108 protein-coding genes, 2 tRNA genes and 1 riboswitch (2 of these 111 only partly in view) are annotated in these 111,186 nt (G+C 69.2%); of the genes, 64 read left to right on the top strand and 46 right to left on the bottom strand.

Annotation, left to right across the window (positions count from 1 at the left end; translation table 11 throughout):
• Positions 1–1,149 carry the 3' portion of a patatin-like phospholipase family protein gene (locus QTI17_RS18560; protein ID WP_286534871.1) on the top strand. The gene continues 228 nt to the left of window position 1, outside the view, so 1,149 of the gene's 1,377 nt are visible here — the last part of the coding sequence; its start codon lies off the left edge, out of view; it ends in the stop codon at positions 1,147–1,149.
• Between the two features lie 3 nt (positions 1,150–1,152).
• On the opposite strand, the gene QTI17_RS18555 is transcribed toward QTI17_RS18560, so the two are convergent.
• Both QTI17_RS18555 and QTI17_RS18550 read right to left on the bottom strand, forming a co-directional pair.
• Complete coding sequence (locus tag QTI17_RS18555) at positions 1,153–1,356, bottom strand: hypothetical protein (RefSeq protein WP_286534870.1); 204 nt, start codon at positions 1,354–1,356, stop codon at positions 1,153–1,155.
• A gap of 74 nt (positions 1,357–1,430) precedes the next feature.
• A complete protein-coding gene (locus tag QTI17_RS18550) occupies positions 1,431–2,483 on the bottom strand; it encodes an AraC family transcriptional regulator (protein WP_286534869.1) in 1,053 nt (350 codons plus the stop codon).
• A 130-nt stretch (positions 2,484–2,613) separates the two neighbouring features.
• Between QTI17_RS18550 and QTI17_RS18545 the strand changes: the two genes are divergently transcribed.
• The 14 genes from QTI17_RS18545 (at position 2,614) to QTI17_RS18480 (ending at position 16,751) form a co-directional block, all read left to right on the top strand.
• A complete protein-coding gene (locus tag QTI17_RS18545; RefSeq protein ID WP_286370134.1) occupies positions 2,614–3,786 on the top strand; it encodes an isovaleryl-CoA dehydrogenase in 1,173 nt (390 codons plus the stop codon).
• 10 nt (positions 3,787–3,796) lie between these two features.
• Complete coding sequence (locus QTI17_RS18540) at positions 3,797–5,500, top strand: AMP-binding protein (protein ID WP_286534868.1); 1,704 nt, start codon at positions 3,797–3,799, stop codon at positions 5,498–5,500.
• Entirely contained in the window at positions 5,497–7,107 is a 1,611-nt protein-coding gene (locus QTI17_RS18535) for a carboxyl transferase domain-containing protein (RefSeq protein WP_286534867.1), read from the top strand. The genes QTI17_RS18540 and QTI17_RS18535 overlap by 4 nt, the downstream gene beginning before the upstream one ends.
• A 5-nt stretch (positions 7,108–7,112) precedes the next feature.
• Complete coding sequence (locus tag QTI17_RS18530) at positions 7,113–7,625, top strand: DinB family protein (protein WP_286534866.1); 513 nt, start codon at positions 7,113–7,115, stop codon at positions 7,623–7,625.
• Positions 7,622–8,416 carry an enoyl-CoA hydratase/isomerase family protein gene (locus QTI17_RS18525; RefSeq protein ID WP_286529540.1) on the top strand — a complete coding sequence of 265 codons (795 nt, stop codon included), beginning with the start codon at positions 7,622–7,624 and terminating at the stop codon, positions 8,414–8,416. Before QTI17_RS18530 ends, QTI17_RS18525 begins: the two co-directional genes overlap by 4 nt.
• Positions 8,413–9,084: a DUF4126 domain-containing protein gene (locus QTI17_RS18520; RefSeq protein WP_286534865.1), complete on the top strand. Its 672-nt coding sequence runs from the start codon at positions 8,413–8,415 to the stop codon at positions 9,082–9,084. Before QTI17_RS18525 ends, QTI17_RS18520 begins: the two co-directional genes overlap by 4 nt.
• Positions 9,077–11,158: an acetyl/propionyl/methylcrotonyl-CoA carboxylase subunit alpha gene (locus QTI17_RS18515; protein ID WP_286534864.1), complete on the top strand. Its 2,082-nt coding sequence runs from the start codon at positions 9,077–9,079 to the stop codon at positions 11,156–11,158. Before QTI17_RS18520 ends, QTI17_RS18515 begins: the two co-directional genes overlap by 8 nt.
• A 24-nt stretch (positions 11,159–11,182) precedes the next feature.
• A complete protein-coding gene (locus tag QTI17_RS18510) occupies positions 11,183–12,112 on the top strand; it encodes a 2-hydroxyacid dehydrogenase (RefSeq protein ID WP_286534923.1) in 930 nt (309 codons plus the stop codon).
• Positions 12,113–12,248: 136 nt separating this feature from the next.
• Complete coding sequence (locus QTI17_RS18505; RefSeq protein WP_286534863.1) at positions 12,249–13,169, top strand: hydroxymethylglutaryl-CoA lyase; 921 nt, start codon at positions 12,249–12,251, stop codon at positions 13,167–13,169.
• A gap of 89 nt (positions 13,170–13,258) precedes the next feature.
• Positions 13,259–13,747: a YbaK/EbsC family protein gene (locus QTI17_RS18500; RefSeq protein ID WP_286529544.1), complete on the top strand. Its 489-nt coding sequence runs from the start codon at positions 13,259–13,261 to the stop codon at positions 13,745–13,747.
• A complete protein-coding gene (locus QTI17_RS18495; protein WP_503011073.1) occupies positions 13,744–13,998 on the top strand; it encodes a DUF1289 domain-containing protein in 255 nt (84 codons plus the stop codon). Before QTI17_RS18500 ends, QTI17_RS18495 begins: the two co-directional genes overlap by 4 nt.
• Positions 13,995–14,639 (top strand): 2-hydroxychromene-2-carboxylate isomerase, encoded by a 645-nt coding sequence (locus QTI17_RS18490; RefSeq protein WP_286534862.1) that lies wholly within the window; start codon positions 13,995–13,997, stop codon positions 14,637–14,639. Before QTI17_RS18495 ends, QTI17_RS18490 begins: the two co-directional genes overlap by 4 nt.
• A 144-nt stretch (positions 14,640–14,783) precedes the next feature.
• Positions 14,784–16,475, top strand: coding sequence for an MFS transporter (locus QTI17_RS18485; protein WP_286529546.1), 1,692 nt, complete (start codon positions 14,784–14,786; stop codon positions 16,473–16,475).
• Positions 16,476–16,598: 123 nt separating this feature from the next.
• Positions 16,599–16,751, top strand: a complete 153-nt coding sequence (locus QTI17_RS18480; RefSeq protein WP_286534861.1) for a hypothetical protein — start codon at positions 16,599–16,601, stop codon at positions 16,749–16,751.
• A gap of 3 nt (positions 16,752–16,754) precedes the next feature.
• Here the strand turns inward: QTI17_RS18480 and QTI17_RS18475 are convergent, their stop codons facing one another.
• From QTI17_RS18475 to QTI17_RS18430, 10 genes are all read right to left on the bottom strand, one after another.
• Entirely contained in the window at positions 16,755–17,657 is a 903-nt protein-coding gene (locus tag QTI17_RS18475; protein WP_286534860.1) for an acyltransferase domain-containing protein, read from the bottom strand.
• The gene (gene mdcB, locus QTI17_RS18470; RefSeq protein ID WP_286534859.1) at positions 17,654–18,529 is read right to left on the bottom strand and encodes a triphosphoribosyl-dephospho-CoA synthase MdcB; all 876 of its coding nucleotides are present in this window, start codon (positions 18,527–18,529) and stop codon (positions 17,654–17,656) included. The genes QTI17_RS18475 and mdcB overlap by 4 nt, the downstream gene beginning before the upstream one ends.
• Before the next feature lie 61 nt (positions 18,530–18,590).
• Positions 18,591–19,277, bottom strand: a complete 687-nt coding sequence (gene mdcG, locus QTI17_RS18465) for a malonate decarboxylase holo-[acyl-carrier-protein] synthase (protein ID WP_286534858.1) — start codon at positions 19,275–19,277, stop codon at positions 18,591–18,593.
• 9 nt (positions 19,278–19,286) lie between these two features.
• Positions 19,287–19,988: a biotin-independent malonate decarboxylase subunit gamma gene (locus QTI17_RS18460; RefSeq protein WP_286534857.1), complete on the bottom strand. Its 702-nt coding sequence runs from the start codon at positions 19,986–19,988 to the stop codon at positions 19,287–19,289.
• 11 nt (positions 19,989–19,999) lie between these two features.
• The gene (locus QTI17_RS18455; protein WP_286534856.1) at positions 20,000–20,875 is read right to left on the bottom strand and encodes a biotin-independent malonate decarboxylase subunit beta; all 876 of its coding nucleotides are present in this window, start codon (positions 20,873–20,875) and stop codon (positions 20,000–20,002) included.
• Positions 20,872–21,213 carry a malonate decarboxylase acyl carrier protein gene (gene mdcC / locus QTI17_RS18450; RefSeq protein ID WP_286534855.1) on the bottom strand — a complete coding sequence of 114 codons (342 nt, stop codon included), beginning with the start codon at positions 21,211–21,213 and terminating at the stop codon, positions 20,872–20,874. The genes QTI17_RS18455 and mdcC overlap by 4 nt, the downstream gene beginning before the upstream one ends.
• Before the next feature lie 14 nt (positions 21,214–21,227).
• Positions 21,228–22,910 (bottom strand): malonate decarboxylase subunit alpha, encoded by a 1,683-nt coding sequence (gene mdcA / locus QTI17_RS18445; protein ID WP_286534854.1) that lies wholly within the window; start codon positions 22,908–22,910, stop codon positions 21,228–21,230.
• A 9-nt stretch (positions 22,911–22,919) separates the two neighbouring features.
• A complete protein-coding gene (gene madM / locus QTI17_RS18440; RefSeq protein ID WP_286529555.1) occupies positions 22,920–23,684 on the bottom strand; it encodes a malonate transporter subunit MadM in 765 nt (254 codons plus the stop codon).
• Between the two features lie 4 nt (positions 23,685–23,688).
• Positions 23,689–24,105, bottom strand: coding sequence for a malonate transporter subunit MadL (madL, locus tag QTI17_RS18435; protein ID WP_286529556.1), 417 nt, complete (start codon positions 24,103–24,105; stop codon positions 23,689–23,691).
• A gap of 144 nt (positions 24,106–24,249) precedes the next feature.
• Positions 24,250–25,164 carry a LysR family transcriptional regulator gene (locus QTI17_RS18430; protein ID WP_286529557.1) on the bottom strand — a complete coding sequence of 305 codons (915 nt, stop codon included), beginning with the start codon at positions 25,162–25,164 and terminating at the stop codon, positions 24,250–24,252.
• 130 nt (positions 25,165–25,294) lie between these two features.
• Here QTI17_RS18430 and uvrA point away from each other — a divergent pair, with 130 nt between their 5' ends.
• The 3 genes from uvrA to QTI17_RS18415 all read left to right on the top strand — a co-directional run bounded on the left by uvrA (position 25,295) and on the right by QTI17_RS18415 (position 33,717).
• Positions 25,295–31,099 (top strand): excinuclease ABC subunit UvrA, encoded by a 5,805-nt coding sequence (uvrA, locus tag QTI17_RS18425; RefSeq protein ID WP_286534853.1) that lies wholly within the window; start codon positions 25,295–25,297, stop codon positions 31,097–31,099.
• 520 nt (positions 31,100–31,619) lie between these two features.
• Complete coding sequence (locus QTI17_RS18420) at positions 31,620–32,666, top strand: histone deacetylase family protein (protein ID WP_286534852.1); 1,047 nt, start codon at positions 31,620–31,622, stop codon at positions 32,664–32,666.
• A 94-nt stretch (positions 32,667–32,760) separates the two neighbouring features.
• Complete coding sequence (locus QTI17_RS18415) at positions 32,761–33,717, top strand: Bug family tripartite tricarboxylate transporter substrate binding protein (protein WP_286534851.1); 957 nt, start codon at positions 32,761–32,763, stop codon at positions 33,715–33,717.
• Positions 33,718–33,723: 6 nt separating this feature from the next.
• On the opposite strand, the gene QTI17_RS18410 is transcribed toward QTI17_RS18415, so the two are convergent.
• Entirely contained in the window at positions 33,724–34,566 is an 843-nt protein-coding gene (locus tag QTI17_RS18410; RefSeq protein ID WP_286534850.1) for a GNAT family N-acetyltransferase, read from the bottom strand.
• A 48-nt stretch (positions 34,567–34,614) separates the two neighbouring features.
• Between QTI17_RS18410 and QTI17_RS18405 the strand changes: the two genes are divergently transcribed.
• Together QTI17_RS18405 and QTI17_RS18400 are read left to right on the top strand one after the other, a co-directional pair.
• On the top strand, positions 34,615–34,833 hold the full coding sequence (locus QTI17_RS18405) for a SlyX family protein (protein WP_286525555.1): 219 nt from the start codon (positions 34,615–34,617) through the stop codon (positions 34,831–34,833).
• Positions 34,834–34,920: 87 nt separating this feature from the next.
• Positions 34,921–35,778 (top strand): DUF4399 domain-containing protein, encoded by an 858-nt coding sequence (locus QTI17_RS18400; RefSeq protein ID WP_286534849.1) that lies wholly within the window; start codon positions 34,921–34,923, stop codon positions 35,776–35,778.
• Here QTI17_RS18400 and QTI17_RS18395 read toward each other — a convergent pair.
• The 3 genes from QTI17_RS18395 to QTI17_RS18385 all read right to left on the bottom strand — a co-directional run bounded on the left by QTI17_RS18395 (position 35,765) and on the right by QTI17_RS18385 (position 38,888).
• Positions 35,765–36,553, bottom strand: a complete 789-nt coding sequence (locus tag QTI17_RS18395; RefSeq protein ID WP_286534848.1) for an HAD-IIB family hydrolase — start codon at positions 36,551–36,553, stop codon at positions 35,765–35,767. The two genes, QTI17_RS18400 and QTI17_RS18395, sit on opposite strands and share 14 nt — an antisense overlap.
• The gene (locus QTI17_RS18390) at positions 36,553–38,181 is read right to left on the bottom strand and encodes a peptide chain release factor 3 (RefSeq protein WP_286534847.1); all 1,629 of its coding nucleotides are present in this window, start codon (positions 38,179–38,181) and stop codon (positions 36,553–36,555) included. Before QTI17_RS18390 ends, QTI17_RS18395 begins: the two co-directional genes overlap by 1 nt.
• 62 nt (positions 38,182–38,243) lie before the next feature.
• On the bottom strand, positions 38,244–38,888 hold the full coding sequence (locus QTI17_RS18385; RefSeq protein ID WP_286534846.1) for a hypothetical protein: 645 nt from the start codon (positions 38,886–38,888) through the stop codon (positions 38,244–38,246).
• Positions 38,889–38,983: 95 nt separating this feature from the next.
• Positions 38,984–39,053, top strand: a riboswitch (S-adenosyl-L-homocysteine riboswitch).
• A gap of 64 nt (positions 39,054–39,117) precedes the next feature.
• Between QTI17_RS18385 and ahcY the strand changes: the two genes are divergently transcribed.
• The 4 genes from ahcY to QTI17_RS18365 are packed head-to-tail and all read left to right on the top strand — an operon-like array spanning position 39,118 to position 42,868.
• Positions 39,118–40,557, top strand: coding sequence for an adenosylhomocysteinase (gene ahcY, locus QTI17_RS18380; RefSeq protein ID WP_286534845.1), 1,440 nt, complete (start codon positions 39,118–39,120; stop codon positions 40,555–40,557).
• A 10-nt stretch (positions 40,558–40,567) separates the two neighbouring features.
• The gene (locus tag QTI17_RS18375) at positions 40,568–41,389 is read left to right on the top strand and encodes a TlyA family RNA methyltransferase (protein ID WP_286534844.1); all 822 of its coding nucleotides are present in this window, start codon (positions 40,568–40,570) and stop codon (positions 41,387–41,389) included.
• The gene (metF, locus tag QTI17_RS18370) at positions 41,367–42,200 is read left to right on the top strand and encodes a methylenetetrahydrofolate reductase [NAD(P)H] (protein ID WP_286534921.1); all 834 of its coding nucleotides are present in this window, start codon (positions 41,367–41,369) and stop codon (positions 42,198–42,200) included. The genes QTI17_RS18375 and metF overlap by 23 nt, the downstream gene beginning before the upstream one ends.
• A complete protein-coding gene (locus QTI17_RS18365) occupies positions 42,197–42,868 on the top strand; it encodes a septal ring lytic transglycosylase RlpA family protein (RefSeq protein ID WP_286534843.1) in 672 nt (223 codons plus the stop codon). The genes metF and QTI17_RS18365 overlap by 4 nt, the downstream gene beginning before the upstream one ends.
• A gap of 12 nt (positions 42,869–42,880) precedes the next feature.
• Here the strand turns inward: QTI17_RS18365 and QTI17_RS18360 are convergent, their stop codons facing one another.
• On the bottom strand, positions 42,881–43,807 hold the full coding sequence (locus QTI17_RS18360) for a 23S rRNA (adenine(2030)-N(6))-methyltransferase RlmJ (protein ID WP_286534842.1): 927 nt from the start codon (positions 43,805–43,807) through the stop codon (positions 42,881–42,883).
• Between the two features lie 135 nt (positions 43,808–43,942).
• On the opposite strand from QTI17_RS18360, the gene QTI17_RS18355 reads away from it, so the two are divergent.
• From QTI17_RS18355 to mdtD, 6 genes are all read left to right on the top strand, one after another.
• On the top strand, positions 43,943–44,566 hold the full coding sequence (locus QTI17_RS18355; protein WP_286534841.1) for a hypothetical protein: 624 nt from the start codon (positions 43,943–43,945) through the stop codon (positions 44,564–44,566).
• Between the two features lie 8 nt (positions 44,567–44,574).
• A complete protein-coding gene (locus QTI17_RS18350; RefSeq protein WP_286534840.1) occupies positions 44,575–45,822 on the top strand; it encodes a S1 family peptidase in 1,248 nt (415 codons plus the stop codon).
• Positions 45,823–46,003: 181 nt separating this feature from the next.
• Positions 46,004–46,435: a 50S ribosomal protein L13 gene (gene rplM, locus QTI17_RS18345; RefSeq protein ID WP_286370103.1), complete on the top strand. Its 432-nt coding sequence runs from the start codon at positions 46,004–46,006 to the stop codon at positions 46,433–46,435.
• Between the two features lie 12 nt (positions 46,436–46,447).
• Positions 46,448–46,840, top strand: coding sequence for a 30S ribosomal protein S9 (rpsI, locus tag QTI17_RS18340; protein WP_183027376.1), 393 nt, complete (start codon positions 46,448–46,450; stop codon positions 46,838–46,840).
• Positions 46,841–46,956: 116 nt separating this feature from the next.
• Positions 46,957–47,328: an iron-sulfur cluster insertion protein ErpA gene (erpA, locus tag QTI17_RS18335; protein ID WP_286370102.1), complete on the top strand. Its 372-nt coding sequence runs from the start codon at positions 46,957–46,959 to the stop codon at positions 47,326–47,328.
• 74 nt (positions 47,329–47,402) lie between these two features.
• Positions 47,403–48,821, top strand: a complete 1,419-nt coding sequence (gene mdtD / locus QTI17_RS18330) for a multidrug transporter subunit MdtD (protein ID WP_286534839.1) — start codon at positions 47,403–47,405, stop codon at positions 48,819–48,821.
• Here mdtD and QTI17_RS18325 read toward each other — a convergent pair whose 3' ends face one another.
• Both QTI17_RS18325 and QTI17_RS18320 read right to left on the bottom strand, forming a co-directional pair.
• Positions 48,822–49,931 (bottom strand): anhydro-N-acetylmuramic acid kinase, encoded by a 1,110-nt coding sequence (locus QTI17_RS18325; RefSeq protein WP_286534838.1) that lies wholly within the window; start codon positions 49,929–49,931, stop codon positions 48,822–48,824.
• Between the two features lie 39 nt (positions 49,932–49,970).
• The gene (locus QTI17_RS18320) at positions 49,971–51,323 is read right to left on the bottom strand and encodes a M23 family metallopeptidase (protein ID WP_286534837.1); all 1,353 of its coding nucleotides are present in this window, start codon (positions 51,321–51,323) and stop codon (positions 49,971–49,973) included.
• Positions 51,324–51,480: 157 nt separating this feature from the next.
• On the opposite strand from QTI17_RS18320, the gene tyrS reads away from it, so the two are divergent.
• Positions 51,481–52,713 (top strand): tyrosine--tRNA ligase, encoded by a 1,233-nt coding sequence (tyrS, locus tag QTI17_RS18315; RefSeq protein ID WP_286534836.1) that lies wholly within the window; start codon positions 51,481–51,483, stop codon positions 52,711–52,713.
• A 20-nt stretch (positions 52,714–52,733) separates the two neighbouring features.
• On the opposite strand, the gene QTI17_RS18310 is transcribed toward tyrS, so the two are convergent.
• Together QTI17_RS18310 and QTI17_RS18305 are read right to left on the bottom strand one after the other, a co-directional pair.
• Positions 52,734–53,345: an OmpA family protein gene (locus QTI17_RS18310; protein ID WP_286534835.1), complete on the bottom strand. Its 612-nt coding sequence runs from the start codon at positions 53,343–53,345 to the stop codon at positions 52,734–52,736.
• Positions 53,342–53,848, bottom strand: coding sequence for a FecR family protein (locus tag QTI17_RS18305; RefSeq protein WP_286534834.1), 507 nt, complete (start codon positions 53,846–53,848; stop codon positions 53,342–53,344). The genes QTI17_RS18310 and QTI17_RS18305 overlap by 4 nt, the downstream gene beginning before the upstream one ends.
• Before the next feature lie 135 nt (positions 53,849–53,983).
• Here QTI17_RS18305 and QTI17_RS18300 point away from each other — a divergent pair, with 135 nt between their 5' ends.
• Together QTI17_RS18300 and dtd are read left to right on the top strand one after the other, a co-directional pair.
• Positions 53,984–54,904 (top strand): cation diffusion facilitator family transporter, encoded by a 921-nt coding sequence (locus tag QTI17_RS18300; protein ID WP_286534833.1) that lies wholly within the window; start codon positions 53,984–53,986, stop codon positions 54,902–54,904.
• On the top strand, positions 54,901–55,344 hold the full coding sequence (gene dtd, locus QTI17_RS18295) for a D-aminoacyl-tRNA deacylase (RefSeq protein WP_286534832.1): 444 nt from the start codon (positions 54,901–54,903) through the stop codon (positions 55,342–55,344). Before QTI17_RS18300 ends, dtd begins: the two co-directional genes overlap by 4 nt.
• A gap of 77 nt (positions 55,345–55,421) precedes the next feature.
• Here dtd and ybeY read toward each other — a convergent pair whose 3' ends face one another.
• Together ybeY and QTI17_RS18285 are read right to left on the bottom strand one after the other, a co-directional pair.
• Positions 55,422–55,874, bottom strand: coding sequence for an rRNA maturation RNase YbeY (gene ybeY, locus QTI17_RS18290; protein WP_286534831.1), 453 nt, complete (start codon positions 55,872–55,874; stop codon positions 55,422–55,424).
• Position 55,875: 1 nt separating this feature from the next.
• On the bottom strand, positions 55,876–56,817 hold the full coding sequence (locus tag QTI17_RS18285; RefSeq protein ID WP_286534830.1) for a PhoH family protein: 942 nt from the start codon (positions 56,815–56,817) through the stop codon (positions 55,876–55,878).
• A gap of 33 nt (positions 56,818–56,850) precedes the next feature.
• Here QTI17_RS18285 and ruvA point away from each other — a divergent pair, with 33 nt between their 5' ends.
• Complete coding sequence (gene ruvA / locus QTI17_RS18280) at positions 56,851–57,423, top strand: Holliday junction branch migration protein RuvA (RefSeq protein WP_286525520.1); 573 nt, start codon at positions 56,851–56,853, stop codon at positions 57,421–57,423.
• A gap of 9 nt (positions 57,424–57,432) precedes the next feature.
• On the opposite strand, the gene QTI17_RS18275 is transcribed toward ruvA, so the two are convergent.
• Positions 57,433–57,867, bottom strand: coding sequence for a hypothetical protein (locus tag QTI17_RS18275; RefSeq protein ID WP_286534829.1), 435 nt, complete (start codon positions 57,865–57,867; stop codon positions 57,433–57,435).
• An 87-nt stretch (positions 57,868–57,954) separates the two neighbouring features.
• Between QTI17_RS18275 and ruvB the strand changes: the two genes are divergently transcribed.
• Positions 57,955–59,010 (top strand): Holliday junction branch migration DNA helicase RuvB, encoded by a 1,056-nt coding sequence (ruvB, locus tag QTI17_RS18270; protein ID WP_286525515.1) that lies wholly within the window; start codon positions 57,955–57,957, stop codon positions 59,008–59,010.
• A gap of 12 nt (positions 59,011–59,022) precedes the next feature.
• On the opposite strand, the gene QTI17_RS18265 is transcribed toward ruvB, so the two are convergent.
• Positions 59,023–60,744 carry a lysoplasmalogenase family protein gene (locus tag QTI17_RS18265; RefSeq protein WP_286534828.1) on the bottom strand — a complete coding sequence of 574 codons (1,722 nt, stop codon included), beginning with the start codon at positions 60,742–60,744 and terminating at the stop codon, positions 59,023–59,025.
• A 112-nt stretch (positions 60,745–60,856) separates the two neighbouring features.
• On the opposite strand from QTI17_RS18265, the gene QTI17_RS18260 reads away from it, so the two are divergent.
• Positions 60,857–61,741: a UDP-2,3-diacylglucosamine diphosphatase gene (locus QTI17_RS18260; RefSeq protein WP_286534827.1), complete on the top strand. Its 885-nt coding sequence runs from the start codon at positions 60,857–60,859 to the stop codon at positions 61,739–61,741.
• 5 nt (positions 61,742–61,746) lie between these two features.
• Positions 61,747–62,910 (top strand): glycosyltransferase, encoded by a 1,164-nt coding sequence (locus QTI17_RS18255; protein ID WP_286534826.1) that lies wholly within the window; start codon positions 61,747–61,749, stop codon positions 62,908–62,910.
• 38 nt (positions 62,911–62,948) lie between these two features.
• On the opposite strand, the gene QTI17_RS18250 is transcribed toward QTI17_RS18255, so the two are convergent.
• The 3 genes from QTI17_RS18250 to QTI17_RS18240 form a co-directional block, all read right to left on the bottom strand.
• Positions 62,949–63,233: an addiction module antidote protein gene (locus QTI17_RS18250; protein WP_286534825.1), complete on the bottom strand. Its 285-nt coding sequence runs from the start codon at positions 63,231–63,233 to the stop codon at positions 62,949–62,951.
• Positions 63,234–63,236: 3 nt separating this feature from the next.
• Positions 63,237–63,428 (bottom strand): type II toxin-antitoxin system RelE/ParE family toxin, encoded by a 192-nt coding sequence (locus QTI17_RS18245; RefSeq protein ID WP_353506717.1) that lies wholly within the window; start codon positions 63,426–63,428, stop codon positions 63,237–63,239.
• A 99-nt stretch (positions 63,429–63,527) separates the two neighbouring features.
• Positions 63,528–63,604, bottom strand: a tRNA-Met gene (locus QTI17_RS18240).
• Between the two features lie 107 nt (positions 63,605–63,711).
• Between QTI17_RS18240 and QTI17_RS18235 the strand changes: the two genes are divergently transcribed.
• Together QTI17_RS18235 and QTI17_RS18230 are read left to right on the top strand one after the other, a co-directional pair.
• Positions 63,712–64,386 carry an RNA polymerase sigma factor gene (locus tag QTI17_RS18235; RefSeq protein WP_286534824.1) on the top strand — a complete coding sequence of 225 codons (675 nt, stop codon included), beginning with the start codon at positions 63,712–63,714 and terminating at the stop codon, positions 64,384–64,386.
• A complete protein-coding gene (locus tag QTI17_RS18230) occupies positions 64,383–65,423 on the top strand; it encodes a hypothetical protein (protein WP_286534823.1) in 1,041 nt (346 codons plus the stop codon). The genes QTI17_RS18235 and QTI17_RS18230 overlap by 4 nt, the downstream gene beginning before the upstream one ends.
• A gap of 3 nt (positions 65,424–65,426) precedes the next feature.
• On the opposite strand, the gene QTI17_RS18225 is transcribed toward QTI17_RS18230, so the two are convergent.
• The 4 genes from QTI17_RS18225 to QTI17_RS18210 form a co-directional block, all read right to left on the bottom strand.
• Complete coding sequence (locus QTI17_RS18225) at positions 65,427–66,206, bottom strand: enoyl-CoA hydratase (RefSeq protein WP_286534822.1); 780 nt, start codon at positions 66,204–66,206, stop codon at positions 65,427–65,429.
• Between the two features lie 39 nt (positions 66,207–66,245).
• Positions 66,246–68,039, bottom strand: a complete 1,794-nt coding sequence (locus tag QTI17_RS18220) for a M61 family metallopeptidase (RefSeq protein ID WP_286534821.1) — start codon at positions 68,037–68,039, stop codon at positions 66,246–66,248.
• Entirely contained in the window at positions 68,039–68,716 is a 678-nt protein-coding gene (locus tag QTI17_RS18215) for a DsbC family protein (protein WP_286534920.1), read from the bottom strand. The genes QTI17_RS18220 and QTI17_RS18215 overlap by 1 nt, the downstream gene beginning before the upstream one ends.
• Before the next feature lie 61 nt (positions 68,717–68,777).
• Positions 68,778–69,893, bottom strand: a complete 1,116-nt coding sequence (locus QTI17_RS18210; RefSeq protein ID WP_286534820.1) for an FAD-dependent monooxygenase — start codon at positions 69,891–69,893, stop codon at positions 68,778–68,780.
• 142 nt (positions 69,894–70,035) lie between these two features.
• Between QTI17_RS18210 and QTI17_RS18205 the strand changes: the two genes are divergently transcribed.
• The 3 genes from QTI17_RS18205 to QTI17_RS18195 all read left to right on the top strand — a co-directional run bounded on the left by QTI17_RS18205 (position 70,036) and on the right by QTI17_RS18195 (position 72,773).
• Positions 70,036–70,917 (top strand): MOSC domain-containing protein, encoded by an 882-nt coding sequence (locus QTI17_RS18205; protein WP_286534819.1) that lies wholly within the window; start codon positions 70,036–70,038, stop codon positions 70,915–70,917.
• A gap of 81 nt (positions 70,918–70,998) precedes the next feature.
• Positions 70,999–72,090 (top strand): redox-regulated ATPase YchF, encoded by a 1,092-nt coding sequence (gene ychF, locus QTI17_RS18200; RefSeq protein ID WP_286534818.1) that lies wholly within the window; start codon positions 70,999–71,001, stop codon positions 72,088–72,090.
• A gap of 8 nt (positions 72,091–72,098) precedes the next feature.
• Entirely contained in the window at positions 72,099–72,773 is a 675-nt protein-coding gene (locus QTI17_RS18195) for a glutathione S-transferase (protein WP_286534817.1), read from the top strand.
• Between the two features lie 7 nt (positions 72,774–72,780).
• Here the strand turns inward: QTI17_RS18195 and QTI17_RS18190 are convergent, their stop codons facing one another.
• Positions 72,781–73,254 (bottom strand): YqaA family protein, encoded by a 474-nt coding sequence (locus QTI17_RS18190; protein ID WP_286534816.1) that lies wholly within the window; start codon positions 73,252–73,254, stop codon positions 72,781–72,783.
• Positions 73,255–73,425: 171 nt separating this feature from the next.
• Here QTI17_RS18190 and dusB point away from each other — a divergent pair, with 171 nt between their 5' ends.
• Genes dusB through purH form a run of 3 tightly spaced genes read left to right on the top strand, consistent with a single transcriptional unit; the run spans position 73,426 to position 76,333 of the window.
• Positions 73,426–74,484 (top strand): tRNA dihydrouridine synthase DusB, encoded by a 1,059-nt coding sequence (gene dusB / locus QTI17_RS18185; protein WP_286534815.1) that lies wholly within the window; start codon positions 73,426–73,428, stop codon positions 74,482–74,484.
• A 34-nt stretch (positions 74,485–74,518) separates the two neighbouring features.
• Complete coding sequence (locus QTI17_RS18180; protein ID WP_028249493.1) at positions 74,519–74,755, top strand: Fis family transcriptional regulator; 237 nt, start codon at positions 74,519–74,521, stop codon at positions 74,753–74,755.
• 6 nt (positions 74,756–74,761) lie between these two features.
• Positions 74,762–76,333, top strand: a complete 1,572-nt coding sequence (purH, locus tag QTI17_RS18175; RefSeq protein WP_286534814.1) for a bifunctional phosphoribosylaminoimidazolecarboxamide formyltransferase/IMP cyclohydrolase — start codon at positions 74,762–74,764, stop codon at positions 76,331–76,333.
• On the opposite strand, the gene QTI17_RS18170 is transcribed toward purH, so the two are convergent.
• From QTI17_RS18170 to thiD, 3 genes are all read right to left on the bottom strand, one after another.
• A complete protein-coding gene (locus QTI17_RS18170; RefSeq protein WP_286525493.1) occupies positions 76,330–76,803 on the bottom strand; it encodes a hypothetical protein in 474 nt (157 codons plus the stop codon). The genes purH and QTI17_RS18170 overlap by 4 nt on opposite strands.
• A gap of 5 nt (positions 76,804–76,808) precedes the next feature.
• A complete protein-coding gene (gene hemL / locus QTI17_RS18165; RefSeq protein WP_286534813.1) occupies positions 76,809–78,095 on the bottom strand; it encodes a glutamate-1-semialdehyde 2,1-aminomutase in 1,287 nt (428 codons plus the stop codon).
• A gap of 148 nt (positions 78,096–78,243) precedes the next feature.
• Entirely contained in the window at positions 78,244–79,203 is a 960-nt protein-coding gene (gene thiD / locus QTI17_RS18160; RefSeq protein WP_286534812.1) for a bifunctional hydroxymethylpyrimidine kinase/phosphomethylpyrimidine kinase, read from the bottom strand.
• Between the two features lie 111 nt (positions 79,204–79,314).
• Here thiD and QTI17_RS18155 point away from each other — a divergent pair, with 111 nt between their 5' ends.
• The 6 genes from QTI17_RS18155 (at position 79,315) to QTI17_RS18130 (ending at position 89,365) form a co-directional block, all read left to right on the top strand.
• Entirely contained in the window at positions 79,315–79,485 is a 171-nt protein-coding gene (locus QTI17_RS18155; protein WP_007838397.1) for a rubredoxin, read from the top strand.
• 80 nt (positions 79,486–79,565) lie between these two features.
• Entirely contained in the window at positions 79,566–79,961 is a 396-nt protein-coding gene (locus QTI17_RS18150; protein ID WP_286534811.1) for a response regulator, read from the top strand.
• Positions 79,961–80,326, top strand: a complete 366-nt coding sequence (locus QTI17_RS18145; protein WP_286525490.1) for a response regulator — start codon at positions 79,961–79,963, stop codon at positions 80,324–80,326. The genes QTI17_RS18150 and QTI17_RS18145 overlap by 1 nt, the downstream gene beginning before the upstream one ends.
• 32 nt (positions 80,327–80,358) lie before the next feature.
• Entirely contained in the window at positions 80,359–80,892 is a 534-nt protein-coding gene (locus tag QTI17_RS18140) for a chemotaxis protein CheW (RefSeq protein ID WP_286534810.1), read from the top strand.
• A gap of 210 nt (positions 80,893–81,102) precedes the next feature.
• The gene (locus QTI17_RS18135) at positions 81,103–83,244 is read left to right on the top strand and encodes a methyl-accepting chemotaxis protein (RefSeq protein ID WP_478140400.1); all 2,142 of its coding nucleotides are present in this window, start codon (positions 81,103–81,105) and stop codon (positions 83,242–83,244) included.
• Between the two features lie 16 nt (positions 83,245–83,260).
• Entirely contained in the window at positions 83,261–89,365 is a 6,105-nt protein-coding gene (locus tag QTI17_RS18130; protein WP_286534808.1) for a hybrid sensor histidine kinase/response regulator, read from the top strand.
• A gap of 21 nt (positions 89,366–89,386) precedes the next feature.
• On the opposite strand, the gene QTI17_RS18125 is transcribed toward QTI17_RS18130, so the two are convergent.
• Positions 89,387–90,892 carry a cryptochrome/photolyase family protein gene (locus QTI17_RS18125; protein ID WP_286534807.1) on the bottom strand — a complete coding sequence of 502 codons (1,506 nt, stop codon included), beginning with the start codon at positions 90,890–90,892 and terminating at the stop codon, positions 89,387–89,389.
• On the opposite strand from QTI17_RS18125, the gene QTI17_RS18120 reads away from it, so the two are divergent.
• The 6 genes from QTI17_RS18120 to QTI17_RS18095 are packed head-to-tail and all read left to right on the top strand — an operon-like array spanning position 90,891 to position 95,394.
• A complete protein-coding gene (locus QTI17_RS18120; protein ID WP_286525485.1) occupies positions 90,891–91,490 on the top strand; it encodes a YqgE/AlgH family protein in 600 nt (199 codons plus the stop codon). The genes QTI17_RS18125 and QTI17_RS18120 overlap by 2 nt on opposite strands.
• Complete coding sequence (gene ruvX, locus QTI17_RS18115; protein ID WP_286534806.1) at positions 91,487–91,924, top strand: Holliday junction resolvase RuvX; 438 nt, start codon at positions 91,487–91,489, stop codon at positions 91,922–91,924. Before QTI17_RS18120 ends, ruvX begins: the two co-directional genes overlap by 4 nt.
• Entirely contained in the window at positions 91,921–92,418 is a 498-nt protein-coding gene (gene pyrR, locus QTI17_RS18110) for a bifunctional pyr operon transcriptional regulator/uracil phosphoribosyltransferase PyrR (protein WP_286534805.1), read from the top strand. The genes ruvX and pyrR overlap by 4 nt, the downstream gene beginning before the upstream one ends.
• A complete protein-coding gene (locus QTI17_RS18105; protein WP_286370034.1) occupies positions 92,418–93,380 on the top strand; it encodes an aspartate carbamoyltransferase catalytic subunit in 963 nt (320 codons plus the stop codon). The genes pyrR and QTI17_RS18105 overlap by 1 nt, the downstream gene beginning before the upstream one ends.
• The gene (locus QTI17_RS18100) at positions 93,377–94,651 is read left to right on the top strand and encodes a dihydroorotase (RefSeq protein ID WP_286534804.1); all 1,275 of its coding nucleotides are present in this window, start codon (positions 93,377–93,379) and stop codon (positions 94,649–94,651) included. Before QTI17_RS18105 ends, QTI17_RS18100 begins: the two co-directional genes overlap by 4 nt.
• On the top strand, positions 94,648–95,394 hold the full coding sequence (locus tag QTI17_RS18095; RefSeq protein ID WP_286534919.1) for a lysophospholipid acyltransferase family protein: 747 nt from the start codon (positions 94,648–94,650) through the stop codon (positions 95,392–95,394). Before QTI17_RS18100 ends, QTI17_RS18095 begins: the two co-directional genes overlap by 4 nt.
• Positions 95,395–95,650: 256 nt before the next feature.
• Here QTI17_RS18095 and QTI17_RS18090 read toward each other — a convergent pair whose 3' ends face one another.
• The 8 genes from QTI17_RS18090 to QTI17_RS18055 all read right to left on the bottom strand — a co-directional run bounded on the left by QTI17_RS18090 (position 95,651) and on the right by QTI17_RS18055 (position 105,944).
• Positions 95,651–96,721, bottom strand: a complete 1,071-nt coding sequence (locus QTI17_RS18090; protein WP_286534803.1) for an NUDIX domain-containing protein — start codon at positions 96,719–96,721, stop codon at positions 95,651–95,653.
• Positions 96,722–96,907: 186 nt separating this feature from the next.
• A tRNA-Arg gene (locus QTI17_RS18085) sits at positions 96,908–96,982 on the bottom strand.
• A 27-nt stretch (positions 96,983–97,009) separates the two neighbouring features.
• Positions 97,010–101,080 (bottom strand): translocation/assembly module TamB domain-containing protein, encoded by a 4,071-nt coding sequence (locus tag QTI17_RS18080; RefSeq protein WP_286534802.1) that lies wholly within the window; start codon positions 101,078–101,080, stop codon positions 97,010–97,012.
• Entirely contained in the window at positions 101,081–102,967 is a 1,887-nt protein-coding gene (locus QTI17_RS18075; protein WP_286534801.1) for an autotransporter assembly complex protein TamA, read from the bottom strand.
• Positions 102,968–103,027: 60 nt separating this feature from the next.
• Positions 103,028–104,215 (bottom strand): vWA domain-containing protein, encoded by a 1,188-nt coding sequence (locus tag QTI17_RS18070; RefSeq protein ID WP_286534800.1) that lies wholly within the window; start codon positions 104,213–104,215, stop codon positions 103,028–103,030.
• A 6-nt stretch (positions 104,216–104,221) separates the two neighbouring features.
• A complete protein-coding gene (locus tag QTI17_RS18065) occupies positions 104,222–104,842 on the bottom strand; it encodes a GNAT family N-acetyltransferase (RefSeq protein ID WP_286534799.1) in 621 nt (206 codons plus the stop codon).
• A 2-nt stretch (positions 104,843–104,844) separates the two neighbouring features.
• Entirely contained in the window at positions 104,845–105,105 is a 261-nt protein-coding gene (locus QTI17_RS18060; RefSeq protein WP_286534798.1) for a hypothetical protein, read from the bottom strand.
• Entirely contained in the window at positions 105,102–105,944 is an 843-nt protein-coding gene (locus QTI17_RS18055; RefSeq protein WP_286534797.1) for an AAA family ATPase, read from the bottom strand. The genes QTI17_RS18060 and QTI17_RS18055 overlap by 4 nt, the downstream gene beginning before the upstream one ends.
• A gap of 130 nt (positions 105,945–106,074) precedes the next feature.
• Here QTI17_RS18055 and QTI17_RS18050 point away from each other — a divergent pair, with 130 nt between their 5' ends.
• Positions 106,075–106,752, top strand: a complete 678-nt coding sequence (locus QTI17_RS18050) for a c-type cytochrome (protein ID WP_286534796.1) — start codon at positions 106,075–106,077, stop codon at positions 106,750–106,752.
• Between the two features lie 147 nt (positions 106,753–106,899).
• On the opposite strand, the gene QTI17_RS18045 is transcribed toward QTI17_RS18050, so the two are convergent.
• Entirely contained in the window at positions 106,900–107,334 is a 435-nt protein-coding gene (locus QTI17_RS18045; RefSeq protein ID WP_286534795.1) for a DUF1841 family protein, read from the bottom strand.
• Between the two features lie 57 nt (positions 107,335–107,391).
• Between QTI17_RS18045 and QTI17_RS18040 the strand changes: the two genes are divergently transcribed.
• From QTI17_RS18040 to QTI17_RS18015, 6 genes are all read left to right on the top strand, one after another.
• Positions 107,392–108,342, top strand: coding sequence for a LysR family transcriptional regulator (locus tag QTI17_RS18040; RefSeq protein ID WP_286534794.1), 951 nt, complete (start codon positions 107,392–107,394; stop codon positions 108,340–108,342).
• Positions 108,343–108,354: 12 nt separating this feature from the next.
• Positions 108,355–108,726: a hypothetical protein gene (locus QTI17_RS18035; RefSeq protein ID WP_286534793.1), complete on the top strand. Its 372-nt coding sequence runs from the start codon at positions 108,355–108,357 to the stop codon at positions 108,724–108,726.
• 156 nt (positions 108,727–108,882) lie between these two features.
• The gene (locus tag QTI17_RS18030) at positions 108,883–109,392 is read left to right on the top strand and encodes a cupin domain-containing protein (protein WP_286534792.1); all 510 of its coding nucleotides are present in this window, start codon (positions 108,883–108,885) and stop codon (positions 109,390–109,392) included.
• 18 nt (positions 109,393–109,410) lie between these two features.
• Positions 109,411–110,418, top strand: a complete 1,008-nt coding sequence (locus QTI17_RS18025; RefSeq protein WP_286534791.1) for a hydroxyquinol 1,2-dioxygenase — start codon at positions 109,411–109,413, stop codon at positions 110,416–110,418.
• Between the two features lie 120 nt (positions 110,419–110,538).
• Positions 110,539–111,000 (top strand): nuclear transport factor 2 family protein, encoded by a 462-nt coding sequence (locus tag QTI17_RS18020; protein ID WP_286534790.1) that lies wholly within the window; start codon positions 110,539–110,541, stop codon positions 110,998–111,000.
• 53 nt (positions 111,001–111,053) lie between these two features.
• On the top strand, positions 111,054–111,186 hold the 5' portion of the coding sequence (locus QTI17_RS18015) for an aldehyde dehydrogenase family protein (RefSeq protein WP_286534917.1). Its footprint extends 1,331 nt past the window's final position; the window shows 133 of its 1,464 coding nt (coding positions 1–133); its start codon is at positions 111,054–111,056; its stop codon lies beyond the right edge, outside the window.

Here is a 111,186-nt window from a genome sequence, read left to right as displayed (position 1 = left end):
CGCACCAGGTTCGACCTGAACGGCCGCCACTCCGACCTGCTCGACGCCACCGACGTGATCAGCGGGGTCTCGGGCGGCAGCATCCTCGCGGCCTACTACGCGGCTTTCGGTGCCGACAGGCTGCCCGACTTCGAGCGCGACTTCCTGCGCCAGAACTTCCAGAACAGCCTGATCCTGCAGGCACTGCGGCCGGGCAGCCTGCATGACCTCACATCGCCCTGGTATGGCCGCAGCCACCTGCTGGCGCGCCGGCTCGACGAGATCTACGAGGGCAAGACCTACGCCGACATCGAGCGCAACCCGCGCCATCCGCAGCTGGTGATCGCGGCCACCGACATGTCGCTCGGCACGCCCTTCGAATTCACGGCCGACCAGTTCGAGCTGATCTGCTCGGACCTGCAGAGCGTGCCGCTGTCGTTCGCGGTCGCGGCCTCGTCGGCGGTGCCGATCCTGCTGAGCCCGCTGACGCTCAAGAACTATTCGCAGGAGTGCCGCGATCGTGGCATCGTGCCGCGGCTCGCCGTGCGCGGCGGCGGCAACTACCGGGCCCGCATGTTCCGCATGCAGGCCAACAGCTACCTCGATGCGCAGAGCCGCCCCTTCATCCACCTGGTCGACGGCGGCGTGGCCGACAACCTGGCGGTGCGCCGGCTGCTCGACCGCGCCCTGGTCGGCGGCGGCCTGCGCGAGAGCTTCGAGGAGGTCGGCATCCCGCGCGGCAGCGTTCGCAAGCTGATCGTGATCAGCGTCAACTCGGCCCGTGATCCGGCCAACAACATCGACCAGAGCGACCGGGTGCCGGGTGTCCGCGCGGTGGCCGACACGCTGCTGTTCGGTGCCGGCGCGCGCGCCACTCTCGAGACCCAGGAGTTCCTGCTCGACACCGCGCGCCAATGGCGGGATGACCTCAAGTCGCGCAGCGCCGACGGCTCGGATGCGTTCGCGCCCGACGCCGAGATCCATGTGGTGCAGGTCAACCTGCGCGATGCCGCCGACGGCGAGCTGCGGCAGCGGCTGATGCAGGTGCCGACCGCGTTCTCGATCAGCGATGAAGAGGTGACGCGGCTGATCGCGGCGGGGCGCAGCGTATTGCAGCGTTCGCCCGACTTCCAGGCCTTGAAGCGGTCGCTGGGCGCGGCGCCCGATTGAGACTCAGGCGTTGCCGCGCGGCAGCGTGGCCGTGGCCATCGTGGTGAGCGACGCCACCATCGCCCGGGCCCGGTCCGCCCACATGTGCGACACCAGCTGCTCGGCGTTCTCGGTCACGAAACCGGCGTTGCGGGTGCGGCCCGAGGTCGCGATGAAGTCCATCAGGTCGGCGAAGGCCGAGCTGTCGGTGTCAGGAGTCTGCTGCATGCGGCGATCGTAGGGCGAGGCCAGTGCCCGTTGCGTCGGACAGGCACTGATTGGGTGCCCGGCAGCGCACTATTTCACGGATTCGCCGTGCCGCTGGCCGGCGGCAGGCCGTTGCGCCTCACTTCGCCCGGCGTGGCGCCTGACCAGGCCCTGAATGCGCGCGAGAAACTTTTCTCATTGCGGAATCCCACCGCCAGCGCGATCTGCTTGATCGGCCGGTCGGTCCGGCGCAGCTGGTCGGCCGCCGTTCGATGGCGGATCTCGTCCTTGAGGGCCTGCAGCGACACGCCTTCTTCCATCAGCTGGCGGTGCAGGGTGCGGGTCGACAGGTTCAACAGGGCCGCCAAGGCCTCGGCGGTCGTGGCCTCCGCGGCGCGGGTGCGCAGCAGCTCGCGCACCCGCTGGCCCAGCAGGCGGTCGCGCCGGTACTGCAGCACCGTGAGCGGCAGGGCGCGGCGCAGCATGGTGCGCAGCGCCGCCTCGTCGCGCCGCAGCGGCAGCGCGAGGTAGCGCGGGTCGAAGCTGTAGCTGGCGCGTTCGGCGCCGAAGCGCAGGCTGCCGCCGAACATCAGCGGATAGGCCTCCCGGTGGGGCGGTGCCTCGAACGGAAAGGCGGTGGCGCTGAGGGACACCCGCGAATCGATCGCCCAGCAGGCATAGCCGTGGAGGAATCGCAGGTTCGACACCAGGCAGAACTCGCGGACATCGCCCAGTGGCCGGTGTTCGGTGATCGACACGGTCGCCAGGCCGTCGGCCTGCGACAGCTCGAGCGTGATGTCGTTGGTCAGGAGGCGCAGGTGCCGGCACCAGCGCTTGATCGCCACCCCCAGGTCGGGCGCGCCCAGGGAGGCCCGGCACAGCATGCCGTAGCTGCCCCAGGGCAGCTTGCGCCGGAACCAGCCCAGCGCCTCGTCATCGAGCTCCTGCATCGCGAAGCCCGACAGGACCTCGAATTGCGCCGCGGTCACGCGGGCCTGGGGATCGGCCAGTTCGCGCGGCGTGATCTGTGCCTGTGCCAGGGCCTCCGAAGGGTCGACGCCATAGCGTTCGTAGCCGCGAACGATCGCTCGCACGAAGGCCATCGGCGTGGCTGCGCGGCGGGTGCTCTGGAGCGGGGATGAAGACATGTCGCCGTGAGGTTCAGCTGGCGTGATTTGCAACCATTGTGGCGCCAAATGCGCCGACACACGGCGTAAGCTGCGAACTTCCGCCTCGGAAAGTTCCGGCGCGGGCCTGACCGACCAAGGAGACAAACCCATGCACGATCCCGGCCTGAACTTCGACCTGGGCGACACCATCGATTCGCTGCGCGACGCGATCCAGGACTTCGCCGCCCACGAGATCACGCCGCGCGCCGCCGACATCGACCGCGAGAACCTGTTCCCGGCCGACCTCTGGAAGAAGCTTGGCGACCTCGGCCTGCACGGCATGACCGTGAAGGAGGAATACGGCGGCACCGAGCTCGGCTACCTGGCGCACATCGTGGCGATGGAAGAAGTCTCGCGGGCCTCGGCCTCGGTCGGGCTCTCGTACGGCGCGCATTCCAACCTGTGCGTCAACCAGATCCACCGCAACGGCAGCGAGGCGCAGAAGAAGAAGTACCTGCCCAAGCTGGTGAGCGGCGAGCATGTCGGCGCGCTGGCGATGAGCGAGCCCAATGCCGGCTCCGACGTCGTCAGCATGAAGCTGCGGGCCGAGAAGAAGGGCGACCGCTACGTGCTCAACGGCGGCAAGATGTGGATCACCAACGGCGGCGACGCCGACACGCTGGTGATCTACGCCAAGACCGAGCCCGAGATGGGCGCCCGCGGCATGACCGCCTTCATCGTCGAGAAGGGTTTCAAGGGCTTCTCGGCCGGCACCAAGCTCGACAAGCTCGGCATGCGCGGCTCCAACACCTTCCCGCTCTACTTCGACAACTGCGAGGTGCCTGAAGAAAACGTGCTGGGCGGCGAGGGCATGGGCGCCAAGGTGCTGATGAGCGGCCTCGATTTCGAGCGCGCGGTGCTCTCCGGCGGCCCGCTGGGCATCATGGCGGCCTGCATGGACGCGGTACTGCCCTTCGTGCACGAGCGCCAGCAGTTCGGCCAGAGCATCGGCGAGTTCCAGCTCATGCAGGGCAAGCTGGCCGACATGTACTCGACCTGGCAGGCCACGCGCGCCTACGTGTACGCGGTCGGCAAGGCCTGCGACCGCAGCGACCACGCGCGCACCTTCCGCAAGGACGCGGCCGGCGCCATCCTGTACTCGGCCGAGAAGGCGACCTGGATGGCCGGCGAGGCGATCCAGGCGCTGGGCGGCGTGGGCTACACCAAGGACTTCCCGGTCGAGCGGCTCTGGCGCGACGCCAAGCTCTACGAGATCGGCGCCGGCACCAGCGAGATCCGGCGCATGCTGATCGGCCGCGAGCTGTTCGCCGAGACCGCCTGACGGAGGCGCGATGAACCCGACGCTGAGCATGGCGCAGGGCGCCACCGATGTACCGCTGATCGAGCAGACGATCGGCGACTTCTTCGACGACATGGCGGCCCGGCAGGGCGACCACGAAGCGCTGGTCAGCGTGCACGAGGGCAAGCGCTACAGCTACCGCGAACTCCAGCGCGAAGTCGACCGTCTCGCCAGCGCCCTGCTGGGCCTGGGGCTGGCGCCGGGCGACCGGGTCGGCATCTGGTCGCACAACAACGCGCCCTGGGTGCTGATGCAGCTGGCCACGGCCAAGGTCGGCATCGTGCTGGTCAACATCAACCCGGCCTACCGCACCTCGGAGCTCGAGTACGCGCTCAACAAGGTGGCGTGCAAGGCGCTGGTCACGATGAAGCGCTTCAAGACCAGCGACTACGTCGGCATGCTGCGCGAGCTGGCGCCCGAGCTGGCTGGCGCGGCACCCGGTGCCTTGAAGTCTGCCCGCCTGCCGAACCTGCGCACCGTGGCCTGGATCGATGCCGCGGGCGACGAGGGCGAACTGCCGGGGCTGCTGCGCTTCTCGGCGCTGCACGAAAGCGGGCGAGCCGATGACCCGCAGGTCGCCGCGATCGCCAGGACGCTCAAGGCCGGCGATCCGATCAACATCCAGTTCACCAGCGGCACCACCGGCTTCCCCAAGGGCGCCACGCTGACCCACCGCAACATCCTCAACAACGGCTTCTTCATCGGCGAATGCATGAAGCTGACGCCGGTCGACCGGCTGTGCATCCCGGTGCCGCTCTACCATTGCTTCGGCATGGTGCTGGGCAACCTGGCCTGCCTGACGCACGGCGCGACCATCGTCTATCCGAACGACGGCTTCGATCCGCTCACCGTGATGCAGACGGTGCAGGACGAGAAGTGCACCGGGCTGCACGGCGTGCCGACCATGTTCATCGCCGAACTCGACCATCCGCGCTTCAAGGACTTCGACTTCAGCAGCCTGCGCACCGGCATCATGGCCGGCTCGCCATGCCCGACCGAGGTCATGAAGCGCGTGGTCGAGCAGATGAACCTGCGCGAGATCACGATCGCCTACGGCATGACCGAGACCAGCCCGGTGAGCTGCCAGAGCTCGACCGACACGCCGCTCGAGAAGCGGGTGTCGACCGTCGGCACGGTGCAGCCGCACCTCGAGATCAAGATCGTCGATCCGGTCGACGGCGCCATCGTGCCGCGCGGCAGCTCGGGCGAGTTCTGCACCCGCGGCTACTCGGTCATGCACGGCTACTGGGAAGACCCCGAGAAGACCCGCGAGGCGATCGACGCCGAGGGCTGGATGCACACCGGCGACCTCGCCACCATGGACGCCGAGGGCTACGTCAACATCGTCGGCCGCATCAAGGACCTGGTGATCCGCGGCGGCGAGAACATCTACCCTCGCGAGATCGAGGAGTTCCTGTATCGCCATCCGAAGGTGCAGGACGTGCAGGTGGTCGGACTGCCCGACAAGAAGTACGGTGAAGAGCTCTGCGCCTGGATCATCGCCAAGCCGGGCCAGAGCGTGACGGCCGACGAGGTGCGCGAGTTCTGCAAGGGGCAGATCGCGCACTACAAGGTGCCGCGCTACATCGAGTTCGTGACCGAGTTTCCGATGACGGTCACGGGCAAGATCCAGAAGTTCAAGATTCGCGAAGCAATGAAGCACCAGCTTGGGCTGGACGAGGACAAGACTGCATGAAGCTCGAGACCCAACTCAATGCCCGCTCGGCGGAATTCCAGGCCAACGCGACCGCGATGCGCGCATTGGTCGACGACCTGCACGTGCAGTTCGCCAAGGTCGAGGCCGGCGGCGGCGAGGCCGCGCGCAGCAAGCACACGGCGCGCGGCAAGCTGCTGCCGCGCGACCGCGTGGCCCAGCTGCTGGACCCGGGCACGCCCTTTCTCGAAGTGGCGCCGCTCGCCGCGCATGCGATGTACCACGGCGCAGCGCCCGGCGCGGGCCTGATCGCCGGCATCGGCCGGGTCAGCGGCGTCGACTGCATGATCGTCTGCAACGACGCCACCGTGAAGGGCGGCACCTACTACCCGGTCACGGTCAAGAAGCACCTGCGGGCGCAGGAGATCGCCGAGCAGAACCGGCTGCCCTGCATCTACCTGGTCGACTCCGGCGGCGCCAACCTGCCGAACCAGGACGAGGTCTTTCCCGACCGCGACCACTTCGGCCGCATCTTCTACAACCAGGCGCAGATGAGCGCGCAGGGCATCGCGCAGATCGCGGTCGTGATGGGCTCCTGCACCGCCGGCGGCGCCTACGTGCCGGCGATGAGCGACGAGAGCATCATCGTCAAGAACCAGGGCACCATCTTCCTGGGCGGCCCGCCGCTCGTGAAGGCGGCCACCGGTGAAGTCGTCACCGCAGAAGACCTGGGCGGCGGCGACGTCCACACGCGGCTGTCGGGCGTGGCCGACCATCTGGCGCAGAACGACCTGCATGCGCTGGCGCTGGCGCGCTCTGCAGTGGCCAACCTGAACGCTCGCAAGGCGGCTGCCGAGGCGGCCCCGGCGGCTGCGATCCGCGCACCGGCCTTCCCGGTCGAAGAGCTCTACGGCGTCATCCCCACCGACACCCGCAAGCCCTTCGACGTGCGCGAGATCATCGCCCGCATCGTCGACGGCAGCGAGTTCCACGAATTCAAGTCGCGCTTCGGCAGCACGCTGGTCTGCGGCTTCGCCGAGATCGAGGGCATGCCGGTGGGCATCGTCGCCAACAACGGCATTCTCTTCAGCGAGTCGGCGCAGAAGGGCGCCCACTTCATCGAGCTGTGCTGCCAGCGCAAGACGCCGCTGGTGTTCCTGCAGAACATCACGGGCTTCATGGTCGGGCGCAAGTACGAGAACGAGGGCATCGCGCGCCACGGCGCCAAGATGGTGACCGCGGTGGCCACCGCCAACGTGCCCAAGTTCACGATCATCATCGGCGGCAGCTTCGGCGCCGGCAACTACGGCATGTGCGGGCGCGCCTATTCGCCGCGCTTCCTCTGGATGTGGCCCAACGCGCGCATCAGCGTGATGGGCGGCGAGCAGGCCGCGAGCGTGCTGGCCACGGTCAAGCGCGACGGCATCGAGGCCAAGGGCGGGCAGTGGAGCGCCGAGGAGGAAGAAGCCTTCAAGTCGCCGATCCGCCAGCAGTACGAGGTGCAGGGCCATCCCTACTACGCGACCGCGCGGCTGTGGGACGACGGCATCATCGATCCGGCCGACACGCGGCGCGTGCTGGCGCTGGGCCTGGCGGCGTCGCGCAATGCGCCGATCCCCGAGCCGAAGTTCGGCATCTTCCGCATGTGAACGCCATGACGCTCGCGAACTACTTCGCCAGCCTCGCGCGCTACCACGTGTGGGCGACCGAGCGGCTGATCGGGTCGAACCTGGCGGGCCTGTCCGAGGCGGACTGGCATCGCGAATGCGGCCTCTACTTTCGCTCGGTGCACCGCACGGTCAACCATCTTCTGGTGACCGACGACATCTGGTTCGCTCGTTTCGCCGAAGGCCGGTCGCTGCGCCTGCCGCTGGACACCGAGCTGCATGCGGACCGCGGCGAGGCCTGCCAGGCGCTGGGTCAGGCCGTGCAGCGATGGAGCCCCTGGCTGGCGGAGCAGGCGCCCGAGCGCTTCGACGGCGATCTCGCCTACACCCGCAACAACGGCGACGCGGTGCGCATTCCATTCGCACCGGCGCTCGGCCATGTCTTCAACCACGCAACCCACCATCGCGGCCAGCTCAGCGCCGCGCTGACCGCCATGGCCCGGCCCGGGCCCGAACTCGACTGGGTCTATCTGCTGCAACAGGAAGCGAAATCCTCATGAGCACGTCCTTCACCAAGCTGAAGCTGTCGATCGACGGCGCGGTCGCGCGCATCTGGCTCGACCAGCCCGAGGCGCGCAATGCCTTCGACGACATCGTGATCGCCGAGCTGACGCAGGCCTTCACCGAGGCCGGCGCCGCGCCGCAGGTCAGGGCCATCGTGCTCGGCGCCAACGGCCCGGCCTTCTGCGCCGGCGCCAACCTCAACTGGATGCGGCGCATGGCCGACTACACGCGCGACGAGAACATCGCCGACGCCGGCAAGCTGGCCGAGATGCTGCGAACCATCGCCGACTGTCCCAAGCCCACCATCGCGCGCGTGCAGGGCGACGTCTATGCCGGCGGCATGGGCCTGGTCGCCGCCTGCGACATCGCGGTCAGCGTCGACAGCGCCTGGTACTGCCTGAGCGAGGTCAAGATCGGCCTGGTGCCGGCGACCATCAGCCCCTACGTGCTGCGCGCAATGGGCACGCGGGCGGCGCAGCGCTGGTTCCTCACGGCCGAGCGTTTCGCGGCGGCCGAGGCGCATCGCATCGGCCTGGTGCACGAGGTGGTGGCGGCCGACGCGCTCGATGCCAAGGTGGCCGAGCTAGTGAAGGCGCTGACCGGTGCCAGCCCGGCCGCGGTGCGGGCCTGCAAGACGCTGATCGCCGATGTCGCCGGCCGGGAGATCGACGATGCGCTGATCGCGAAGACGGTCGAAGGCATCGCCGACATCCGCGCCAGCGACGAGGGGCGCGAGGGCGTGCAGTCGTTCCTGCAGAAGCGCAAGCCTTCCTGGTTGAATCCATGAACTCGCTCGACATGCCGCAACTGCTCGCGCTGGCCGCCGCGCTGGGGTGGGCCAGCGGCGTGCGCCTGTACCTGGTGGTGCTGCTGACCGGGCTCGCCGGCTATCTGGGCTGGATTCCCCTGCCGAGCGGCCTGCAGCTGCTGGCGCATCCGGTGGTGCTGGCGGCCAGCGGCTTCATGGTGTTCGTCGAGTTCTTCGCCGACAAGATCCCGGGCCTCGATTCGATCTGGGACATGGTCCATACGGCGATCCGAATCCCGGCCGGGGCTGCGCTGGCGGCCGGCGTGTTCGGTGCCGACCATGCCGCGATGGCGCTGGTGGCGGCCCTGCTCGGCGGCGGCTTCGCGGCCACCGCGCATGCGGCCAAGGCCACCACGCGGGCCGCGATCAACACCTCGCCCGAGCCTTTCACGAATGTGGGCGCCTCGCTGGTCGAGGACACCGCGGTGCCGGTCGGCCTGTGGCTGGCGGTGGCGCATCCGCTGGTGTTCGGGCTGCTGTTCATCGCCGTGCTGGTGCTCAGCGTCTGGCTGATCCGCAAGAGCTGGCGCTTCCTCAAATCCTTGTTCGGCCGTGTGGCGCGGATCTTCAGCGGCCGGTCCGATCCGGGCGTGGTGCCCGCCTTCCAGCTCAAGAAAAATCCTCCTGGAGACTCATCGAATGTTTAAGAAGATCCTGATCGCCAACCGTGGCGAGATCGCCTGCCGAGTGGCTTCGACGGCGCGCCGCATGGCCATCCGGACGGTGGCGGTGTACTCCGACGCCGACGCCCACGCCAACCACGTGCGGGCCTGCGACGAGTCGGTGTACCTGGGCGGCAGCGCGCCCAAGGACAGCTACCTGCGCTGGGAGAAGATCCTCGAGGCCGCCAAGGCCACGGGTGCCGAGGCGGTGCACCCGGGCTACGGCTTCCTGAGCGAGAACGAGGAATTCGCGCAGGCCTGCGCCGATGCCGGCCTGGTCTTCATCGGCCCGCCGCCGTCGGCGATCAAGGCCATGGGCCTCAAGGCGGAGTCGAAGCAGCTGATGGAGAAGGCCCGTGTGCCGCTGGTGCCGGGCTACCACGGGAGGGACCAGGACCCGGCGCTGCTGCAGCGCGAGGCCGACCGCATCGGCTACCCGGTGCTGATCAAGGCCAGCGCGGGCGGCGGCGGCAAGGGCATGCGGGTGGTCGAGAAGGCCGGCGACTTTGCTGGCGCTCTGGCCTCGTGCCAACGCGAGGCGATCAACAGCTTCGGCGACGACGCGGTGCTGATCGAGAAGTACGTGCAGCGGCCGCGCCACATCGAGATCCAGGTCTTCGGCGACACCCAGGGCAACTACGTCTACCTGTTCGAGCGCGACTGTTCGGTGCAGCGCCGCCACCAGAAGGTGCTCGAGGAAGCGCCCGCGCCCGGCATGACCGAGGCGATGCGCAGGCAGATGGGCGAGGCGGCGGTGGCGGCGGCGCGGGCCGTGAACTACGTTGGCGCCGGCACGGTGGAGTTCATCGTCGAGCAGCGCGGCGATGCGGGGACGAGCGCCGCGCCGGGCCGCCCCAAGCAAGCGAGCGCCCCCTCGGGGGGCAGCGAGGACACGCCAGTGCCGAGCGTGGGGGCCAACATGTCTTTCTTCTTCATGGAGATGAATACGCGGCTGCAGGTGGAGCATCCGGTGACCGAGGCGATCACCGGGCTCGATCTGGTCGAATGGCAGTTGCGCGTGGCCTCGGGCGAGGCCTTGCCGTTGAAGCAGGAGCAGCTGCAGATCCACGGCCACGCGATCGAGGCGCGCATCTGCGCCGAGAACCCCGACAACAACTTCCTGCCCGCCACCGGCACCTTGCGGGTGTACCGCAAGCCACAGGCGACCGCCTTCCAGCGCAGCCGCGTGCGCATCGACGACGGCGTGCGCGAAGGCGGCGTGATCTCGCCTTTCTACGATTCGATGATCGCCAAGCTGATCGTGCATGGTGCGACCCGCGAAGAGGCGCTGGCGCGGCTGGACCTCGCGCTGGCGCAGACGCACATCGTCGGCGTGTCGACCAACGTGCAGTTCCTGCGCGGCATCCTGCGCACCGATTCGTTCGCCAATGCCAAGCTCGATACCGCGCTGATCGAGCGCGAGCGCGCGGTGCTGTTCGACCAGGAGCCGCTGGGCCTGCCGCTGGCGGCCGCGGCATCGATCGCGCGCACGCTGCTGGCCGAAGCGGCGAGCGCCAATGGCGATCCGTTCAGCCGGCGCGATGGCTGGCAGTCGCATGGCGTGGCGACGCGGCCCTTCGAATTCGAGTTCCGCGGCGCGCCGCAGAGCGCCACGCTGCGCTACCTGCACGATGGTGCGCTGTGGCTGCAGGTCGGCGACGTGGCCGGCCCGCTGGTGATCGGCAGCTTTCCCTCGGGCGAGCTCGAGCTGCAGTTCGGCGGCCAGCGCCATACGCTCAACGTCTACCAGGACGAGGACACGGCCTATGTCTTCGGCGCCGAGGGCGCGACCCGGATCCTCGCGATCGACCGCCTCGCGCACGCGGGCGAGACCCATGCCGAAGGCGGCCGGCTGACGGCGCCGATGCCCGGCAAGGTCGTTTCCTTCGCGGTCAAGGCCGGTGACAAGGTCAGCCGCGGCCAGCCGCTGGCCGTGATGGAGGCGATGAAGATGGAGCACACGATCGCGGCGCCGGCGGATGGCACTGTCGAGGAGCTGCTGTACGTGCCCGGGGACCAGGTCGCCGAGGGGGCCGAGTTGCTGCGCATCGCGGTTTAAGCTCCGGGGATGACTTCCTCCCCGATCCGAATCACCGTCTGCCTGACGGACAACCGTCCCGATCCCTGGATCGAGGGCCTGCGCGCCGCCCTGCCCGAAGCCGTGGTGGAGAACTGGACCCCCGGCGCCGCACCCGCCGACCATGCCGTGGTCTGGGCGCCGCCGCAGCGATTCCTCGACGAGCAACCGGGCTTGCGCGGGCTGTTCAACATCGGCGCCGGTGTCGATGCGCTGCTCAAGCTCAAGGTCGCGCCGCAGACCCAGGTCGTTCGGCTCGACGATGCCGGCATGTCGGTGCAGATGGCCGAGTATGTCTGCCATGCGCTGATCCGGCATTTCCGCGAGTTCGATGCCTACGAGGCCGAAGCGCGAGCCCGCCGCTGGAGCTATCGCAAGCCACGCGAGCGCCAGGATTTCGCGGTCGGCGTGATGGGTCTCGGCGTGCTCGGCGAGCGCGTGGCCAAGGCCGTGGCGCAGTTCGAGTTTCCGGTCAATGGCTGGAGCCGGTCGCCGAAGCAGATCCATGGGGTCGGCTGCTTCGCCGGCGAATCCCAGTTCGACGACTTCCTCGGCGCCAGCCGCGTGCTCGTGAACCTGCTGCCGCTGACCCGCGAGACGCGCGGCATCCTGAACCGCGACACGCTGTCGAAGTTGAACGGCGGCCGCCCCGGCGGCTACCTGATCAACGTCGCGCGGGGCGCCCATCTGGTCGACGACGACCTGATCCCGCTGCTCGACAGCGGCCAGCTCGCGGGCGCCATGCTCGACGTCTTCAACGTCGAGCCGCTGCCGGCCAGGCATCCGTTCTGGTCGCACCCCAAGATCACGGTGACGCCGCACGGCTCGGCGCGGACCGAGCGCGACATCTCGATCAGGCAGATCGCGGGGAAGATCCGGGCGATGGAGCGAGGGGAGGCGGTGGCGGGGGTGGTGGATGCGGGGCGGGGGTATTGAACATCGCTCGGCCAGCAGATGATCCACGCCTGTCCACGGAGAAGGCCATAGCCTGCCCAAACCCCACTGAGCGCCATGCCGATCCGGATGCGGAGAAAATGGCTGCTGCACCTTCCTCACCGACCATGAGCGCCCCATGAACCTCCCTCCCAAAGTCAAGATCGTCGACGTCGGCCCGCGCGACGGCCTCCAGAACGAGAAGCAGCCGGTGTCGGCCGAGATCAAGATCGGCCTGGTGCACCGCCTGCAGGACGCCGGCCTCAAGGAGATCGAGGTCACCAGCTTCGTCTCGCCCAAATGGGTGCCGCAAATGGCCGACAACGCCGAGGTGATGCACGGCATCCGTCGCAAACCGGGCGTGCGCTATTCGGTGCTGACGCCGAACATGAAGGGCTTCGAGGCCGCGATCGCCGCGCCGCGCGAAGAATGGCCCGACGAGATCGTGGTCTTCGGCGCCGCCAGCGAGGCCTTCAGCCAGCGCAACATCAACTGCTCGATCGCCGAGAGCATCGAGCGCTTCCGGCCGGTGGTGGCGGCGGCGCGCGAGCACGGCATCTACGTGCGCGGCGCGATGTCCTGCACCGTGGGCTGTCCCTACGAGGGCGAGATCGCGCCCTCGCGCGTCGACATGCTGGCCGGCCTCATGAAGGAGATCGGCGTGCAGCACGTGGGCGTGGCCGACACCATCGGCGTCGGCACGCCGCTGAAGGTGCAGCGCGCCATCGAGGCCACGCGGAAGCACTACGGCGTCGACGACATCTCGGGCCACTACCACGACACCTACGGCCAGGCCCTGGGCAACACGCTGGCCAGCCTCGAGATGGGCGTCTGGCAGTACGACACCTCGTCCGCCGGGCTCGGCGGCTGCCCCTATGCCAAGGGCGCGACCGGCAACGTCGCGACCGAGGACGTGGTCTACATGCTGCACGGCATGGGCATCGAGACCGGCATCGACCTCGACCGCCTGATCGACGCCGGCGTCTACATCAGCGACGCACTCGGGCGCGAGCCGAATTCGCGGGCCTCGAAGGCGATCCGCAACAAGCGGGCCAACTGACATGAAATGCCCCCACGCTCATCGCTTCGCGTATCGCTGCCCCCCGACGGGGCGCTCAGTGCCCTTCGGGCGGCCGGGCGGGCACTGACATGTGCGGTGCCGAGCTCACTTCATTGCCGGAGGGCGTGCAGCGCGTCGCCCGTCTCCTTCAGGACAAGGGCCATGCCCACGCGCCGCAGATGCTCGACGACGCTGCGCGCACCGCGCAGCAGGCGGCCGATGCCCTGGGCATCGAGGTGGCGCAGATCGCCAAGAGCATCGTCTTTCGCCGCAAGTCGGACGACGCCGCGGTGCTGGTCGTGACCTCGGGCGACAAGCGGGTCGACGAGAAGAAGGTCGAGGCGCTGGTCGGCAAGCTGGGCCGCGCCGATGCCGAGTTCGTCAAGTCGAAGACCGGTTTCTCGATCGGCGGTGTCTCGCCGTTCGCGCATGCCGTGGCGCCGGTGATGCTGATCGACCGCGAGCTGTTCCGCTTCGAGGAGATCTGGGCCGCGGCCGGCCATCCGCATGCGGTGGTTCGGCTGCATCCGCGCGAACTCGAAGGCCTGACCGGCGCACCGGTCGCGGACGTGGTGTGAGCGTCGCGTCGTTGTCGACCCTGCCGGCGCGCGCCGCGGCCGCGCGCGCCATGGCCAGCGACCTGCCGTCGCCCTGCATCTCGATCTGCCGGATGGTGCCGGCCACGGGCTTCTGCGAGGGCTGCCTGCGCACCATCGCCGAGATCGCGGCCTGGAGCCGGATGGACGACGCCGGCAAGCGCGGCGTCTGGCGCGCGATCGAGCTGCGTGCCGAAGCCGGCTTCGGCGTCGCCGCCGGAGACACGCCATGAAGCACCTCACCTGCCACCTCGATTTCATCTCGCCCTATGCCTACCTGGCCTTCGAGCACCTGCCGCAGGCGCTCGAAGGCCTGAGCTACAGCGTGGCGTATCGGCCGGTGCTGCTCGGGGCACTGCTCAAGCACCACGGCCAGCTCGGCCCGGCCGAGATCCCGGCCAAGCGCAGCTGGACCTACCGCCATGTGCTGTGGCTCGGCCATGCCCACGGCATCCCGATCCGGATGCCCGCCACCCACCCCTACAACCCCTTGCCGCACCTGCGGCTGGCGCTGGCGACCAGCGCCGACGGTGAGATCAGCCGCTACGTGGCCGAGACCCTGTTCCGCGAAGTCTGGCGCAGCGGCGGCGAGCCCGGCGACCCGGCGCGCCTGGCGGCGCTGGCGGCCACGCTGCGGCCGCAGCGCGACGCCGGCGGCGAAGCGGTCAAGGCGCAGCTCAAGGCCAATACCGACGCTGCGATCGCACGCGGCGTCTTCGGGGTGCCGGCCTTCGAGGTCGACGACCGGCTGTTCTGGGGCTTCGACGGCCTGGCGATGCTGCGTGCCTACCTGCACGGCGAGCCATGGTTCGACGGCCCCGATTGGGACGCCGCCGACCAGCGTCCTTCCCTGCTGCTGCGCAGCAAACCGTAGTTTTTCCATGATCTGAAACGGCTGGCGCGGGTTGCACCTTAAACCGTCAGCCGACGTTCAGTTTCGCGACAGCCTCGGGTCAGTCGCCCCTTCAAGAATGCGATACGTCCCACGCCGTGGGCGGAAATTTCTACAGGAGACGACATGTCAGCCACACTAGATTCACGAGGAGCGTCGCACGCGCCCCGGCCCATGACCCAGGAGGAGAAGAAGGTCATCTTCGCCTCGTCGCTGGGGACCGTGTTCGAGTGGTACGACTTCTACCTCTACGGGTCGCTCGCGCCCGTGATCGCGCGCCAGTTCTTCAGCGGCCTCGATGCCGGCGCCGCCTTCATCTTCGCGCTGCTGGCCTTTGCGGCCGGTTTCCTGGTGCGCCCGTTCGGCGCCATCGTGTTCGGCCGCCTCGGCGACATGATCGGCCGCAAGTACACCTTCCTGGTCACGATCCTGATCATGGGCCTGTCGACCTTCATCGTCGGCCTGCTGCCCAGCTACGCGACCATCGGCGTCGCGGCGCCGGTGATCCTGATCGCGCTGCGGATGCTGCAGGGCCTGGCGCTCGGCGGCGAGTACGGCGGTGCAGCCACCTACGTGGCCGAGCATTCACCGCACGGCAAGCGCGGCGCCTACACCTCGTGGATCCAGACCACCGCCACGCTCGGCCTGTTCCTGAGCCTGCTGGTGATCCTGGGCGTGCGTGAAGGCGTGGGCGAGGCCGCCTTCGCCGAATGGGCCTGGCGCGTTCCCTTCCTGGTCTCGATCCTGCTGCTCGGCATCTCGGTGTGGATCCGGCTGTCGCTGTCGGAGTCGCCCGCCTTCCAGAAGATGAAGGCCGAGGGCAAGACCTCGAAGGCGCCGCTGTCCGAGTCCTTCGGCGAGTGGAAGAACCTGAAGATCGTGATCCTGGCGCTGATCGGCCTGACCGCCGGCCAGGCCGTGGTCTGGTATTCGGGCCAGTTCTACGCGCTCTTCTTCCTGACGCAGCAGCTCAAGGTCGATGCCACGACGGCCAACCTGATGATCGCCGCCGCCCTCCTGATCGGCACGCCCTTCTTCGTCGTCTTCGGCACCCTGTCCGACAAGATCGGCCGCAAGCCGATCATCATGGCCGGCTGCCTGTTGGCCGTGGTGACCTACTTCCCGGTCTTCAAGATGCTGACCGAGAACGCCAACCCGGCGCTGGCCCGCGCCCAGGCGACGGCCGGCGTGGTCGTGACGGCCGATCCCCGCTCCTGCTCGTTCCAGGGCAATCCGGTGGCGCGCGAGATCGACTTCAGCAGCTCCTGCGACATCGCCAAGCGCTACCTGGTGCAGAACTCGGTGAGCTACGAGCGCGCCGACGGCCCGGCCGGTTCGCCGGCGGTGGTCAAGATCGGCGAGGTGGCGATCACGGCGCCGGTGGGTAACGTGGTCAACCACAAGTTCGACGAGGCCTCGGCCAAGGAGATCGCGGCCTTCAAGAAGGCGGTCGCCGAGCAGCTCAAGACGGCGGGCTATCCGACCAAGGCCGACCCGGCGCAGATCAACAAGGTCATGACCGTGGCGTTGCTGTTCTGGCTGGTGCTGCTGGTGACGATGGTCTACGGCCCGATCGCCGCCATGCTGGTCGAGATGTTCCCGACCCGCATCCGCTACACCTCGATGAGCCTGCCCTATCACATCGGCAACGGCTGGTTCGGCGGCCTGCTGCCGACCACTGCCTTCGCGATCGTGGCGAGCACCGGCAACATGTACAACGGTCTCTGGTATCCGATCGTGATCGCCGCGGTGACGCTGGTGGTCGGCACGATCTTCATCCGCGAGACCAAGGACGTCGACATCTACGCCAACGACTGAGCGTCCCGACCGCACGAGGGCCGCGGCCCTCGGTTCGACAAAAAGGCTTCGCGCCGGCTCGGCGCGAGGCCTTTTTCTTGGCTTGATCAGTTGAGACAGAGCAAGGTTTCAGGAGATTCAATCATGTGGAAGATCATCGTCGGCTTCGCCGTCTTCGCGGCCATCGTGCTGTACGTGCTCACCAAGGCGGGCGGCAGTGTCGACATGTCGGGCGAGAAGCACGGCGGCGACGCGACCCATGCGCCGGCGCCGGCCGCGGCCGGCGAATCGAAGTAGCGATCAGTCGGCGTGGCGCCCGATCCAGTCGACGATGCCGCCGGCGCTGCGGAACTCGTCCGCGGAGCGCGCCGGGATGCCCGGGTGGCGCTGGTTCCACATCCGCGCCAGGGCCTGGCCCGGGCCGATCTCGAGCACGCAGCGCACCCGCCGCGCCGCGATGGCCTCCATGCACTCGTCCCAACGCACCGTGTGGTCGAGCTGGCGGGCCAGGGCGGACCGGGCCTGGGCAGCGTCGCGCACGCGGCCCGCGACATTGCTGAGCAGCGGGATTCGCGGCGATGCGAAGGGCTGCGTCGCCAGCCGCGCTTCGAAGGCCCGCGCGGCTTCGGCCATCCACCGTGTGTGCGAAGCGACGCCGACCGGGAGCGCCGTGGCGTGGCCGCCCTGGCGCAATGCCGCATCGGCGGCCGGCGCGAGCGATGACCTGGGGCCGCCGAGCACCACGCTGACAGGGTCGTTTCGAATGGCGATCAGCAGCCCGAAGTCGTTGCAGAGCCGGGCCATCGCCTCGTCCGCGAGGCCGCTGACCGCGAGCAGCCCGGCGGGGCATCGCTCGGCATCACGGTCCATCAGCGCGGCACGAAGCTGCACCAGTTCGATCGCATCGCCCGGCGCGAAGACGCCGGCCGCCGCGAAGGCCGCGACTTCGCCGACGCTGTAGCCGGCGACGACCGCGGGTTCCGGCAGCCGGGGCGCGAGCTGTGTCCACGCGGCCAGCCCGAGTCCGGTCAGGAGCAGCTGCGCATGCGCGTTACGGCTGGCCCAATCGCGGTCCTGCAGGTGCTGGCGCCAGTCCGCGCCCAGCACCCGCGCCACGCCCGACAGCAGTTCGTCGTCGGCCAGCCAGGAAAGCATCGCGGGATGCTGCATGCCCTGGCCCGAAAAGATCAGCGCGAAGCTCATGGCGCGGGCGGTCGGATGTCTTCGCAGACGCGCCGCATCCAGCAGGCGGCGGCCAGCGTGTCGGCCGCGCCGCCGGGCGACAGGCGGCGGGCGACGAAGTCGCGGTGCAGGGCCCGGGCGGCGGCGAAGCCGTGGTCGCTGGCTGCGCCGCCTTGCGCGAGATAGCCGCGCGCCGCCTGCTGCGCGTGGCGCAGTCCGGTCATGCCACCGCGGTGCGCGAGGTTGCTGTCGTCGAGCGTGGCCATGGTGGCGAACAGGGCGTCGATGCGGGCCCGCTGGGGGCCCAGGCCGCGCCGCAGCGCGGAGGCGAGGGCAGGCACGGCCGTTTCGAACAGCACCGGGAAGGCCAGTGCCGCTTCTTCGGATGCGCTGCGCAGGCCATGCCGGCGCGCGGCCATGCCGCCGGGCAAGGCGGAGACGCGCCGGGTGCGGGCGGCCAGCGCATCGCCCCAATGGCGGCGCAATGCGTGGCGAAGCGCCTGCGGGTCGAGCGGCGCGCCGTCGCGGAGCAGGGCGCCCGCCGCGGCGCACAGCAGGCCGAGCGTGAAGATGGCGCCGCGGTGCGTGTTGATGCCGCCGGTGGCCGCCAGCATCCGCGCTTCGGCGGCGATGCCGCAACGCTCCAGCGCTTCGAACGGCGCCTGGGCCTCGCCGAGGGCGCAGATCTGCACGAAGTAGTGGCGCAATGCGAACAGGCTGCGCATGAAGGTGTGGGCATCCATGTCCGAGTGGCTGCCGCTGTCGACGAAGGACACCAGGCCCGGCTTGGGCGCCAGCGCGAGCTCGTCGTGCAGCGCCAGCGTGGCGGCGCGTCCGATGTCGGCCGCGCTCAGGCGCACCGCGCGTCGAGCCGGCAGACGGGCGGCGTTCATCGGGAAACCTCCGTGCTTCGCACTGCGGTGCGAGCCCCCTTCGGAGCGGCCGGGCGGGGGCTCATGCCTCCATCTCCAGCACCGGCGCATGGCGGCGCAGGAACGATGCATCCGCCATCGCCGCGCCCTCCAGCCGCTTCACGAGCAGGCGACGGGCCCGGCCTGCGCGCCAGGCGCTCCACTCGCGCCAGGCCACGGCCGTGCCGTCCTCGAACACCAGCTCGCCATCCAGCCGCGGCTGGCGGGGCGCGAAGCCTTCGAGATGGCGAACGACCGCGTCCGCATGCTCGGCATCGTCGACGGCGATCCACAGGTCGATGTCGGAGCTCTCGCGCAGGTAGGCGAGGCCGGTCAGCAGCTGCCAGCCGTAGCCGCCGTAGACGCGCGCCGGCGCGCGGCAGGCTGCGAGCGACTGGCCGAGCGCGCGCATCGCGGCGCGGGGCCCGCGCGGCAGCAGGCCCAGCACATCGGCGGCGCGCGGAAACTCGTCGAACCAGGCGAGCGCGCTGCGCGGCGCCTGGATGGCCAGGCGCCGCCGGTCCCATTGCAGCGGCGCCGGGAGGCCCAGCGCGATCGGGGCCTGCGCCGGGTCGGCGTGCGGCGGCTGCCGGGTCACGACCAGCGGCAGCCGGTGCGCGGCCCAGTGGTCGATGCAAGCCTGCGCCTGGGTGTCCCAGGCCTGCGCGCGGACGACGGCCCAGCCCGCGTCCGTCAGGCAAGCCAGCCGATGGCGTCGCAGCGGCATCATGGCGCGTCCTCAGGCCGCATCCAGCACGCGCTGCGCGACCGCCGCGGCGAGCTTGCGGCCGCCGCGCTCGGCGCCGTCGATCGCGCGCAGGTCGTCGCGGGGCGAATGCGCCAGCGCCTCGCGCAGGGCCGCCGCGAGATCGCCCCGCCACAGCGAGCGCACGCCGCCCATCGCGACGTAGTTCGATACCCCGGGCGCGAACACCGGGTTCGATTGCGACAGCGCGGTCAGCATGTCCTCGGGCAGCTTGGTCACGCGCGCCATCGCGGGGATGCGCATGACGCGGATCTCGGCCTCGGGCAGCGCATGGCAGGCATCCGCGATCAGGCCCGAGGTGATGAAGCCGCCCGACAGCGCCTGGTCGTACACCAGGCCGATCACGCGATGGCCGCGTCGCCGGGCGAGATCGATGCTGGCGCCGAGGTGGGCCATCGCGCGGTTGATGCCGAGCAGTTCGTCGCGCCGCCGCAGCTGCTGGCCCTGGGTGTCGACCAGCAGCAGGATCGGCCGCTCCGGGTGCTGCGCGAGGGTGTCGAGCACCACCCGCGCCTGGGCCAGGGCCAGCCTGACGCCGATCGGCGCGTGGTTCGTGGTGCCGATCACCGTGATCGGCTGGCCGTCGAAGTGCGCCGTGCCTTGCAGGAAGTCGCCGTCGGCGACGATGCCATGTCCGGCGCCGAAGAGCCCGGTGGCGAGAAGGTTCCAGTCCATCGATTCGCTCCTCATGCAGGCCGCAGTGCGCGCACCGCGGCCACGTCCAGATCGGGCACGCGGTCGGCACCTGCAATGCCCAGGTGGGTCCACAGCGCAATGGCGTCGTCGCCGCCGTCCTCCGCCAGCGGGTCGCGCAGGCGTGCGGAGAGCAGGGCGTGCTCGGCTTCGAGCGTGGCGAGCGACACCGGCTTCGAGGCGCCGATCGCATCGATGGCCGCGTCGCGGAAGGCGGCCACGTCGTCTTCCACGAGCGCGTCGCAATCGCCGGTCAGCCAGCGGTGCTTGCCGCCCGTGGTGCGCCACACCAGGGCGCGGTCGCGCGAGTCGAATTCCTCCACCCCGTGCGAGGCCTCGATGACTTCCGGCCCGGACATGGCGAGCCGCCCGACATCGCTCATCACGATGTGGTCCGCGCAGCGCGCGACGATGCCCATGCCGCCGAAGCAGCCGTTCGCGCCGCCGATCAGCACCACCACCGGCACGCCGGCCGCGCGGACGTCGAGCACGGCGCGCATGACCTCCGACACCGCGATCAGGCCGGCATTGGCCTCGTGCAGCCGCACGCCGCCGGACTCCGCCAGCAGCAGCACCGCCGCCGGGCGGTCGCGCAGCGCGCGGCGCAGCAGGCCGACCAGCTTGGCGCCGTGCACCTCGCCGACGCCGCCGCCCATGAAGGCGCCTTCCTGGGCGGCGACGAAGACCTCCAGCCCGCCCAGCGTCGCCCGGCCGATCGCGACGCCGTCGTCGAAGGACGACGGCACGCCCAGCTGCGCCAGATGCGGGCTGGTCAGGCGCTCGGCCGGCGGCAGCCATTCGTGGAAGCTGCCCGTGTCCAGCAGTTGCGCGATCCGTTCGCGCGCCGAGCATTCGGCGTAGCTGATCATGGCCGTGCTCCTTGCGCCGCCGCCGGCAGTTCGGCCACGGCCTGGTCCAGCCGCAGGCTGACGACCGCGGGTGTCGCGCCCATGTCGTTGATGGCGATGCGCACGCCGGCCAGTGGATGCCGATCGTGGAAGTCGCCGAGCACGGCTTCCCAGATCGGGCCGAAGCCGCGTGCCGAGGTCTCGATGCGGACGGTGCAGACGTCGCCGCCGGCCGCTTCGAGCAGCACCTCCAGGTTGCCGGAGCCGACGACGCCGACGAGCACCGGCGCGAAGGCGCCGGCGGGTCGGGTGCCGGTGAAGGAGAAATCGAGGGCTTCGAGCCCCGCGGGAATGGTCATGGTCGTTCTCCTGGTCACCAGTTTCTGAATCGCTTGGGCGGCTGGTAGAGGCCGCCCGAGGCCCGCACCAGGTCGCGCATGCTGCGTGCGGCCAGCAGGTTGCGGGTGGCCTGCCGCGGATCGATGCCGAGGTCTTCCGGCCGGCGGATGACGCCGCGGTCGCGCAGGTTCTCGACCGCGCGCCGGTCGCGCGCGAGGCCGACCGCCGTGTAGCCGGCCACGCCGCGAATCGCCTGCTCGCGCTCCGCGTCGGTGCGGCACAGCAGCAGGTTGGCGATGCCTTCCTCGGTCAGGATGTGCGTGACGTCGTCGCCGTAGATCATGATCGGCGGCAGGTCCATGCCGGCCTGCTCCTGCAAGGTCCAGGCATCGAGCCGGTCGACGAAGGCCGGCTGCATGTGCTCGCGGAAAGTCTCGACCATCTGCACCACCAGCTTCTGCCCGCGCGGTGTCCCGGCGGCGCCGCTGCGTCCGGCGCGCGCTTCGCGCCCGGCCTTGAGCCACGCCGGGCTCGCGTGACGCCGGCCGCGCGCGTCGGCGCCCATGTTGGGCGCGCCGCCGAAGCCCGCGATGCGGCCCAGCGTGGCGGTCGAGCTGTTGCCGTCGAGGTCGATCTGCAGGGTCGAGCCGATGAACAGGTCGCAGGCATAGTGGCCCGCGGCCTGGCACAGGGCGCGGTTGCTGCGCAGGCTGCCGTCGGGCCCGGTAAAGAACACATCGGAGCGGGCGCGGATGTAGTCCTCCATGCCCAGCTCCGAGCCGAAGGAGTGCACCGATTGCACCCAGCCGGCTTCGATCGCGGGAATCAGCGCCGGATGCGGGTTCAATGCCCAGTGCCTGCCGATCTTGCCCTTGAGCCCCAGCGATTCGCCGTAGGTCGGCAGCAGCAGCTCGATCGCCGCGGTGTCGAAGCCGATGCCGTGGTTGAGGCGCTGCACGCCGTACTCGGCGTAGATGCCCTTGATCGCCATCATCGCCATCAGCACCTGGATCTCGCTGATCTGCGCCGGATCGCGCGTGAACAGCGGCTCGATGAAGTTCGGCCGCGGCGCCTTGACGACGAAGTTCACCCAGCCTGCGGGTATGTCGACGCGCGGCAGCGTGGTGGTCTTGCCGTCCACCAGTTCGTTCACCTGCGCGATCACGATGCCGCCCGAGAACGCCGTGGCCTCGACGATCACCGGCGTGTCCTCGGTGTTGGGACCGGTGTAGAGGTTGCCCTCGGCATCGGCCGCGTGCGCCGCGACCAGCGCCACCTGGGGCGTGAGGTCGACGAAGTAGCGCGCGAAGAGTTCGAGGTAGGTGTGGATGGCGCCGATCTCGATGCGCCCCGCCGACACCAGCTTGGCCAGCCGAGCGCCCTGCGGTCCCGAGAAGCTGAAGTCCAGCCGCGCCGCGACGCCGTTCTCGAACACGTCGAGATGTTCCGGCAGCGCCAGCACCGACTGCACCATGTGCAGGCCGTGCACCCGCGCCGGATCGACCTGCACCAGCGCCTTGGCCAGGAAGTCGGCCTGCTTCTGGTTGTTGCCTTCGAGGCAGACCCGGTCGCCCGGCTCCAGCACGGCTTCGAGCAGCCTGCCGATCGCTTCGGTGGCGACCCGTTTGCCGCTGAGTTGCGTGCCCAGTGCGCCGGCCGCCCGCGCGAGGCGCGCGGCGCGGTTGTCGGCCTTGGTGTTCCAGTTCGTGCGTTCCATGGTGTGCCCTCAACCCACCAGTGCCTTGGTGGCGAAAAACAGCAGCGACGGGCCGAGCAGGCAGCCGAGGCCGGTGTGGAAAGTGGCGACCAGCGCGCCGTACGGCACCAGCTTGCGGTCGGTGGCGGCCAGTCCCGCCGACACGCCGCTCACCGTGCCGGCCAGGCCGCCGAACACCATCGCCGAGCGCGGCGTCTTCAGGCCCAGGAAGCGCGCCGCGATCGGCGTGCCCACCATCACGAGGATGGCCTTGACCAGCCCGGTGGCGATGCTCAGCGCCATCACGTCCGGGCTGGCGCCGATGGCCGCACCCGTCACGGGGCCGACGATGTAGGTCACGGCGCCGGCGCCGATGGTGGTCATGCTCACCGCGTCCGAGTAGCCGAAGCTCCAGGCGATGGCGGCGCCGACGATGAAGGGCAGCACCGTGCCGAGCAGCAGCGACACCACGCCGATCAGCCCGGCCTTGCGCGCCTCGGTGGCCTGCACCTCGAACGCGGTCGCGACGATGGCGAAATCGCGCAGCATCGCGCCGCCCATCAGTCCGATGCCGCCGAACAGCGTCATGTCGGCCAGCCCCTTGTGGCCGCCGGTCTGGGTGCCGCCCCAGTAGGCCAGCGCCAGCCCGATCACGATCGCGATGGCCGAGCCGTGCACGCGGCCGAAGGTCAGCCGGCGCGAGATCTGGCCCGACAGCAGGATGATCAGGCCGACCACCGCGAAGGCGGTCACGAGGCCGTTCTGGATCGCGGCTTTTTCGAGGATTTCGATCATGGTGTCACTCCGCTTCGGTCAGGAGGGGGTTGTCGTGCAGGATCGGTGCGCCGTCGGTCTGCGCCTGCGGCCGCTCGGTCCGATTGATCACGGCGATCACGCAGGCACAGACCGCCACCGCGGCGATGGCCGACAGCAGCGCGACCGGGCCGCCGCGCAGCGCAGAAACCATGTCCTGCTGCGCCGCCATGGCGACGACGACCGGGATATAGAGCGCGCCCCAGTACTCGACGCCGAGTTCCGTCAGCTTCGGCAGCATGTTGCGCCGCTGCATGTAGATGCGGGCGAAGATCAGCAGCAGCATGGCGATGCCGACGCCTCCGACATTGGTCTTGACGCCGAGCGCCTGGCCCAGCAGGTCCCCGAGAAAGATGCCCAGCAGGTGGCACACGGCCAGCAGGGCGGTACCGAAAATGATCATCCGCTTGTCTCCTTGGATTCGCCGTCCGGAATCGCGGCGCTGTGGAGACGAACGGTACCGGCGGCCCCCGTCCCGATCAATTAACGGGGGACGGCGACGCTTACGCCGCGTGAAACGGTCGCGGGTAAACCCGGGGCGGCAGCGTCAGGAGAGATCGGCCTTCGAGCTGCGGCACAGCGCCAGCAGGGCCAGCAGATTGGGGTCGCGTTCGCGCGTGCGCAGGAAGTTCACCGCGATGGTCTGGCGCACCAGGTACTTCGCCTGCAGCGGAACCAGCCGGACGTTGTGCGGCAGCGCGCCGCGCACCCGTCCGGGCAGCAAGGTATAGCCCACGCCGCCGCTCACCAGGTTCATCAGCGAGAAGATGTCGCCCGTCTGCATCACCACGCGGGGTGCGAACTCGGCGATGCGGAACGATTCCATGAAGCCGCTGTAGGTCACGAAGCCTTCGGACAGGCTGACGAAGTGTTCGTCGGCGCAGGCGCCGAGGTCGACCTCCTTCATGCCGGCGTAGCGGGAGTCGACCGGCGCGGCGAAGAAGATGTCGTCCTCGAACAGCGGCTCCGATTCGACGTCGGGCGCCTCGCCGGGGATCGCCATCAGCACCGCGTCGACGCCGCCGTCGCGCAGCTTCTGCAGCAGATCGGCGTTCGAGCCGAGCACCAGCTCGGTGTGGAGTTCGGGCAGGCGCTGCTTCATCCCCATGATGACCTTGGGCACGGTCCGGCTGGTCAGGGAATAGAGCGACCCGATGCGGATCCGGTCGGCCGAATAGCCCGCCACCTCGCGCGTCGCCCGGATGCCTTCCGACAGCGTGCGCACCACGTCCCGGGCGACGTCGGCCAGCGTCTTGGCGGCGTCCGTGGGCAGCAGGTTGCGGCCCTCGAGCCGGAACAGCGCGCAGCGGGTGCCGGTTTCCAGCGAATGCAGGGCCCGGTGCACGCTGACCGTGCTGATGTCGAGCCGCTCGGCGGTGCGCGCGAGGTTCCCGGTTTCCATGAAGGCAAGCAGGATCTCGAGCTTGCGGAAGGTGATTTCTTCGTCGACGAGGAAGGTCATATGTGTCCGTGTGTAATTATTTCGTGCACGGTCCGGCGGGGAAGCCCCCGCATAGCGCGCAACCATACGCCCACGCCGGCGCGGGCCGCGGCAGCTTCCTAGAATGTCTGCCCCACCCCGCAAGGCATTCATGACACAGGGCTCCATCCGGATTCGCGGTGCACGTCAGCACAACCTCCAGAACCTCGACCTCGACATCCGCACCGGCGAGATGACGGTGGTCACCGGGCCGAGCGGCTCGGGCAAGTCGAGCCTGGTGTTCGACACCCTCTATGCCGAAGGCCAGCGGCGCTATGTCGAGACCTTCTCGGCCTACGCGCGCCAGTTCCTCGACCGGATGGACAAGCCGGCGGTCGACAAGGTGGAGGGCGTGCCGCCCGCGATCGCGATCGACCAGACCAATCCGGTGCGCTCCTCGCGCTCGACCGTCGGCACCATGACCGAGCTCAACGACCATCTGAAACTGCTGTTCGCGCGCGCGGCCCAGTTGTTCGACCGCGAGACCGCCCTGCCGGTGCGGCACGACTCGCCCGATTCGATCTACGCCGAACTGCAGTCTCGTGCCGCCGCGGCGGGCGATCCGCGGGTGGTCCTGACCTTCCCGGTCGAGCTGCCGGCCAGCACCTCGGCCGACGAGGTGACGCAATGGCTGTCGGCCAGCGGCTTCACGCGGGTGCAGGCCGAGCGCGAGGTCGCGACCCCGACCGGCCCGCGCAAGGTGCTCGACGTCGTGGCCGACCGCTTCCGCATGGCCAACGCCGAGCGGGCGCGCGTGGTCGAGGCGATCGAGGTGGCGCTGAAGCGCGGCAGCGGGCGCCTGACCGTGTATGCGGTGGCGGCCGAGGAGGGCGTCGAGCCCGATATCTGGAAGTTCTCCACCGGGCTGCACTGCCCGGAGAGCGACATCCGCTACACCGATCCGATCCCCTCGATGTTCTCGTTCAACTCGGCGGTCGGCGCCTGCGAGACCTGCCGCGGCTTCGGCCGCGTGATCGGCGTCGACCTCGGGCTGGTGATTCCGAACGACAAGCTCACCTTGCGCGCCGGCGCCATCAAGACCATCCAGACGCCGGCCTGGAAGGAGGCGCAGGACGACCTCATGCGCCACGCCGAAGACGCCGGCATTCCGCGCGACACGCCCTGGAACAAGCTCACGGCCGAGCAGCGCCACTGGGTGATCGAGGGCTCGCCGAACTGGAAGGGCAAGTGGAACCAGCAGTGGTATGGCGTGCGCCGCTTCTTCGCCTACCTCGAGAGCAAGGCCTACAAGATGCACATCCGCGTGCTCTTGTCGAAGTACCGCAGCTACACGCCGTGCCCCACCTGCGCCGGCGCGCGGCTCGAACTCGAGAGCCTGCTGTGGCGCATCGGCAGCAAGGAAGACGCCGACGCCGTGCTGGCGCCGTCCAAGCGTTTCATGCCGGTCGGCGCGAAATGGTCGCGCGAGCAGCTCGAGGCCCTGCCGGGCCTGTGCCTGCACGACCTGATGCTGCTGCCGATCGAGCGCCTGCGCCGTTTGTTCGACCGCATCGAAAGCCACGGCAACAGCAGCACCGCGAGCGAGGGCGACATCCAGGCGCTCAAGCTGCTGTTCGAGGAGATCACGACCCGCCTGCGCTACCTGCACGACGTCGGCATCGGCTACCTGACGCTCGATCGCCAGAGCCGCACGCTGTCGGGCGGCGAGGTGCAGCGCATCAACCTCACGACCGCGCTCGGCACCTCGCTGGTCAACACGCTGTTCGTGCTCGACGAGCCCAGCATCGGCCTGCATCCGCGCGACATGAACCGCATCACCGAGGCCATGCTGCGGCTGCGCGACGCCGGCAACACGCTGGTGGTGGTCGAGCACGACCCGGCCGTGATGCTGGCGGCCGACCGGGTGATCGACATGGGGCCGGGCCCGGGCATCCGGGGCGGCCAGATCGTCTTCGACGGCAGCACCGATGCGCTGCGCGATGCCGAGACGCTGACCGGCCAGTACCTGGGCGGGCGCAAGCAGATCGGCATGGGCTTCCGCCGCATGGTCAGCGACAACACGCCGCGCCTCATCCTCGAAGGCGTGCGCGAGCACAACCTGCAGGACATCACGGTCGAGCTGCCGCTGTCGCGGTTGGTCTGCATCACCGGCGTCAGCGGCTCGGGCAAGTCGACCTTGGTGCAGGACGTGCTGGCGCCGGCCCTGATGCGGCACTTCGGCAAGGCGACCGAAAGCCCGGGCGCGCACGACCGCATGCTGGGCGCCGATCACCTGAGCGACGTGGTCTTCGTCGACCAGTCGCCGATCGGCAAGACGGCGCGCTCCAATCCGGCGAGCTATGTCGGGGCCTGGGACGCGATCCGCGAGATCTTCGCCACCGCGGCGCTGTCGCGCCAGCGCGGCTACACGGCCTCGAAGTTCAGCTTCAACAGCGGCGACGGCCGCTGCCCGACCTGCGGCGGCTCGGGCTTCGAGCATGTCGAGATGCAGTTCCTGTCGGACGTCTACCTGCGCTGCCCGGACTGCGACGGCAAGCGCTACCGGCCCGAGATCCTCGAGGTGACGATCGAGCGGGCCGGCCGCAACCTCAACGTCGCCGACGTGCTCGACCTCACGGTGGCCGAGGCCGCTGCGGCCTTTGCTTCCGACCGCGAGGTGCTGCGCGTGCTGCAGCCGATCGTCGACGTCGGCCTCGACTACGTGAAGCTGGGCCAGCCGGTGCCGACGCTCTCTGGCGGCGAGGCGCAGCGCCTCAAGCTCGCGGGCTTCCTGGCCGAGGCGGCCAAGAGCGCCAGCGCCAGCAAGCAGCCGCTGGCGCGCAAGGGCACCTTGTTCCTGTTCGACGAGCCGACCACCGGACTGCACTTCGACGACATCGCGCGCCTGATGCGCGCGTTGCGCAAGCTGCTCGACGCCGGCCATTCGCTGGTCGTGATCGAGCACAACCTCGACGTCATCCGCGCCAGCGACTGGATCATCGACCTCGGGCCCGAAGGCGGCGAGGGCGGTGGCCAGGTGGTGGCGGTCGGCACGCCCGAGCAAGTGCGCGAGAACCCGGTCTCGCTGACCGGCGCGGCGCTGGCCGACTACGAACTCGCGGTCGGGCCGGGCGCCTACAAGGTGGCCGAGCGCGCGGCGCGAAGCTATGCGGCGCGGGTGCAGCCGGTGCAGGGGCGCGACGCGATCCAGATCGTCAATGCGCGCGAGCACAACCTCAAGAACCTGTCGGTCGACATCCCGCGCGGCAAGTTCAGCGTGGTCACGGGCGTCAGCGGATCGGGCAAGTCGACGCTGGCCTTCGACATCCTGTTCAACGAAGGGCAGCGGCGCTACCTCGAATCGCTCAATGCCTATGCGCGCAGCATCGTGCAGCCGGCGGGGCGGCCCGAGGTCGACGCCGTGTACGGCATCCCGCCCACCGTGGCGATCGAGCAGCGGCTGTCGCGCGGCGGCCGCAAGAGCACGGTCGGCACCACCACCGAGGTCTGGCATTTCCTGCGCCTGCTGTACGTCAAGCTCGGCATCCAGCACTGCATCCACGACGGTGCCGCGGTGCAGCCGCAGACGCCCGACAGCATCGCGGCGCAGCTCCTGAAGAACTTCAAGGGCCAGCACATCGGCCTGCTGGCGCCGCTGGTGAGCAACCGCAAGGGCGTCTACACCGAGCTGGCCGACTGGGCCCGGCCGCGCGGCTTCACGCACCTGCGGGTCGACGGCGAGTTCCTGCCGACCACGGGCTTCCCGCGCATCGACCGTTTCAAGGAGCACAGCATCGAGCTGCCGGTGGCCAGCCTCGACGTGCTGCCCGCGCAGGAGACCGAGCTGCGCCAGGCGCTGACCAAGGCGCTCGAGCACGGCAAGGGCGTGGTCCACGTGCTGAGCAACCTCACGGGCCTGCGCGCCGCGATGATGGCCGGCGCACCAACGCTCGGCATCGGCCACGCCCATGTGTTCTCGACCTTGCGCGCCTGCCCGGTGTGCAGCACCAGCTATGCGGAGCTCGATCCGCGGCTGTTCTCCTACAACAGCAAGCACGGCTGGTGCCCCGACTGCGTCGGCACCGGCGTCAAGCTCACGAAGGAGCAGCGCAAGGTTTATGACGACTCGGTGATGGCCGACGACCAGAAGGGCCGCGAGCAGACATTCGCCGAGCCCGAGGCGGAGGACGTGGGCGACGTGGCCTGCCCGACCTGCGAAGGCACGCGGCTCAATGCGACCGCGCGCGCCGTGCTGTTCGGCGAGGGCGGCGGCATCGGGATCACCGAGCTCGCCCGCATGAGCGTGACCGACATCCGCGTCTGGTTCGAGAACGTGGTGCTGAGCGGCCGCCAGGCCGAGATCGCGCGCGACCTGGTGCCGGAGATCAAGAGCCGGCTCGAGTTCCTCGAGGAGGTCGGGCTGGGCTATCTCACGCTCGACCGCGGCGCGCCGACCCTGAGCGGCGGCGAGGCGCAGCGGATCCGGCTCGCGGCGCAGCTCGGCAGCAACCTGCAGGGCGTCTGCTACGTGCTCGACGAGCCGACCATCGGCCTGCATGCGCGCGACAACCAGATCCTGCTCGACGCGCTGCACAAGCTCGGCGACAAGGGCAACACGCTGGTGGTGGTCGAGCACGACGAGGACACGATCCGCCGCGCCGACCACATCATCGACATCGGCCCGAGCGCGGGCAAGCGCGGCGGCCGGCTGGTGGCCGAAGGCAGCGTGGCGGACATCGAGGGCGCCGGCGATTCGCAGACCGGCCGCTACCTGCGCGACGCGATCAGGCATCCGCTGCAGCCCCGGCGCGGCGTGCCTTCGCCCGAGCCGGGTGCCCCGGGCTGGCTCAGCGTGAGCGGTGCCGACTTGCACAACCTGAAGGATGTCGCGGTCTCGCTGCCGCTGCACCGCCTGGTGGCCGTCACCGGCGTCAGCGGCTCGGGCAAGTCGACCCTGGCGCGCGACGTCCTGCTGGCCAACGTGTACGCGGTGGTGGTGCAGCGCATGACCAAGGCCGGCCGCGATGCCGATGCCGCGGGCAAGCATCCGAAGTGGGTGGGCTGCAGCGCGGTCGAGGGCTACGAGACCATCGACCGCGTGCTCGAGGTCGACCAGACGCCGATCGGCAAGACGCCGCGCAGCTGCCCGGCGACCTACATCGGTTTCTGGGACACGATCCGCAAGCTCTTCGCCGACACGCTGGAAGCCAAGGCGCGCGGCTACGGCCCGGCACGCTTCAGCTTCAACACCGGCGAAGGCCGCTGCCCGGGCTGCGACGGCGCCGGCGTGCGGACCATCGAGATGAGCTTCCTGCCCGACGTCAAGGTGGCCTGCGAGGTCTGCCACGGCGCGCGCTTCAACCCCGAGACGCTGGCGGTCAGCTGGCGCGGCAAGAGCATCGGCGACGTGCTGCAGATGGAGGTCGACGAGGCGGTCGAGTTCTTCGCCTCGATGCCCAACATCAGCCATCCGCTGCAGCTGCTGAAGGACGTCGGACTCGGCTACCTGACGCTGGGCCAGCCGTCGCCGACGCTGTCCGGCGGCGAGGCGCAGCGCATCAAGCTGGTGACCGAGCTCAGCAAGGTGCGCGACGACGTCACGCGGCGCGGCAACAAGGCGCCGCACACGCTCTACGTGCTCGACGAGCCGACGGTGGGCCTGCACATGGCCGACGTCGAGAAGCTGATCCACGTGCTGCATCGGCTGGTCAACGGCGGCCACAGCGTGGTGGTGATCGAGCATGACCTCGATGTCATCGCCGAGGCCGACTGGCTGATCGACCTCGGGCCGGAAGGCGGCAACGGGGGCGGGCGTGTCGTGGCTGCGGCGCCGCCGGAAGAGGTGGTGAAGCTGGGCACGCACACGGGCGTGGCGCTTGGGCCGGTTTTGGCGCGTTCCATGGAGCGGCATGTGGTGCTGACGCTGCCGGTGCAGGAGTCGGTGGAGTCCTCTGTGAAGGTCCGTAGGGAAGCCTGACTGTTGTTTTGATCTTTGTTCGTTGACGTTGGAGGGGGCGCCCGGCATGCGGTGCGGGCCGTGCGACCCCACTGCGCCGGCCCTTCGGGCTCCCTTGCGGTGCTCGCTTCAGGCGGGGTCCACGCGAAACTCGCTTCGCTCAAACACGCGCGGCCCTTTATCCGCCTGAAGCTGCGCTCCTCAGCGGCGCAGAGGGGATCGCCCGTCCCGCACCGCATACCGGGCGCAGGGGTGTGCGAACAATCCAAACTTCTCCAACGCCGATGCAACCCCGACGTCTCAGCGGTGGCGGGCGGTATGCCCTGGGCCGGCCGTTGAGGCACCGCCGAGCAGCGCAGCGGTGCGCGGAAAAAGGGCCGCGCGTGTTTGAGTGGAGCGCAGCGGAGCGAGTTTGCGCGGACCCCGCGTACCGCGAGCAGCGCAGGGCAGCCGCGAAGCGGCCGGTGACGTCGGCCGGCCCAGGGCATACCGCCCGCCATCGCCGTCACGCCCTATGCCCCTTCAGCGTTACCCTACCGCCATGCTCACGATCTACAACCACCGCCACGCGCTGCACCATGGCAAGCTCGAGATGTTCCGCGGCGAACTCGTGCCATGCTTCGAGGTCCCTGCCCGTGCCGACTATGTCCTGCAGGAATTGCAGCAGCGCAGGCTCGGCCCCATCGAAGAACCCTCTGCATTCGATGACGCGGCGATCGCACGCGTCCATGCGCAGCGCTACCTCGATTTCCTGTCTGGCGCCTGGGATGAATGGGTCGCCCTGGACCCGGCCAACGCCACACGCGATGCGCTGCCTTCCTATTGGCCGATCCGCACCTTCCGCTCCGACGTGCTGCCGGCGAGCTTCCCCGCGCGCATGGGCTTGTTCTCGTACGACGCCGGCACGCCGCTGACATCGGGCACCTGGACCGCGGCCCGCGCCGGCGCCTGCTGCGCGTTGACCGCCGCGGCGCGCGTGCTGCAGGGCGATCGTGCGGCCTTCGCGCTCACGCGCCCGCCCGGTCATCATGCGGGCGCCGATTTCTTCGGCGGCTACTGCTTCCTCAACAACGCGGCCATCGCGGCACAGTCGCTGCGCGATGCCGGCGTGGAGCGCGTCGCGGTGCTCGACATCGACTACCACCACGGCAACGGCACGCAAGCGATCTTCTACGAACGCGCCGACGTCCAGTTCACCAGCCTGCACGGCGATCCGCACACCGAGTATCCGTACTACCTCGGCTACGCCGACGAGCGCGGTGCCGGCGAGGGCCTGGGCTTCAACCACAACCTGCCGCTGGCGCGCGGCAGCGGCTTCGCGCAGTGGCGCGAGGCGCTGGCGACGGCGCTGCGCGGCATCGCCGCATTCAAGCCGGGCGCACTGGTGGTCTCGCTCGGGCTCGACACCTTCGCGGGCGATCCGATCGCCGGCTTCACGCTCGCCACAGACGACTACCTGCGCGTCGGCGAAGACCTCGTCCGGGCCGGCCTGCCGACCGTGTTCGTCTTCGAGGGCGGCTATGCCGTGGCCGAGGTCGGCGCCAACGCGGTCAACGTGCTCGAAGGCTTCATGCAGCAGTCCGGCTGACGCGGTGGCGACGCCACCCGGGGACATACCCGCTTGCCCCCTGAATGGCCCTGCGGCCCAATGCTGCCTTTCGAATCCGTTGCGGAGTTGCCCCATGTTTCGTCGTTCCCTCCTGTGCGCCGCGCTGCTCGGCGTCGCCGCCACTGCGGTCCACGCGCAGACCTTCCCGACCCGGCCGATCAAGCTGGTGATCGCCTTCCCGGCCGGCGGCCCGACCGACATCACGATGCGGCAGCTGGCCGACAACGCGTCCAAGATCCTCGGCCAGCCGATCGTGGTCGACAACAAGCCGGGTGCCGGCGGCACGCTGCCGGCGCAGGCGCTGCAGACCGCGCCGCCCGACGGCTACACCATCGGCCAGATTCCGCTCGGCGTGTTCCGCCTGCCCTACACGACCAAGATCAACTGGGACCCGGTCAAGGACATCAGCTACGTCATCAACGTCACCGGCTACGCCTTCGGCATCGCGGTGCCGGGCGACAGCCCGTTCAAGACCTGGAATGATTTCGTGGCCTACGCCAAGGCCAATCCAGGCAAGCTCACCTACGGCTCGACCGGCAATCTCACCAGTCCGCACCTGACGACCGAACTCATCGCCCAGCAGCTCGGCATCCAGCTGCAGCACGTGCCCTACAAAGGCAGCGCCGACCTGGCGCAGGCGGTGCTCGGCAACCACCTGATGGCGATCGCCGATTCGACCGGCTTCGCGCCGCTGGTCGAGTCGGGCAAGCTGCGCGTGCTCAATACCTGGGGCGAGAAGCGGCTGGCCAAGTTCCCGGACGCGCCGACTTTGAAGGAACTCGGACTCGACATCGTGCAGAACTCGCCCTTCGGCATCGGGGCGCCCAAGGGCACGCCGCCCGAGGTCGTGAAGAAGCTGCACGACGCCTTCAAGCAGGCCATGGAAGAGCCCAGCTACCTGGCCGCGCTCGGCCGCTACGACATGCTGCCGATCTACATGAGCTCGGCCGACTACACGAAGTTCGCGCAGACCACCTTCACCCGCGAGAAGGCGCTGATCGAGAAGCTGGGGCTGGCCAAGCCGCAGTGAGCGGGGCTATCCGAGCTCGAAGCTCGTGAGCCCATGGACCCGCTGCAGCTCGCAGGGCGGTGCGGCGCCGGCGTACATGCGGGCGGTCTCGAAGACGCTGCGCATCCCTTCGGCCCGCGCCATCGCCACCGCTTCGGCGTTCGGCAGCGGAACGTCGATGCAGACCGCGTCACCGGCCGGCACCGCCGCGCACAAGGCGGCGAACAGCGCGCGTGCCACTTGCGGGTCGTCGGCCAGCAGCGGCGCGATCTTGTGGCCTTCGCGACAGCGGCGGACCAGCCCCCAGCCGGCGAGTCGCCCGTCCTCGAGCCAGGCCAGGCCGGTCGCATCGGGCATGCCGACCCAGGCGCGCAGAAAGGCGTCGCGCGGTGCCGGGAACACGCGGCGATCGTCGGCCGCCAGCAAGCGGGGGTCGACAGTGGCCAGCGGGACGATCTGCGGCGGCACACTGCCGCCCCCCCGGGCAACGCCGGCAAAACGGGCGTTGTTCCAGGCCAGCGCAAAACCGCTGCGGCGATAGTTGTCCTGCTGGGCCGGAACGCCATCCAGTCCCACCACATGGCCGGCCAGCCGCGCCATGCCGGCACCCCAGAGCCTGAGCCCGACCCCCTTGCCGCGCCAAGCCGGCGCGACGATGTAGAGGCCGATGAAGCCGAAGCGGCCCGCGTACGAGACCGCGCTGATGCAGCCGATCGCTTCCCCGCGATGCTCGGCGACCAGGAAGCCGCCGGGGTCGGCGGCGTGAAAGCAGGCGCCATCGTGCAGGCCGGGGTTCCAGCCTTCGCGGGCGGCCATCTCGATCACGAGCGGCATCTCGGCGAGGCCGAGCGTTCGAATCGTCGGGTCCATTTCCGCATTCTGGACCGGCGCCGCGCCGGCTTCCTGTCCAATAGCGGCATGGACACCTCGCAAGACGCGCACCGCCGCCTGACCGAACTCGAGATCAAGGCGAGCTTCACCGAAGACCTGCTGGACCAGTTGAACCTGACGATCTACCGGCAGCAGGAACAGATCGACAGCCTGCTGCGGCAGGTGGCGCTGCTGCGGCAGCAAAGCCCGGATCCGGGCACCGGCGGCGCCCGCAACCTGCGCGACGAGTTGCCGCCGCACTACTGACGACCTTTTTCACGCTTCCGCCGGTGATGCGCGTTCACTGTTTGGTACTCATTGATACACAATCAGATCAGTACTTAAGGAGTAGACATGCGGCATCCAGAGCGTCGGGGGAGGCGGGCGATCGAGGCTGCGGCGGTGGCCGCGCTGATGCTGGGGGCTGGTGGCGCCGCCGCCCAGGCCGCTGATGCGCCGCCCTCAGCCGTGGCGCCGGCAGCCGACGGCACGGACGTCGTGGTCCACCCCTGGGTGGTGCCGCCGCCGAACTGGTCGCCCGAGGCCTACTTCACCAACCTGAAGGACGGCGCGACCACGGAGGCGCCGTTCGTCGCCCGCTTCGGCCTCTCGATGCGGGGCATCGTGCCGGCCGGCAAGACCGCGGGCTCGGCCGGCCATCACCACCTGCTGATCGATCAGCCGTTGCCGCTCGATTTCACCAAGCCGCTGCCCTTCACCGAGCACTACATCCACTTCGGCAAGGGCCAGATGGAGACCGTGGTCGACCTGCCGCCGGGCACCTACACGATGCGGCTGGTGCTGGCCGACCAGGGGCACATCCCGTATTTCGTCTACAGCAAGCCGCTCAAGTTCACGGTCAGCAAGCAGAACAAGGGCGTCACGCCGGCCAGCCTGCTGGGGACGCCGCGCGTCGAGTTGCTGAGCCCGGCCGACCGCAGCACGGTGCAATTGCCGCTGCGGGTGCAGTTCCATGCCAGCGGCCTGAATGTCTCGAACGCCGCCCCCAAGGTGCCCGACACCGGGCACTTCCGGCTGGTGCTCGAACGCCCAGGGCAGAAGGCCGAGATCATCGAGCTGGAGGGCGGGCAGACCGAGCTGTGGCTCAATCCGCCCAAGGGCAGCTACAACGCGCGGCTCGAACTGATGAGCAACACGGCGGCCGGCAACGTGGTCGCGCGGGCCAGGCCGGTCGCCTTCAACGTGCCCTGAGCACCGCCGCCGCCGCTTCGGCGAAGCCGGCGCCGCGCTCCCGGCTGGCGACATAGCGCGGCAGGTGCGACAGCGCGGCCTCGAAGCGGCGGACGTTCGCGACGCCGATGCTGTTGTCGAAGTGCTGGAACATCAGCGCATCGTTGGTCGAATCGCCGACGTAGGCCCAGCGCGGCATCTCGTCGTCGAGCCGGCGGCCCCACAGCTCGCGCACGATCCAGCGCGCGCCTTCGAGCTTGTTGTGGCTGCCGTACCAGCCGTTGACGTGGATGCTGCTGACGGTCGCGTGCATGCCCTCGCTCTGCATCAGTGCCACCACGGCGGCGATCTGCGCATCGCCGAGCTGCGTGAATTCGCTGTGGTCGATCGCGATGTCGCATTCGCGGCCGGCCGAGTCGGTGGCGCGCCGGGCACCCGGGATCTCGCGCTCGATGCGGCCGAGCACGGCCTGCATGCGGGCGAAGTTGCGTTCGCGCGTGGGCGCGTCCTGCTGGTAGCGCTTCTCGATGCCGCCGCCGGGCAGCGGCAGCAGGGCAACGGCGCCGTTCTCGGCCACGATCGCGTCCACCGGCCAGACGTTCGCGAAGGGCTCGCTCCAGCCCACCGGGCGGCCGGTGATCGCCACCCTGTGCAGGCCGGCCGTGCGCAGGTCGGCCAGCGCCGCCAGCGCATCGGCGCTGATCGCGCCTTCGGTGGTCAGCGTGTCGTCGATGTCGGTGAAGACGCCGACCAGCGCCCGCCGCGCCGCCAGCGGCCACTCGCCAAGGGGAATCATCAGGAGGCGGTCTGCAGCGCCAGGCCGGCGTGCTCGCGCAGCGGGTGGAAGTGGATCTTCGGGAAGCGCTCCTGTGCCAGCCGGACGTCGTAAGGCGAGGTGCACAGGTAGGCCAGCGTGTTGGCCGCGTCGAGCGCCATGCGCTGGGGATAGGCGTCGACGAAGGCGCGCAGCTCGGCCGGCGTGTCGGCCGTGATCCAGCGCGCGCCCGTGTACTGGCAGCCCTCGAGCCGGATGTCGGCGTCGTACTCGGTCTTGAGCCGGTGCTGCACCACTTCGAACTGCAGCTGTCCGACGGCGCCGAGCAGCATCGGGCCGCCGACTTCAGGCCGGAACACCTGGATCGCGCCTTCCTCGCCCAGCTGCGCCAGGCCCTGCTGCAGCTGCTTGGTGCGCAGCGGGTTCTTCAGGATCACGGTCATGAAGAGCTCGGGCGCGAAGAAGGGCAGGCCGGTGAACTGCAGCGAGGCGCCGTCCGTGATGGTGTCGCCCAGCTGCACGCCGCCATGGGTCGTGAAGCCGACGATGTCGCCGGCGTAGGCTTCCTCGACCGCCTCGCGGCGCTGGCTCATGAAGGTCACGACGCTGGTCGGGCGCAGCTCCTTGGCGGTGCGCTGCACGCGCAGCTTCATGCCCGGCGTGTAACGCCCGGAGGCCATGCGCACGAAGGCGATGCGGTCGCGGTGGTTGGCGTCCATGTTGGCCTGCACCTTGAAGACCACGCCCGCGAAATCCTTGTCCTCGGGCTGGATCTCCTTCACCACCGGCTGGCGGTTGACCATCGTGGTGCTGGTGCGCGACTGCGGCTGCGGCGCCAGGTCGACCAGCGCATCGAGCACTTCCATGACGCCGAAGTTGTTGACGCCCGAGCCGAAGAACACCGGCGTCTGCTTGCCGGCCAGGAAGGCCTCGCGGTCCCAGCTCGGCGAGGCGCCGGTGGCAAGCTCCATGCTTTCCATCGCGTGGTCGAACTCGCGGCCGAAGCGCTTGTGGAGCGCGTCTCGGTCGGTCAGGGGAATCGTCTCGAAGTCCTGCGGCAGCTTTTCCTGGCCCGACTCGAACACCGTCATCGCCTGCGTGCGCAGGTTGATGATGCCGCCGAAGGTCTTGCCCTGGCCCACCGGCCAGGTCATCGGCACGCAGGGCATGCCGAGTTCGCGCTCGATCTCGTCGAGCAGTTCGAGCGGCTCGCGCACCTCGCGGTCCATCTTGTTGACGAAGGTGATGATCGGCGTGTCGCGCTGGCGGCAGACCTCGATCAGCCGGCGGGTCTGGGCTTCGACGCCGTTGGCGGCGTCGATCACCATCAGCGCCGAGTCGACCGCCGTGAGCACGCGGTAGGTGTCTTCGGAGAAGTCCTTGTGGCCGGGCGTGTCGAGCAGGTTGATGACGTGGTCGCGATAGACCATCTGCATCACCGACGAGGCCACCGAGATGCCGCGCTGCTTCTCGATCTCCATCCAGTCGGAGGTGGCATGGCGCGAGGCCTTGCGGGCCTTGACCGAGCCGGCGATCTGGATCGCGCCAGAGAACAGCAGCAGCTTCTCGGTCAGCGTGGTCTTGCCGGCGTCCGGGTGGGAAATGATCGCGAAGGTGCGGCGGCGTTTGGTTTCGGAGGCGAAGGTCATGGTGAACGCGGTGCGCGCTCACGGGCGCGGTCTGCTGAAGGCAAAGCCCGCAATTTTACTGTTCACATCGGCGGCGTGAAGCCGTTGCGGCCCACCAGCAAGCTGGAGGCGGTAGGCTTGCCGTCCTTCAGCTGCGCCGTGACGACCACTTTCGCGCCCTGCACCACCAGCGCCTGCTGGTCGTCCTGCGCCGGCTTGAAGGTGACGATGGGCGTGCCGCGGGGAACGATCACGGTCTTCTCGCCGTCCTTGTAGCGCAGCACCAGCTTGCGGCCGCCCGGCACCGAGGACGGCGCGGCGGCGAGGGCCGAGACCGTGGCGTTGGTCATCGTGCCGTTGGGCATGTAGTCCCAGGGCCGGAAACCCTCGCCGGTGCCGCGCATGGCCTCCGGAAAGACCAGCACCTCGACCGCGCACTGGGTGCCGTCGGGCTGGGGCAGCGAGCCGGCGCCGACGAAACTGTTGGGCTTGATCGCGTCCAGCGTGACCGGCAGCACCTCGACCACCCGCAGGTCGGGCGGACGCACCATCGTGACGACTTCGCCGCTGCGGTCCTTGACGGTCAGCGAGGTGGCGTCGACATGGGCGATCACGCCGCGCACGCGCACCGGGGGCTGGCCCGCGCCCCCCTGGGCCCAGGCTGCGGCGGACAGAACGGCCGCTGCGGCGGCTGCAAGTGACAGGGCGAGGACCTTGGCTTTGGACATGGCGGAATTCGGTGCGGCAGTGGAGGGGAAACGCAGTCTAGGCCGATCCGGCGCGCCTTGCTGGCGGCGGTCCGGAGACAGGCGTTAAAATGCGCCGTTCCGAGGAGCGTTGCAGCGCCGTCAGGCGTGAGGCTCGGACCATCATCGCAACCACGCTCACCCGCTGTTCTCGCGGTGAGTCCGTTCCCCGAATGCAGTGGCCACTGTCAAACCCGCTTTGGAGCCCACAATGAGCGCTGTTCTCAAAACCACCCCCGTCTCGACCGCCGACCAGGCGATCGCCGACCTGTCCCTGGCCGCCTGGGGCCGCAAGGAAATCCGCATCGCCGAAACCGAGATGCCCGGCCTGATGGCGATCCGCGAGGAATTCGCCAAGGGCCAGGCGCTCAAGGGCGCGCGCATCACCGGCTCGCTGCACATGACGATCCAGACCGCCGTGCTGATCGAGACCCTGCAGGCCCTCGGCGCCACCGTGCGCTGGGCCTCGTGCAACATCTTCTCGACCCAGGACCACGCCGCCGCCGCCATCGCCGCCGCCGGCACGCCGGTGTTCGCGATCAAGGGCGAGTCGCTGACCGACTACTGGGACTACACCCACGCCATCTTCGAATTCGGCCCCAAGGGCTCGAAGGACGAAGGCCCGAACATGATCCTCGACGACGGCGGCGACGCCACCATGCTGATGCACCTGGGCCAGAAGGCCGAGAAGGACCTCGGCGTGCTGGCCAACCCGACCAGCGAAGAAGAACGCATCCTGTTCGCCGCGATCAAGGCCAAGCTGGCGGTCGACCCCACCTGGTACACCCGCAAGTCGGCCCAGATCATCGGCGTGACCGAAGAAACCACCACCGGCGTGCACCGCCTGAACGAGATGTCGGCCAAGGGCACGCTGCAGTTCCGCGCCATCAACGTCAACGACTCGGTCACCAAGAGCAAGTTCGACAACCTCTACGGCTGCCGCGAATCGCTGGTCGACGGCATCAAGCGCGCCACCGACGTGATGATCGCCGGCAAGGTCGCCTGCGTGGCCGGCTACGGCGACGTCGGCAAGGGCTCGGCCCAGGCCCTGCGCGCCCTCAGCGCCCAGGTCTGGGTGACCGAGATCGACCCGATCAACGCCCTGCAGGCCGCGATGGAAGGCTACAAGGTCGTCACGATGGAATACGCCGCCGACAAGGCCGACATCTTCGTCACCACCACCGGCAACCGCGACGTGATCCGCCACGAGCACATGGCCGCCATGAAGGACCAGGCGATCGTCTGCAACATCGGCCATTTCGACAACGAGATCGACGTCGCCTCGATCGAGAAGTACGAGTGGGAAGAGATCAAGCCGCAGGTCGACCACATCACCTTCCCCGACGGCAAGAAGATCATCCTGCTGGCCAAGGGCCGCCTCGTGAACCTGGGCTGCGGCACGGGCCACCCGAGCTTCGTGATGTCGTCCTCGTTCGCCAACCAGACCATCGCCCAGATCGAGCTTTTCACCAAGCCCGACGCCTACCAGGCCGGCAAGGTCTACGTGCTGCCCAAGCACCTCGACGAGAAGGTCGCGCGCCTGCACCTGAAGAAGGTCGGCGCCATGCTGACCACGCTGACCGACACCCAGGCGGCCTACATCGGCGTCGACAAGAACGGTCCGTACAAGCCGGACACCTACCGTTACTGAGCGCCGCGCCTTGCGTGCCGATCAGTTGCTCGTCGAACGCGGCCTGGCCGCTTCGCGTTCGCAGGCGGTTCGCCTGATCGCCGGCGGCTTGCGCTGGCGTGATGGCGCCGACTGGCGCGTCGTGGGCAAGAACCGCGACGAAATCCCCGAAGCGGCCGAGCTCGAACTGCTCGACGCCGCCGAGGCCCGCTACGTGTCGCGCGGCGGCCTCAAGCTGGAGGGCGCGCTGGCCGCCACCGGCATCGACCCGACGGGCCGGCGTTGTCTCGACGTCGGCCAGTCGACCGGCGGCTTCACCGACTGCCTGCTGCAGCGCGGTGCTGCGCATGTGGTCGGCGTCGACGTCGGCCATGGTCAGCTACACGCCCGCATCCGCGAAGATGCGCGCGTGACCGCGGTCGAGGGCGTCAATGCGCGCACCCTGACGGCCGAGGCCTGGGCCGCCGAATCCGAGGACGACGAGGACGACGAGGCGCCGGTCGGCGACAGCTTCGGCCTGATCGTCGGCGACCTGTCCTTCATCTCGCAGACGCTGGTGCTGCCCGCGCTGGTGCCGCTGCTGGCGCCCGGCGGCGACCTGCTGATGCTGGTCAAGCCGCAGTTCGAGCTGCAGCCGGGCCAGGTCGGCAAGGGCGGCATCGTGCGCGACCCGGCGCTCTACGCGCTGGTCGAGCAACGCCTGCGCGACAGCTGCGCGGCGCTCGGGCTGCGCGTCGTGCGCTGGCTCGACAGCCCGATCGAGGGCGGCGACGGCAACCGCGAATTCTTCATCCATGCTGTTCCTGCGGACGGCCAACCAGGAGCCGGCCGTGCGCCTTCCGCTGAGCTTTGAGTTTTTTCCGACCAAGACGCCCGAGGGCGCGGTCAAGCTGCGCGCGGTGCGCCAGCAGCTCTACGCGCAGTCGCCCGAGTTCTGCTCCGTGACCTACGGCGCCGGTGGCTCGACCCACGACGGCACCTTCGGCGCGGTGCGCGAGATCCTCGCCGAAGGCGTGGCCGCGGCCTGCCACTTCTCCTGCATCGGCGCGACCAAGGCGACGGTGCGCGAGCAGCTGGGCGAACTCAAGGCGATGGGCGTCAAGCGCCTGGTCGCGCTGCGCGGCGACCTGCCGAGCGGCTATGGCGTGGGCGGCGAGTTCCTCTATGCGAGCGACCTGGTGGCCTTCATCCGCGCGGAGACCGGCCGCGATTTCCACATCGAGGTGGCCTGCTATCCCGAGGTGCATCCGCAGGCCCGTTCGCCCGAAGCCGACCTGCAGGCCTTCGCGGCCAAGGTGCGCGCGGGCGCCGACTCGGCCATCACGCAGTACTTCTTCAGCCCCGAGGCCTACTGGCGCTTCGTCGACGACGCGCGTGCCCTGGGGCTCGACACGCCGATCGTGCCGGGCATCATGCCGATCACCAGCTCGACCCAGCTGATGCGCTTCTCGGACGCCTGCGGCGCCGAGATCCCGCGCTGGATCCGGCTGCGGCTGCAGGGCTTCGGCGACGACACGGCGTCGATCAAGGCCTTCGGCCTCGACGTCGTCGCGGCCCTGTGCGAGCGGCTGTGCGCCGCTGGCGCGCCGGCGCTGCATTTCTACACGATGAACCAGTCGGTGGCCACGCTCGGCGTGCTGCAGCGGCTGGGTTGGGCCGAATGAGTTTGAGCCGCCGCATCGCGACGCTGTCGATGGCGTTGCTTGCGGCCGGGCTTGCGGCCTGTTCCCTGCAGCCCACCGCGCCGGGCGATGAGGCCGGCGGTGCAACGTTCCGACTGCGGCCGCTGGCCAGGCAGCCGGCCTTGCCGCCCGGCGCTCCGCCGCGCTCCGCGGTGCCGTCGGTGCGCTACGACCTGGCCGTGTCGGGCGCGGGCGAGCTCGGGCCCGACGACGGCATCCCAGGCGACGAGGGCGGGCGCGAGATCTTCGAGCGCGGCGGCGCGTCCTGGTACGGCATCCAGTTCCACCAGCGCAAGACCGCCAGCGGCGAGCGCTTCGACATGACGGCCTTCACGGCGGCGCACCGGACGCTGCCGTTCAACACCCGCGTCTGCGTCCGCAGCCTGGTCAACGGGCGCGAGGTGCTGGTGCGCGTCAACGACCGCGGCCCCTACGCCTCGGGCCGCATCATCGACCTCAGCCGGGCCGCGGCGGAAGAAATCGGGATGCTCGGCATGGGCATCAAGACGGTGGCGCTGTCGATCGCCGACAAGGACACCGACCGCTGCGGCGGCAAGGAAGTCGGCGCGGTCGAGACGCCGGCCCAGGCGGCGCCGGAGCCGGCGCCGAAGCCGGCGCGGAAGCTCCTGCCGCTTCGCAAGCGGCGCTGACGCAAGCCGCCGCTAGCCGCCGCTGTCGAGCGAGAAAGTGGCGTTGCGGTCCTGTGCCAGCCGCTCGGCCATCTGCGGCAGGGCCGCCGCCAGCAGCGGCTTCAGCGTGTAGGGCGGATTGATCAGGAACATGCCGCTGGCGGGCAGGCCCGGCCGGTGCGTGGCGCCGGTCGCATCGGTCGTGATCTTGCTCGACTTGACGGTCAGCGTGGCATGCAGCCAGGACTTGCCGGCCTTGGTGGCCATCGTCTTGAGCCGGCGCGGCAGGTCGTGCGCTTCCGGCCGCGGAATGATCGGATACCAGACGGCATAAGTGCCGGTGGCAAAGCGCTTGAGCGCCTCGCCCACGAAGTCGAGCACCCGGGCGTAGTCGCTCTTGATCTCGTAGCTGGGGTCGCAGAGCACCAGTGCCCGCCGCGAGGGCGGCGGCAGGAACTTGGTGGCACTGCCGAAGCCGTCGTCGCGCAGCACGGTGATCTGGCGGCCGGCCTCGAGCTGGGCGATGTTGGCGTCGAGCGTCCGGGCATCGGTCGGGTGCAGCTCGAACAGCTTGAGCTTGTCGTGCTCGCGCAGCAGGTGATGGACGATGAACGGCGATCCCGGGTAGATCTTGGCGCCGCCCTTGGGATTGAAGTCGCCCACCACCTCGAGGTAGCGGGCGAGGGCGTCGGCCAGCGGGGCGTCGGGTACGGCCTTGGCGCCCTTCGGGGGCGCCGGCTTGGCGCCGCCGCCGACCAGCCGCAGCACGCCGTCGGCGGCCTCGCCGCTGGTGCCGGCGTAGTCGCCGTCGAGCCGGTAGAGGCCGGCGCCGGCGTGGGTGTCGACCACCGTGAGGGCGGTGTCTTTCTCGAGCAGGTGTTCGAGCGTGGCAATCAGCACCGTGTGCTTGAGCACGTCGGCGTGGTTGCCGGCATGGAAGGCGTGGCGGTAACTGAACATGAGGAATAGTGCCTGGAAGATGAACGGGACGACGCTAGACTCTCGCGCCGTAACATTAAATTACAAGGATCGAGGATGCGAGGAGCTGGATGGCGATTCTGGGGCCTGTGCGCATGCGCTGGCGTCCTCTCTATTTTGACCGGCTGTGCGTCGGTCACGCACGGTACCACCCAGTCGCTCAAGGTCGAGACCCTGACGTCCGACGGCAAGGCCATCGAGGGCGCCGAGTGCCGGCTGTCGAACGACAAGGGCGATGCACTCACGCTGTCCGGCCAGAGCGTGCTGGTGCGGCGTTCCGGCGCCAACCTGAAGGTCGAATGCACTCAGGCCGGGCTGCCGCCGGCGACCGGTCAGGCGGTGTCGCGCGTCAACGCCGGGATGGTCGGCAACATCGTGGTCGGCGGCGTGATCGGCGCCGCGATCGATGTCGGCAGCGGCGCCGGCTACAACTATCCGAGCTGGATGCAACTCGTGTTCGGCGAGGAGCGAAGCTACGACCGCAGCGTGCAGCAGGGCGACCAGCCGGTCGCCGGCGTGGCGCTGGGCGTCACGCGGATGGCTGCATCGGTGCCTGTTGCTGCCGCGCCGCCGAAGGTCGCGGTGGCCGAAGTCGTGGCGCCGGCCCCCACGGCACCCCCGCCGGCCCCCGTGGTCGCGGCAGTCGCGCCGCCGCCCGATCCGACGCCCGCGGCGGCGCCGAAGCCGGTCTCACGCGTTTCGCTCGACGATCTCGGCGCCTTGCTGCCGGCCCGGAAGTGAGCCGCGCCATGACCCCCGCAAGCATCGGCCGCACGGCGGCCTTTCTCGCCGCCGCCTGCGCCGCCTCCGGCGCCTTCGCGCTCGAGCCCGACGTGCTGTTCGCGCGGGTGTCGCCTGCAGTCTGGACCGTCCGCACCCTCGACGCGCAGGAGCGTCCGCTGCGCACCGGCAGCGCCGTGGTGATCGCACCGGGCCGCCTGGTGACGGCCTGCCACGTGCTCGCGAAGGCCGCCAGTTTCGTGATCCGGCAGGACAACGTGACTTACGGCGCGACGCTCGAACACCCGGACGTCGAACGCGACCTGTGCCAGATCAGGGTCGCCAATTTCAATGCCGCGCCGGTGCCGCTGGCGCCGGCCGGGGCGGCGCGGGTGGGCCAGAAGGCCTACCTGGTCGGCAGTCCGCGCGGCGTCGAGAACACACTGGGCGAGACCATGCTCACCGGCCTGCGCGGCGAGGACGGCGACGACCGGCAGCTGCAGCTGGCCGCGGTGCTCGCCGCGGGAGCTAGCGGCGGCGGCCTGTTCGACGCCGAGGGCCGCCTGCTGGGCATCACCAGCGCCGCCGGCCGCGACCCTGGCGCGCCCGGTTTCGCCGTTCCCGCCGATTTCGTGCCCGAGATTCCGGCCCGTGCCCAGGCCGCGCTGGCCCAGCGGCCGCGGGGGGTCGTCCGAACCGCCGCGGCCGGCGCCGCGCCGGCGAGCGCCCTCACGGCGCCGCTGCGGCCCGGCGACGGGCTCGAATTCCAGCGCGTCGACTGCCTGACCGGCAACCGGTCGACCGTGGTCTACCGGGTCGATCGCGTCACGGGCGACGAGGTGATCTTCAACATGGGCGGGCGGGTCGAGAAGACCGACGGCCGGGTGGTCTCGGTCACCTCGCCGGCCGGCGGCACCTACGACGCCTCGTCGCCGCCCGGTGGCTGGGGCCGCAAGGACCTCAAGCCCGGGATGCGCTGGCACCTGGACTACGTGGCCGCCACGGGCGACAAATGGCGCCATGAACTCGACGCCACGGTGGTTGCCGAACGGACGATGCGCATCGATGGCGTGGACCTGAACGTGGTCCAGATCGACTACGCGGGCTGGATATACGCCTCCTACGGCACCGGCGCTTCGCCGGTCGGCACGCCCTTCAAGGCCTCCGCCTGGTATGCGCGTGACCTGGGCCGGGTGGTGCGTTTCGAGGCCGAGCACCGGCGCGGCAACTCGAGCAGTTCGAACGAAGCGCTCGAACTGGTGCGGGTGCTCCGCTAAGTCCAGAGACAGGGCCCAAGGGCAGGATTTGCCCTCCAGGCCCGATTCTTCATATAATCGAGGGCTTCGCAGCGCTTTTGTGGCCCCGCGGCGGAGGACAACCACCACCTAAGAGATTCCCGCAAGAGGAACGCCGACCGTGGAAAAGGGCCCGCCAAACCCTCTTCAAAAGAGAAAACTCATGACCAAAACGTTCAGCGCCAAGCCCGCTGACGTGACGCACGAGTGGTTTGTGATTGACGCGACCGACAAGGTCCTCGGACGAGTAGCCAGCGAAGTTGCTCTCCGTTTGCGCGGCAAACACAAGGCCATTTACACGCCTCACGTCGACACCGGTGACTTCATCGTCATCATCAACGCATCGCAACTCCGCGTGACCGGCGCCAAGCCGATCGACAAGGTGTACTACCGTCACTCGGGCTACCCGGGCGGTATCACGGCGACGAACTTCCGCGACATGCAAGCCAAGCACCCGGGCCGCGCCCTGGAAAAGGCCGTCAAGGGCATGCTGCCCAAGGGCCCGCTCGGCTACGCGATGATCAAGAAACTCAAGGTGTACGGTGGTGCAGAGCACCCGCATACCGCCCAACAGCCCAAAGTGCTGGAACTGTAAGGAGCCTTGAGAATGATTGGTGAATGGAACAATGGCACCGGCCGTCGCAAATCGAGCGTCGCCCGTGTGTTCATCAAGAAGGGCACCGGCAAGATCACGGTCAATGGCAAGGACATCCAGGCTTATTTCGGCCGGGAAACCTCCATCATGATCGCGAAGCAGCCGCTGTTCCTGACGAACAACGTCGAAACCTTCGACATCATGATCAACGTCGCCGGCGGCGGTGAATCGGGTCAGGCCGGCGCGGCGCGCCATGGCATCACCCGCGCGCTGATCGACTACGACGCGACGCTGAAGCCGGTGCTGAGCCAGGCTGGCTTCGTGACGCGCGATGCGCGTGAAGTCGAGCGCAAGAAGGTCGGCCTGCATTCCGCACGCCGCCGCAAGCAGTTCTCCAAGCGCTAAGGCGTTTGGGCTTACCGCTCGCAATGTCAAGAAACCGCCTTCGGGCGGTTTTTTGTTGGTTGAAGTAGCATTCGTCGATCGGCCGCAAAGTTCGGCCCCACAGGAGTCCCCTCACAATGAGCGCCGTTGCAGAAACCATCCAGACCCCGGCCATGATGCCCGAGCCGATCGTCTTCACCGACAGCGCGGCCGCCAAGGTCGCCGACCTGATCGCCGAAGAAGGCAATCCCGACCTCAAGCTGCGCGTGTTCGTGCAGGGTGGCGGCTGCTCGGGATTCCAGTACGGGTTCACCTTCGACGAGATCACCAACGAAGACGACACCACCATGACCAAGAACGGTGTCTCGCTGCTGATCGACGCCATGAGCTACCAGTACCTGGTCGGCGCCGAGATCGACTACAAGGAAGACCTGCAGGGCGCCCAGTTCGTGATCAAGAACCCGAACGCCACCAGCACCTGCGGCTGCGGCTCGAGCTTCTCGGCCTGACGTGCCGGCGCATCGCCGCCCGTGAAAAAGCCGCCTTCGGGCGGCTTTTTGCTGCCTGCCCATTTCCCTGATCGATGACTTCCCCCGAATCCCCGCGCAAGAGCCTGCTGTGGCTGGTGGCCGTCGGCTTCTTCATGCAGACGCTGGATGCCACCATCATCAACACCGCACTGCCGGCGATGGCCGCCAGCCTCGGCGAGAGCCCGCTGCGGATGCAGTCGGTGGTGGTGGCCTATGCGCTCACGATGGCGATGCTGATCCCCGCCTCGGGCTGGATCGCCGACCGCTTCGGCACCCGGCGGGTCTTCTTCTCGGCCATCGTGCTGTTCGTGATCGGCTCGGTGCTGTGCGCGCTGTCGCGCGGCATCGGCCAGCTGGTCGCGGCGCGGGTGGTGCAGGGCATGGGCGGGGCGCTGCTGCTGCCGGTCGGCCGGCTGGCGCTGCTGCGCTCGGTGCCGCGGGCCGAGTTCCTGGCGGCGATGAGCTTCGTCGCCATCCCGGGCCTCATCGGCCCGCTCTTGGGGCCGACCCTGGGCGGCTGGCTGGTGCAGTACGCCTCCTGGCACTGGATCTTTCTCATCAACGTGCCGGTGGGCCTGGCCGGCTGCGTCGCCACGCTCTACTTCATGCCCGACCTGCGGGCCGCGCTGCAGCGGCGCTTCGACGGCGTGGGCTATGCGATGCTGGCCTTCGGCATGGTGACGGTCTCGCTGGCGATCGACGGCGTGTCGGGCCTCGGGCTGCACGGCGTCGGCGTGGTGGTGCTGATGATCTTCGGCTTCGCCAGCATCACGGCCTACTGGCTGCACGCGCAGCGGCGCCCCGACCCGCTGTTCGAGCCGGCGCTGTTCGGCATCCCGACCCTGAGCATCGGGCTGCTGGGCAACCTGTTCTCGCGCCTGGGCAGCGGCTGCATGCCCTTCCTGGTGCCGCTGCTGCTGCAGGTGTCGATGAACTACTCGCCGCTGAAGGCCGGGCTCATGATGCTGCCGATCGCGCTCGCCGGCATGGCGATGAAGCGCTTTGCCACGCCGCTGATCCTGCGTTATGGCTATCGCCGCGTGCTGGTGGTCAACACGGCGCTGGTGGGCCTGACGATGGCCAGTTTCGGGCTGGCCACGCCCGACCAGCCGGCGGCGCTGCAGATCGTGCAGCTGCTCGTGTTCGGCGCCGTCAATTCGCTGCAGTTCACGGCCATGAACACGATCACGCTCAAGGACCTGGACGGCAGCATGGCCAGCAGCGGCAACACGCTGCTGTCGATGGTCCAGATGCTGGCCATGAGCATGGGCGTGGCGGCCGCCAGCGCGGTGCTGGGCGGCTACACCGAGGTGTTCGGCAGCGCCACCCCGCTGGCCACCCTGCATGCCTTCGAGGCCACCTTCGCGAGCATGGGGCTGGTCACGCTGGCTTCGGCCCTGATCTTCTGGCATTTGCCGCCCGAAGCCCGGGCGGTGCAGCCGGCCCAGCCCGAGGTCTCGGGCCAGGGCTGATCAGGCGGGGTAGATGCCGCCCAGCGACCGCGGGCCGCGGGCGCCGGTGACGCTGGCGAGGTTGCCGGCTTCACCGTTCAAGGTGGCGCGCGCCAGCCAGGCGAAGGCCGCGGCCTCGACCTGCTGCGGCGGCAGTCCGCGCTCGGCGGACGACACCACTTCGACCGCGGGCAGCAAGGCGCGCAGCCGGGCCAGCAGGTGCTGGTTCAGGGCGCCGCCGCCGCAGACGATCAGGGTCCGGCTGTCGGCGCCATGGCGCTGCAGATGCGCCGCGCAGGTGCTCGCGGTGAGCTCGGTCAGGGTCGCCTGCACGTCGGCCGGCGTCGCCTCGGAGGTGCCGAGGTGCGAGGCCAGCCAGTTCGGATGGAACAGGTCGCGCCCGGTGCTCTTCGGCGGCTGCTTGGCGAAATAGGGTTCGGCGAGCAGCCGGGCCAGCAGCTCCGGCAGCACCCGGCCGCTGGCGGCCCACTGGCCGCCGGCATCGAAGGGCTGACCGATGTGGGTCTGGCACCAGTGGTCGATCAACGCGTTGCCCGGGCCGCAATCGAAGCCCAGCACGGTGCCTTCGCCGGCCGGCAACAGGCTCAGGTTGGAGATGCCGCCGATGTTCAGAACCGCCACCGCCTCGTCGGGGCGGGCGAACAGGGCCCGGTGGAAGCCCGGCACCAGGGGCGCCCCTTGGCCGCCCGCCGCCAGGTCTCGGCTGCGGAAGTCGGCCACCACCCGGATGCCGGTGAGCTCGGCCAGCAGCGATGGGTTGTTGATCTGCAGCGTGTAGCCGACCTCGTCGAACTCGCCCGGGCGGTGGCGGACGGTCTGGCCGTGGGCGCCGATGGCGGCAATGGCGTCGGGCGCCAGGCCGGCATCTTCGAGCAACTGCTGCGCCACCTGCGCGTAGACCCGGGCCAAGCCGTTGCCGGCCAGGGCGGCGCGGTGCAACTCGTTGTTGCCCGGGATATTGAGCGCCATCAGCTCGGCCCGCAGTCCCACGGGGAAGGGGGCCGCGGCATACCCTTGGACGGCGATGCCGCCGTCCGAGAGATCCGCCAGGACGCCGTCGACGCCGTCCAGCGAAGTGCCCGACATCAGGCCGATGAAGAATTCAGCCATGGGGCGGTCAGGCGGAGGATGAGGCCGCGCGGCCGGCCGTCAGTCGGCGCTGGCCTGGACGACCGAGAAGGCCGCCGACAGCTCGGTGCGCGTGGCGAGCGCCAGCCGCTCGAAGGCGGGGCGGTTGGCCGCCGTGATGGGCGCGCCGCCGTCCTGCTGGGCGATGGTGGCCGGGTCGTGGTACTCGCCATTGACCCGGAACTCGAAATGCAGGTGCGGGCCGGTGGCCCAGCCGGTGGAGCCGACGGCGCCGAGCGTCTGGCTCTGGCTGACGCTCTGGCCGACCTTGACATCGACCCGGCTGAGGTGGGCGTAGGCGGTTTCCTGGTTGTTGTGGTGCTTCAGGATGACGATGTTGCCGTAGCCGTTCTGGGTGCCGGCGAACTCGACCGTGCCGTCGCCGACCGCGCGCACCGGGGTGCCGGTGGGGGCGGCGAAGTCGATGCCGTGGTGCTGGCGCCAGCTGTTGAGGATCGGGTGCAGGCGCATCGCGAAGCCGCTCGTCACGCGCGAGAACTCGACCGGCGAGCTCAGGTAGGCGCGCCGCAGGCTGTCGCCGCTGGGGCGGTAGTAGCCGCCCTTCTGGCCGGGCTCCTGGTACCACAGCGCCTGGTAGAGCTTGCCGTTGCTTTCGAACTCGGCCGACAGCACGCGGCCGGTGCGCAGGGTCTGGCCATCGGCGTCGAGCGTCTCGTAGACCACGGCGAAGCGGTCGCCCTTGCGCAGCGAGCGGAAATCGACATCGCCCGAGAAGATGTCGGCCAGCTGGCTGGCGACCGGATCGGGGATGCGGGCGTCGTCGGTGGCGGCGAACAGCGAGGTCCGCACGACGCCGCTTGCCAGCCGGGTGCCGGGCGTCAGGGCATCGGTCTCGGTGCGGGCACGGAAGCCGGTCGGGGTCTTTTCGACCACCAGGCGCTTGAAGCCGCCGTCGCCATCGGGAATCCAGCGGGCGCTGAGCTTCTTCAGGGCGTTTTCCTGGGTCGCCTCGGCGGTCACGGTGCGGCCGGGACGGCTCAACAGCGCGGCCCGGGCGTCGGCGTTGCCGCGCACGAAGGCGGCGGCCGCGGGGTCGGAGAGGCCGAGGCGCTGCAGCAGGGCCTCGGCGGTGTCGCTCGAGCGCGTGATTTCGGTGCGGAACAGCGTGAAGCTGTGGGCGTCGAGCGCCTCGATCTGGTCGGCGAAGGAGGTGGACGGCGCAACGGCCTCGAACACCTGCTTGACCGGGATCTCGGCCGCGTCGGGGCCGAGCGAGGCGACAGCGAAGGCACCGCCACCAGCGGACAGCAGCAACGCGGCGATCGCAGCCGTGATCTGCTTCGGGTACGTCCGGAATGTGTGAGCCACGCGCGAAGCAATCAGCTCCTCGGCGGCAAGAATGCCGTTGATCAAACTTCGAATTCCAGCTCAGGTTCAGCAAATCCGTACTGCGAGGGCCGTGTCGGACGGGCGGCAGGACGGTGCGTTCACAGCGCCGCTTAGAATCCGGCGCTTGGAAAAGTCGGGCTGAGTATAGCTTCGGCCATAGAGAAAACAGCCAAAGAGCCCCATGAACCCCGGTTTTGTTACATCCACAAGTCTGTCCGAAGTTGTAGGACAGGCCCTCGAAATTTCACTCCGTGGGACTGACGAGCTGCTCCCCCAGGAGGAGTGGGTGCGCAAGCTCCAGCGCTCCGAGGCGACCGGGGCGCCGCTGCGGATCAAGCTGGGCCTCGACCCGACCGCGCCGGACATCCACATCGGCCACACCGTGGTGCTCAACAAGATGCGCCAGCTGCAGGACCTGGGCCATACGGTGATTTTCCTGATCGGCGACTTCACCACCACCATCGGCGATCCGTCGGGGCGCAACAGCACCCGGCCGCCCCTGACCCGCGAGCAGATCGAGGCCAACGCGCAAACCTACTACAAACAGGCAAGTCTCGTACTCGACCCGTCCAAGACCGAGATCCGTTACAACTCCGAGTGGAGCGATCCGCTGGGCGCCCGCGGGATGATCCAGCTCGCCGCCAAGTACACGGTGGCACGGATGATGGAGCGCGACGACTTCAGCAAGCGCTTCAAGGCCGGGCAATCGATCTCGGTGCACGAGTTCCTCTACCCGCTGATGCAGGGCTACGACTCGGTGGCGCTCAAGTCGGACCTCGAGCTGGGCGGCACCGACCAGAAGTTCAACCTGCTCGTCGGCCGGCATCTCCAGCAGGAATACGGCCAGGAGCCGCAGTGCATACTTACTATGCCGCTGCTGGAGGGGCTCGACGGCGTCGAGAAGATGTCGAAGAGCAAGAACAACTACATCGGCATCAGCGAGGCGCCGAACACCATGTTCGCCAAGGTGCTGTCGATCTCCGACACCTTGATGTGGCGCTGGTACACCCTGCTGAGCTTCAAGTCGCTGGCCGAGATCGCGGCCCTCAAGGCCGAGGTCGAGGCCGGGCGCAACCCGAAGGACGCCAAGGTCGCGCTGGCCAAGGAGATCACCGCGCGCTTCCACAGCGCCGCGGCGGCCGAGGCGGCCGAGCAGGACTTCATCAACCGCAGCAAAGGCGGCGTGCCCGACGAGATTCCGGAAGTCGCGCTGGGCGGCGCCCCCCTGGGCATCGCCCAGTTGCTCAAGCAGGCCGGCCTGGCGCCCTCGACCTCCGAAGGCAACCGCCTGATCGATGGCGGCGGGGTCCGGGTCGACTCGGCGGTGGTCAGCGACAAGGCGCTGAAGCTGCCCCAGGGCACCTACGTCGTCCAGGTGGGCAAGCGCAAGTTCGCCAAGGTGACCCTGAGCTGAGCCGCCCGGCCCGCTGCGGGCTATCTCACTTCAATCGTCACGCGGCGGTTGCGGGGCTCGGCGACCTCGTCGGCCGTGCGCACCGCCAGGTCGCGCTCGCCGCGGCCCACGGCCTCGATCCGGACCGGCGGGAAGTCCCGGGCGATGAAGAGCTGCCGGATTTCCAGCGCGCGGGTCAGCGACAGGTTGTCGTTGCGTGCCTGCGCGCCGACCGTGTCGGTGTGGCCCGTGACCACGATCTCGCCGCCGCTGCGCGCCAGGGCCGCCGCCAGGGCCTCGTTCATGGTGACTTGCGAGGCGGCAGTGAGCACGGTGCCGCCGACTTCGAAGTAGACGGTGAAGCTTTGTGCGGGCGGCGGCATCAGCTCGAACAGCGTCTTGTTCTGCTGCTTGACGCGCTCGGGGTCGGCCTTGTCGACGTTCGGCGCCCCGTGGGCGCCCAGCTTGGCCGTCGCCCGCTCGTAGGGCTGCGACAGCGTTTCCTCGCCGTCCTCGGTGCTGACCACCACCGCGGACGGTTTGCCGTCGGCCTGGGGCAGCAGCACGACACGGGTGGTCGGCGGCGTGGAGCAGGCGGCGAGCAGGGCGGATGCCAGGAGCGTGACAAGCAGGCAGAGGGAGCGAGGCGTCACGGCTGCGAATCCGTCTCGACGATGAAGTCGGTGCCGCGAATGCCGATGACCGCGCTTTGTGTCTCGACACGCACGGCATCGGGATGGGTCTTGCCGATCAGGCCGGTGACCATGCGCAGCGTGCCGCGCAGCAGCGAGACCACCATGCCGCCGTCCTGGGTGGTCGAGTCGAAATGGAACTGCTTGAGGTCCAGCCTGGAGGACGGGCCGACGACCAGGGTGGTGCCGTCGCGCAGCACCACGCTGGCGCCGGAGTCGGCGCCGGTCTGCAGGCGGTCGATCGGCGCCATGGCGTCGCCGGCCAACGCGGCCCGTGCCTTGGCGCTGCCGCTGAGAAGCTGGACATCGCCGCGGACCGACTTGACGATGCCGGCGCGTTCCTCGGCTGCCGAGGGCTTGGACGTCTCGGCCGCGAGGGCGTTGCCGACATGGATGATCTGGGCGCCGACGCCGGCCAGGGCGAGGACGAGGCCCCGCAGGACCTGGTTCGAATTCTTGTTCACTGGACCTCCGCAACGATTCTGGGCGTTGCAGTCGATGGTACGCGAGGGGCGGACCGACCCCGATAATCCACCAGCGCGGCCCGCCCGGTCATTGCGCCTTTGTCCGCACTTTGCATTGTTGTTACCTTTCATCCCTTGAAATTCGCTTCGCTGACTCCCGCCCAGTTGCTGCGCGTCTCGATCCTGGTCGCCCTGGTCACGATCGTGCTGAAGGGCGCGGCCGGCTACATCACCAACTCCATGGGGCTGATCTCGGACGCCATGGAATCGTTCGTGAACCTGGCGAGCGCCACCTTCGCGCTGGCGATGGTCACGGTCGCGTCCCGCCCGGCGGACGACGAGCATCCATATGGCCACCACAAGGCCGAGTACTTCTCGTCGGGATTCGAAGGGATCCTGATCATCGGCGCGGCGATCGCCATCATCTGGGTGGCGGTGCTGCGGCTGCTCTCGCCGCAGCCGCTCGAGCAGCTCGGCTGGGGGCTGGGGCTGTCGATCATCAGCTCGGCCTTCAATGGGTGGCTGGCATTCGTGATGTTCAAGGCCGCGCGCGTGCATCGCTCGATCGCGCTCGAATCCGACGCGCGCCACCTGGTCACCGACGTCTGGACTTCGGCGGCAGTGGTGGTCGGCATCGTGGCGGTCCACCTGACCGGCTGGCTCTGGCTCGACCCGGTGCTGGCCATCGGCGTGGCGCTGAACATCGTGCGCGAAGGCCTGTCGCTGGTCTGGCGCTCGTCGCAGGGCCTGATGGACGAGGCGATCGAGCCCGAGTCGCTGGCCTTGCTGCAAGCCACGCTCGAACGTTTCGCGACCGGCGTGCCGGAGGGAGCGCAGCTGCGCTTCGACGACATCGTCACCCGCCGGGCCGGCCAGCGGCGCTTCGCCGACCTCCACATGCACGTGCCGGGTGCCTGGTCGCTGGAGCGCGCCGCCGGACTGCGCGATGGCCTGGAGCAGGCGCTGATGGACGCGCTGCCGGGCCTGCGCGTGACCATCCAGCTGCTGCCGCTGGGCATGGAGGCGCGCGCCACGCCGAGGGCCGAGACGCTGTGAAGGCGCTGCTGCAACGCGTCGGCAGCGCGCGGGTCGACATCGCCGGGCGCACTGTGGGCGCGATCGATGCGGGGTTGCTGGTGCTGCTGTGCGCCGAGCGCGGAGATACCGATGCGGTGGCCGACCGGCTGCTGGCGAAGATCCTGAAGCTGCGCATCTTCGCGGACGACGCCGGCAAGATGAACCGCAGCGTTCAGGACGTCGGCGGCGGCCTGCTGGTGGTGAGCCAGTTCACGCTGGCGGCCGACGTCAGCGGCGGCAACCGGCCGAGCTTCACGCAGGCGGCGGCGCCCGATGAAGGGCGGCGGCTGTACGAGTATTTCGTGGACCGGGCGCGCGATGCGCATCCGGTGGTGGCGACGGGGGAATTCGGCGCCGACATGCAGGTGCGGCTGGTGAACGATGGGCCGGTGACGATACCGCTGGAGATGCGGATCTGATCAGTTGAGGACAGAGCAAAAACTGCTGCGCAGTTTGTTGGTCTGTCCCGCAAAGTCTCAGGCGGTCCCGCAAGGTCTCAGTAAGGGTTCCTTACCCCCAGCCCCGCGAGGATCTCGATCTCGCGCGCCTCCATCTCCTCGGCATCGGCCTTGCCGGTCTCGTGGTCCCAGCCCTGCGCATGCAGGGTGCCGTGCACCAGCAGGTGGGCGTAGTGCGCGGCCAGCGTCTTGCGCTGCTCCTTCGCCTCGCGTGCCACGACCGGCGCGCACAGCACCAGGTCGGCCATCACGACCGGGGATTGCGCGTAGTCGAAGGTGAGCACGTTGGTGGCGTAGTCCTTGCCGCGGAACTCGCGGTTGAGCTGCTGGCCTTCGTCGGCATCGACGATCCGCACCGTGATCTCGCCGTCGGCATCGAGTGCGTGCCGGATCCAGCGGGCGACGCTGTGCCGCGGCAGGGCGGCGCGATGGCGCTCGACGCCCTTGAAGCGGGCGAACTGGAGCGACAGCGACAGGTCCGGCAGTGCCATGTCAGTGCGCCGCGGTGCGCTTGCGCGCGTTGTCGTAGGCATCGACGATCCGCGCCACCAGCGGATGGCGCACCACGTCGGCGCTCGTGAAGCGCGTGATGGCGATCCCGTTGACGCGCTTGAGCACGCGCTCGGCGTCGATCAGCCCGCTGGGCTGGGTCTTGGGCAGGTCGATCTGGCTGACGTCGCCGGTGACCACCGCCTTGGCGCCGAAGCCGATCCGGGTCAGGAACATCTTCATCTGCTCGACCGTGGTGTTCTGCGCCTCGTCGAGGATCACGAAGGCGTTGTTGAGCGTGCGCCCGCGCATGAAGGCCAGTGGTGCGATTTCGAGCGCATTGCGTTCGAAGGCTTTCTGCACGCGGTCGAAGCCCATCAGGTCGTAGAGGGCGTCGTACAGCGGCCGCAGGTAGGGGTCGACCTTCTGCGTCAGGTCGCCGGGCAGGAAGCCGAGCCGCTCGCCGGCCTCGACCGCGGGCCGCGTCAGCACGATGCGCTGCACCGCGCTGCGCTCGAGCGCGTCGACCGCGCAGGCCACCGCCAGGTAGGTCTTGCCGGTGCCCGCGGGGCCGATGCCCAGCGTGATGTCGTGGCTGGCGATGTTCTCGAGATAGAGCGCCTGGGTCGGCGTGCGGGCCCGCAGGTCGGGCCGCCGCGTGGCGAGCACCGGGGCGTCCTCGTCGTCCATCGAACTGTCGCTGGCCAGCGTGAGCTGCACCACCGCCGGGTCGATCACGCGCTGGGCGATCTCGTAGAGCGCCTGCAGCACTTCCATGGCGCGATGGGCGTTGACCTTGGAGCCGTCGATCTTGAACTGCTCGTGGCGGTGCGCGATCTTGACGTCGAGTGCTTCCTCGATGCGCCGCAAGTGCGCGTCGAGCGGGCCGCAGAGGTGGCCCAGGCGCGTGTTGTTGGGCGGGGCGAAGGTGTGTCGCAGAATCACGCGAGTTTCATTTCAAAAGCGAAAAGGGCACCCATGATAGGCAAACTCACCGGCATCCTGGCCGAACGCAATCCGCCGCAGGTGGTGGTGGACTGCAACGGCGTCGGCTACGAGGTCGATGTGCCGATGAGCACCTTCTACAACCTCCCGGGTGCCGGCGAGCGGGTTTCGCTGCTGACGCACTTCGTGGTGCGGGAAGACGCCCAGATCCTCTACGGCTTCGGCACCGCCGAGGAACGGGCCGCCTTCCGGCTGCTGATCAAGATCTCCGGCGTCGGGCCGCGCACCGCCCTGGGCGTGTTGAGCGGCATGAGCGTGGGTGAGCTGTCGCAGGCGATCACGCTGCAGGAGGCCGGCCGGCTGGTGAAGATTCCCGGCATCGGCAAGAAGACCGCCGAGCGGCTGCTGCTCGAGCTCAAGGGCAAGCTGGGCGCCGACATCGCGCTGCCCGCCCATGCCGCGACCGACGCGCAGGCCGACATCCTGCAGGCATTGGTGGCGCTGGGCTACAGCGACAAGGAAGCGGCCGCCTCGCTCAAGGCACTGCCGAAGGACGTGGCGGTGGGCGAGGGCATCAAGCTGGCGCTGCGGGCGCTGGCGAAGTAGCGGCCGGGTTCAGCGGCTGTCCTGCAGCGCCAGGGCGAGCGCGAACACCACGGTCTGCAGCACCACCACGATGCCGTGGCGCTGCATGGCCAGCCGCGTGCCCAGGACTCGGTCGGCCAGTGCCCGCGCGGCCTCGCTGCCGCGCCGCAGGCCCAGTTGCTCGAGCGTGTGGTCCAGCACCGGGAGCGAGGCGATCGTGCCCTGGGCCAGGCCCTCGAACAGGGCGGTGTCGACGCGCAGCCGCAGCGCCAGGTAGCGCTCCGGCAGGCCGGCCAGCGCGATCAACGCGAAGGTGGCCCAGGACGCTGCCGGCAGCGAGCGGCCGGTCAGGGCCAGCACCAGGCCGGCGATCAAGGCCAGCGCCAGGCCCCAGACCGCGATCACGCCGCTGGCGCGCAGCAGGCCCGCGGTGGCGGCACAGAGCGCGCGGTCGTTGTCGTTCATGGGTGAATCGGCCTCCTTTCGCTGGCGCATTCTGCCGCAGCGGGGCCCCGAACAAGCTCTAAACTGCGTCCTCTTCCGATCCGCTCCATGACCATCCAGACCGACGACTTCGCCCCGGCCCCGCAACGCGTGGTCTCGGCCGCACCCGCTTCGCCCAACGAGGAAGCCATCGAGCGCGCGCTGCGGCCCAAGCTGCTCGACGAGTACGTCGGCCAGGCCAAGGTGCGCGAGCAGCTGGAGATCTTCATCGGTGCGGCGCGCCATCGGGCCGAGGCGCTCGACCACGTGCTGCTGTTCGGCCCGCCGGGGCTCGGCAAGACCACGCTGTCGCACATCATCGCGGCCGAGCTCGGGGTCAACCTGCGCCAGACCTCGGGCCCGGTGCTCGAGAAGCCCAAGGACCTGGCCGCCCTGCTGACCAACCTCGAGCGCAACGACGTGCTCTTCATCGACGAGATCCACCGGCTGTCGCCGGTGGTCGAGGAAATCCTCTACCCGGCGCTGGAGGACTACCAGATCGACATCATGATCGGCGAGGGCCCGGCGGCGCGCAGCATCAAGCTCGACCTGCAGCCCTTCACGCTGGTCGGCGCCACCACGCGCGCCGGCATGCTGACCAATCCGCTGCGCGACCGCTTCGGCATCGTGGCGCGGCTGGAGTTCTATACGGCGGAAGAGCTCGCGCGCATCGTGCGGCGCAGTGCCGGGCTGCTCGGCGTGCCGATGGACGATGAAGGCGGCCTCGAGATCGCGAAGCGCTCGCGCGGCACGCCGCGCATCGCCAACCGCCTGCTGCGACGGGTGCGCGACTATGCGCAGGTGAAGAGCGACGGTCGCATCACCATCGACGTCGCGCACAAGGCGCTGGCGATGCTCGACGTCGACCCGCAGGGCTTCGACCTGATGGACCGCAAGCTGCTCGAAGCCGTGATCCATCGCTTCGATGGCGGACCGGTCGGTCTCGACAACATCGCGGCCAGCATCGGCGAGGAGTCGGGCACGATCGAGGACGTGATCGAGCCGTACCTCATCCAGCAGGGCTACCTGCAGCGCACGCCGCGCGGGCGAATCGCGACGCTGGCGGCCTACCGGCACCTGGGTGTGGCGCCGCCGCAGCGCGACGGGGACATGTTCGGCAGCTGAGCGGGCGCCAATTCAGCGCGCGCGCACCTTCGCCGCGATCAGCCACTGCGCCGCGTAGTAGCTGGCCAGCACCCACAGCGAAGCCACCGGCAGCGGCTGCACGAAGCGGTTGGTGGCCAGCAGCGCATCGCTCAGCATGAACAGGCAGGCGCCCAGCGCCACCTGCCGCGCCCCGGCATCGCCGAGCACGGCCGCGCGGCCGAGCGCCTGCGCTGCCATGCAGGCGATCACCACCACGTACAGGCCGACCGGGATCCGCAGGCCGGCCGGCAGCCCGCCCCACCACAGGAAGCCGTACATCGAGACGCCCACCGCCAGCGTGGCGGCCAGCGCTTGTCGGCGCGGAAAGAGGCCCACGCCTTCGGCGAACAGTGCGATGTAGGCCAGGTGCGCCAGCAGGAAGGCGACCAGGCCGGGAATGAAAAGCGTCGGCCACATCAGCAGGACGTCGCCGGCCAGCGAGGCCGCCAGCCCCGCGAGCAGCAGCAGGGCGAAGCGCCCCGGCATGGCGTCGCTGCGCGCACGCAGGCCGGCGAAGACGATCAGGATCGCGAGCGCCAGCGGCTTGGCGACGACATGCAGGCCGGCGATGCCGAGCGCGCCGCTCGCGGTCGCCAGCGCGGCGGCATCGACGAACAGCACGCCGATCACCGGCAGCCGGCCCTGCAGCACGGCGCCCGTGGCCCAGAGCCCGGCGGTCAGTGCGCCGAGCCAGACCAGCGAGGTGGTGAAGGCGAGCGTGTCCGAGAACCACAGGAAGGCGGTGGCGCCGCCCAGCAGCGCGATGAACTGCAGCGCCGCGAGGGCCTGCACGCCGCGCGAGGCCGGCGGCTCGTAGCGCTGCACGCCGGCGATGTCGAAGGGCGGCTTCGGATCGTTCGCGGCGAGGTCGGCCGGCCGCCACCCGGGCGGCTTGAACCACAGCCGCAGCTTGTCGCTCCAGTGCCGGGTGCGCCAGCTGTCGCGCGCCAGCGATGCATAGACCTCGGCGTTGGCCCACAGCGGGTCCCAGCTGCGCAGCGGGCTGCGGGTGCCGTACACGCAGCGCTCGCCTTCTTCCTGGAAGCTGCCGAAGAGGCGGTCCCAGACGATCAGCACGCCGCCGTAGTTGCGGTCGACGTAGCGGTCGTTGACTGCGTGGTGCACGCGGTGGTTCGACGGCGAGCAGAACCAGCGGTCGAACCAGCCGAGCTTGCCGACCTGCTCGGTGTGGACCCAGAACTGGTAGAGCAGGTCGACCAGCGCGACGACCCCGAACACCAGCGGCGGCACGCCGGCGATCGCCATCGGCAGGTAGAAGATCCAGCCGAACAGCGCGCCGCTGGAGGTCTGGCGCAAGGCGGTCGACAGGTTGTAGTGCTGGCTCTGGTGATGCACCACGTGCGCCGCCCACAGGACGGCGCTCTCGTGGCCGAAACGGTGCAGCCAGTAGTAGCAGAAGTCGTAGAAGACCAGCGCCAGCAGCCAGCCGTACCAGCGGGTCCAGAAGTCGGTGTCGGGGAACAGCGCGAAGGCCGACCAGATGGCGGTGTAGATGCCGATGCGCAGCAGCCCGGTGAGGGCGGCGCTGATCTGGCTCAGCATGCCGAGGCCGATGCTGTTGAGCGTGTCGGGCAGGCGGTAGGTGTCCTGGCCGATGCCGCGGCGCGCGCGCATCCGGCCGACGAAGAACTCGATGCCGATGAGCAGGAAGAAGAACGGTGTCGCGAGGACGATGATCTGGCCGGGTCGCATGAGCGGGATTTTCGGGTGCAGCGCCACCGTCACATATCCAGGCTTCCCCTGTCATGCGGGCGTCACCGCGACGCCTCCGGCGCGTCACGGGCGGCTGCGATCGTGTCCGTCCATGCAACGCGACGACGCTTTCCTTCGCGCATGGCGCGACACGACCGGCCCGGCCGGTGGCACCACCGACGACGAAGAAGTCACGCGGCCGCCACAGACCTACCGGACCCTCTGGATCTCCGACCTGCACCTGGGCACCCCGGGCTGCCAGGCGCGGGCGCTGCTCGACTTCCTGAAGCACACGCAGTGCGAGACGCTGTTCCTGGTCGGCGACATCATCGACGGCTGGCAGCTGCGACGCCACTGGTATTGGCCGCAGGCGCACAACGACGTGATCCAGAAGCTGTTGCGCAAGGCCCGCAAGGGCACGCGCGTGATCTTCATCCCGGGCAACCACGACGAGTTCGCGCGCAAGTACCTGCAGCACAACTTCGGCGGCATCGACGTCGCGGAGGAGTGGATCCACGAGACCGCCGACGGCCGCAAGCTGTGGGTCATGCATGGCGACCTGTTCGACGGCGTGATCCAGTGCGCCAAGTGGCTGGCCCATGTCGGCGATTCGCTCTACGAGTTCACGCTGAAGCTGAACCGGCACCTCAACTCGCTGCGCGCGCGCATGGGGCTGCCCTACTGGTCCTTGTCGAAGTACCTGAAGCTGAAGGTCAAGCGCGCGGTCAGCTACGTCGGCGACTTCGAGAGCGCGGTGGCGCGAGAGGCCCGCCGGCGCGGCGTGCAGGGCGTGGTCTGCGGCCACATCCACCACGCGGAACTGCGCGACATCGACGGCATCCTCTATGCCAATGACGGCGACTGGGTCGAGAGCCTGACGGCGCTGGCCGAGCATGCCGACGGGTCGCTCGAGATCCTGCACTGGGCGGGCCAGTTGCCGACGCGGACGGGCCTCGGGGCGGCGGCTTCGCGGCGCGCGGCGGCGGTTCCCGCATGACGGCGATGTCCGGCGCGCGAACCGTCGACCTCGTCTACTTCAATGCCGGCGGCGGCCATCGCGCTTCGGCGCTGGCACTGGAAGCGGCTATCGCGCGCGCCGGGCTGCCATGGACCGTGCGGCGGGTCAACCTGCGCGAGGTGCTGGACCCGAAGGACAGCTTCCGCAAGCTGACCGGCATGGACCCCGAGGACGTCTACAACAAGCGGCTCGCGCGCGGCTGGACGCTCGGCCTGGCGCAGGAACTCAAGCTGCTGCAGGGCATGATCCGCTGGGGCCACGCGCCGCTGCTGCGGCAGCTGCAGCAGCACTGGCTGGCGACCGAGCCCGACATGGTCGTGTCGCTGATCCCGAACTTCAATCGCGCGCTGTGCGAGTCGCTGGGCTCGACCTTGCCGGGCGTTCCCTACGTGACCGTGCTGACCGACCTGGCCGACCATCCGCCGCATTTCTGGATCGAGCAGGGGCTGGACCAGCACCTGGTGTGCGGCTCGGCCAAGGCGGTGCAGCAGGCCCGCGCGGCGGGCTATGCGGACGCGCGGATCCATGCCAGCTCGGGCATGCTGATGCGGGCGGCGTTCCACGAGCCGCCACGGGTCGACCGGGCGGTCGAGCGGGGGCGACTCGGCCTCGACGCCGACCGGCCGACCGGCATGGTGCTGTTCGGCGGCCAGGGCTCGAAGGCGATGCTCGGGATCGCGAAGCGCCTGCCCGAGACCCCGCTCATCCTCGCCTGCGGCCACAACGCGGCGCTGGCGCGGGCCCTGCGCGCGCTGCCGGCGCGGGCGCCTCGCCTGGTGCTGGAGTTCACGCCCGACATCGCGCACTACATGCGCCTGGCCGATTTCTTCATCGGAAAACCGGGCCCGGGCTGCCTGAGCGAGGCGGTGCAGATGCAATTGCCGGTGATCGTGGTGCGCAACCGCTGGACGCTGCCGCAGGAACGCTACAACGCCCAGTGGGTGCGCGAGCAGGGGGTCGGGCTGGTCTGCAGCAGCTTCGCCAAGGTCGACCAGGCGGTCGACGCGCTGACCGGGCAGCTGGGCCGCTACCAGGCGGCGACGCGCAAGGTGCGCAACCGGGCGATGTTCGAACTGCCGGGGATCCTGGCGGGCATCCTGGCGCGGGCCGAGGCGCTGAATGAAGAAAGCCTGCTATCGGTGGGATAGCAGGCTTTCCTGGGAGTGGTGGCACGTCCATCGCCAGGCTAAATGTGCGTCACCGAGAACTTGTAGCCCAGCGCATTGGCGACCTTCAGCACCGTGGCATAGCTGGGGTTGCTCTCCCCAGACAGCGCCTTGTACAGCCCCGCACGCGACAGGCCTACGTCTTTGGCGAGCTGCATCATGTTGCGAGCCCGCGCCACGTCGCCGAGCGCGGCGACCATCAGGGCGGGGTCGTTCTCATCGGCGCATGCCTGCAGATAGGTCTCGATCTCTTCCTCTGTCTTGAGGTGGTCGGCAGTGTCGTAACGGGAAAATCGTTCGGTCATGGCTTACTCCTTCCAGTCGGCGGCCAGTGCCTTGGCCTTGTTGATGTCGGCAGACTGTGTGGCCTTGTCGCCGCCACACAGCAGAACAATCAGGATCGCACCGCGGCGCATGAAATAGACCCGGTAGCCGGGTCCCTCGTCGATTCGCATTTCCGACAGGCCGTCGCGTGGTGGGCTCGGAATCGAGCACAGCACGCGCGACCGCAGCCAACGAAGTTGCCTGCAGAGCGCCTGCCAGCAAAAGGCGGACGAAAGAAAAAGGGGTTACGTTTGCACGTAACCCCTTGATTTGTATGGTGGCTCTTCACGGACTCGAACCGCGGACCTGTGGATTATGATTCCATCGCTCTAACCGACTGAGCTAAAGAGCCGAGCCCAGGATTATAGCCTTTTCTGCGGCGTGTCGATCCAGCCCTCCAAACTTTCATGAGCGGCGGGCGATTTCGCCGGCCGCAGCGCATCAGGTCAAAATCCGCCGATGCCTTCGCCCGCCGCCGCGATTCCCGACCCCTTCGACGCCCTCAGCGACGACCAGTTGATGCTGGCCTACGCCGGCGGCAACGCCCACGCCTTCGACGCGCTCTACGAGCGCCATGAGAGCGCCTTGTTCCGCTTCGTGCGCCGCCTGCTGGGCCTGCGGCTGGCGGCCGAGGTGGGGGAGGTGTTCGAGGAGACTTGGTCGCGCATCGTGTCGGCGCGGGACAGTTTTTCGCCCAAGCAGTCGAACTGGCGTGTCTGGGCCTTCACGATCGCGTACCGCATGGCGAACGAGCGGCTGCGGGTCAGCGGCCGCGAGGTGGCGTTCTACGCCCATGACGAGGACGGCGATGGCCTGGAGGCGGCGCAGCTCTTCAGCCGCGGCCTGCTGCGCCACGGCAGCGCCGCCGCCGCCAACGATGGCGCGCAGCCGTCGCCGGAGGAACTGGCCTTCTGGCAGGCGGCCGGGCGGCGCCTGCTTGCCTGCCTCGACGAACTGCCGGACGACCAGCGCGCCGCCTTCCTGCTGCACCAGGAGGAGGGCTTCACGCTGGAGGCGATGGCGGCCACCCTCGACATCGGCGCCGAGACCGTTCGCGGCCACCAGGGCCGGGCCTTGAAGAAATTGCGCGGCTGCATGGAGCGCTATCTCTCTGTATTGGTGCCCCACGCATGAGTGCCGCCAAAGACGCGCCCGACGACCTGCGCGACGACCGCCTGCGCAAGGCGCTGCTTCACGCGCCCGACCAGAGTGCGGCGCCCGACTGGCGGCTGCGCAAGGCGATCCTGCGCGACGCTCACGATGCCGTCGGCGCGACCGACCCGGCCACCGACGCAGCCGAACTGGAGCGTGCCGCCCGGCCGTGGTGGCAATCGGAAGGTCGCGGTCGACGCGGCAAACGATGGGGCGCGGTCTTCGCCATCGCCCTCGCGGCGCTCGTCGCGGGCGTGCTCTGGCAGCGCCAGCCGACCGGTCCAAAGCTCGATGCCGAGATCGCGAAAGATGCGCTTCGGCCAGCGCCACCGAAGCCGCCTGCGCCGGCGTCTGCAGCTGCAGACGGGCCGGTCGCCTCGCTGTTGCCGTCGCTGGAGCCGATCCCCATGCCGCCACCGCCAGCGCCAGCGCCACCACCACCGCCACCGCCAGCAACTGCGCCGCTGCGAACGCCGCCGCCGGTCCGGGTCGCGCCCCCGGTCGCCATGCCGCCACCCCCGCGCGGCCCCGCAACCCTTCCTTCGATCGACGAACGTGCGCCGGCGCAGGTCGCACCGGGCGTGGCCGCCGCGCTGCCGCCCGATCCGGCCCGCAAGCCGTCGCCCACCGTCCGCACCGACGAGACCGACCCCCCGACCTTCGACGCGCTGGCGACCTGGAGCCGCATCACGATCAGCCGGCGCGGCGGCGAGAGCCGCAGCCTCTCGCGGCCCGAGGCGCGCGAACTCAACGCGCTGTTGGGATCTGCCGCGCTGTCGGCCGTCGGGCCCCGTCCCTTGGCCGGCACGCCCGAGTGGCGGGTCACGCTGGAACGCGGTCCGGACTCGCTCGCCGTGTTCGAGATTTCCGGCGGCCAGGTGCGCTGGCGCGAAGGCCGGGCGCCGCCGGCCACGGGGGCGCCATCGCCGCAAGCGCTGGCGGCGCTGCGCCAGGCGCTGCAGGAGGCCGTGACGGCACCCGAAGCGGCCGCCGCACCGGAGCCGCCGCGCAATCCCTGACGGCTATTCGTTCTTGAAGTCGGGCGTGCGCTTGGTCAGGAAGGCGTCCATGCCTTCCTTCTGGTCGGCGGTCGCGAACAGCGCGTGGAACAGCCGGCGTTCGAACATCACGCCGTCGGACAGCCCGCCCTCGAAGGCCCGGTTGACCGATTCCTTGGCCGCCATCACCGCGATCTGCGAGAAGCTCGCGATCGTCAGGGCCGCGCCGAGGGCCTCCTCGGCCAGCTTCTCGTACGGCACGATGCGGCTCACCAGTCCGGCACGCTCGGCCTCGGTGGCGTCCATCATGCGGGCCGTCAGCGCCATGTCCATGGCCTTGGACTTGCCGACCGCGCGCGGCAGCCGCTGGGTGCCGCCGGCCCCGGGAATGACGCCGATCTTGATCTCGGGCTGGCCGAACTTCGCGTTGTCGGCCGCGATGATGAAGTCGCACATCATCGCCAACTCGCAGCCGCCGCCGAGCGCGAAGCCGCTCACCGCGGCGATCACCGGCTTGCGGATCTGGCGGATGGTCTCCCAGTTGCGCGTGATGTACTCGCCCTTGTAGACATCCTGGAAGCTGTACTTGGCCATTGCCGCGATGTCGGCACCGGCCGCGAAGGCGCGCTCGCTGCCGGTCAGGATGATGCAGCCGATCGCCGGGTCGGCGTCGAAGGCCTTCAGCGCCTGGCCCAGCTCGGTCATCAGCGCATCGTTGAGCGCGTTCAGCGCCTTCGGGCGGTTCAGCGTGACGATGCCGACCTTCTCGGCTTCGATGCGCACCTCGATGTTCTCGTAGCTCATGGGTGTCTCCTTGAAACGAACAATCTGGGGGGGCGGTGGCTACTGCGGATGCAGCCAGGCGGCCATCCGGGCCGGGTCCTGCGCGAACAGGCGCCAGGTCGTGACGCCGGCGGGCAGCGTGAGCGGCAGGCGCAGCAGGCGGCGATCGCGGGCGACCAGGGCCGTCGCCTTGCGCAGCGGCCCGAGGTAGAGCGCGAGGTCGTCGAGCCGCGTCAGGCGCCAGCCCTGGGCCGGCCGGCCCTTGGCCGCCGGCAGCTCGATGCCGATCCATTCGTCGTTGGCCGAGAAGCCGGCCTGTTCGGCGGCGCCGCCGCGCAGCACCACCTTGACCTGGATGCTGCCGCCGGTCTCGGTGACGCGCAGGCCGAGCTCCTGCGCCCGCTGCGCCGGGTCGTCGAGCGCGGCCACGCCGTGGGCGCGCAGCAGGTCGGCCAGGGGCAGCTCGTCGGTGGTGTGGACCCAGCGCGCGAGTTCGGCCGCGTACGACCGGCCGCCGACCGTTTCCAGCGCGGCGGCGACGTCGGACTCGGCGATCGGACCGCCGTCGGTCTGCTTCCACAGCAGCCGCATCACGTCGTCGAGCGTGCCCTTGCCTTCGGCGCGCAGCGTGAGGTCGAAGCACATGGCGACCAGGGCGCCCTTGGTGTAGTAGCTCACCGTGGTGTTGGGCGTCTGCTCGTCCTGGCGGTAGTACTTGATCCAGGCGTCGAAGCTGGCCTGGGCCACCGACTGCACCAGCCGGCCCGGCGTCTGCAGGACCTGGTTGACCGTCTTGTTGACGAGGCGGAGATAGGTGGCGTCGTCGATGCGCCCGGCGCGGCGCAGCAGCAGGTCGTCGTAGTAGCTGGTGAAACCCTCGAACAGCCACAGCAGCTCGGTGTAGTTCTCGCGGCCGTAGTCGTAGCGCGCGAACTCCACCGGCCGCAGGCGCTTCACGTTCCAGGTGTGGAAGTACTCGTGGCTGACCAGGCCGAGCAAGGTGGTATAGCCCTCGGGCTGCTTGCGGGCGCCGAGCTGCGGCAGGTCGCGCCGGGTGCAGATCAGCACCGTCGAATGGCGGTGCTCCAGACCGCCGTAGCCGTCGTCGACGGCGTTGAGCATGAACACGTAGCGGTCGTGCGGCGGCTTCGGGCCGCCGCGCTTGCCGACCTTGTCGCCATGCCAGAAGCGCATCTGCGTCTCGCAGATCGCCTGGGTGTCGGCAATCAGCCGCTCGCCATCGAAGGAGGCCGGCGCGCCGGCGACCACGAAGCGGTGCGGCACGCCGCAGGCCTCGAATTCGGCGCTCCAGAACGGGCCCATCTCGACCGGGCTGTCGGCCAGTTCGTCGAAGTTCGCGGCCAGGTAGCTGCCGAAGCCCTGGCGGTCGATGCGGGTCGGCTGCAAGGCGGTGGCGCAGGACCAGCGCGCGCCGTCGGCGGCGGCGGGCGGCGCCACCACCTCGAGCGCATGCGGCGCGTCGACCTGGCCTTCGACCTGCAGGCACACGCTGGTGGCGTTGAAGAAGGCGCGGTCGGCGTCCAGCCAGGCGGTGCGCACCGAGTTGTCGTAGGCGCAGACCTCGTAGCGCAGCACCAGCGGCCTGCCCGGCGCGCAGTCGACTTCCCAGCCGGCCTTGTCGAGTTGGCGCACGACCAGCTTGCGGCGCCCCTGCTGGGCGCGCAGCTGCTGCAGGTTCTTCGAGAACTCGCGCACCAGGTAGCTGCCGGGAATCCAGGCCGCGAGCGCCAGGCGCTGCAGTGCGGCCGGCTCGGCGACGGTGAGCGTGACGGCGAACAGATGCGCCTTGCGATCCGCGCACTCGACGCGGCAGTGGACGGCCGGCGTGGCCATCAATTGAGCGCGGCGAGTTGCTTCTCGACCTGCGCGGCGGGGATCGCGCCAGGTGCGCGCGTGCCGTCGCTGAAGATCAGGGTCGGCGTGCCGGTGATGTTGTATTTCTGGCCGAACTCGCGGTTGCGCGTGAGGGCCGTGGTGTCGCATTCGGCGGCCGCCGGCGCGACGCCGCGCTGCATCCAGTCGTCCCACGACTTGGCCTTGTCCTTGGCGCACCAGATGTTGCGCGACTTGACCACCGAGTCGGGTCCGAGCACCGGGTAGAGGAAGAGCTGGATCGTGACGTTGTCGACCTTGGTCAGGTCGCGCTCGAACTGCTTGCAGTAGCCGCAGTTCGGGTCGGCGAACACCGCCAGCCGGCGCTTGCCGTTGCCGCGCACGATCTTGATGGCGTCCTTGCCGGGCAGCTTGTCGAAGGCCACCTGGCTGAGCTTCTCGACCCGTTCCTCTGTGAGGTTCTTGCGTTCCTTGACGTCGATCAGGTTGCCCTGCAGCAGGTAGTTGCCCTGTTCGTCGGTGTAGAAGATCTCGAAGCCGTTGACCCGCACCTCGTAGAGGCCGGGGATCGGCGCCTTCGTGACCTCGTCGATCTTGGCGAACTGCGGGATCCGCGCGGCGAGGTTCTTGCGGATCTCGGCCTCGCCGGCGGTGGCGCTCAGCGCCATGCCGAACATCAGGGCCGCCAGGGCGGCGAACAGGGGGCGGACAGGGTGCTTCATGGTGATGTTCCGGGGATCACTGCAGGCCCATGGCCTGGCGGGCGATCCAGTTCTTGACGAGCCGTGTGCGGTCGAAACCGCGCATGCCCCAGTTGCGCAGCGCCGGCAGGGGGTCGGCGCTGTGGGCGAAGAGTTGCTGCAGGCCGTCGGTGGCGAGGCTCATCGACAGCACGTCGGTGCGGCGTGCGCGCTCGTAGCGGCGCAGCAGCCGGGCGTCGCCCACGCTGCGCCAGTAGTCGCGGGTGCGGATCACCTCGGCCAGCGCGGCGGCATCGCCCAGGCCCAGGTTCAGGCCCTGGCCGGCCAGCGGATGCACCGTGTGGGCGGCGTCGCCGGCCAGTGCCCAGGCGCCGCCGTCGCCGAAGGCGCCGGTCCAGCGATCGGCGATGGCCCGCTGCAGCGGCCAGGCGCTGCGCTCGCTGGTGAGCCGGAACGCGCCGAGCGCGTCGTGGCTGGCTTCGCGCAGGGCGGCGGTGAAGGCATCGGCCGGCTGCGCCAGCAAGGTCGGGGCGTGGAACTGGTCGACCGACCAGACCAGCGCCAGCGAACGGTCGGTGTCGCCGAGCGGCAACAGCGCCAGCACCTCGCCCTTGTCGTTGAACCACTGGCGCGCGATGCCGTCGTGCGCCTGCTCGGCTTCGAGCCGGGCGGCGATCGCATGCTGGGGATAGCGCGTGACCTCGTAGCCCACGCCGAGCGCTTCGCGGGTGGCGCTGATGCGGCCTTCGCAGACCACGGTCAAGGGGGCGGCCACCGGCGCGGCGACGACCTCGACGCGGGGCTGGAAGCGCACCGCGTCGCTCAGTTGCTGCTCGAGCGCGGGCACGTCGACGATCCAGGCCAGCGCATCGACCTTCTGGCGGGCGGCGGAGAACTGGACCCGTCCGCCTTCGTCGCCATGCACCTGCATTTCGCGCACCGGGGTGGCATGGGCCGCGGCGGGCCAGGCGCGCAGCGATTCGAGCAGGGTCTTCGAGGCACTGTTGAGCGCATAGGCGCGCACATCCTGGCCGGTCGGCGGCACGGCGGGCACGACCAGCGCCACGCGGACGCGTTCGCGGGCCAGCAGCAGCGCCAGCGTCCGGCCGACGATGCCGGCGCCGCGAATGCAAACTTCGGGGGGAAGAGCCATTCGGAGATTGTAGATGTGGCCCCCACGCTCCCCACTGCGTGTGGTTCGCTGCCCCCCCGAGGGGGCCGCAGGCCGCCTTGGGGCGGCCCGGCGCCGGCCTGACTCCCGCACAATCTAGTCCTTCCGAGAAGGGACCCAACCCGTGAATGCTGCCGATTTCGATCTCCAAGCCACCATCGCCCGCCTGTTCGTCTACCCGGTCAAGTCTTGCGCCGGGGTCGAGCTGGACGAAGCCCTGCTGATCGAGACCGGACTGGAATTCGACCGCGCCTGGATGGTGGTGGACGCACAGGGCGAATTCGTCAGCCAGCGCGAACTGCCCCGCATGGCGCTGGTCCGCCCGCAGCTCAAGCACTCCGAGATGGTGCTGCGCGCCCCCGGCATGTTGGCGCTGCACATTGCCTTCGACCGGGTCGAGCAGCCGGTCCGGGTCAAGGTCTGGAAGGACGAGGTGGCGGCCTACGACATGGGCGACATCGCGGCCCAGTGGTTCACTGACTTCCTGTCGGAGCCCGGGCGGCCGCAGAAGCTGCGCATGGTGCGCTTCGACCCCGACGAGCGGCGCCTGTCGAGCCTGAAATGGACGGAAGGCGTCGAAGCCCTGAACCAGTTCGCGGACGGCTTCCCGCTGCTCGTCGCAAGCGAGGGCTCACTGGCGGAGCTGAACGCGAAGCTGGGGGCCGCCGGCCATCCGGCGGTCGGCATCGAGCGGTTCCGGCCCAACATCGTGCTGGCGGGCGTCGAAGCGCACGACGAGGACCGCGTCGAGACCCTGCACATCGCGACCGCCGAGGGCGAGGTGCTGATGCGGCCGGTCAAGCCCTGCGCGCGCTGCCCGATCCCCGACATCGACCCCCGGACCGCCGTCAGCAGCCCCGAAGTGGGCGACACGCTGCGCACCTACCGCTCGGACCCGCGGGTCGATGGCGCGATCACTTTCGGGATGAATGCGATCGTGCTGCAGGGGCTGGAGCATGCGCTCCGGGTCGGTCAGCCAGTGGGCGGCAACCTGCGCTTCGAATAGCGCCCGCCACCGGCCTGACACCGGCCTGATGCCGGGCGCCTAAAATACCCGGTTACCCCCAGAATTCTGAAAGCACCCGCCATGAGCCTCCAGTGCGGCATCGTCGGCCTGCCCAACGTCGGCAAGTCCACCCTCTTCAATGCCTTGACCAAGGCAGGCATCGCGGCCGAGAACTACCCCTTCTGCACCATCGAGCCCAATGTGGGCGTGGTCGAAGTGCCCGATCCGCGGCTGGCGCAACTGGCCGACATCGTCCAGCCCGAGCGCGTGGTGCCGGCGATCGTCGAGTTCGTCGACATCGCGGGCCTGGTCGCCGGTGCCAGCCAGGGCGAAGGCCTGGGCAACCAGTTCCTGGCCCACATCCGCGAGACCGACGCCATCGTCAACGTGGTGCGCTGCTTCGAGGACGACAACGTGATCCACGTGGCCGGCAAGGTCGACCCGATCTCCGACATCGAGGTGATCCAGACCGAGCTCTGCCTGGCCGACCTGTCGACGGTCGAGAAGGCGCTGCACCGCCACACCAAGACCGCCCGCTCGGGCGACAAGGAAGCCATCAAGCTGGTGGCGCTGCTCGAGAAGTGCCAGGCGGCGCTGAACGAGAACAAGCCGGTGCGCTCGATCGAGTTCAGCAAGGAAGACAAGCCGCTGGTCAAGCAGTTCTCGCTGATCACCGCCAAGCCCGCGATGTTCGTCGGCAACGTGTCCGAGGACGGCTTCGAGAACAACCCCTTCCTCGACCGACTGCGCGAGTACGCCGCGGCGCAGAACGCGCCGGTGGTGGCCATCTGCGCCAAGATCGAAGCCGAACTCGCCGACATGGACGACGAGGACCGCAAGATGTTCCTGGCCGAGATCGGCCAGGAGGAGCCGGGCCTGAACCGCCTGATCCGTGCCGCCTACACGCTGCTGGGCCTGCAGACCTACTTCACGGCCGGCGTCAAGGAAGTGCGCGCCTGGACCATCCACATCGGCGACACCGGCCCGCAGGCGGCCGGCGTGATCCACACCGATTTCGAGAAGGGCTACATCCGTGCCCAGACCATCGCCTTCAACGACTTCATCGCCTTCAAGGGCGAACAGGGCGCCAAGGACGCGGGCAAGATGCGCGCCGAAGGCAAGGACTACGTCGTCAAGGATGGCGACGTGATGAACTTCCTGTTCAGCTCCTGAGCGCCTGCATGATCACGGTCCACCACCTCAACAATTCGCGCTCGCAACGCGTGCTCTGGCTGCTCGAGGAACTCGAGCTTCCGTACGAGGTGGTGCGCTACCAGCGCGACGCCAAGACCATGCTCGCGCCGCCCGAACTCAAGCAGGTTCATCCGCTGGGAAAGTCGCCGGTGGTCACCACCGACGAGGGCATGACGCTGGCCGAGTCGGGCGCCATCATCGAGACCCTGGTCGAGCACTACGGCGATGGCCGGCTGTCGCCCGTGGCCGGCACGCCGGAGGCCCTGCGCTACCGCTACTGGCTGCACTACGCCGAAGGCTCGGCCATGCCGCCGCTGCTGCTCAAGCTGATGTTCGACCGGGTCGAGAAGGCGAAGATGCCGTTCTTCGCCAGGCCGATCGCCAAGGGCATCGCCGACAAGGCCCGCGCGGCCTTCATCCTGCCGAGCCTCAAGACCCACCTCGACTTCATGGAGGGCGAACTCGGCAAGAGCGAGTGGTTCGCCGGCGACGCCTTCACCGGCGCCGACATCCAGATGAGTTTTCCGGTCGAGGCCGCGCGGGCCCGCGGCGGCCTCGATGCCTCGCGGCCGAAGCTGATGGCCTGGCTCGAACGCATCCATGCGCGCCCGGCCTACGCGCGCGCACTGGAGCGCGGCGGCCCCTACGGGCTGTTGAGCTGACGCCGCCTCAGTTGTTCGGCCAGATGTAGAGCAGCGCCACGGTCATCGTGAGGTAGCGTGCGAACTTGCCGACCGCCATATAGAACACGCAGGGCCAGAACGACAGCTTGAGCCAGCCGGCGACCGCGCACAGCGGATCGCCGACGATCGGCAGCCAGGCCAGCAGGCAGGCCTTGGGGCCGAGCCGCTCCAGCCAGCCCAGCACCCGCAGGTGGTGCTTCGAATGCGAATACTTGTCCGCCACCTTGTGGGCGCCGTAGCCCATCCACCAGTCGACGACGCCGCCCAAGGTGTTGCCGATTGTGGCGACCGCGATGGCCTCCCAGAACATGTCCGGGTTGAGCTTGAGCAGGCCGAACAGCACCGGCTCCGATCCCACCGGCAGCAAGGTCGCCGACACGAAGGCGGCGATGAACACCGTACTGAGCCCGTACTGAGGAAGCGCCAGGAGCGCCAGGAGGGAGTCGAGCCATGCTTGCATAGGTGTGCGCGCAGTATAGAAAGGCGCGGGCCGGCCCCGGCGTAGGCGAGAACCCTCATCTTGGGGGCCCCACCTGCGCGGCGAGGGTGCAAATCGTTTCAGCCGAAGCAGCGCCGCGCCGCTACAATCGTGCCTCATTTTTCAGCAGCCCAGCGCGCGCCAACCTCCTCCATGACCCTGCAGATCGGCCATATCGCGCTGGAAAACAGCCTGTTCGTCGCCCCCATGGCGGGCGTCACGGACCGGCCGTTCCGCATGCTGTGCCGCGAGCTCGGCGCTGGCTACGCGGTCAGCGAGATGGTCACCTCGCGCAAGGAACTCTGGGGCACGCTGAAGACCTCGCGCCGCGCCAACCACGACGGCGAACCCGGCCCCATCTCGGTGCAGATCGCAGGCACCGATGCCGACATGATGTTCGAGGCCGCGCAATACAACATCGACCGCGGCGCGCAGATCATCGACATCAACATGGGATGCCCGGCCAAGAAGGTCTGCAACAAGTGGGCCGGCTCGGCCTTGATGCGCGACGAGCCGCTGGCGCTCGAGATCGCCGAGGCGGTGGTCCGTGCCGCACTGCCGCACGGGGTGCCGGTCACGCTCAAGATGCGCACCGGCTGGAGCGACGACAGTCGCAACGCCGTGACACTGGCGCGCCGCTTCGAGCAGGCCGGCGTCCAGATGCTGACCGTGCACGGCCGCACGCGCGAGCAGGGCTACAAGGGCCGGGCCGAATACGACACCATCGCGGCGGTCAAGGCCGCGGTGCGCATTCCGGTTGTCGCCAACGGCGACATCACTTCACCAGAGAAAGCGCGCGACGTTCTGGCGCTGACCGGCGCGGACGCCATCATGATCGGCCGTGCTGCGCAGGGCCGGCCGTGGATCTTCCGCGAGATCGCCCACTTCCTCGATACAGGTACGCATCGGGCCCCGCCGCTGGTGGCCGAAGTGCGTCGACTGATGCTGGACCACCTGAAGGAGCACTACGCCCTCTACGGCGACTACAGCGGCGTGCGAACGGCGCGCAAGCACATCGGCTGGTATGTGCGCGCGCTTCCCGGCGGCGAGGCGTTCCGCACTGCGATGAACGCGATCGAGGATTGCGATGCGCAATGGCGCGCCGTGGCCGGGTTCTTCGACACGCTCGCGGGTCAGATGGACCGCATTCCTGCCGCAGCCGAGGGCGAACTCGATCAGCTGGACGAACAGGCAGCCGACGCATTGGCGTAAGAAAAGCAGAACAAGAGGAGAAGAAGAGAAGGCCATGAGCAAGAAACACATCGAAGACTGCGTACGCAGCAGCCTGGACAGCTATTTCCGCGATCTCCGCGGCACCGAACCCGACGGCATGTACGAGATGCTGGTGCGGGTGGTCGAGAAGCCTTTGCTCGACGTCGTCATGACGCGCGCCGAGGGCAACCAATCCAAGGCCGCGCAATGGCTCGGCCTCAACCGAAACACGCTGCGCAAGAAGCTGGTCGAACACAAACTCTTGAAGTAATTCCCGATGAACGCACTGATCTCCGTATCCGACAAGACCGGCATCCTCGAATTCGCCCAGGCGCTGCATGCGCTGGGCATTCATCTGCTGTCCACCGGCGGCACCGCCAAGCTGCTGGCCGACGCCGGCCTGCCGGTCACCGAAGTGGCCGACCACACCGGCTTTCCCGAGATGCTCGACGGCCGGGTCAAGACGCTGCACCCGAAGGTGCACGGCGGCCTGCTGGCGCGGCGCGATGTGCCGGCGCACATGGCTGCGTTGAAGGAACACGGCATCGCCACCATCGACCTGCTGGTGGTCAACCTCTACCCGTTCGAGGCCACGGTCGCCAAGCCCGGCTGCACGCTCGAGGACGCGATCGAGAACATCGACATCGGCGGTCCGGCGATGGTGCGCAGCGCGGCCAAGAACTGGAAGGACGTCGGCGTGCTGACCGATGCCTCCCAGTACCCGCTGGCGCTGGCCGAACTCAAGGCCGACGGCAAGCTCAGCGACAAGACCAAGTTCGCCTTCTCGGTGGCTGCCTTCAATCGCATCAGCCAGTACGACGGCGCGATCAGCGACTACCTCTCCCGCATCCAGGAAGACGGCGCCCACGCGCTGTTCCCGGCCCAGAGCAACGGCCGCTTCGTCAAGCTGCAGGACCTGCGCTATGGCGAGAACCCGCACCAGCAGGCCGCTTTCTATCGCGACCTGTACCCGGCGCCCGGTTCGCTGGTGACGGCGAAGCAGCTGCAGGGCAAGGAACTCAGCTACAACAACATCGCCGATGCCGACGCGGCATGGGAATGCGTGAAGAGCTTCGACACGCCGGCCTGCGTGATCGTCAAGCACGCCAACCCCTGCGGCGTCGCCACCGGCAAGGATGCCCTCGAGTCCTACAGCAAGGCCTTCAAGACCGATCCGACCTCGGCCTTCGGCGGCATCATCGCCTTCAACCGGCCGCTGGACCGGGCCGCGGCCGAAGCGGTCAGCAAGCAGTTCGTCGAAGTGCTGATGGCGCCGGGCTACTCGGCCGAGGCGCTGGAAGTCTTCAAGAGCAAGGTCAACGTGCGCATCCTCGAGATCGCGCTGCCGCCGGGCGGCAAGAGCGACTGGGACAACGGCCGCAACGCGGTCGACGTCAAGCGCATCGGTTCTGGCCTGCTGATGCAGACCGCCGACAATCGCGAGCTGTCGATCGGCGAGCTCAAGGTCGTGAGCAAGAAGCAGCCGACCCCGCAGCAGCTGCAGGACCTGCTGTTCGCCTGGAAAGTCGCCAAGTTCGTCAAGAGCAACGCGATCGTGTTCTGTGCCGACGGCATGACCATGGGCGTCGGCGCCGGCCAGATGAGCCGTCTCGATTCGGCGCGCATCGCCAGCATCAAGGCCCAGCACGCGAACCTGTCGCTGGCCGGCACCGCGGTCGCGAGCGATGCCTTCTTCCCGTTCCGCGACGGGCTCGACGTGGTGGTGGACGCCGGTGCGACCTCGGTGATCCAGCCCGGCGGCTCGATGCGCGACCAGGAAGTGATAGCCGCCGCCGATGAGCGCGGCGTGGTCATGGTGCTATCGGGCGTGCGCCACTTCCGGCATTAATCGCTGCCGTCGGAGAAGCGGTACTTCAGCTGGAAGCTGATGGCGCCGTAGAGCTTGTCCTTGATGCTGGGGATGATCGCGATGTTCAATCCCCAGTGCTTGCCCTCGATCGCCGCGGTCGGGATGAGCGCCGGGAACCAGCCGCCGTTGTTGGTCATCTGGTAGCCGTCGAAGCCGCCCACCACGGCGCCCAGCTTCACGCCGTGGAACTCGAAGGGCATCACGTACAAGCCGATGTAGTTCGAGTAGTCGCGGTCGCTGTTGCGGAACCGGCCAGCGGTGGCCGAGAAGGTCTTGTCGATCGGCCACTCGATGCCGATCCCCGGGTTGGCGTCTTCCAGCCCCTTGTTGCGATCGAAATGCAGCGAATAGAAGCCCGGGTTGATCCAGACCTGGCTGATGTCGGCCTGGGCCAGCGCAAGGCCGGGCAGCAGCAGGCACGCGCCTGCCAGGAGCGATGGCAGCTTCACTGCGCCTACAGCGTCTTGAAGATCTGGCGCGCCGCCTCGACGCTGGCGGCGATGTCGTCGTCGCTGTGCGCGGCGCTCACGAAGCCGGCCTCGTAGAGCGCCGGCGCGATGTAGACGCCGCGCTCCAGCAGGCCGTGGAACAGCGTGTTGAATTTCGTGCCGTCGCTCTTCATCACCGCCGTGTAGTTCTGCGGCAGCGCGTCGAGCAGGAAGAAGCCGAACATGCCGCCTTCGCTGTCGGCGCTGAAGGGCACGCCCTCGGCGGCCGCGGCGGCCTTCAGGCCGTCGACCAGCGACCGTGTCTTGGTCGACAGCGCTTCGTAGAAGCCCGGCTTGGCGATCTCCTTGAGGGTGGCGAGTCCGCAGGCGGTCGCCACCGGGTTGCCCGACAGGGTGCCGGCCTGGTAGACCGGCCCCATCGGCGCCAGCTGTTCCATGATCGCGCGCGGTCCGCCGAAGGCCGCCAGCGGCATGCCGCCGCCGATCACCTTGCCCAGCACCGTGAGGTCGGGCGTGACGCCGAGCACGCCCTGGGCGCCGCGCAGGCCGACGCGGAAGCCGGTCATCACTTCGTCGAACACCAACAGTGCACCGTACTGCGTGCACAGTTCGCGGCAGCGCTTGGCGAAGGCCGCGCTGGCGCGGACGAAATTCATGTTGCCGGCGATCGCCTCGATCATCAGGCAGGCGATCTCGTGGCCGTGCAGCGCGAAGGCTTCCTCGAGCTGGGCCAGGTTGTTGTACTCGAGCACCAGCGTGTGCTGCACCACCTCGGGCGGCACGCCGGCCGAGGTCGGGTTGCCGAAGGTCGCGAGGCCGGAGCCGGCCTTGACCAGCAGGGCGTCGGCATGGCCGTGGTAGCAGCCTTCGAACTTGATGATGTATTTGCGGCCGGTGGCGCCACGGGCCAGGCGCAGCGCGCTCATCGCGGCCTCGGTGCCCGAGCTCACGAGGCGCACCATCTCCATCGACGGCACCAGCGCCAGGATGGCTTCGGCCAGCTCGATCTCGCGCTCGGTCGGGGCGCCGAACGAGAAACCTTCGGTGACGGCGCGCTGCACTGCCTCGACCACGGCCGGATGTCCATGGCCGAGGATCATCGGGCCCCACGAGCCGATGTAGTCGATGTAGCGCTTGTCATCGGCGTCCCAGAAGTAGGCGCCCTGCGCGCGCTTCACGAAGCGCGGCGTGCCGCCCACGGCCTTGAAGGCCCGCACCGGCGAATTGACGCCTCCGGGAATGACGGCGCGGGCGCGCTCGAAGAGGATCTCGTTCTGGTCCATGTTTGGCATTGGCAGAGTATCTTTCATGTCGCTTGCCGCGGCCGGCGAAGCCAGGCCCGTTGGTGAAACACCGCGGAACCGGCTTTGCCGGGCCGCTGGTGTTGCCCCCGGCAGGGGGTGGGAGGGCTACACGCAGTGAGCCCGACCTGGGGGCGAGCTAATGCCGGGTGTCGTGCGGGGGGAGGGCGAAGTCCGTGGGGGACGCGAGGTCGTCATTGTCCTCGTCCTCCTCGGGCTGGGCCCAGAACAGGCGGTCGGGCAGCACGTGGCCCATGCCGGGGCGGAAGCCGGCGTCGAGGCAGCGGTCCATGTAGCTGAGCGCCTCGGCGGTGGCCGCGACCAGGTCGGTGCCGCTGGCGAGCAGCGCCGCCAGCGCGGCCGACAAGGTGTCGCCGGCGCCGGCGAACACGGCGTCCAGCCGCTCGTACTTCTCGCTCGCGAGCACCGCCTGAGGCGAGGCCAGCACGTTGTCGATGAACTGGTCCGGCAGCATCAGCCCCGTGACCAGTGTGTAGGGCACGCCGAATTCCCCGGCCGCCATCGCGATGTCGCGCGCCGTCGGCGGCCGCTCGCCGCTCCAGTCGGGCAGCAGCCAGCGCCACAGCGTGCTGTGGTTGCCGACCAGCACCGTGGTCTGCGGCAGCACCAGGTCGCGGAAGGCATCGAGGTAGGCCTCGATCTGGGCGTCTTCCCACCACGAGAGGTTCGGCATGTAGGCGACCACCGGCACTTCGGGGTAGTCGGTCGCGGTCTCGGCCACGGTGCTGAGGTTTTCGGGCGATCCGACGAAGCCGACCTTGATCAGCTGCACCTCGACATCCTCGAGGATCGAGCGCGCCTGCTCGGCCACCGCCTCTTCCTCGAAGGCGAAGTGGTCGAAGATCTCGGCCGTGTCGCGCGCGTAGGCGCCCGTCACCACCGCCAGCATGTGGGCGCCGACCGAGGCCATGGCCAGGGCGTCGCCGCCCAGGCCGCCGGCCCCGCTCGGGTCGCTGGCATTGAACACCAGCACGCAGGGTGGATTCAAATCGGCGTCGTCTGCGTCGGTGTCGTCCGAGGGGTCGGTAAGATCGCTCACTTTGCGGTCGTGCTCTGGTGGTAGTAGATAAGTTTTCATACTCAAATCAGGGCTCAACAGATGGTGGCATAACTGAGACGCTTGTCACGCGAATTGTTGATACGTTTGGATACGATCGTTGCATTTGATGAACAGGGACCTTAAGCTGCGATGAATACGAAAACCTGGATGTGCCTGATTTGTGGGTGGATCTATGACGAGGCGGTCGGCGTGCCAGAGGATGGTATTGCGGCCGGCACGGCATGGGCGGATGTTCCGATGAACTGGACCTGCCCGGAATGCGGGGCACGCAAGGAAGATTTCGAGATGGTTGAGATCTGAAGCATGGCATAGGGCCGCGCTTCCTGCGATCCTGAGAGGGGGCGCAGCGGTCTGCAAGGTGTCATACAGGAGCGGTGCGAATGAGCGCGAATGGATCCGGCTACAAGGTGCTCGTCATCGACGACAGCAACACCATTCGGCGAAGCGCCGAGATCTTCCTGAAGCAGGGCGGCCATGAAGTGCTGCTCGCCGAGGACGGCTTCGACGCCCTGTCGAAGGTCAACGACCACAAGCCCCACCTGATTTTCTGCGACATCCTGATGCCGCGCCTCGACGGCTATCAGACCTGCGCCATCATCAAGCGCAACGCGACCTTCTCCAACGTCCCGGTCGTCATGCTGTCCTCCAAGGACGGCGTCTTCGACAAGGCGCGCGGCCGCATGGTCGGCTCGCAGGACTACCTCACCAAACCATTCACCAAGGACCAGCTGCTCCATGCCGTGCAGCAGTTCGGCCTCGTTCAGGAAACCTCGTAATGGCGATTCGCAAAGTGCTCGTGGTCGACGACTCGAAGACGGAACTGTTGTTCCTCACCGACCTGCTCCAGAAGAACGGCTTTTCGGTCAAGACGGCCGAGAACGCGGACGACGCGATGCGCCGGCTCGAGGAAGAACAGCCCGACCTGATCCTGATGGACGTCGTGATGCCGGGCCAGAACGGCTTCCAGCTCACCCGTGCCATCGCCCGCAATCCGCAGTACGCTGCGGTGCCGATCATTCTCTGCACCAGCAAGAACCAGGAAACGGACCGCGTCTGGGGCATGCGCCAGGGCGCCCGCGACTACATCGTCAAGCCGGTGAATGCCACCGAGCTGATGGCCAAGATCAGCGCCCTGGCCTGATCGATCGAAACCCTCGTCCATCCAACCCGCCCATGGCCAACCGCGACGCTCTCCGTGCTTTCCAGTCCCGGCTCGCCAGCCGCCTGCAGGCCGCGCGCACCTCGGACGCTTCCGCCTCGTGGCTGGCCGTCGAGGCCGGCGAAGCGAAGTACCTGTTCCCGCTCGGGCATGCGGGCGAGATCTTTCCCTGGGTGGCGCCGCAGTCCGTGCCCTACACCGAGCCCTGGTTTCTCGGCGTGGCCAACCTGCGCGGCGGCCTGTTCGGCGTCGTGCAGCTGTCGACCTTCGCCACCGGCGGCGCCGCGCCGCCGGTGCTGAACGAGGCGACCCGCGCGCAGTCCCGGCTGGTGGCGCTCAACGAGCTGCTCGAAGTCAACTGCGCCCTGCTGATCGACCGCCTGGTCGGGCTGCGCGGCGTCGATGCCTTCGTGGCTTCCGAAGCGCCACAGGCAGAGTCCCCACCCTGGCTCGGACATTCGTACACAGACGCCGCCGGAGGCCGCTGGCAGGAGATCAACCTGCAGGCGCTGTCCCAGCAACCCCAGTTCCTGAGCATTGGCGCCTGAGCGGCCAGCCGTGCACGTTTACAACCTGAAGGACCGACCGTGAGCTCGATCGCCGACAAGTTCAAGAAATTCATGCCGCAGGGCGGCAACCCGGTGGCGGTGGGCGGCGACAGCGCCGCCACCCTGTCGCTGGACAGCATCGAAACCGTGCAGACGGCCGAGGACAGGGTCGAGCACGTGCGACGCGACGCGGCGCCCGAGCCCGAGCCGATGCAGCTGGAGGACACGGTGGTGCAAAGCGAAGAGGCGGCGGCGCCGGTCGAGAGCACCGGTGCCGAGCGACCGCCAGCCGCGCGCTCCAGGCGCTCGCAGCGCGCCAGCCCGGCGCGCCAGCAGCGGATCCTGGCGCTGGCCCTGGCCGGCGTGGTGCTGCTGCTGCTGCTGGTGGCCGGCTCCGCCATCCTGCGCGCCGAACGGCTGGCCCAGCAGGTGGCCGCCACCGGCCAGTCGCTGATGCAGTCGCAGCGGCTCGCCAAGTCGGTGTCGCAGGCGCTGGTCGGCAACGTCGGCGCCTTCACCGAAGTGCGCGACAGTGCCGACGACCTGACGCGTCGCGTGCAGGGCCTGACGAACGGCGACGACGCGCTCAAGCTGGAGCGCGTGGGCAGCCAGTACGACACCGAGCTCGGCAAGATCAACCCGCTGGTCGAGCGCGCCGACAAGAGCGCCAAGGCCGTGCTGGCGCAGCAGAAGATCCTGACGCAGGTCGGCACCGCGCTGCGCGACATCAACCGCCAGTCGTCGGATCTGCTCGAGATGGCCGAGACCGTGGCGTCGCTCAAGATGCAGCAGAACGCGACCATCCCCGAGATCTCGGCCGCCGGCCAGCTCGTGATGCTGACCCAGCGCATCGGCAAGTCGGCCAACGAGTTCCTGACGGTCGAAGGCGTGAGCCCCGACGCCGTGTTCCTGCTCGGCAAGGACCTGAACAGCTTCCAGGAAATCACCCGCGGCCTGCTCGACGGCAGCCCGCAGCAGCGCCTGCCGGGCACCCGCGACGCGCAGACCCGCCAGCAGCTCGAAGCGATCCTGAAGACCTACGAAACGACCCGCACGCAGGCCGGCGCCATCCTGGGCAACCTGCAGGGCCTGGTCGCCGCGCGCGAAGCGCAGGCCGCGATCCTGACCGACAGCGAACCGCTGCGCACCTCGCTCGGCGACCTGCAGGACAAGCTCTCGGCCCGCACCGGCCTGGGCGCCGGCACGGTCGTGATGCTGTTCGTGCTGTCGCTGGCCGCCCTGGCACTGGCCGGCGCGATCGGTTTCGTGCAGGTGCGCGAAGGCCGCGAACGTGCCGCCGCGGCGGAACGCGACCGGGTCGAAGCCGAGCGCGTGAGCGAGGACGCCAGCCGCGTCAACGCCGCCAACCAGGCCGCCATTCTTCGCCTGATGAACGAACTGCAGACGGTGGCCGAAGGCGACCTGACGCAGGAAGCCACCGTGACCGAGGACATCACCGGCGCGATCGCCGACTCGGTGAACTACACGGTGGAAGAACTGCGCCTGCTGGTGGGCAACGTGCAGAACACGGCGACCCGCGTGGCGCAGACCACCTCGCAGGTGGAAAGCACCTCGACCGAGCTGCTGGCGGCCTCGACCGAACAGCTGCGCGAGATCCGCGAAACCGGCCAGTCGGTGCTGACCATGGCCGAGCGCATCAACGGCGTGTCCTCGCAGGCACAGGAATCGGCCACGGTGGCGCGGCAATCGCTGCAAGCCGCTTCGTCGGGCCTGCAGGCGGTGCAGAACGCGATCGGCGGCATGAACTCGATCCGCGACCAGATCCAGGAAACCTCCAAGCGGATCAAGCGCCTCGGCGAATCGTCCCAGGAGATCGGCGAAATCACCGAGCTGATCTCGGACATTACCGAACAGACCAACGTGCTGGCGCTCAACGCCGCCATCCAGGCCGCGTCGGCCGGTGAAGCCGGTCGCGGCTTCTCGGTGGTGGCGGAAGAAGTGCAGCGGCTGGCCGAACGCTCCGCCGACGCCACGCGCCAGATCTCGGCGCTGGTGAAGGCGATTCAGACCGACACCCAGGACGCGGTCGGCGCCATGGAGCGCTCGACCCAGGGCGTGGTCGAAGGCGCGAAGCTGTCCGACAACGCCGGCACCGCGCTGTCCGAGATCGACCGCGTGTCGCGCCGCCTGGCCGACCTGATCGAGCAGATTTCGCAGTCGGCCTCCCGCGAAGCCGATTCGGCCAACGTGGTGGCGGCCAACATCCAGCACATCTTCGCCGTGACGGAACAGACCGGCGAAGGCACGCGGACCACCGCGCAGCAGGTGCGCGAGCTCTCGCACATGGCTGAAGAGTTGCGCCAGTCCGTGTCTCGTTTCAAGATTGCCTGAACGCCGAGCGCCCAACGTGTCGATCCAAAGCCCCGCCACCGCCCACACAGCCGGCAACGCGCCGGCCACCGAGGATCTTGGGCCGCTGGCCTGGGTATTGGGAGAAATCCAGAAGACGCTCGACGGGGTAGGCAAGACGCTGCGCCGCTTCGCCCGCGAGGCGGCCACGGCGTTGCCGGGTTCCGAGCTCGACACCGCGCCGCTGCGCCAGGCGCGCCTGCAACTGCACCAGGCGGTCGGCGCGCTCCAGATGGTGGGCCACACGGCGCCGGCCCTGGTGCTGGGGGCGATGGAGTTCGCGGTCCAGAGCTTTGCCAGCGAGCCTTTGCGCTGCAACGAGGCCGCGGTCCAGAAGATCGACCGCGCCGGCTTCGCGGTCGCCGATTTCCTCAACGCGATGATCGCCGGCAAGGTGGTCTCGTCGGTGGCGCTGTTCCCGCAGTACCGCGAGGTGCTCGAACTGGTCGGCAACGAGCGAGTCCACCCGGCCGACCTCTGGAGCATGACCTGGCGCTGGGTCGAGATCAAGCCGGCGCCCACGCAAACCGCGCTGGTCTATGACCCGGCGGTGCGCTCCAAGCTCGACCGCGAAGTGCTCAAGGTCGTGAAGAGCGGCGACGATCACGCAGCCCGCCGGCTGCAGGCGCTGTGCCTCGGTCTCGGGCGCGGCGCCTCGGTGCCGCGGGTCGCGAGCTTCTGGACCCTGGCGGCCGGTTTCTTCGAGGCCCTGGCGCTGGCGCTGATCCCGGCCGATGCCCACGTGAAGCGGGCCGCCTCGCGCGTGCTGCTGCAGTACGCCACGCTGGCGCGCGGCGACAACACGGTCTCCGACCGGCTGGGCCAGGACCTGCTGTTCTTCTGCGCCCAGGCCGTGCCCGGTCCGCGCGACGAAGCCGCCACCTTGCGCGCGGTGCGCATCGCCTGGGGCGTGGCCAACGAGCAGACCGTCGACTACACGATCGAACAGTTCGGCCGCTTCGACCCGCTGGTGCTGGCGCAGGCGCGCAAGCGCATCGAGTCGGCCAAGGAAATGTGGTCGGCGCTCTCGGGCGGCGACGTGAGCCGCACGCGGCAGGTGGCCGACACCTTCGTGCAGCTCGGTGAATCGCTGCAGAAGCTGCATCCGCCGAGCGCGCCGATGGTGCAGGCGCTCAACAATGCGGTCGAGGCTTCGCTGCGTTCGGGCCAGCCGCCGGCGACCGAGCTGGCGATGGAAGTCGCGACCTCGGTGCTCTACCTCGAGGCCGCCTTCGAAGACCTGGATCCGCACGATCGCCAGCTCACGGCGCGCACCGTCCAGCTCGCGGGCCGCATCGAGCGGGCGCGCGACGGCGGCCGTTCGGAGCCGCTCGAGCCCTGGATGGAGGAGCTCTACCGCCGCGTCAGCGACCGCCAGACCATGGGCACCGTGGTCGGGGAACTGCGCAGCCACCTGAGCGAGCTCGAGAAGTCGCTCGACCAGTTCTTCCGCCGGCCGACCGAAAAAGGCCTGCTGCGCACCGTGCCGAACCAGCTGCTGCAGATGCGCGGCGTGTTTTCGGTGCTCGGCCTCGACCAGGCCGCGCAGACCGTGCAGCGCATGCGCGAGAACGTCGACCAGCTGCTGGCCGAGGAGTCGCCCGCCGACGAGATCCGCGCTTTCGATTCGCTCGGCAACAACCTGGGCGCGCTGGGCTTCCTGATCGACATGCTGAGCTACCAGCCGGCACTGGCCAAGCGCCTGTTCGTGTTCGATGCCGAACTCGGCGAGCTCAAGCCCCTGATGGGCCGGCAAGCCGCCGAAGCCGGCGCGCCGGAGGCCGCGGCCGCGGCGCCGGCGCCGTCCTTCGCTTCGGCCTCCGGGCCGGTCGCAGTGACCGACACCGTGCTGAGCGTCGAGGAAGTGGACGCGCAGATCGCGGCCAAGCTGGCGGCGCTCGCCGCCCCGGGCGGGCGCAGCAAGCCGGCGCCGTCGCCGATCGAGGAGTTCAGCCGCGCGACCGCCAGCTGGACTGCGAAGATCACCGGACCGGCGCCGCTTGACGGGCTGATGCCCGACACCGAAGTCACGGAGCTCGAGGAAGACGACCTCCAGAACATCTTCCTCGACGAGGCGCGCGAAGTGCTGCACAACGGCCTGGCCGCGGTGTCCGCGCTGACGTCGCGCCCGGACGACGATGGCGAGCTGACCGTGCTGCGCCGGGCCTTCCACACCCTCAAGGGCAGCTCCCGAATGGTCGGGCTGATGGACTTCGGCGAGGCCGCCTGGTCGTTCGAGCAGGTGCTGAACACCTGGCTGGCCGACCAGCGCCCGGCGACGCCGGAACTGATCGCCGGCACGCGCAGCGCGCTGACCGATTTCGCCAAGTGGGTCGAGGCCATCGCCGCCAACCAGCCGCACGGCTGGCAATCGGCGCCGTTCCGCAGCATGGCCGAGGCCCTGCGCTCCGGCGAGCCGCTGGCGCCGACGCCGCGCGTGGCCGATGCCGACGCGCTGGTGGCCGCCGCGCGCCACATCGCGGCCGATTCGCTGGCCGAGGCCGCGCCGCCCGCTGTCGAGCCAGAGGCACCGCTGCCGGCACTCGAGCTTCCGGAGCTTCCCGATCTCGAACTCGGGCCGATCGAGCTCGACCTGCCCGTGGACGAGCAGCCGGTCGCGGAGGCGCCCGCCGAGCCTGCGGACGCCGAAGTGCCCACCGTCTGGTCGGGCCTGCAGGAGGCCTCTCAGGAGGAGGATGCGCCGCGGGTCCCGGACGATTTCGCCTCGACCGACTTTCTGGATTTCGACGGTACGCCTGCGCCCGAGGCGCCGCCCGACCTGGGCACGCTGGAGGACGTCGATTTCCTGGAGACCGTCCATACGTCGCTCGAGCCCGTGGCACGCCAGGTTCCGGCCGAGCCCGAAGCAGAACCGGCGCTGTCCTTCGAATTGAGGCTGGAGCCCGAAGCGCCGGCCGAGCCGCCGCAGGCCGTCGAAACGGCGCCGGAGCCGATACCGGAACCGATGCCGGAGCCGGAGCCGGAGCCGGAACCCGAGCCGGTGCTCGAGGTCGAGCCCGTGATCGAACCGCTGTCACTGGCACCGGTGGTGCAAGCCGCCGAGACGGAGGTCGAGCCCGAACCTGAACCGGAACCGGAGCCCGAGCCCGAGCCCGAGCCCGAGCCCGAGCCCGAGCCCGTCGTCCAATCCGTGGCGGCCGAGGTCGAAGCTCCCGTGGCCGCGCCGCCGATCGAGATCGAACCCGAGCGCCCGGCCCTTCCGAGCGCCGAGGAACAGGTCAAGGTCATCGGGCCGCTGCGCATCGGCATCGCGCTCTACAACGTCTATCTCAACGAAGCCGACGAATGGTCGCGGCAACTGGCCACCGAAGTCGGCGAATGGGCGCTCGAGTCGCACCAGCGGGTCGCTGACTCGACGATCGGCCTCGCGCATTCGCTGGCCGGCAGTTCGGCGACGGTCGGCTTCCAGAGCCTGTCGGGCATGGCGCGCCTGCTCGAGGCGGCCTTGCAGCATCTGCAGATGCAGGGCCGCGGCACCCCCCAGCAGGGCGCGGTGCTGGTCGGTGCGGCCGAAGAGCTGCGCCGCCTGCTGCATCAGTTCGCCGCCGGCGTCCTCAAGGATCCGGTCGAAGGCACGCTGCGCGCGCTGCGCGAGGTGGCGGCCTCGGTGCTGCCGGCCGAACCGCTCGCCACCCGTCCGGTCTATCCGCACCTGGTGCGCGACGCCATGGCCGACGTGGCGCTCGACGATTCCGAGGACGCCATCGACGTGGCCGACGCGGTCGACGTCGACCTGTTCCCGATCTTCGAGGAAGAAGCTGCCGAACTGCTGCCGCAGCTCGGCGCCGCCTTGCGCGACTGGGCGCAGCGCCCCGAGGATACGGCGCCGCGTTCGTCGACGCTGCGCACCCTTCACACGCTCAAGGGCAGTGCCCGGCTGGCGGGCGCGATGCGGCTGGGCGAGCGTGCGCACCGCATGGAATCCGAGATCGAAATGCTCGGCTCCGTGGGCGTCGAGCGGGACTCGATCGAGAAACTGCTGGTGCGCTTCGACGCCTTGCAGGCCACCTTCGACGGGCTGCGCGCCGCCGACGATGCGATCCAGACCGAACTGGTGCAGCGCGCGGTGGCCGCGCCGGCCTCGCCCCAGCCGGTCGAGCCGCCGCCGCTCGCGGCCGTGGCCGAAGCGCCGGCCGCCGTGGCCGCACCCGCGGCCGACCGCGCCGCGGTGGCGCTGCCGTCGCCGTCGGCCCTGACGCCGCTGCGCGCCGTGTCGAGCCAGGCGGTGCGCATCCGCACCCACCTGCTCGACCGTCTGGTGGCGCAGGCCGGCGAAGTCATCATCACCCGCTCGCGGCTCGAAGCCGAGATCGGCCAGCTGCGCAGTTCGCTCAGCGACCTGACCGGCAACCTCGACCGCTTGCGCCAGCAGTTGCGCGACATCGAGGTCCAGGCCGAAAGCCAGATGCAGTCGAGACTGGCGCAAGCCAAGGATTCGCAGCAGGGCTTCGATCCGCTCGAGTTCGACCGCTTCACCCGCGTGCAGGAACTGACCCGGATGATGGCCGAGTCGGTCAACGACGTGGCGACCGTTCAGCGCACGCTGCAGAAGACCGTTCAGGCGACCGAAGACGACCTCAGCGCCCAGGCGCGCCAGACGCGCGAACTGCAGCGCGGCCTGCTGCGCACGCGCATGGTGGAGTTCGAAGGCATCTCCGAGCGGCTCTACCGCGTGGTGCGCCAGGCGTCCAAGGACACCGGCAAGCAGGTGCGCCTGGACATCACCGGCGGCTCGATCGAGATGGACCGCGGCGTGCTCGACCGCATGACGCCAGCTTTCGAGCATCTGCTGCGCAACTGCGTGGCGCATGGCATCGAGGACGCCGCCACGCGCGAGCGGGCCGGCAAGGAGGCCAGCGGCCTGATCGTGATCGAGCTGCACCACGAAGGCAACGACGTCTCGGTGAGCTTCCGCGACGACGGCGCCGGCCTGAACCATGCGCGCATCGTCGAACGCGCACAGGCGCTCGGCCTGGTGGCCCAAGGCCAGCCGCTCAGCCCCGCCGAAGCGGCCGAACTGATCTTCCAGCCGGGCTTCTCGACCGCGGAACAGGTGTCCGAGCTGGCGGGCCGCGGGATCGGCATGGACGTCGTGCGGGCCGAAGTCGCCGCCCTCGGCGGCCGCATCGAGACCCACAGCCAACCGGGCCAGGGCACCGTCTTCAAGCTGGTGCTGCCGCTGACCACTGCCGTGACGCACGTGGTCATGCTGCGCGCCGGCGGCACCTCGATCGGCGTGCCTTCCAACTTGGTCGAACTGGTGCTGCGCGCCAGCGCCTCGGACCTCGAATCCGCCTACCTCGAGCAGCGCTACCCCTTCGGCGGCGAGCAGGTGCCGTTCTACTGGGCCGGTGCGCTGCTGCAGTCGTCGGCGCGCAGCGAGCGTGCGCCGGGCAAGGCCAACACGATCGTGGTCGTGCGCAGCGCGGCGCAGCGTGTCGCGCTGCACGTGGACGAAGTGCTGGGCAACCAGGAAGTGGTGGTCAAGAACCTCGGGCCTCAGCTGTCGCGGCTGCCCGGCATGGCGGCGATCTCGGTCCTGGCCTCGGGCGCGGTCGCGCTGATCTACAACCCGGTGGCACTGGCCGCGGTGCATGGCGAGCAGGCGCGCGAATTCCAGTCCGCCGCCCGCCGCCAGCCGGCGCTGCGCGGTGCCGAGCCGGTGGCCGTGCAGGCGGCGGTGGTGCCGCAGGTGCCGCTGGTGCTGGTGGTGGACGACTCGATCACGGTGCGCCGCGTCACCCAGCGCCTGCTGCAGCGCGAAGGCTACCGCGTGGCGCTGGCGGCCGACGGCCTGCAGGCGCTCGAGCGGCTGCAGCAGGAGCGCCCGGCGGTCGTGCTGTCCGACATCGAGATGCCGCGCATGGACGGCTTCGACCTGGCGCGCAACATCCGCGCCGACCAGTCGCTGGCCGACCTGCCGATCATCATGATCACCTCGCGCATCGCCGAGAAGCACCACGACCATGCACGGGCGCTGGGGGTCAACCACTACCTGGGCAAGCCGTACTCGGAAGACGAACTGCTGCGGCTGGTGCGGAGCTATACGGGGGTCGAGCTGCCGGCGGTGCTGGCGGCCTGATCTTGTCGGCCGAGGAGGGCGTCAGCGCTTGTCGCGCGGCGCCTGCGCCTTCACCACCGCATAGCGCTGCAGCGTCCTCTCCCGTGCCTCGGCATGGTCGACCACCGGCTTCGGGTAGTTCCGCCCGAGCTCGACGCCGGCCGCCAGCAGCTCCACCGGGCTGGCGGTCCAGGGCGCGTGGATCGCCGCATTCGACAGCTTCGCCAGCTGCGGCAGGTAGCGCCGGATGAACTTGCCTTCCGGGTCGAAGCGCTCGCTCTGCGTGGTCGGGTTGAAGATCCGGAAGTAGGGCTGCGCGTCGCAGCCGCTGGAGCTCGCCCACTGCCAGCCGCCGTTGTTCGAGGCCAGCTCGAAGTCGTTGAGATGCAGGGCGAAGTAACGCTCGCCGCGGCGCCAGTCCAGCCCCAGGTCCTTGCAGAGAAAGCTCGCCACCACCATCCGCAGGCGGTTGTGCATGTAGCCGGTCTGGTTGATCTGCGCCATGGCGGCGTCGACCAGCGGGTATCCGGTCTTGCCCTGGCACCAGGCGTCGAACAGCTGGTCGGCATGCTTGCCGTGGTGCCACTGGATCCGGTCGTATTCGGGCTTGAAGCTGCGTGACTCGCCGCCTTCGGCCACCTGCGGGTGGTGGGCCAGGATCTGGAAATAGAAATCGCGCCAGATCAGTTCGCTGAGCCAGGTCGCCGCGCCGGCGTCCCCTTGCAGCGACAGCTGATGCGCCACGCCAGCCAGCTGGCGGATCGACACGGTGCCGAAGCGCAGGTGGACCCCCAGGTAGCTCGGGCCGCGCACCGACGGATAGTCGCGGGCGGCGTCGTAGCGGTCGATGCGCTGGAAGAAGTCGTCGAACAGGGCGGCGCCGCCCTGGCTGCCGGTCGGGATGTCGAGCTCGGACAGATTGCTCTTCTCGAAGCCGATCTCGGCCAGCGCCGGCACCGGCGCCCGTAGCGGGTCGGGTGGCGGCGCCAGCGCATCGGCGTGGCGGCGCACCGGGTATGGCTTCAGGTAGAAGGCGTCGACCTTGGCCAGCCAGGCGCGCTTGTACGGCGTGAACACGCTGTAGGGTTGGCCGGTCTGGGTCAGCACCTCGTCGCGCTCGAAGATGGTCTGGTCCTTGTAGCTGTGGAAGGCCACGCCGGCATTGGCCAGCGCCCCGAGCACCCGGGCGTCGCGGGCCAGGGCCGCGGGCTCGTCGTCGCGGTTCGCGAACACCGCCTGGACGTCGAGTTGGCGCGCAAGCAAGGCGATTTCATCTTCGGCGACGGCATGCCGCACCACCAGCCCGCCGCCGAGGGCGCGCAGCTCGGCGTCGAGCTCCACCAGCGACTCCCGGATGAATTCCACCCGCCGGTCGACGCGCGGCAAAGGGTCGAGAATGGCGCGGTCGAACACGAACACGCACACCACCTGGCGGCAGGCCCGCAGCGCCTGGTAGAGGGCCGCGTTGTCGTCCACCCGCAGGTCGCGGCGAAACCACATGAGGCCCTTGGGATAGATCTTGTCGACGGCCAGTAAAATGGGCGGCATGGCCCTTGATTCTGCACCGATGAACCTCACGCATCATTTTCTGATCGCGATGCCGGGTCTGGAAGACAAGGCCTTCAATCGCAGCGTGGTCTACCTGTGCGAGCACAGCGAACGCGGCGCGCTCGGGCTGGTGATCAACAAGCCCAGCGAAATCAACCTGGGCGTGCTGTTCGAGAAGATCGAGCTCCACCTGTCGCGCCCCGAGCTCGGCAACGCGCCGGTGTTCCAGGGCGGGCCGGTGCAGACCGAGCGCGGTTTCGTGCTGCACGAGCCGGTCTTCTCCGATGCCGACAAACCCAACGAATCGGTCTACGCCTCGACCATGACGATCCCCGGCGGTCTCGAGATGACCACCTCCAAGGACGTGCTGGAGGCCCTGGCCACCGGCGCCGGCCCGCGCAAGGTGCTGGTCTCGCTCGGCTACGCGGCCTGGGGCGAGGGCCAGCTCGAATCCGAACTGGCCGAGAACAGCTGGCTCACGGTCGGCGCCGACCCGGCCGTGATCTTCGACACCCCGGTCGAGCAGCGCTACGACAAGGCGCTGTCGCTGCTGGGCCTGGAGGCCTGGACCTTGTCGCCCGATGCGGGGCATGCATGAGCGATCCGGCGATGCCCGACCGCAACCTGCCTTCCCCGCCCGTTCCCGCCCATTTTCAAAGTTTCCTGGCCTTCGACTACGGTCAGAAGCGCACCGGCGTCGCCAGCGGCAACCGGCTGCTGCGCAGCGCCACGCCGCAGGCCACCATCAAGGCCGAGGGCGACGCCCGCTTCGCCCAGGTCGAGGCCCGGATCCGCGAGTGGCAGCCCGACGCGCTGGTGGTCGGCGTGCCCTTTCACCCCGACGGCGCGCCGCACGACAACACCCGGGCCGCGCAGCGCTTCGCCCGCCAACTGCACGGCCGCTTCCGCCTGCCGGTGTACGAGGTCGACGAGCGCTACAGCACCACCGAGGCGCTGGCCGGCGGCGCCCGCGACGCCGACGCCGCCTCGGCCTGCATCATCCTTGAACAGTTCCTGAGGAGTCTCCCGTGAACGCAATCCCCGACGCCGAAGCGCTCTATATCGAGCTGCTGCGCGGCGTGAAATCCCTGCTGCGACCCGACACCCGCCTGGTCGGCATCACCTCGGGCGGCGCCTGGCTGGTCGAGCGGCTGCAAAAGGACCTGGGCCTGGCCGGCGCGCCCGGCATCATCTCCTCGGCCATGCACCGCGACGATTTCGCCCGCCGCGGCCTGGCGGCCAGCGCCCAGACCACGCTGCCCTTCGACGTCAACGGTGCCGACGTGCTGCTGCTCGACGACGTGCTCTACACCGGCCGCACCATCCGCGCCGTGCTCAACGAGCTGTTCGATTTCGGCCGTCCGGCCTGCGTGCGGCTGGCGGTGATGATCGACCGCGGCGGCCGCCAGCTGCCGGTGGCGGCCGACTTCGCGGCGCAGAAGCTCGAACTGCCCGCCACCCAGCTGCTGGCCCTGGCCCGCAGCGACTCCGGCGCCTTCAGCTTCAAGGTAGAGGAAAACACCTGATGCTCTACAAGCGAAACCCCCAGCTCAACAAGAACGGCGAACTGATCCACCTGCTGTCGATCGAGGGCCTGCCGAAGGACATCGTCACCCACATCCTCGACACCGCGGCCAACTTCACGAGCGTCAGCGACCGCGAGGTCAAGAAGGTGCCGCTGCTGCGCGGCAAGAGCGTTTTCAACCTGTTCTTCGAGAACTCGACCCGCACCCGCACCACCTTCGAGATCGCGGCCAAGCGGCTGTCGGCCGACGTCATCAACCTCGACATCGCGCGCTCGTCGGCCACCAAGGGCGAGTCGCTGCTCGACACCATCGCCAACCTGAGCGCGATGGCGGCCGACCTGTTCGTGGTGCGCCACAGCGAGTCGGGCGCGCCCTACCTGATCGCGCAGCACGTGGCGCCCCACGTGCACGTGGTGAACGCGGGCGACGGCCGGCATGCGCACCCGACGCAGGGCCTGCTCGACATGTACACGATCCGGCACTACAAGAAGGACTTTTCGAACCTCACGGTGGCGATCGTCGGCGACGTGCTGCATTCGCGCGTGGCGCGTTCCGACATCCACGGGCTCACCACGCTGGGCTGCGCCGAAGTGCGCGTGGTCGGCCCCAAGACGCTGGTGCCGAGCGACATGGCGCAGATGGGCGTGCGCGTGTGCCACACGCTCGAAGAGGGCATCAAGGACTGCGACGTGATCATCATGCTGCGCCTGCAGAACGAGCGCATGAGCGGCGCACTGCTGCCGTCGTCGCAGGAGTTCTTCAAGACCTTCGGCCTCACGCCCGAGAAGCTGCAGCTCGCCAAGCCGGATGCGATCGTGATGCATCCGGGGCCGATCAACCGCGGCGTCGAGATCGACTCGGCGGTGGTCGACGGCCGGCAGAGCGTGATCCTGCCGCAGGTCACTTTCGGTATCGCGGTCCGCATGGCCGTCATGAGCATCGTCGCAGGTAACGAAGCATGAGCAACATCCTGATCATCAACGGCCGGGTGCTGGACCCGGCCTCCGGCCTCGACCGCCAGGCCGACATCGCGATTACCGACGGCCGGGTGCAGTCCATCGGCGAGGTCTCGCCCGAGTTCCGGGCCGAGCGCACGCTCGATGCGCAAGGCTGCCTCGTCGTGCCCGGGCTGGTCGACCTCGCCGCAAGGCTGCGCGAGCCCGGCTACGAGCACGAGGGCATGCTCGAGAGCGAGATGGGCGCGGCCGTGGCCGGCGGCGTCACCAGCCTGGTCTGCCCGCCCGACACCGACCCGGTGCTCGACGAGCCCGGCCTGGTCGAGATGCTCAAGTTCCGGGCCGAGAAGATGCAGCGTGCGCGCCTGTTCCCGCTCGGCGCGCTGACGCGCGGGCTGGCCGGCGAGGTGCTGACCGAGATGGCCGAGCTGACCGAGGCCGGCTGCATCGGCTTCGGCCAGGCCGAGGTGCCGCTCGGAAACACGCAGGTGCTGCAGCGCGCGCTGCTGTACGCCAGCACCTTCGGCTACACCGTCTGGCTGCGCCCGCAAGAGCGCGACCTCGGCCGCGGCGTCGCCGCCAGCGGGCCGCTGGCGACCCGGCTCGGCCTGGCGGGCGTGCCGGTGGCGGCCGAGACCATCGCGATCTTCACCATCGTCGAGCTGATGCGAAGCACCGGCGCGCGGGTCCACCTGTGCCGGCTGTCGAGCGCGGCCGGGGTGGCGCAGGTGCGAGCAGCCAAGGCCGAGGGCCTGCCGCTCACTTGCGACGTCAGCATCAATTCGCTGCACCTGGCCGACACCGACATCGGCTTCTTCGACAGCCGCGCCCGCCTCAACCCGCCGCTGCGCCAGCAACGCGACCGCGATGCGCTGTCGGCCGGGCTGGCCGACGGCACCATCGACGCGCTGGTGTCCGACCACACGCCGGTCGAGGCCGATGCCAAGACGCTGCCGTTCGCCGAGAGCGAGGCCGGGGCCACCGGCCTCGAGCTGCTGCTGCCGCTGGCGCTCAAGTGGGGCGAGCAGAGCGGCGCCGGATTGCAGCGCGCGATCGAGGTCGTCACGGCGGCACCGGCGCGGCTGCTGGCTGCTCCGGGCGTCGGCAGCCTGGCTGCAGGCGGTGCCGCCGACCTCTGCGTGGTCGACCCGGCACACGAGTGGCAGGTCACCCCCGAAGCGCTGAAGAGCCAGGGCAAGCACACGCCCTTCGGCGACTACGCCATGCGCGGACGGGCCCGCTTCACGCTCGTCGGCGGCCGGGTGGTGCACGGCTGATGCAGTCGCTCTCCGCCAGCTGGAGGCTGCTGCGTGCGATCGCGCACATGCTTTCAGGGTGGTGGACGATCCGCTTCCGATTCGAGCGGCTGTCGCCGGCCGAGCGTGCGCAGTGCGTCGAGCAATGGGCCGAGCGCCTGCTCAACATCATGGGCGTCCGGCTCACGGTGCACGGCACGCCGCCCGCGCACGGGCCGGTGCTGGTGGTGTGCAACCACCTGTCGTGGCTCGACATCGTGGCGATCCACGCCGCGCGCCACGTTCGCTTCGTCTCCAAGGCCAGCGTCCGGCATTGGCCGGTGATCGGCACCCTTTCGACCGGCGCCGGCACGCTCTACATCGAGCGCGAGCGCCGGCGCGACGCGGTGCGGGTGGTGCACCACATGACCGAGGCGCTGCGCGCGGGCGACATCATTGCGGTCTTCCCCGAGGGCACGACCAGCGACGGCCACGGCCTGCTGCCCTTCCATGCCAACCTGCTGCAGGCGGCGATCTCGTCGGGGGCGCCGGTGCAGCCGGTGGCCCTGCGCTTCGCCGATGCGGCCAGCGGCCAGAACAGCGATGCGCCGCGCTATGTGGACGACGACAACCTGCTCGCTTCGCTGTGGAACACGCTGAAGGCGCCGCCGCTGCTGGCGATCGTGCATTTCGGCGAGCCCCAGCCATCGATGGGGCGCGATCGCCGGGGGTGGGCGAAGTCCCTGCATGCCGACGTCCAGTCGCTGCGCCGCGAACTCAGATAGCCCTGGGCGAACGGCCCAAAAAAAGGCAGCACCCCGAGGGGTGCTGCGCAACGGCGCCGAGGGCGCCGGGAGGAGGAATCGTCGTTCAGAGAACCCCGAAAACCTTCAATCCGATGATCACGACAAGCGGCACGCCGCAGAGCCAGAGGACGATGCTTTTCATGAGGGGTCTCCAGTTGGTGTCAGTGCTTGCACCTTAGGACGGCGCCTGCGGATCGGGTGCCGGAAAAAGCAATGGGAGCGCGTGGGCGCTTGCCTACAGGGCCGACGGGGCCGGCAACAGGTCCAGATAGTGGTCGAGCATCTGGAAGTGGTCGTCCAGGAACTGGTCTTCCAGCGCGGCCAATCCGCCGATCGGCGTCCAGTGCGCGGCGGCGGCGTCGTCGTCGGCCCGCAGCCCCGGCAGCTCGCGATCTCCCAGGTCGAAGAAGTGACCATGGGTGATGGTGCGGCCGCGTGCGCTGCGGTCCGGGCGGTCGAACACGTCGGTGGCCCTCAGGCAGGCGCGCAGGGTCGCCGGGGGCAGCGCCAGATGGGTCTCTTCCTCGAGCTCCCGCAGGGCCGCTTGCCGCGTGGTCTCGCGCTGTTCGAGGAAGCCGCCCGGCACCGCGAGCAGGCCCTTGCCGGGCGCCTGCCCGCGGCGGATCAGGAGCACGTGGCCGGCGCACCGGACGACGCAGTCGACCGTCACGAGGACCGGAGGGTAGGGCGCCGAGGCCCAGGACGCCTCGTACGCTCTCAACAGCGCCGCTTCCTGGGCCAGGGCCTCGAAATGCGGCCCGTGGGTCCACGCACGCAGGAAGTCGATGGTGCCCGGAGGCAGTTCGCCTGCGAGCGTGGACAAGGCCTCGTCCGGCGAGGCGAACAAAGCGTCGCGCATGCGGCTGGCGCGGCGCACCGGCACTTCGTCCGCGCGCAGCAGCGTCCACGCCGGGAACGCGTCGAGGTAGTCGCGGGTGGCATCGCGGGCGTGGCCGACCAGCGTCAGTCCGGGCGACGGGGCCGCTTCGATGCGCCCCAGCGCATCCGCGACCGCATGGTGCACGTCCGCCAGCCAGCGGGTGTCGTCGAAACGATCGCGCACCGGCACGCAGAGCAGCCGCGGGCGCTGCGCTTCGGGGAGCGCGAGGCGGATCATCTCGGCGCGTTCCTGCCAGGTGAAGGGAAGCTTGGGCGAGCGGGCCTGGAACGCCGAGCCGATCACCACGACCACGCGCGGCGCGGCTTCGAGTGCCCGCTCGACCAGCGACAGATGGCCGTCGTGGAAGGGCTGGAAGCGGCCAATGACGACCGCGGCGTCCGCGTCCGATGGATTGCGAGTGTGCACAGATGGCCTTGAAATCGGGAACGGCGCAGCCCGGCCGGCGGCGCGTCAACAGAACATGAATGCCAGGATGGCGGCATCGTCCGCCAGGTTCAGCAGCGCATAGCCGGCGAACCTGTAGGCCAGCACGGTCGCTTGGTTGATCAGGTCCTGCATGCTGGAACGGTGGCTGAGAAGCGGTGACTTGGCTGGTGCCCTCGACAGGAATCGAACCTGTATCTGAGTCTTAGGAGGACCCCGTTCTATCCATTGAACTACGAGGACGAGCGCGCCCGAACTTTAACAGTTCGGCTAGTCGAACTGCACCGTGAAGATCAGGTCGACGGCGCTTTGCTGCCCCGCCTGTGCCCGCAAGGTCAGCCGCCGGGTCAGGTCGTAGAAGATGAACAGCGTGCCCAGCGTGCCGCCCAGGCCGCGCTCGTAGGTGACGTAGAAGTCCCGCGCGATGCGCTTGCCGACGGTGACTGTCGAGTCGCGGACGTCGCCGCCGCTGCCCGGACCCTTGAAGCCGATCTCGTCGAGCCCGAAGCGGCTTGCCAGCCCACCGCCGCCACTGCCGCCAAGGCCTCCCAGCAGCGCCAGCGCGGCCTGCTGCAGCAGCACCGATTCGCCGCCGCTGGTGGCCGACGCCCGGCCCAGCACCAGCCAGCTGAGGGTTTCCTGGTCCGACAACTGCGGCTCCGAATACAGCCGCACGCGCGGCGACAGCGCGGTGCCGGTGATGGCGACGCCGGCGCGCTGCGAGATGTTGGGACGGATCGCCAGGATGTCGAGCTGCGGGTTGTCGAACGGGCCGTTGAAGCGCGCGATCCCGGTCTCGATGTTGAGCGCCTGCCCGTAGGCGCGGTACTGGCCGGCGACGGTCCGGACCTCGCCGGTGATGCGCGGCGGTGCGTTCAGGGCGGTGCTGCGGATGTCCAGCTTGCCGGCCAGCCGGGTCGTGATGCCGCGGCCCTGGACCGCGAAGTCGGCGCCGAGGTCGAAGCTCACCGCGATGTCCGGTGGCTTGGCGGTCTCCGCCCGGGCGACTTCGCTCTGGTTTTCGGCGGCCCGGCGCTTCGCCTCCTCGGCGGCTTCGCGATCGATCGCCGCCGAGCGGACCACGACGTCGCTGCCCAGGCTGGGCGCGGTCTCGTCGGGCAGGATGATGACCGCGCGGTCGGTCTTGATGTCGCCCCGCACCGTGAACTGGCCGCTTTCGAGCCGGGCCTGCAGGTTGCCCGACAGCGTGAGCTGTCGATCGGCGCGCACCAGCACCCGCAGCGCCCGCAGATCGGCCTGGATCGACATCCGGATGCCGCTGCCGGCGCCGGCCACCGGTGCCGCGCCCCAGCCCAGTTCGCCGCGCGCCGACAGGGTGCCGCCGTCGCGCGCCGCCTCGCTGGCCGCGGTGCTGAGGTTGCCGCTCTGGCCCGGGATGCGCGTCTGCGCGCCGGCCCCGCCCTTGAGCGTGAATTCGGTGATCTCGACCCGATTGCCCGCCAAGGTGGCGCGCAGCCGGCCGTCGCGCAGGTCCAGCCCTTCGACCAGCGCCCGCAGTGCCAGCTTGTCGGCGGCCAAGGTGCCGTTCCAGCGCGGCTCACTGCGGTTGCCGGCCAGCGTGGCATCGGCGTCGAGCGTGCCGGCCATCCGCCAGCCCGGCGGCGCCAGCATCGACCAGACGCCCAGGTTCGGCATCCGCGCCGTGACGCGGCCGGCCAGCGGGGCGTCGTCGGCCCAGTGCCAGCCGCCCTGGCGCTGCTGCACCCGGGTGCTGGCCTCGACCCGGATCTCGCCCGCCCGCTCGCTGTCCCAGGCCAGGTTGGCGCGCACCGTGTCGCCTTCGGCGTCGAGGACGAACTCGGCGCGCTTCAGTCCGGCCGGCGTGCTGGCGCCGGGGCCTGCGGCATCCATGGTGCGTTCGCTGGCGGTGCCCGTGCCATGGCTGCGGACGCGCGTGACCAGCGCGGCCTCCCCGGCCTGCACCCGCAGGTCGCCGCTTTCGCGCGTCAGGCGGGCCTTGGCGCGCAGCGTGTCGCCGGCGTCGATGTCCCAGTCGCCGTTGAACAGCAGGTCGCCGCTGAAGCCGACCTGGGCCAGCGTCTCGCCGTTGCCGAGCAGCTCGGCCCAGGCCATCGGCAGGCCCTGCAGCCGGCCCTTGGACTGCAGCCGGAAGGCCCGCCTCGCCTCGGTGCCGGTGCGGCTGAAGCGCAGCGGCTGCCAGTCGATCCTGACCGTGCCCGGCGCCGGGCCCTTGAGGGTCGCGGCCGCGGCGGAGGCTTCGAGGTCGAGCCGCGGGTTGGCACCGGAGGCCGTGCGCACCTTCAGGCTGACGGGGCTGCCGAGTTCCAGCACCCAGGGGGCGACATCCGGCCGCGCGCTGTCGAGCGCCTGCACGCGCAGGCTGGCGAGCGCCGCGCTCCACTGGTCCCGGCGCTCGATGCCGGCACTGGCCCGGGTGTCGAGCGTGATCTTGCGGCTGCCCGTCACGGCTTCGCCCTTCAGGGCCAGCGTGGCCTGGGCGAGGCTGCCGGCCAGTTCGGCACGCACGCCGTTGAGCACGATCGGGCTCGGCGCCGCCGCCTCGGAGGGCGGCAGCTTCACCTCGAGCTTGGGAATGGCCAGCGTGGCCTGCAGCGTGGGTTCGACGGTGCCGCGAGGCGCCGGTTCGTTGACGGCCTGCAGCCGGCGCTGGACCGCTTGCCAGCCGCCCTTCCAGCTGGCGTCCAGCCGGGCGCTGCCCTGCAGCGCAGTGCCGCCGAAGAGGGGGCCGAGTTCGGGCAGGCCTTCGATCCAGCCCTGCAGCGCCGCCGCGTCGTCGATCCGGGCCTGCACATCGCCGCCGCCCGTGTTCGGCGCGATCCGGCCGTCGACCAGCGCCGCGGCGCCGGGAACGGCCAGGTTCAGCCGGCCGCTCGCCGCTTGATCGTCGACCCGCAGCTGCAGCCGGCCTTCGATGCTGGCGCCCCGGGCCTCGACGCGCAGGCTGCGCAGGTCGAGCACCTGGTCCTGCCACTGGCCCTTGGCGAGCGCCCGTTCGAGCCGCAGGCCCTGCAGCTCGCCCGTCCCGCCGGCGCCGCCCTCGGCCTGCAGCGCGACGTCGAACTGCAGGGCATCGCCGGTCTGGCCGGCCTGGAGGCGGCCGTTGACCGGCGCACCATCGAGCCGGGTATGGAGTGCGCCGGGACTGACGCCGCGCACGGTGGCGTCGACTTGCCAGGGCGCCGGCGCGGGGCCCCAGCTGCCCTCGGCGTCGATGCGGCCGCCGCCGGCGCGCACGCTGAGCTGCGGCAGCGTCCAGGTGCTGCCGTCGAAACGGGCCCGGGCGTCCAGCTGCTCGACCGGCAGCTTGGCCTCGTCCCAGGGGCCCGGCAGCGCATTGCGGACCTGGGCGCTGGCCTGCCAAAGTGACTCGCCGGGCGCGGCCGTCGCGTCGGGACCGGCCTCGATCTCGCCGCTCAGCAGGGTGGCGGGCGCTTCGGGCCAGAGGGTGGCCAGGTCGATGTTCTGCAGCGCGGCCTTGGCGTCGATCACGGGCTGCGGCTGCCAGGGTGCCAGGGTGGCCTGCAGCTGCGCCTGCATGGGCTGGTCGGCGCTGGCGTCGACCGGATGGAGATCGGCCGTCACCGCGAGGCGTGCATCGGGGCCGGCGAGCTGGCCCTGGATGGTCGCCTCGGCCCGCACGTCGAGGCTGCGGTCCTGCGCCAGCAGCGCGCGCACCCGGCCGTTCAGCGTGGCGTCGAGCGCCATCGGCGCCGGCCCCTGCAGGCGCAGCTGGGCGCCGTAGTGGCCGTCGGCGATGTCGACCGCGGTGATCTCGAGCTGGTGGTGGTCGTCACGATAGCGGTAGCTGCCTGCCAGCCCGGTCGCCTGCAGCGCCGGCGGCCCGGCCCAGCGCAGGTCGTCGATGGTGAAGGGCAGCTCGATCTCCACCGGCAGCACCAGCTGCTCGAGCGGCTCGACCGGCTTGCTTTCGGCCGGCGCGCGGCGCTCGATCAGCAGCTGCGCAGCGTGGACTTCGCCGAGCTGCACCCGGCGCCGCAGCAGGGGTGCCAGCTGCCAGCCGATGCGGGCATCCCGGACCTCGACCGCCAGGCTCTCGCTCTCCCAGCGCAGCCAGCCGATGCGGCCACCGGCGCGCAGCGACCCGCTCACGTCGCGGCTCTCCAGGGTCTGACCGGCCGGGAGGTAGCGCGCCGTGCGCGCCAGCGCGAAGGCCAGCGACTGGTCGGACCCCAGCCACCACCAGGCGCCCGCGCCCAGCAGCAGCACCAGCGCCACCAGGCCGGTCAGGCCCCACGCGAATGCGCGCAGCGCACGGCGCCCGCGCGAGCGCGGCGGCGGCGTGGCGGCAGGGGGGGCGGTGGCGTCGTCGGCGCTCATCTAGAAAGTGAATCCGAGTCGGAGGTGAAAGCGGAACGCATGGACGGCGATGCCGTAGGCCAGGTCCATCTGGACCGGGCCGATCGGGCTGGCCCAGCGCGCGCCGACGCCGACCCCGACCTTGGCGCTCATGTCGGCCGGCCGGTCGGCCACCGCGCCGACATCGATGAAGACCGTGCTGTCCCAGGCGGTCAGCTGGCCTTGGTAGACGAAGGGGCGCTGCCATTCGATGCTCGCCACGCCGAGGTAGCGCCCGGCGATGACCTGGCCGTCGGGCTTGACCGCGCCGATCGAGCGGTAGCCGTAGCCGCGCACCGTGGTGTCGCCGCCGGTGAGGAAGTTCAGGGTCGACGGGATCTGGGCCCGGTCTGCGGCACTCACCACGCCGGCCTCGGCGCGCAGCTGGATGCGGGCGTTGCGCCGCTGCGTGTCGTCGTCGTTGCTCACGGTGCCGGCCGGGACGAAGCCGATCCAGCGCACGTAGGTCCGGGTGAAGGGCAGCTGCTCGCCCGACAGCGTGTAGCCGCCGGCCAGTTCGAGCGCGACCCCCTGGCCGCGGGTCGGCGCCGCCGCGTTGTCGAAGTAGCGGCCGGTCCAGCCCCAGTTGAGGGACAGGGCCGAGGCCGATGGCGGCGGGTTGAAGCCTCGATTCACCGCATAGTCGTACTGCAGGAAGATGCTGCGGTCGATGTGGTCGCCGCCCTGGCTGCGGCCGCCGCGCAGGCGACCGCTGTCGACAGTGAAGCTGCCCGAGACTTCGCTCTTCAACTGGCCCGATGCAAAGGAGCGCCAGCCGCTGTCGTCGGGGATCGCGGTCCATTCGGTGCCCAGCGATTGCAGGTCGCGGTCGATGGTGAGCTTGGACACCGCGCGCCAGCCGAGCAGCGGCATGTCGTTGTGCGAATGGTCGATCGACAGCCGGGCGCCGCTGTCGGTGGTGAAGCCGACGCCGAGCACCACGCGCTGCAGCGGCGCCTCGGTCAGCTGGGCGACCACCGGGGCGGCCTGCGGATCGGTCGTGGTGTCCAGCGTCAGGAACACCGAGTTGAAGTAGCCGCTGCTGGCCAGCCGCTGCTGGGCATCGAGCAGCAGCTGCTGGTCGTATTCGGCGCCGGTCGGCACCCGCGCCAGCCGGCGCACGCTGTCGACCGGATAGCGCTGGCTGCCGTTCACGACCAGCGGCCCGAAGCGGTACGCCGGGCCGGATTCATAGGTCGCGCCGAGCCTGGCTTCGCTGCGGTCGGCGTCGATCTCGGCCTTGCTGGCGAGGATGCTGCCGGTCGGATAGCGCCGGGCCGTGAGGGTGCGCAGCGCCCCGGTCTTGGCGGCGTCCCAGGCCTGCTGGTTGAAAGGCTGGCCGGCGCGCAGCGCCCAGCCGGTGCGGATGGCGTCGCGCTGCGCCTCGGCGGCGGGGTTCTCGGCGATCGGCCCGCTGAAGTCGATCTGCACGCTGCTCACACGCGTCAGCGGGCCGGGCTCGACCGTGATCCTGACCTCCCGCGGCGCCTTGCCGCCGGGCGTCTCGCGCAGCTCCAGCGTCAGGGTGGGCGTGAAGTAGCCCAGGGTGTTGAGCAGTTCGCGCGCATTGGCCTCGGCCGCCACCATCAGCCGCGAGATCTCGACCGCCCCGAGGTCGTCGAGCTCGCGAAAGCGCTGGATCTCGAGGTGGCGTTCGAGGAACTCGCGCACCGCGGCCGGCTCGGCCTGGACATCGACCGTGAATGCCGTGCCGGCAGTGCCGCCCGCGCTCGCCACGGCCCCCGGGGTCGCGTCCGATTCTGCTGCGTCCTTCTGGGGCAACAGGCTGCAACCCGACAGTAGAAGAGCGGCTGCAAATAAAAACGCCGGCCACCACGCCGGCGCATGAAGACGGACCACCCTAAGCATGCGGGGATTTTGACAGCATGCGCAGAGGCCCCCCGGAGGCCGGGTGCACCGGCGGGCGAGCTACTTCGAGAGCATCCGCATCGCGTCTTCGAGGCCGCGCAAGGTCAGCGGGTACATCCGGTGCGACACCAGCTGCTGGATCACCGCGATGCTCTGGCGGTACTGCCAGACGCCCTGCGGCTCGGGGTTGATCCAGGCGAACTTCGGGAACGCGTGCGTGAGGCGCTGCATCCACTCGGCGCCGGCCTCCTCGTTGTTGTATTCGACGCTGCCGCCCGGCTGCAGGATCTCGTACGGGCTCATCGTGGCGTCGCCGACGAAGATCAGCTTGTAGTCCTTGTTGTACTTGCGGATGATGTCCCAGGTCGCGAACTTCTCGGAGAAGCGGCGCCGGTTGTTCTTCCACATGAAGTCGTAGACGCAGTTGTGGAAGTAATAGAACTCGAGGTGCTTGAACTCGGTCTTGACGGCCGAGAACAGCTCCTCGACGCGCTGGATGTGCTCGTCCATCGTGCCGCCCACGTCCATCAGCAGCAGCACCTTGACGTTGTTGTGGCGCTCGGGCCGCATCTTGATGTCGAGGTAGCCGGCATTGGCCGCGGTCGAGTGGATGGTGTCGTCGAGGTCCAGCTCTTCCTCGTGGCCCTCGCGCGCGAACTTGCGCAACCGGCGCAGCGCGATCTTGATGTTGCGGGTGCCCAGTTCCTGGCTGTCGTCGTAGTCCTTGTAGGCGCGCTGGTCCCAGACCTTGACCGCGCTCTTGTTCTTGCCGGCGCCGCCGATCCGCACGCCCTGCGGGTTGTAGCCGCCGTGGCCGAAAGGCGAGGTGCCGCCAGTGCCGATCCACTTGTTGCCGCCTTCGTGGCGGTCCTTCTGCTCTTCGAAGCGCTTCTTCAGCGTCTCCATGAGCTCGTCCCAGCCCATCTTCTCGATCTTGGCCTTTTCCTCGGCCGTGAACTCGCGCTCGAGCGTCTTGCGCAGCCAGTCGAGCGGCACTTCCTTGGTGAAGTCGGCCAGCATCTCGACGCCCTTGAAGTAGGCGGCGAAGGCGCGGTCGAACTTGTCGTAGTGCTTCTCGTCCTTGACCAGCGCGGTGCGCGACAGGTAGTAGAAGTCGTCGAGGCCGTAGGCGCCGTCGGAGTTGGGGCCGACCACGTCGGCCTGCAGCGCCTCGAGCAGGGTCAGGTATTCCTTGACCGACACCGGCAGCTTGGCCGAGCGCAAGGTGTAGAAGAAGTCGATCAGCATCGCGAATCACTCCTTGGAGGAAGAGGGTGCGGGGGGGCGCGGCTTGTCCAGCAGGTAGAGCAGCTGGGCCTTGACCTCGGGCCATTCGCCCGAGCGCAGGCTGTACATCACGGTGTCGCGGATGGTGCCGTCGCGGCGCAGCGCATGGCCGCGGATCACGCCGTCCTTGCGGGCGCCCAGCCGCTCGATCGCCTGCTGCGACGCGTGGTTGAAGTTGTCGGTGCGCCAGCCCACCACGTGGCAGCCCAGGGCATCGAAGGCGTGCGACATCATCAGCAGTTTGCAGGTGGTGTTCACGTGGGTGCGCTGGCAGCGCCGGGCATACCAGGTGTAGCCGATCTCGACCCGTTTCACGGCGGGCAGGATGTCGTGGAAGCTGGTCGTGCCGAGCACGGTGCCGCTGGCTTCGTCGGTGACGGCGAAGGCGAAGCGGTTGCCGTCCTCGCGCATCTTCAGGGCCGCCTCGATATAGCTGCGGGTGTTCTCGGGCTCGGGCACCGAGGTGACGCGGATGTTCCAGAGCTCGCCGTCGGCGGCGGCGGCGCGCAGGCCGTTCTCATGGTGCAGCGACAGCGGCACCAGCGCGATGCCGCGCGACTTCAGCGTGACAGGCTCGACGAATGCCATCCTCAACTCCTGGGATTGCCGTATTTGCGGATGTACCAGGCCCGAGCGAGCTGGGCGCCCCCGCCGCCGCCGAGGCCGATCAGCAAGATGCCGAAGATCGCGTTGTTGGTGTAGCCGCCGGGGCCGAAGGCGTCCAGACCGAGCAGGAGCCCGACCCAGCGGCCCAGCAGCGCGCCGGCGACGAACAGCACCGCCTGTGCCACGCCGAGCAGCATCAACTGCTTCGTCGGGTGCTTGCCGGGTCCACCGGGCGCTGCGCTCATCGGTTGTTGCGCTGCATGAACACGAGCTTCTCGAACAAGGTGACGTCCTGCTCGTTCTTGAGCAGCGCGCCGACCAGCGGCGGCACCGCGACCTTGTCGTCCTTGCTCTGCAGCGCCTCCAGCGGGATGTCTTCGGCCACCAGCAGCTTGAGCCAGTCGAGCAGCTCGGAGGTCGACGGCTTCTTCTTGAGGCCGGGCAGGTTGCGCACGTCGTAGAAGGTCTTCATCGCGGCCGTGAGCAGTTCCTGCTTGAGGCCCGGGAAGTGCACCGCGACGATGCTCTTCATGGTCTCGGCGTCGGGGAACTTGATGTAGTGGAAGAAGCAGCGGCGCAGGAAGGCGTCGGGCAGTTCCTTCTCGTTGTTGGAGGTGATGAACACCACCGGCCGGTGCTTGGCACGGACCAGCTCGCGCGTCTCGTAGCAGTAGAACTCCATGCGGTCGATTTCGCGCAGCAGGTCGTTCGGGAATTCGATGTCGGCCTTGTCGATCTCGTCGATCAGGAGCGCAACCGGCTGTTCGGCCGTGAAGGCCTGCCAGAGCACACCCTTGACGATGTAGTTGTGGATGTCCTTGACGCGTTCGTCGCCCAGCTGCGAATCGCGCAGCCGGCTCACGGCGTCGTATTCGTAGAGGCCCTGCTGCGCCTTGGTGGTCGACTTGATGTGCCACTGGAGCAGCGGCAGGTCGAGCGCCTGGGCCACTTCCTCGGCCAGTATGGTCTTGCCGGTGCCGGGCTCGCCCTTGACCAGCAGTGGGCGCTTGAGCGTGATGGCCGCGTTGACCGCGAGCATCAGATCCTGAGTGGCAACGTAGTTGTTTGAACCCTTGAATTTCATGGATGGGCTTGAAGCGGAGGGTGGTTGAAAGAACACAACATCGATTCTTCGTCCGCAGGGCTCGCGTAGAGCCCCCATATAATCAAATGTTGATTTGAAACAAGTTTCTCCACGAGATTGTGCGCGCAAAATGAACAAGCTGTTGACCACGATGTTTGCCCTTGCTGTCGCCTGCGTGACGGTCTCGGCCCAGGCCCAAAAGATCACGGGGAACGCCGAGGCCGGTGCCAAGAAGACCGCCATGTGCGTGGGCTGCCACGGCATCATCGGCTACCAGGCCAGCTTCCCCGAGATCCACAAGGTGCCGATGATCGCGGGCCAGAGCGCCACCTACATCGTCTCGGCGCTCACGCAGTACAAGGGCGGCGAGCGCAAGCACCCCACCATGCGCGCCATCGCCGACTCGCTGAGCGAGCAGGACATCGCCGACCTGGCGGCCTACTACAGCCAGCTCGGCCTGAAGGAAGGCGATGCGCCCCCGGCCACCGCCAAGGCCCCCAGCGACACCGTCCACGCGCTGATCTCGCGCGACAAGGACAACGCCTGCACCAAGTGCCACGGCGCCAATTTCAACACCCCCAACGACGGCACCGTGCCCAAGCTGGCGGGCCAGTACGCCGACTACCTCTACGTCGCCCTGAAGTCGTACAAGGTGCAGAACGCCCACCTGGGCCGCGCCAACGGCGTGATGGGCGGGCAGGCCAAGAAGTATTCCAACACCGAAATCAAGGAACTGGCCGCCTACATCAGCTCGCTGCCGGGCGAACTCAAGACGGTGCCGGAGTCGCGTTTCCACCACGCTGATTGAAGGCCCCCACGCTCCCCCACTTCGTGTGGGTCGCTGCCCCCCGAGGGGGCCGCAGGCCGCCTTGGGGCGGCCCGGCGCCGGCCTGAGAGCCCCACGCTCACGAAAAAGCCCGCTTCGCGCGGGCTTTTTGCATGATGGCGGCCGCTTTCAGTCCCGGGTGGCGCGGCGCTGGACGCAGGCCACGTAGGCCTCGCCGTCAGGCGGGCGGCCGGCGCGCTGGCTCTCCCACATCATCTGGCCCAGGCATTCCATCGCCTCGTGGTGCGCGTCCAGCAGCGAGTCGCGCCGCGCCGCCAGCAGCTCGACCGCCTGGCGGATGCCGCGCGGCTGGTCGATGGAGCACTGTTCGCTGACGGACAGGTGCATCGACAGGTGGAGGAAGGGGTTCTCGCGCCCGTCCCGGCCGTCGTAGACGCGGGCCACCGCGGCATCGGCGTCGGCCAGGTCGGCGTGGTATTCGGGGTGCTCGTCGATCCAGCGGCTGGCGATGATCTCGAGGGCTTCCATCGGCTCGCCGCGGCGGCTCTTGGCGAAGACGCTGCAAAAGAAGCGGCGCACTTCCTCTTGGGAGGGATTGAACATCCGCCAAGATTAGCACCGCCTCGCCGGCACGGCCCCGGACCGCTACATTGCGAACCCATGGACCGCCTGGAAAACATCGAGACCTTCGTTCGCGTCGCCCAGACCCAGAGCTTCGCCGAGGCCGCGCGCCAGATGCGGGTGGCGAAGTCGGTCGTGACCAGCCGCGTGAAGCAGCTGGAAGACCACGTCGGCGCGCCGCTCTTCCACCGCAGCACGCGGGTGGTGCGGCTGAGCGACGTCGGCCAGGCCTTCCTGCGCGACTGCACCGAGCTGGTCGGGCGAGCCAACGACATCATGGACCAGATGCGCGACGCCCGGGCCGGGCCGACCGGGACCCTGCGCATCCATGCGCTGACCGGCTTCGTGCTGGGCCATTTCGCGACCCTGCTGCGGGCTTTCCAGGTCAGCTTCCCTGACATCCATCTGGAGCTGATCGTCAGCGACGCGGTGGTCGACCCGGTCAAGGCCGGCGTCGATTGCGCGCTGCAGATCTTCCCGGCGGCTTCGACCGAACTGGTGTCGCGCCCGCTGTTCCCGGTTCGCCGCGTGTTCTGCGCCACGCCCGAATACCTGCGCAGCCGCGGCACGCCGGAAGACCCGCGCGACCTGCACAAGCACACGCTCGGCCTCTATTCCGGCTACCCGACGCGCGACCGCTGGACCTTCCACCACGCGGGCGAGCAGGTCACGCTCTACATGAGCGCCGCGCTCCTGACCAACAGCGTCCACCTGCTGCGCGAGTACGCGATGGAGCACGCCGGCATCGTCTGCCTGCCGACGCTGGTGGCCGGCGATGCGATCCTGCGCGGCGACCTGCAGGTGGTGCTGGCCGAGCACCAGCTGTCGTCGTTCTCGCTGAACGCGGTCTACGCCGGAACCTCGCGCAATGCGTTCAAGCTCAGGCTCTTCATCGAGCACCTCACCGCCGCCTTCACGCGGGTGCCGCCGTGGGACGCGGCCATGATCGACCGCGGCCTGCTGCCGGCCACGTTGATCGCGGACCCCTGAAAGGTCCAGCCCATGAACGACACCCCGACACCGCCCGAACCCTTCGCCACGCCCCGGCCCGAACCGCGTGCCCGCACGCCGCTGCCGGCGGGCTATCGCGAAGGCATCATCACCGCGATCACGGTGATCATCGGCTTCTCGCTTTCCTTCGTGCGCTACTGGGCCTTCGAGGCGCCGGGCGACTGGACGGCGCGCTCCGTGGTGGCGCTGGTGGCGCTGCTGATCCCGATCGCGGCCGAGATCTACACGCTCTACCGTGCGCTGCTGGTCGAGGATGACGACGAAGCGACCTACAGGACCACCGTGAAGTGGTTCATCGGCTCGGTTTGCGGCATGCTGGTCTCGGTGTCGCTGGCGGCGATCGTCCTGTCGGGCAGGCCCTGATGCCGTGGCCGCTGGGCCCGGGTAAACCCTGCGGATTGACCGGATTCGCCGAACAATGCGGACCGGATTTGAGGCCTACCGGAGTCGCCTTCCGTTTCCTAAAGTGCAGACACCGCAGTCCACCGCTGCACCTTCCGGCACCTGAGGAGACAACCCATGACCGCTGCCTACCAGACCCGCTTCGGGTCGCTGAAGAACTACCAGAAGGGCCACGTCGAGCCGATCGCCGACGACGTCCGCCACTACGCGTTCTCGAACTGCTTCGACATCGCGAGCAAGAGCAAGCCTTATGAAAAGGTGGTGTTCGGCCAGAACCAGATCTACGTGCTGGAGACGCTGCGCGCCGAAGGCAGCTCGCCCTGGTACACCAGCGCCCACGACGAGTTCGCGCTGGTGATGGACGGCGAGGTCGAGATCCACCTGGTCAAGCTCGATCCGAGCCAGGCCGTGGCCGACGCGGAGAAGAACGGCGCCGTGCTCGTCAAGGGCGAACCGAAGGGCCCGAAGATGGGCTGGATGAAGCTCTCGCGCGGCCACCAGGGCCTGCTGCCGAAGAACACCGCCTACCAGTTCCGCAGCGCCGGCGAGCCCGGCGTGATCGTGCTGCAGACCTGCAAGGGCGATCTCTCGGTCGAGAAGTGGGCAGACATCTGCCAGACGCACTGAGCCACGAGGAGCACCGCCATGAACGCACCCGCAGAACTCGCCAAGGTCATCGCGTCGCAACCCGACGCCACGCTCGGCTACAAGGATTTCTCGCTCGGCAGCTTCGGCTTCCGCCGCGACGAGTACTTCGCCCACATCACCTGGAAGACCCGCGACGGCCGGCCGATGAGCCACACGATGGACATCGGCAACTACCTGCGCGCCCTGATGCGCGACGTCGCCTGGGGCTTCTTCTACGGCTGGGTCAATTTCGACGACGTGGTCGGCACGGTCAACCACTACCAGTCGGTCGACCTCTACGCCGGCAGCTTCAACGGCACCATGAAGGACGCCGGCATCGACCTGCTGGAGAACTTCCCGACCGCCCAGATTCGCGCCACCTTCGAGGCCATGCTCGATGACTGGACCAACGAGAGCTTCGACCCGTTCTCCGCGCCGCAGGAAACCGGCTCGCCCTATGGCCGCAAGAACGGCAACAACACGGCCAAGATCACCCGGGCGCGCGAACTGGCCACGCGCTGCGTCGGTCTCAAGGGCGACCTCGACCTGCGCAGCGACGAGCGCGGCGCGCCGGTCAACCGCGCCTTCGCCGACGTGCCGCAGGGTCAGCCCGAACTGCATCCGGAGCCAGGCTTCGAGAACGAAGTCCACGCCTTCAATCTCTTCGGCTTCCTGAGCCGCTCGCAGGTCACCTGGAATCCGAGCTTCACCTCGGTCGTCAAGCACAGCTACATGTGCCCGACCACCGAGGAGCACATCCTGCCGATCATCCACGGCAACGACCGGGTCGAATGGTTCTTCCAGATGACCGACGAGATCCACTGGGACTGCGGCGACAAGAACACCGGCCGGCCGATGGCCCGCGTGATCATGAAGGCCGGCGACATGGCAGCCATGCCTGCCTACTGCCGCCACCAGGGCTTCAGCCCGAAGCGCTCGATGCTGCTGGTCTGGGAGAACGGCTCGCCGAGCCTGGTCTACGAGATCCAGAAGGGCGAGAGCCCGGAAATCCCGGTCCAGTTCTAGGACGGATACCGAGGCCGCGCGGAGACCGGGCGGCGCTCGCAGCGAAGCGACCTGATTCCGGCAGCCCCGACCGGCTGCGCCGGTGCGCCCTCACGTCAGCAGCGAAGAAGGAGACTCACCATGGCACTCACCCGTCAAACCATGACCGACGAGCAACGCAAGTCGGTGGCCCTCGAATACCTCAAGGCCTACGACAACGGCGGCGTCACCTCCAGCGGCGGCTCGATCCTCGACCTGTTCGCCGACGACGCCCAGGTGTACTTCCCCAAGTGGGGACTGGCGACCGGCAAGGCGCAGATCGGCCAGCTGTTCGGCGACGTCGGCAGCCGCGGCAAGTCGATCCGCCACGACTACGCGGGCTTCAACTGGATCTTCACGGGCAGCGACCTGTTCGCCTGCGAAGGCACCAGCTTCGGCGAGCACGCGGATGGCCCGTGGCGCGCCGGCGTGCCCGAATGGGGCGCGGGCCGCTGGTGCGACGTCTTCGAGATCCGCGACTGGCTGATCCAGCGTTGCTTCATCTACCTCGACCCCGACTACGCGGGCAAGGACACCGCCCGCTACCCCTGGCTCACCAAGTGAATCACCCCATGACCCTCGCAGACATCCAGCAGGCCGCCGGCCTGAAGACGCCGATCCGCCACCAGCTCTTCATCGACGGGCGCTTCGTCGATGCCGAGTCGGGCGAGACGCTGGCGACCTTGAATCCGCACGACAACTCGACCATCGCCGAGGTCGCGCTGGCCGGCAAGGCCGACGTCGACCGCG

The organism is Variovorax sp. J31P179, from assembly GCF_030316985.1.
GTDB lineage: Bacteria > Pseudomonadota > Gammaproteobacteria > Burkholderiales > Burkholderiaceae_C > Variovorax > Variovorax ginsengisoli_B.
The sequence above is the reverse complement of the archived record's forward strand: the minus strand, read 5'-3'. Positions and strand labels throughout refer to the sequence as shown.

Bases quoted from the DNA above. Each gene is read 5' to 3' on its own strand.
- QTI17_RS18555 (WP_286534870.1), bottom strand. From the start codon at position 1,356: ATGCAGCAGACTCCTGACACCGACAGCTCGGCCTTCGCCGACCTGATG.
- QTI17_RS18550 (WP_286534869.1), bottom strand. From the start codon at position 2,483: ATGTCTTCATCCCCGCTCCAGAGCACCCGCCGCGCAGCCACGCCGATG.
- QTI17_RS18545 (WP_286370134.1), top strand. From the start codon at position 2,614: ATGCACGATCCCGGCCTGAACTTCGACCTGGGCGACACCATCGATTCG.
- QTI17_RS18540 (WP_286534868.1), top strand. From the start codon at position 3,797: ATGAACCCGACGCTGAGCATGGCGCAGGGCGCCACCGATGTACCGCTG.
- QTI17_RS18535 (WP_286534867.1), top strand. From the start codon at position 5,497: ATGAAGCTCGAGACCCAACTCAATGCCCGCTCGGCGGAATTCCAGGCC.
- QTI17_RS18530 (WP_286534866.1), top strand. From the start codon at position 7,113: ATGACGCTCGCGAACTACTTCGCCAGCCTCGCGCGCTACCACGTGTGG.
- QTI17_RS18525 (WP_286529540.1), top strand. From the start codon at position 7,622: ATGAGCACGTCCTTCACCAAGCTGAAGCTGTCGATCGACGGCGCGGTC.
- QTI17_RS18520 (WP_286534865.1), top strand. From the start codon at position 8,413: ATGAACTCGCTCGACATGCCGCAACTGCTCGCGCTGGCCGCCGCGCTG.
- QTI17_RS18515 (WP_286534864.1), top strand. From the start codon at position 9,077: ATGTTTAAGAAGATCCTGATCGCCAACCGTGGCGAGATCGCCTGCCGA.
- QTI17_RS18505 (WP_286534863.1), top strand. From the start codon at position 12,249: ATGAACCTCCCTCCCAAAGTCAAGATCGTCGACGTCGGCCCGCGCGAC.
- QTI17_RS18500 (WP_286529544.1), top strand. From the start codon at position 13,259: ATGTGCGGTGCCGAGCTCACTTCATTGCCGGAGGGCGTGCAGCGCGTC.
- QTI17_RS18490 (WP_286534862.1), top strand. From the start codon at position 13,995: ATGAAGCACCTCACCTGCCACCTCGATTTCATCTCGCCCTATGCCTAC.
- QTI17_RS18485 (WP_286529546.1), top strand. From the start codon at position 14,784: ATGTCAGCCACACTAGATTCACGAGGAGCGTCGCACGCGCCCCGGCCC.
- QTI17_RS18480 (WP_286534861.1), top strand. From the start codon at position 16,599: ATGTGGAAGATCATCGTCGGCTTCGCCGTCTTCGCGGCCATCGTGCTG.
- QTI17_RS18475 (WP_286534860.1), bottom strand. From the start codon at position 17,657: ATGAGCTTCGCGCTGATCTTTTCGGGCCAGGGCATGCAGCATCCCGCG.
- mdcB (WP_286534859.1), bottom strand. From the start codon at position 18,529: ATGAACGCCGCCCGTCTGCCGGCTCGACGCGCGGTGCGCCTGAGCGCG.
- mdcG (WP_286534858.1), bottom strand. From the start codon at position 19,277: ATGATGCCGCTGCGACGCCATCGGCTGGCTTGCCTGACGGACGCGGGC.
- QTI17_RS18460 (WP_286534857.1), bottom strand. From the start codon at position 19,988: ATGGACTGGAACCTTCTCGCCACCGGGCTCTTCGGCGCCGGACATGGC.
- QTI17_RS18455 (WP_286534856.1), bottom strand. From the start codon at position 20,875: ATGATCAGCTACGCCGAATGCTCGGCGCGCGAACGGATCGCGCAACTG.
- mdcC (WP_286534855.1), bottom strand. From the start codon at position 21,213: ATGACCATTCCCGCGGGGCTCGAAGCCCTCGATTTCTCCTTCACCGGC.
- mdcA (WP_286534854.1), bottom strand. From the start codon at position 22,910: ATGGAACGCACGAACTGGAACACCAAGGCCGACAACCGCGCCGCGCGC.
- madM (WP_286529555.1), bottom strand. From the start codon at position 23,684: ATGATCGAAATCCTCGAAAAAGCCGCGATCCAGAACGGCCTCGTGACC.
- madL (WP_286529556.1), bottom strand. From the start codon at position 24,105: ATGATCATTTTCGGTACCGCCCTGCTGGCCGTGTGCCACCTGCTGGGC.
- QTI17_RS18430 (WP_286529557.1), bottom strand. From the start codon at position 25,164: ATGACCTTCCTCGTCGACGAAGAAATCACCTTCCGCAAGCTCGAGATC.
- uvrA (WP_286534853.1), top strand. From the start codon at position 25,295: ATGACACAGGGCTCCATCCGGATTCGCGGTGCACGTCAGCACAACCTC.
- QTI17_RS18420 (WP_286534852.1), top strand. From the start codon at position 31,620: ATGCTCACGATCTACAACCACCGCCACGCGCTGCACCATGGCAAGCTC.
- QTI17_RS18415 (WP_286534851.1), top strand. From the start codon at position 32,761: ATGTTTCGTCGTTCCCTCCTGTGCGCCGCGCTGCTCGGCGTCGCCGCC.
- QTI17_RS18410 (WP_286534850.1), bottom strand. From the start codon at position 34,566: ATGGACCCGACGATTCGAACGCTCGGCCTCGCCGAGATGCCGCTCGTG.
- QTI17_RS18405 (WP_286525555.1), top strand. From the start codon at position 34,615: ATGGACACCTCGCAAGACGCGCACCGCCGCCTGACCGAACTCGAGATC.
- QTI17_RS18400 (WP_286534849.1), top strand. From the start codon at position 34,921: ATGCGGCATCCAGAGCGTCGGGGGAGGCGGGCGATCGAGGCTGCGGCG.
- QTI17_RS18395 (WP_286534848.1), bottom strand. From the start codon at position 36,553: ATGATTCCCCTTGGCGAGTGGCCGCTGGCGGCGCGGCGGGCGCTGGTC.
- QTI17_RS18390 (WP_286534847.1), bottom strand. From the start codon at position 38,181: ATGACCTTCGCCTCCGAAACCAAACGCCGCCGCACCTTCGCGATCATT.
- QTI17_RS18385 (WP_286534846.1), bottom strand. From the start codon at position 38,888: ATGTCCAAAGCCAAGGTCCTCGCCCTGTCACTTGCAGCCGCCGCAGCG.
- ahcY (WP_286534845.1), top strand. From the start codon at position 39,118: ATGAGCGCTGTTCTCAAAACCACCCCCGTCTCGACCGCCGACCAGGCG.
- QTI17_RS18365 (WP_286534843.1), top strand. From the start codon at position 42,197: ATGAGTTTGAGCCGCCGCATCGCGACGCTGTCGATGGCGTTGCTTGCG.
- QTI17_RS18360 (WP_286534842.1), bottom strand. From the start codon at position 43,807: ATGTTCAGTTACCGCCACGCCTTCCATGCCGGCAACCACGCCGACGTG.
- QTI17_RS18350 (WP_286534840.1), top strand. From the start codon at position 44,575: ATGACCCCCGCAAGCATCGGCCGCACGGCGGCCTTTCTCGCCGCCGCC.
- rplM (WP_286370103.1), top strand. From the start codon at position 46,004: ATGACCAAAACGTTCAGCGCCAAGCCCGCTGACGTGACGCACGAGTGG.
- rpsI (WP_183027376.1), top strand. From the start codon at position 46,448: ATGATTGGTGAATGGAACAATGGCACCGGCCGTCGCAAATCGAGCGTC.
- erpA (WP_286370102.1), top strand. From the start codon at position 46,957: ATGAGCGCCGTTGCAGAAACCATCCAGACCCCGGCCATGATGCCCGAG.
- mdtD (WP_286534839.1), top strand. From the start codon at position 47,403: ATGACTTCCCCCGAATCCCCGCGCAAGAGCCTGCTGTGGCTGGTGGCC.
- QTI17_RS18325 (WP_286534838.1), bottom strand. From the start codon at position 49,931: ATGGCTGAATTCTTCATCGGCCTGATGTCGGGCACTTCGCTGGACGGC.
- tyrS (WP_286534836.1), top strand. From the start codon at position 51,481: ATGAACCCCGGTTTTGTTACATCCACAAGTCTGTCCGAAGTTGTAGGA.
- ybeY (WP_286534831.1), bottom strand. From the start codon at position 55,874: ATGGCACTGCCGGACCTGTCGCTGTCGCTCCAGTTCGCCCGCTTCAAG.
- ruvA (WP_286525520.1), top strand. From the start codon at position 56,851: ATGATAGGCAAACTCACCGGCATCCTGGCCGAACGCAATCCGCCGCAG.
- QTI17_RS18275 (WP_286534829.1), bottom strand. From the start codon at position 57,867: ATGAACGACAACGACCGCGCGCTCTGTGCCGCCACCGCGGGCCTGCTG.
- ruvB (WP_286525515.1), top strand. From the start codon at position 57,955: ATGACCATCCAGACCGACGACTTCGCCCCGGCCCCGCAACGCGTGGTC.
- QTI17_RS18265 (WP_286534828.1), bottom strand. From the start codon at position 60,744: ATGCGACCCGGCCAGATCATCGTCCTCGCGACACCGTTCTTCTTCCTG.
- QTI17_RS18260 (WP_286534827.1), top strand. From the start codon at position 60,857: ATGCAACGCGACGACGCTTTCCTTCGCGCATGGCGCGACACGACCGGC.
- QTI17_RS18255 (WP_286534826.1), top strand. From the start codon at position 61,747: ATGTCCGGCGCGCGAACCGTCGACCTCGTCTACTTCAATGCCGGCGGC.
- QTI17_RS18250 (WP_286534825.1), bottom strand. From the start codon at position 63,233: ATGACCGAACGATTTTCCCGTTACGACACTGCCGACCACCTCAAGACA.
- QTI17_RS18235 (WP_286534824.1), top strand. From the start codon at position 63,712: ATGCCTTCGCCCGCCGCCGCGATTCCCGACCCCTTCGACGCCCTCAGC.
- QTI17_RS18230 (WP_286534823.1), top strand. From the start codon at position 64,383: ATGAGTGCCGCCAAAGACGCGCCCGACGACCTGCGCGACGACCGCCTG.
- QTI17_RS18225 (WP_286534822.1), bottom strand. From the start codon at position 66,206: ATGAGCTACGAGAACATCGAGGTGCGCATCGAAGCCGAGAAGGTCGGC.
- QTI17_RS18220 (WP_286534821.1), bottom strand. From the start codon at position 68,039: ATGGCCACGCCGGCCGTCCACTGCCGCGTCGAGTGCGCGGATCGCAAG.
- QTI17_RS18215 (WP_286534920.1), bottom strand. From the start codon at position 68,716: ATGTTCGGCATGGCGCTGAGCGCCACCGCCGGCGAGGCCGAGATCCGC.
- QTI17_RS18210 (WP_286534820.1), bottom strand. From the start codon at position 69,893: ATGGCTCTTCCCCCCGAAGTTTGCATTCGCGGCGCCGGCATCGTCGGC.
- ychF (WP_286534818.1), top strand. From the start codon at position 70,999: ATGAGCCTCCAGTGCGGCATCGTCGGCCTGCCCAACGTCGGCAAGTCC.
- QTI17_RS18195 (WP_286534817.1), top strand. From the start codon at position 72,099: ATGATCACGGTCCACCACCTCAACAATTCGCGCTCGCAACGCGTGCTC.
- QTI17_RS18190 (WP_286534816.1), bottom strand. From the start codon at position 73,254: ATGCAAGCATGGCTCGACTCCCTCCTGGCGCTCCTGGCGCTTCCTCAG.
- dusB (WP_286534815.1), top strand. From the start codon at position 73,426: ATGACCCTGCAGATCGGCCATATCGCGCTGGAAAACAGCCTGTTCGTC.
- QTI17_RS18180 (WP_028249493.1), top strand. From the start codon at position 74,519: ATGAGCAAGAAACACATCGAAGACTGCGTACGCAGCAGCCTGGACAGC.
- purH (WP_286534814.1), top strand. From the start codon at position 74,762: ATGAACGCACTGATCTCCGTATCCGACAAGACCGGCATCCTCGAATTC.
- hemL (WP_286534813.1), bottom strand. From the start codon at position 78,095: ATGCCAAACATGGACCAGAACGAGATCCTCTTCGAGCGCGCCCGCGCC.
- thiD (WP_286534812.1), bottom strand. From the start codon at position 79,203: ATGAAAACTTATCTACTACCACCAGAGCACGACCGCAAAGTGAGCGAT.
- QTI17_RS18155 (WP_007838397.1), top strand. From the start codon at position 79,315: ATGAATACGAAAACCTGGATGTGCCTGATTTGTGGGTGGATCTATGAC.
- QTI17_RS18150 (WP_286534811.1), top strand. From the start codon at position 79,566: ATGAGCGCGAATGGATCCGGCTACAAGGTGCTCGTCATCGACGACAGC.
- QTI17_RS18145 (WP_286525490.1), top strand. From the start codon at position 79,961: ATGGCGATTCGCAAAGTGCTCGTGGTCGACGACTCGAAGACGGAACTG.
- QTI17_RS18140 (WP_286534810.1), top strand. From the start codon at position 80,359: ATGGCCAACCGCGACGCTCTCCGTGCTTTCCAGTCCCGGCTCGCCAGC.
- QTI17_RS18135 (WP_478140400.1), top strand. From the start codon at position 81,103: ATGCAGCTGGAGGACACGGTGGTGCAAAGCGAAGAGGCGGCGGCGCCG.
- QTI17_RS18120 (WP_286525485.1), top strand. From the start codon at position 90,891: ATGGCCCTTGATTCTGCACCGATGAACCTCACGCATCATTTTCTGATC.
- QTI17_RS18125 (WP_286534807.1), bottom strand. From the start codon at position 90,892: ATGCCGCCCATTTTACTGGCCGTCGACAAGATCTATCCCAAGGGCCTC.
- ruvX (WP_286534806.1), top strand. From the start codon at position 91,487: ATGAGCGATCCGGCGATGCCCGACCGCAACCTGCCTTCCCCGCCCGTT.
- QTI17_RS18105 (WP_286370034.1), top strand. From the start codon at position 92,418: ATGCTCTACAAGCGAAACCCCCAGCTCAACAAGAACGGCGAACTGATC.
- QTI17_RS18100 (WP_286534804.1), top strand. From the start codon at position 93,377: ATGAGCAACATCCTGATCATCAACGGCCGGGTGCTGGACCCGGCCTCC.
- QTI17_RS18080 (WP_286534802.1), bottom strand. From the start codon at position 101,080: ATGAGCGCCGACGACGCCACCGCCCCCCCTGCCGCCACGCCGCCGCCG.
- QTI17_RS18075 (WP_286534801.1), bottom strand. From the start codon at position 102,967: ATGCTTAGGGTGGTCCGTCTTCATGCGCCGGCGTGGTGGCCGGCGTTT.
- QTI17_RS18070 (WP_286534800.1), bottom strand. From the start codon at position 104,215: ATGCTGATCGACTTCTTCTACACCTTGCGCTCGGCCAAGCTGCCGGTG.
- QTI17_RS18065 (WP_286534799.1), bottom strand. From the start codon at position 104,842: ATGGCATTCGTCGAGCCTGTCACGCTGAAGTCGCGCGGCATCGCGCTG.
- QTI17_RS18060 (WP_286534798.1), bottom strand. From the start codon at position 105,105: ATGAGCGCAGCGCCCGGTGGACCCGGCAAGCACCCGACGAAGCAGTTG.
- QTI17_RS18055 (WP_286534797.1), bottom strand. From the start codon at position 105,944: ATGAAATTCAAGGGTTCAAACAACTACGTTGCCACTCAGGATCTGATG.
- QTI17_RS18050 (WP_286534796.1), top strand. From the start codon at position 106,075: ATGAACAAGCTGTTGACCACGATGTTTGCCCTTGCTGTCGCCTGCGTG.
- QTI17_RS18045 (WP_286534795.1), bottom strand. From the start codon at position 107,334: ATGTTCAATCCCTCCCAAGAGGAAGTGCGCCGCTTCTTTTGCAGCGTC.
- QTI17_RS18040 (WP_286534794.1), top strand. From the start codon at position 107,392: ATGGACCGCCTGGAAAACATCGAGACCTTCGTTCGCGTCGCCCAGACC.
- QTI17_RS18035 (WP_286534793.1), top strand. From the start codon at position 108,355: ATGAACGACACCCCGACACCGCCCGAACCCTTCGCCACGCCCCGGCCC.
- QTI17_RS18030 (WP_286534792.1), top strand. From the start codon at position 108,883: ATGACCGCTGCCTACCAGACCCGCTTCGGGTCGCTGAAGAACTACCAG.
- QTI17_RS18025 (WP_286534791.1), top strand. From the start codon at position 109,411: ATGAACGCACCCGCAGAACTCGCCAAGGTCATCGCGTCGCAACCCGAC.
- QTI17_RS18020 (WP_286534790.1), top strand. From the start codon at position 110,539: ATGGCACTCACCCGTCAAACCATGACCGACGAGCAACGCAAGTCGGTG.